This window comes from Mesorhizobium sp. WSM4815 (genome assembly GCF_055811575.1).
The window spans coordinates 1-107779 of the sequence record NZ_JBVVQS010000079.1; the positions used below are offsets into that span (position 1 = coordinate 1).

The following is a 107779-nucleotide window of genomic DNA, read 5'->3' on the forward strand; positions in this document are numbered from 1 at the left end:
GAATAGGGGAATAGGGGAATAGGGGAGGAAGAAAGTGTCAGTAGGATTGCGCAGGCGCGCCGCTTCCTTTTCGTTTTCCTACTCCCCTACTCCCCTACTCCCCTACGTCCGCGGCCGCTGCCAGCCGATATCGAGCAGACCCAACCGGCCGAGTTCCCGATCCATCGCGCGCGCGACATCCTTGCGTTCGGCGCCGATGTCGCGCAATTGCCGGTCCGAAAGGTCGTCGACGTTCTCGGGCGGGAGGTTGACCGCCATTTTTGCATGGCGGAACCAATCAGACACCGCGCGCAGCCAGGCCGGGCGGATGGTTACAGGACTCAAGACGATGTGAGACATGGTGCAATCCGGCTCTCCGGACATCAAGTCCGGTTTGATGTTTGTTCGATGGTCACATCATGACGGATTGAAATTAAAACGAGAAACGAGTAGTTTTCTCTGCATCTTCAAGTTTTGTTTGAGGATTGAAAATGCTCGACCGGCCTCTCCTCGTCCTATTCTGATGGCGCGCCTGCTGCCAGGAACCCGTGCACTGAGGACGCTGGAAGCAGCCGCCCGGCACCTCAATTTCACCCGCGCCGCGGACGAACTTGGCCTGACCCCGGCCGCTGTCAGCCACCAGATCAAGGAAATCGAGGATCAGCTCGGCATCGTGCTGTTCACGCGCACCAGCCGCACCATCCGGCTGACCGAGGCGGGCGCGGTGCTGTTCGAGGCCTCGACCGACGCGCTCGACCTGCTTGGCCGCGCCGTCTCACGGGCGCACAAGCTGGCGCGTGGAACGGCGTTGCTGAAAGTGACACTCGACGCCCAGTTTGCGACAAAATGGCTGATGCGACGCGTCGATGATTTTCGCAAGCAGCGACCGGGCATCGAGCTCCGCTTCGACATTGCCTCTGAATTGCGCGATTTCGACCTGGACGACGTCGATGTCGGCATCCGTTTCGGCGCGGGAAAATATTCCGGCCTTTGCACCCACCGGCTGTTCGACAACATCATCATCCCTGTGTGCAGCCCCAGCCTGCTGGCCTCCGGCCCGCCGCTGCGCGAGCCACGCGATCTCTTCCATCACACGCTCGCCCATATCGAGTGGGCGCGACAGGGCGTGACCTGGCCAAACTGGCGGATGTGGATGGCGGCGGCCGGCGTCGACGATTTCGACGACAGCCGGACGATCGTGTTCGGCACCTCGACCGACGCCGTTCAGGCCGCGCTCGACGGCAATGCCGTTGCGCTCGCCGATTTTGCCATGGTGGCGAATGACCTTTCCGAGGGCCGGCTGATCCGGCCCTTCGAACTTGGCATCAAGGTTCCGCCCGACTTCGCCTACTTCCTGGTCTATCCCGTCGCATCCGCCAACGACCCCAGGATCGTGGCGTTCAGGGATTGGCTCCTCAACGAAGTTCACAACGCGCAGTCGGAGCCGACGCTTGGATGAGCTTCAGGTCGCCCTGAGTGATCAGCCGGCAGTCGTCGACCTATTTTCATGGCGGCAGCGTCAGCCCGCGACATCCGCCGCGCCGAACCAACCGATCACCGCGCCGATGATAAGCAGCACGCCGAGCCAGTGGCCGCAGTCGATGATGGTCAGGTCCCAGCCGAACCCTTGGTAACGATGATTGACGGATAGCGTCGTGGCGACGAATCCGAACCAGAGAACGAAGACGAAGACGAGCCCGGCAACGAGGCTCGGTTCGCCACCGGTCATCGCTCCGACGATCATAGACATGACGAGCGCCATGACAATTTCCGCGACGAAGCTGATTACGAAGGGCAGCGGCGATTTACTCATGGTCGCCGGATCATGCCTGGTGGCCTTTAGCCACGGCTTGCTCAGGCCCATGTACCAGGCAGCGCCGAACAACCACGCCACCACCGCGGCGACGATCACCGCCAGCCAGTTCACTGCTGAAAAATCCATGATTTCCTCCCCGGAAGCATGTCGCTCAAAAGCATGCCCCCAGGCCCGAGCCGGGGGTGCCCAGCGGTTTTGGGACAACGGCATGCGTATTCTCAAAATCGAAGCGTGATGGAACGCCTGTTCGGCGATGCCGTCAAGAAAACCGCCAGACGGTGGTGCGTTTGACCAGCGCGTCTTCCAGCGCCCGGGTTACCGCCACCTCGTAGACGGCGAGCGGCTCCAGTCCAGCTTTCGGCAGATAGGAGCGGCCGGGATCGCCAACGAGGATGTCGGCGCCACGCGCCCTGAGCGTCGCGAACCATGGCTTCAGCCGGTCGGCGAAGGATTTGTCGTAGAAGACGTCACCGGCCAGGACCACATCCCAGCCCGCATCGGTTCCGATGCAGTCGGTGCCAAGAAACATTATCCCGACGCCATTGGCCTCGGCGTTGAGGCGGATCGCGGTCGCGCAGAACGGGTCGATGTCGGCGGCGATCACCTCTGCCGCGCCGGCCTTCACTGCCGCAATGGCGACAAGGCCGGAACCGGAGGCAAAGTCGAGCACGCGCTTGCCCTGCACATCAGACGGATTGTCGAGGATGTAGCGGGCAAGGCCCTGGCCGCCGGCCCAGGCGAAGGCCCAGAAAGGCGGCGGCAGACCGATTTCGGCCAGTTCGTCCTCTGTCCGCTGCCACAGACCATGCGCCTCGTCGGCCAGATGCAGCAGCATCTCCGGCACATGCGGCGGTGCCATCAGCGCCGTGTTGTCGAGGATGAAGTTTCTCGCGCTGTTTGGCGTCAGCGCCGTCACGGCGCCGGCGTCAGGTCGCCCATGCGGCAGACCTCTTTCCATTCGGCCGGGGTCACCGGCTGCACGGAAAGCCGTCCGAGTCGGACCAGCGCCATCTCGGCAAGCTTGGGGTTGGCCTTGACCTGCTCCAGCGTCACCGGCTTCGGCACATCCTTAACGGCGCGGATATCGACACATTCCCAGCGCGGATCGTCAGTAGTGGTGTCCTGATGGGCCAGCGCGCAGACCTCGACGATGCCGACCACGTCGAGCCCGTCGTTGGAATGGTAGAAGAAGCCGAGATCGCCGATCTGCATCGCCTTCATGTTGTTGCGCGCCGCATAGTTGCGCACGCCGTCCCATTGCGTGCCGGCCTTGCCCTTCGCCTTGAGGTCCTCGAAGGAGAAGACCGAGGGTTCGGATTTGAACAGCCAGTAGTTCATTTTTTTGCTCCTCCGCGGCTGGAGATCAGCTACAGCGCCGCGCGTCTTTCAGACGCGCAAAGGACGCTGTAGCACTTTGATTTTGCGCATGATCCTTTCCGAAAATCGATTCCGATTTTCGGAGTCATGCACTCACTGGCTTGTTGAAGGTCCAATTCCATTGCCGGATTTCGACGCTTTCGAACAGCCCTGCCCTGGCAAAGGGGTCTGCCGCCGATAGCGCTTCTGCCGCCTCCAGATCGGGCGCCTCAACCACGACGAGGCTGCCGTTCGGCTTGCCGTCGGCGTCGAGGAACGGACCGGCGAAGGCCAGCTTGTTCTCGCCGTTCAGTCCCTCCAAAAAGGCAACATGCTCGGGCCGCGTATCGAGCCGCACCTGCAGGCTTCCAGGTTTGTCCTTGCAAATCAGCGCAAACAGCATCTTTCCATCTCCGGATTGTTCAACATTACACGTCGGCTTCGGTCTTCAACGGCCTTGTCATCAGCGCCGACACAGCCTGGCGGATGGTGATCGTGCCGTCCAGTATGGCGGCGACGGCGGTGATGATCGGCGCGTCGATGTTGCGCTCGGTGGCGATGCGGGCGGCGATCGCCGCCGTCGGCACCCCTTCGGCCAGTGGCAGCCCGGCAAGCGGCTTGCCTTGCCCCAGCGCCAGCCCGTAGGCGAAATTGCGCGACTGGGCGGACGAGCAGGTGAGCAACAGGTCGCCGAGACCGGAAAGTCCCATCAGCGTTTCCGGCCTGGCGCCGAAAGCGGCGCCGATGCGGCGTAATTCGACAAAGCCGCGTGTCACCATGGCGGCCTGGGCGCTGGCGCCGAGTTCGGCGCCGGTGACCGCACCGGCGGCAATGGCGAAGACGTTCTTCAGCGCGCCGCCGATCTCGACGCCGATGAGGTCGTCGCTCGAATAGCAGCGCAGATTCTGCGCCGAAAAGCGCGCGGCCAGGTCGGCCGCCAGACCCTCATTGCCGGCGGCGACCACCACGGCCGTCGGTAGCCCCCTGGCGACGTCAGTGGCGAAGCTCGGCCCGGACAGGGCGGCGACCGGATTTTCAGGCAGGATCTCTCCAGCGATCGCCGACAGCAATGCGCCGGTGTCGCGCTCGATGCCCTTGGCGCAGAGGACCAGCGGGACGTCTTTCGGCATATGGGCTTTCGCGGTGGCGAGCATGGCACGCAGCGACTGCGCCGGCGCCACCGCCAGCACGCAGTCGGCGCCATCGAGCGCAGCCTCGATATCACTCGTTGCCACGATGCCGGCCTGGAGCGCGATGCCAGGCAGATAGCGCGGATTTTCGCCACGGTCGATCGCGGCGACGGTCTCCAAGTCGCGCGCATAGAGGCGGACGAAATGGCCGGCGCGCAACATGGCCAGCGCCAGCGCCGTGCCCCAGGCACCGCCGCCGAGCACGGCAACGCGCCAGCCGCTTGGTACCTTGTGCCCGCTGCCGCTCATGCCTTGGCTCCGCGCCGGCCCGAGCCGACCATCGGAGCCGAGATGTTGTCCAGCGGCCAGCGCGAACGCGGCACGAAATCAGCGGTGTTTTCACCCGATATGCCGGCGCGCAGCCGCTCGATGCCGGCCCAGGCGATCATCGCCGCATTGTCGGTGCAGAGCTTGAGCGGCGGCGCGACGAAGGCAAAGCCGGCCTTCTCGCACAGGGCTTCGAGTGTGGTCTTGATCGTCCGGTTGGCGGCGACACCGCCTGCAACGACGAGCGCAGGCTTCAGCTCGCTCGGAAACTCCTGGCGGAAACGGTTCAGCGCCCTCGAAACACGGTCATCCAGCGCATCCGCAACCGCCGCCTGGAACGAGGCGCAGATGTCGGCGACGTCCTGGTCGCTCAAAGGGGCAATGGCCGTCGCTGCCTGGCGCACGGCGGTCTTCAGCCCGGAAAAGGAAAAATCGGGCTGCGCCGAGCCCTTCATCGGTCGCGGGAAGGCGAAGCGCGCGGCGTCGCCGGTCGCCGCCGCCTTCTCGACATTCGGCCCGCCTGGATAGGGCAGGCCGAGCATCTTGGCCGTCTTGTCAAAAGCTTCGCCGAGCGCATCGTCGATGGTCGTCGCCCAGCGCTGGTAGTCGCCAACGCCGCGCACCGCAACGATCTGCGTGTGGCCGCCGGACACCAGCAGCAACAGATAGGGAAAGCCGAGCCCGTCGGTCAGCCGCGCGGTCAGCGCATGGCCTTCGAGGTGGTTGATGGCAATCAGCGGCTTGTTCGCCGCGGCTGCGATCGCCTTGGCCGTCATCAGCCCGACGATCAGCCCGCCGACGAGGCCGGGGCCGGCGGTCGCAGCGATCGCGTCGATATCGGCGAGATCGACGCCCGAATCGGCAAGCGCGGCCTCGATGATGCCGTCCAGCGCCTCGACATGGGCGCGCGCGGCGATTTCCGGGACGACGCCGCCGAAGGCGGCATGCTCTTCGATCTGGCTGAGCACGATATCAGACAGGATTTTCGGCGCGCCGCCGCGGTCCAGCGCTACGACGCTGGCGGCGGTCTCGTCACAACTCGTCTCAATGCCCAGAACGCGGATCAATCCGTTGCCATCCCTGGAGATTGTGCAACCAGGCTTTCCCCGTTAGGAGAAAGCCCAAGGTCTGTTGATATTCAGGTGATACCGGCCTGCAAATGGCGGGTTCCTGCGCTTCCGGTGCTCACGTACTCAAAGTACGCTCCGCTCCGGTTCTCGGAAACCACCATTTTCGGCTCGGCCTGACCTGAATCTCAACAGACCTCTATCTGCCGGTTATCACGGACAGCGCGCCATGCAAACAACCTTGAAAATCGGAACACGCGGCAGCCCGCTGGCGCTGGCACAGGCGCATGAAACGCAGGCGCGGCTGATGGCCGCTCACGGCATGCCGGTTGAGGCATTCGAGGTGGTCGTCATCTCGACCAGCGGCGATCGCATCCAGGACCGGCCGCTGTCGGAAGCCGGCGGCAAGGGGCTGTTCACCAAGGAAATCGAGGAGGCGCTGCTGGCGCGCCGCATCGACATCGCCGTGCATTCGTCGAAGGACATGCCGACGGTGTTGCCCGACGGGCTGGAACTGTCTGCCTTCCTGCCGCGCGAGGATGCCCGCGACGCCTTCGTCGGCAAGGCGGCCAAAACGATCGCCGGATTGCCGCACGGCGCGAAGGTCGGTTCGTCGTCGCTCCGACGCCAGGCGCTGATCCGGCGGATGCGGCCGGATCTCGACGTGGTGATGTTCCGCGGCAATGTGCAGACGCGGCTGGGCAAGCTCGACGAGGGCGTCGCCGACGGCACCATCCTTGCCTATGCCGGGCTGAAGCGGCTCGGACTCGAAGATGTCATCACCGACCTGATGCCGCTCGACAGCTTTCCGCCGGCGCCGGGGCAAGGCGCGATCTGCATCGAAAGCCGCATCGGCGATCTCGATGTGGAAAGAATGCTGACGGCAGTCCATGACGTGCCGACCGGGCAGGCGCTGGCCTGCGAACGGGCTTTCCTGGCGGCGCTCGACGGTTCCTGCCGCACGCCGATTGCCGGCCATGCGACGATATCGGCCGAAACGGTGTTCTTCGGCGGGCTGATCATCTCGCCGGACGGCGCGCAATCGCATGAGGTCAAGGCGGAAGGCCCGGCGCAGGATGCCGCGCGCATCGGCGACGAAGCTGCCAGGACCGTGCGGGCCAAGGCCGGCGAAAAATTCTTCGACGGCTGGGCCTGACATGCGTCGCGTCCTGGTGACCAGGCCGGAGCCGGGCGCCTCGCGCACGGCACAGCGGCTCGAGGAACTGGGTTTCAAGCCGATCCTGCTGCCGTTGACCGAAACGGTGGCGCTGCCGGTTGATCCGGACAGGGTCGCAGCCAATGCCGCGGCCGTTGCCGTCACCAGCGCCAATGCCGTGCGCCATGCGCCGAAAGAAATCAGCGCGGCGCTCGCCGGTTTGCCTTGCCATGCCGTCGGCAGACGGACAGCGCAGGCCGCCCGTGCGGCCGGGTTTCTGTGGGTCAGCGAAGGGCCGGGCGATGCCGAGGCGCTGGCGGATGCGCTTGCCGGCGATTACGCTGGACAAACCATCGTCTATCTGTGCGGGCGGGTGCGTTATTCGGGTTTCGAGCAGCGGCTGCGCCCGGCAGGCGTTCAGGTTCGCGCCGTCGAGACCTATGACACTGTCGCGCTGGATTATTCCGATGAGGCCGTTCTTGCGCGCTTGTCCGGCCTGCCGGTCGAGGCGGTGCTGCTCTATTCGGCCAAGGCCGCCACAGCGCTGCAGGCACTGGCTGGGCGGCCGGCGCTGCGTGAGCTGTTTAAAAAGACATGTTTTTTTGCGCTGTCCGGACGTATCGCCGCAGCCTTGGAGACTGTTGCCTCAGAACAGCTCCGCGTTGCGCCGGAGCCCAGCGAGGAGGCGCTGCTGGAGCTTTTGCGGACGTCGCCTTGACCCCGTGTCATCACGCCGCCCCTTTTCACCGCTTGGTGATGTGCTAGACCCTTTCTGAACCATCCCGAAGCGAAACTTGCGGAGCCCAAGCATGGTCAAGACGCCGAAGATGCGGCATTCGAAAAGCCGTCGCGAGCCGGTGACCATCGAGCTCGAGCCCGGCGCTGTCTCGCGCGTTGCCGACGAGGATGCCGCCAACGGGCGGACCGACGAGGCGAAGGCGGAGGAGGCGGCAAGCGCGTCGCAGCCGGAAGCGCCTGAAGAACCCGTCCATGCCGACCAGACCGACATCGAGCCGTGGGAACATGCCGAAGCGGCCCCGCCGCCCGGCTCGGAACAGCCGGCAGAGGGCGGCGCCAAAGCTCCTGAAGGGCCCAAACCGACTTATCCGGCCGGCTCGGAGGCATCGGCGAAGCGGGCCTTCGACTACAGTTTCGACGACGCATCGGCCAAGGACGCTTCGGCCAAGGCGGGCGCCGCAGACGCGGCGAAGGAAACCCAGGCAGGGACTGAAGATATGGCAGCGCAGCCGAAGCGTGGCGGCATCAACGGCATCGCCGCCGGCATTATCGGCGGCGTCATCGCGCTGGCTGCCGCCGGAGGGCTGCAGTATGCCGGCCTGCTCGGCGCGCCAGGGGCTGGCGATTTGTCCTCGGGCGGCGTGTCGCTCGATGGCGTCAATAGCGAAATCGCTGCGCTGAAGAGCGAGATTGCCGGACTCAAGGAAACAGCCGGCAACAATGACGCCACGGCCAAGGTGGACGGGCTGTCGTCAGCGCTGGATCAGGTCAAGACGGATGTCGCGGCGCTGAAATCGGCCATCGAGCAGGGCGGAGCAGGCGACACAGCCGGGCTTGCAGCCCTCGGCGACAAGGTCAGGCAGATCGAGACGGCGGTTGCGGCGCTTGGCCAGACCGGCAACACGGCGCCGGTCGATCTCGGACCGCTCAACGAAAAGCTGGCCGGGCTCGACGCGGCGGTGAAATCCGCCGGCGAGACGGCGAAGGCACAGGACGGCCGGCTTGCGGCGCTGGAACAGTCGGTGTCGCAGCTTTCCGACAAGGTCGAGGCACAGGCCGGGCAGCCCAAGGTTGCGCTCGCCATCGCCGCATCGGCGCTGAAGGCAGCACTCGACCGTGGTGCGCCATTCGCCGCCGAACTCGAAACCTTTACGGCGATTTCGCCGGATGCTCCAGAGATCGCAGCCTTGCGTGCCTACGCCGAAAAGGGCGTTCCGACCCGGTCGGAGATCGCAACCGAAATGCCTGCCGCCGCCAATGCCATGGTCGCTGCCTCCGAGCCCGTCGACCAGAATGCCGGCTTCCTGCAAAGCCTGCTGTCGAGCGCGCAATCGCTGGTCAAGGTCAGGCCGATTGGTGCCGTCGAAGGCGCTGGCGCACCGGAAGCCGTCGCCCGCATGGAGGTAGCGGTCAATCAGGGCGATTACGCCAAGGCGCTAAGCGAATACGATATGCTGCCCGAGGCTGTGAAGGCTGCCGGCGCCGAATTTGCCGGCAAACTGAAGGCGCGAATCGAGGTCGAGAAGCAGGTCGACGCGCTGATCGCCAGTGCGATGAAGGCGTGAGGACAACCCGATGATTCGCATTCTGCTTTTCCTCGTCGTGGTTTTCGCGCTCGGGCTGGGTTTCGCCTGGCTGGCCGACCGGCCGGGCGAGATGGTCGTCACCTTCAGCGGCTACCAATACCAGGTCAGCCTGATGGTGGCTGCGGTGGCGGTCGTTGCCGTGGTTGCCGCGGTGATGATCGCCTGGTGGCTGCTCAAGGCGCTGTGGAACAGCCCCTACACCATCTCGCGCTATTTCCGCGTGCGCCGTCGCGATCGTGGCTATCAGGCGCTGTCGACCGGCATGATTGCCGCCGGCGCCGGTGACGGAGCGCTCGCCCGCAAGAAGACCAAGGAAGCGGCAAAGCTGATCCGCTCCGACCAGGAGCCGCTGATCCAATTGCTGGAGGCGCAAGCCTCGCTGCTCGAAGGCGACCATGAGGGTGCCCGCGAAAAATTCGAGGCCATGCTCGACGATCCCGAAATGCGGCTGCTCGGCCTGCGCGGGCTCTATCTCGAGGCCGAACGCCTCGGCGACCGCAACGCGGCGCGGCACTACGCCGGCCGCGCCGCGGCGATGGCGCCGCAGCTGGCCTGGGCCGCCGAATCGACGCTGGAAGACCTGACCGGGCGCGGCGACTGGGACGGCGCGCTGAAACTGGTCGAGGCGCAGAAATCGACGCGGCAGATCGAGCGCGATGCGGCCAACCGGCGTCGCGCCGTGCTGCTCACCGCCAAGGCGCAGGCGCTGATCGACAGCGATCCCAATGCCGCCAAAACCGCTGCTCTGGAGGCCAACCGGCTGCGGCCGGATTTCGCGCCGGCGGCGGGGATCGCAGCCAAACTGCTGTTCAGACAGAATGATGTGCGCAAGGGCGCGAAGATCCTCGAAACGGCGTGGAAAGCCGAGCCGCATCCAGAGATCGCCGAGCTTTACACCCACGCCCGGCCAGGCGATGCCGTACTCGACCGGCTGAACCGGGCGAAGAAGCTGCAGGAGATGAAGAAGAACCACGCCGAATCGTCGCTGGCGGTGGCGCGCGCCGCGCTCGACGCGCAGGACTTTTCAACCGCCCGCAAAGAGGCCGAGGCGGCTATCCGCATGGATCGCCGCGAAGGCGCCTATCTGCTTCTGGCCGACATCGAGGAGGCCGAGACCGGCGATCAGGGCAGGGTGCGGCAGCTTTTGTCCAAGGCAGTGCGTGCACCGCGCGATCCGGCCTGGGTCGCCGACGGCGTCGTTTCCGAACGCTGGGCGCCGGTGTCGCCGATCACCGGCAAGCTCGACGCCTTCGAGTGGCGTGCGCCGATGGAGCGGCTCGGCCAGCTCATCGACAGTGACGAGGATGCGCCGGACGCCGCGGTGCCGACAATTGCAGCGCCAACGAAGCCGGAAAAGGAAAATGTGATCGAGCTGAACCCCGCTGGTTCAGCCGAAAGGCCGACCACCGCGGCGGCATCGGAAACTGGCGAAGACGATGTTGCGCCGGTCACCGCCACGGCGTCTGCCGCGGTGCCGCCGGATGGCGACGCTGCCGAACCGGCGGAGGAAATGGCCCGGCTGCCCGACGATCCCGGCGTCGATCCGGACGACGAAGAGCAAAAATCACCACGCAGGTTTCGATTGTTTTGATTTGGCTGAGCTTGAAAAGTTTGGCTGAGCTTGAAAGTTTTGGCGGATGGGAAGCAGGAATCACATGTTCGAACGCGTTCTGTCGTTTCTGAAGGACCTGCCGGGAGACGGCCGCGCCCGCAACAACGCCGATGATCCGCGCGTTGCCGCATCCGCCCTTCTCTACCATGTGATGAGTGCCGACGGCGTGCGTCAGGATGCCGAATGGGAGCGGTTCAAGGCGGTGCTGGCGGAAAGCTATTCGATCAGCGGCGACGAGCTCGACGCGCTTGCCGCTGCCGGCGAGCGGGCCGACAATGAGGCGATCGACCTCTACGCCTTCACCAGCGTTTTGAAGCGTCAGCTCGATCCGGACGCGCGAAAAGCCTTCATCGGCCTGATGTGGGAAATCGTCTATGCCGATGGCGAATTGCACGAGCTCGAGGACAATATCGTCTGGCGCGTCGCCGAGCTGATGGATGTCGAACGCCACGACCGCGTCGAGGCACGCCGCAAGGCGGCCGCCGAAGTGCCGGGCGCGGCTGGAATATCGAGCGACGAATAGACGGGATTCCGCATGCCATCCACGCCGAGGCCGAGACCAAAAATCCTGATCGTGCTGCATCAGGAGAGTTCGAGCCCCGGGCGCGTCGGCCACATGCTTATCGAAGAAGGCTTCGACCTCGATCTCCGCTGCCCGCCGCTCGGCGACGCCTTGCCGGAAACACTGGACGGTCATGCCGGAACCGTGGTGTTCGGCGGACCGATGAGCGCCAATGACGAGGACGACTTCGTCCGCCGTGAGACCGACTGGCTGAAAATTCCGCTCAGGGAGAACCGGCCGTTGCTCGGCGTCTGCCTCGGCGCGCAGATGCTGGTCAACCATCTTGGCGGCAAGGTCGAGGGTCATGGCGAGGGGCTGGTCGAGATCGGCTGGTATCCGCTGACAGCGACCGAGGACGGCAAGAAGCTGATGCGCTGGCCTGAGATGGTATATCAGTTTCACCGCGAGGGCTTTTCGCTGCCGAAGGACGCGACGCTGCTGGCGACGGCCGAAACCTATCCAAACCAGGCCTTTCGTTATGGCGACAATGCTTGGGGCATCCAGTTCCATGGCGAATTGACAAGGGCGATGATGCAGCGCTGGGTCGTTCGCGGCGCGCATCGCTTCGAGTTGCCCGGCGCGCAGCCCGGTCGCGATCATCTCGGCGGCCGGCTGATCTGGGACATGCATCTCAAGCGCTGGCTCGGCGAATTCCTGCAGACGATCTTCGGCAAGCCGGCGCTGTCCTGATCTGATCTAGTTTTGCCCGGATCAGTGCGGCCTGGGATCAGTTTCGCCCGTTGAGGTGGCGCACCTTGCGCAGCTGCGGGAACAGCACCGCCCACAGCCCGGCGACAACGACTGCGCCGACGCCGCCGATCACCACCGCGGGCACGGTGCCGATCAATGCCGCCATGGTGCCGGCGCGGAATTCGCCGAGCTCGTTGGAGGCGCCGACGAAAACCTGATTGACGGCGTTGACGCGGCCGCGAACCTTGTCCGGCGTCCACAGCTGGATCAGCGTCTCTCTGATGTAGACGCTGAACATGTCGGCGGCGCCGAGCAAGGCGAGCGCTGCGATCGACAGCCAGGTGATGGTGGAAAGGCCGAACAGCACCGTGAAGGCGCCGAACAGCGCGACGAAGCCGAGCATGACCACGCCGGCATGGTTGCGGATCGGATGTCCGGCCAGCCAGATGGCAACGCAGATGGCGCCGATGCCCGGCGCCGAACGCAACAGTCCCAGGCCCCAAGGGCCGAGTTCGAGGATGTCGCGCGCATAGACCGGCAGCAGCGCCGTGGCGCCGGACAAAAGCACGGCGAACAAATCGAGCGAAATGGCGCCGAGCACGATCTTCTCGCTCCAGATATAGCCGAAGCCGGCAAACAGGGTCTGCATCGTCGGCCTGTCGGTCTCGCTGCGCTGGGCAGGCTTTGGGATGGTGAAGACCAGCACCGCGGCGACAAACATCAGAACGGCAGCGGTGCCGTATGCCGCTTGCGCCGAGAGCCCGTAGAGCAGGCCGCCGGCGACCGGTCCGACGATGGTCGCCGTCTGCCAGGCGGACGAATTCCAGGCGATCGCGTTGCCGAAATCCTCCGGCGGCACGAGGTTGGCGAACAGCGACGCTGCTGCCGGTCCGAAGAAGGCGCGCGCGATGCCGAAAATGGCGAGCACGCCGAAGATCAATCCCGGTCCGCTAAGGCCGCGCAGCGTCAGCAGCAGCAGGGCCAGCGCGCAGATCGCCTCCAGCAGCACCATCAGCGCCATGATCAGACGGCGGCCGAAACGGTCAGCGACCACCCCGGTGATCAGCACCAGCAGCAGCGAAGGCAGGAACTGGACAATGCCGACAAGGCCGAGATCGAACGGATCGCGGGTCAGGTCGTAGACCTGCCAGCCGACGGCGACGGATACGATCTGGGTGGCGAATGTGGCGAGGAAGCGTGCCGCCCAATAGCTCAGGAAGGGTTTGTGCCGGAAGGCGGCATAGCGCCGGTCGGGCGGTGCGTGAGGTTCGGGTGTCATGAATCAGGCCCCGTGGCAAGGAAGTCGGCCGGCGGGGCACTTCCACGAGGGCGCTGGTCCGACCGCAGCGCTTTTAACGCAGTTCGGTGCGAGGCGCGCGTAAAAATCGGCTCTGGATCAAGGATTTCCGGCTACCATGCTAATTGCACAGCGAGGCGGCGGCGGAGAGTTATTTTGGCGCGCAGGTCGAGTTCTCCCGCGCCGCCCCCTCTGTCCTGCCGGACATCTCCCCCTCAAGGGGGGAGATTGGACGCCGCGACAGCTTTCGCCAATCTCGAGCGTCAAAGGCGACTTCGAGCGCGTCAGACCGTGGCCTTCGGCTTCCTGGTCTTCTTGACCGGCGCCGGCGGGGCGGCCTTGCGGCCAAGGCCGATCGCCTTCGCCAACTGCGAGCGCGAGGCCGCATAGGTCGGGGCGACCATCGGATAGTCAGCCGGCAAGCCCCATTTGGCTCGGTAGGCATCCGGCGTCAGTCCGAAATGAACGCCGATATGGCGTTTCAGGGATTTGAACTTCTTGCCGTCTTCGAGGCAGATGATGTAATCCGGCGTCACCGATTTCTTGGGATTGACCGCCGGGATCAGCGGTGCTGCGACCGGAACGGCGGGCTGGCCGAGCCCACCTATCGACGCGCTGACGCTGGCGATGAGATCGCCGAGGCCGGAAGCGGGCAAGCGGTTCTTCTCGACGTAAGCGGACACGATGTGAGCGGTCAGCTCGAGAAGGTCGATGTCCTTGCGGGCTTTGTTGCGGTCGTCGGTCAATCTATTTTCTCCGTTAGTGGGGTCGCAGAATTCCTAGTCGGCAAATCTGCATAACGCAATGACGCCGCACCACGCTACACATTATTTTGAATAACAATACTAACGACCGGGCCAGATCAACAGATTTGGCCTCGAACCGCTATAATATCAGACAATCAGGGATTTGTCGCGCCACAGTCGAAATCCCCCTTCGAAGGCGCGTGTGTTGTCGCCACGCTCGCAACCGGCAGGCAATTCGTCGAGTTTGTCGACATTGCCGCCGCCGATGACCACATAGTCAGGCTGAAGGGCGGCGCGCAGCCGCTCGACGACGTCGAAAACGTGTTTGCGCCATTTCTTCTTGCCGCGCTTTTCAAGGCCGCGTTCGCCGACATAGTCCTCGAAGCTGCCGCCCTTCTTGTAGGGAAGATGCGCGAGCTCCATCGGCTGGGCGACGTTGTCGAGGACCATCGCAGCACCGAGGCCGGTTCCGAGACCCAGGAACAGCATGCGCCCGCCCTCATAGCTGCCGACGGCCTGCATCAGCGCGTCGTTGACCAGCTTCACCGGCTTGCCGAACTGCGTTGCGAAGTCAAATCCGACCCAGCCCTTGCCGAGATTGGCGGGGTCGGCCAGTGGCCTGTTGTGGTGCACCGGGCCAGGATAACCGATCGAGACGACGTCGTAGGGCAAGCCATCGGCGAGCGTCTGCACGGCGGCGATCATCTGCTGCGGCGTCAGGCCGGGTCCGGAATCGGCTCTGCGCTCCTCGCCGCCGGCGCTGGTGAGGATCTTGACATGGGAGCCGCCGATATCGATCGCAAGCACGATCCTCTCGCTGTCCGGTGCTTGCTTTTTCGCCGCCTTGGCCATTGCGTCGCCTCCGAGTTCATTTCGCCGGGTTGATCCAGCCGTTCGGCGGTCCAAACCCGGCCATCGCCTCGGCGGGACCCCATGTTCCCGGCTCATAGAGGTGTGGCGGCGTGGTATCGCCGAGCACCGGGCCGACGATCCGCCAAGCAAGCTCGCTGGCATCCTGGCGAGTGAACAACTGGCCGTTGCCGTTCATGGCGTCGCCGATCAGCCGCTCATAGGGCGGCATGTCGCCCTTGCTGTCGTCGAGCGCGGTGAGTTCGACCTGCTCGCCGATCATGTCGTCACCAGCGGCCTTGCGCTGGGCGCCGATCGAGATCGCCACCTGCGGGTCGATGCGGAAACGGACGTGATTCGCATCTCCGGGTTTGATCGGGTCGAAGACGTCGAGCGGTGGCCGCTTCAGCCGCACGATGACCTCGGTGGCGTGCACCGGCATGCATTTGCCGGCGCGGATGAAGAAGGGCACGTCGCGCCAGCGCCAGGTGTCGACGAAGAAACGCACCGCCGCGAAGGTCTCGACCGGCGAATTCGGTGCGACGCCCGGCTCGCTGAGATAGCCTTTGAACTGGCCGCGCACGACATCGTCACTGGTCAGCGTCCTGATCGCCCGCAACACCTGCACCTTCTCGTCGATCAGATCGTCGGCCGAGCGGCCAACGGGCGGCTCCATGGCCAGCAGCAGCAGGATGTTGAGCAGATGGTTCTCGATGACGTCGCGGATGCAGCCGACTTCGTCGTAGAAGCGGCCGCGGCCTTCGACGCCGAAATCCTCGGCCATGGTGATCTGCACGCTCTCGACGAAATTGCGGTTCCAGATCGGCTCGAGAAAGGAATTGGCGAAGCGGAAATAGAGCAGGTTCTGGATCGCCTCCTTGCCGAGATAATGGTCGATGCGAAAGATCGACTGCTCGTCGAACACCAGATGCAGGACCCGGTTCAGCCAGCGCGCCGATTGCAGATCGTGACCGAAAGGCTTTTCCACCATCAGGCGCGCGCCCTGGGCCGCGCCCGATTGTTCCAGCCCCTGGATGACCGTCTCGAACATGGTCGGCGGCACTGCCAGATAGTGCAGCGGGTGCTGTGCGGTTCCGAGCGCGCTTTTCAGCTTCTCGAATGTCGCGGCGCTGCGGTAGTCGCCGCTGACATAACGAAGCAGCGAGGCTAGTTTAGCGAAGATTTTTTCGTCGACCTTGCCGATGGCCTTGATGATGCCGTCGTGGGCGCGCGCCTGCAACTGCTTCTGGTCCCAGGCGTCGAAAGCGACGCCGATCACCGGTTCGGTGAGTGTTCCCTTGGCGACCATGGCGTAAAGTGCCGGGAAGATTTTCTTGTGGGCGAGGTCGCCGGTCGCCCCGAAAAGCACCAGCGTGTCGGACCGTTCCTGGTTCATGAGCGTGTCTTCCCCGTCACGAGCCGGTCTTCGGCTTTTCGACATGACCGCCAAAGGCATAGCGCATGGCGGACAGCAGCTTGTCGGCGAATTCGGATTCGCCTTGCGAGGAGAACCGGTCGAACAGGGCCGAGGACAGAACAGGCGCCGGCACGCCGGTGTCGATCGCCGCCTTCAGCGTCCAGCGGCCTTCGCCGGAATCCGAAACCCGTCCGCCGAACTGCGTCAGCCCCGAATCGGCCTTCAATACGCCCGCCGTGAGGTCGAGCAGCCAGGACCCGATGACGCTGCCATGCCGCCAGACCTCGGCAACCTGGGCGATATCGATGTCGAACTGGTAATATTGCGGATTTTCCAATGGGCTGGTTTCGGCGTCGGCGGTCCGCTGTCGCTTGCCGGCATTCGCAGACTTCAGGATGTTTATGCCCTCGGCATAGGCGGCCATGACGCCGTACTCGATGCCGTTATGGACCATCTTGACGAAATGGCCGGCGCCGCTCGGTCCGCAGTGGAGATAGCCGAACGGTGCGGTTCCGGCATCCTTGCCAGGGGCATGCATCCCGGCATCGGCGCCCGGCGCCAGGGTGGCGAAGACCGGGTCGAGATGCTGGACCGCGCTGTCGGGGCCGCCGATCATCAGGCAATAGCCGCGCTCGAGGCCCCAGACGCCGCCGCTGGTGCCGACATCGACATAGTTCAAGCCTTTCGATGCCAGCCGCGCGGCATGGTCGACAGCTTCGTGATAATAGGAATTGCCGCCGTCGACGATGATGTCGCCCGGCTCCATCAGGTCGGCCACCTGGTCGACGACCCGGCTGGTGATCGCCGCCGGCAGCATCAGCCAGGCGCTGCGCGGCTTGGTCAGCTTGCCGACGAACTCCTCCAGCGAAGCGGCTCCGATCGCGCCAGCCGTCACAAGGGCTTCAACGCTGGCCGGGTTGATGTCGTAGACCACGCATTCATGGCCATCGCGCAGCAGGCGCCGCACCATGTTGGCGCCCATCCTGCCCAGTCCCATCATTCCGATCTGCATGTTTTTCGTCCTGCTTCTTGAGGGATAGAAGATCTACTGGCTCTATCGTTGGAGCATGATCTTTCCGAAAACCGGTTTCCACTTTTCGCTAACGCGGACCTTCGGTTCGGGATCATGCTCTAGTCCGGCTTGTCGATACCGACGGAAAAGTCGACATTCTCCCAACGGCCGGCATCGGGCCAGAAAAAAGTAAAGACGATCATATTGCCCGGCGGGACATCGGCAACGGGCAGGTCCGTGAGATGGATGCCGAAGGCGTTCTCGATCGTCGCGGCGTCATGGATGGTTGCCCAATCGTCGTTGCTCCAATGGACCACCGCCCGGGCCAGCAGTTCGACGCGCAGCAGCTTGCCGGCGGGCATGGCGCGGAGCTTGTGATTGAAGCGCCATGTCCGGCGCGGCGCCACGGTCCTGTCCTCGATGTAGCGCTTCACGCCTTGCGGCGGCATGTCGAAGACGGCGCCGTCTTTGAGCGAGCGCAGCAGCTTGATATGCTCCGAATGCGCCCAGACCAGCGGCATGGCGCTGCCCGATGGTCCGCCGTGCCGCAGTTCGTGTTCGGCGATGTCGGGACCATCCCAGACCTGCTCGGGCAGCAGGCCGCCAGACCCGGCAGAATTCTCCAGGGTCTTTAACAGGCTCGCTGCCTTGTCCTTGCGTCCCGCCGCCAGTTCGTAATGGGCGCGCTCGCCGACCAGCAGCGGCCAGGGCCGGCCCGGGCCGGTCCCGTCGAAGGGCGCGCCGTCGGCGCGCTCGCCATAGCCGTCGCTGGTATAGCGATACCAGACGGGCCCCTGCGGCAGGTCGCAGCGCAGCCGCGCATCGATGACCTTGACCGTGTCGACGATGCGCGGGTCGTCGGCGGCCCTGAGGCCGAAGCGGACGAGCGCCAGCGCATCCGGGCTGACGATCGCCTCGGCCGGCCGGTCGCTATCGCCCGGCGGCCGGTTCTTGATCGGCACATAGCCGTCCTTCGGCGACGCCGCGCCGGCGGTGTCGGGCGGCGCGATGCGGACGTAATAGCCCTCGACGCCGACCTCTTCGCCGAGTGGAGTGCCGGTGACATAGGTCCAGCGCTCGATCTGGTCGTTCCAGACATCGGCGGTTTCCCGCAGATAATTTGCCGGCTCTGCTTTGCCGCAAGTTTCGAACAGGTCGGCCGCGGCCAGCAGGGCGGCGATCTCGACGGCCAGCGTGAACGGGCTGTAGCCGGCATCCTCCTCCCAGCGGTCTTCACCGGTGACCGGACCGTTGCGCACGACATAGGAAGCGGCGCGTTCGACCATCGGCATGAAGGAGCGCAACGCGGCGTCTGCCAGATGCCCAGCCCGGCGCAGCGCGTCTGCGAGCAGCAGCGGAAACGCGCATTCGTCCATCTGGATGCCCGGCCAATAGGCAGATCCGTCGAGCCAGGCGTTCTGCGGCCAATGCCCATCCGGCTGCTGGATCGAGCGGAGATAGGCGAGGATCTCAAGCGCTTGCGCCGGATCGCCGGCGGCGAGAAAGCCGCCCGCGGTTTCGACCAGGTCGCGCGGCCAGACCAGATGATAGCCGCCGATATCGTCGTCGCCCTCGCTGAAGCCCCACGGGATCGACAGGCTGGCGACGGCCGCGCCGGTGGATGAGCGATGCGTTGCCAGAACCGCCGTGCTGACACGATAGGTGTTGATCCCCGCTACCTGCCGGTCCAGCGGCAGCAAGCCAGCCTGCCATTTGCGCCATTTTTCGATAAAGGATTTGGCCGCGGGCGCAAAACCTCGCTTCAGGCTGGCCGAGGCATTTTCCGCCGCCTCTTGCGGCGTCGTTCCGAAACCCAGTGCCAGCAGCGCCTTCGGGTCCGCGGCCGAGAAGCGGATCTCGCCGGTCAGCGCGACATTGCCGTCCTCGGCCCTGCGGCAAGCCGGGTCGAGTCGTCCGTCACGACGGAGTTGCTGCCAGCCGTCGGAGACACCGACATAGCCGGCCGAGCATGCTCCCCAAGGCAGCGACGAGGCGAGCGCCAGGCAAACGCCACGTCCCGATGCAAACAGGACAGGCCTCCCCTCGTAGTCGCCGACCCAGGCGGTGTTGGCCATGCCGGCGTTGACCAGATGCGGCGCCAGCAACGCGTAGACGCGGTGATCGGCGTATGTGCCGCTCAGCGGCGTGAAGCTGATTTCCTGCAGCAAAACAGGATGTTCCGGATCCGTAACGATGCGCTTTTCGATCCGGTAGGTGGCGGCGGTGTTGACCAGCCTGTAGGCGGGCACCCCATCCTCGAACGGCTCGAGGCTGTGCACGGCATCGCGCTTTTCTTCCGAGAAATAGAAGCCGGGGCCGGTGACGACCAGTCCCATGTCTCGGGTGCAGGCGCTGTCGAGGCGGGGATAATAGACCTCGTTGAGGATGCCGTGGCTGATCGTGAACCAGACAGGGCAGGCCGGCGAAAGCGCGGTTCCGACGCCGTTCTTGGTGCTCGACGTCCAGCGCGCCGGAATTCCGGGTGCGCCCAGCGCATCAGTCGGCGTCGCTGCCATCTTGATTTTCGTCTCCTGCCCCATCCCTAGACCAGGAGCCGAAGCCTTTTCAATCATTGCACCGCAAGTTGATCGTCAAACCTTCATCGATCGCTGTTGACAAGTGCGCCCATCTAAATTTGTCTGACAATATTGAAACGAGGGTCGTCATAACAGCCGCCAGCAGCCAACAACGACCAGCAATCCATGGGAGGATAACAGATGAAGAAGATACTCGTCTTGAGTGCCCTTGCGGCGATGCTCGCGTCAGGCGCCGCGTTTGCCGACACCAGCGACAAGAAGATCGCCTTTTCCAACAATTATGCCGGCAATTCGTGGCGACAGGCGATGCTCGACAGCTATGCCATCGTCACCAAGAAGGCGGTCGCCGACGGGGTGGTCGCTGCCGCGGACATCTTCACGACGGCCGACAAGGAAGTGCCGACCCAGGCAGCACAGGTGCAGAACCTGATCCTGCAAGGCTATGACGCCATCGTCATCAACGCCGCCTCGCCGGACGCGCTCAACGGCGCCGTCAAGCAGGCCTGCGATGCCGGCATCGTCGTCGTCTCCTTCGACGGCATCGTCACCGAGCCCTGCGCCTACCGCGTCGTCGTCGACTTCAAGGACATGGGCAGGCAGGAAGTCGAGCAGATGGCCAAGTTCCATCCCGAGGGCGGCAATCTGCTGGAAATCCGCGGCCTTGCCGGCACCTCGATCGACGACGCCATCCACGCCGGGATTCTGGAGGGCGTCGCCGCCCATCCCGAGTTCAAGATCGTCGGTTCGGTGACCGGCGACTGGGACCAGACCACAGCGCAGAAGGCGGTCGCGACGATCCTGCCGTCGCTGCCGGAAATCGTCGGCGTCGTCGATCAGGGCGGCGACGGCTATGGCGCGGCACAAGCCTTCGCCGCCGCCGGCAAACCGCGCCCGACCATCATCATGGGCAACCGCCAGGACGAATTGCAGTGGTGGAAGGAACAGAAGGACAAGGATGGCTACCAGACCTGGTCGGCGTCGATTGCGCCGGGCGTGTCGTCGCTGGCCTTCTGGGTGGCGCAGCAGGTGCTCGACGGCCGCACCGATGTGCCGCATGACCTGTTGGTGCCATACCTCGCCTTCACCCAGGATAATTTCGAGGCCGAGCTGCCGAACATCCCCAAGGGCGGCGTCGCCAGCCACGAATACACGCAGGAAGACGCCATCGCGGCGATCAAAGCCAACATCAAGTGAGCGTAGCACATCCAATGCCGCGCGCGTCGTCTTCCGGATTTCGCTAGGGATGCCCGAGGCCGGTGCAGACATCATCAGACTGGACGGCCCCGAAAAACATTTCGGCGCCGCCACTGTCGACATCATCAGACTGGACGGAGCCGAAAAACATTTCGGCGCCGTCCGGGCGCTTGCCGGGGTGGATTTCCACGTCGGCGCCGGCGAATGCGTCGGTCTCGTCGGCCACAATGGCGCGGGCAAGTCGACGCTGATGCATATGGTGGCGGGCACGCTCGTGCCCGACAGCGGTCGGATCGCGGTGCGTGGCGGCATCGAAGATAATTATTCGGTGCCGCGCGCCCAACAACTGGGCATACGCTGCGTGTTCCAGGAACTGTCGCTGTGCCCGAATCTCAGCGTTGCCGAGAACACGCGAATCAACCACCCGACGCTGCGCGGCTTTGATTGGCGGCGCAAGGCGGCCGATCTGATCGCGGCCAAGCTCGACGAGATATTCCCGGGCCACAGCATCTCCGCCGCCGATATTGCCAGCGACCTCTCCATCGGCAGGCGGCAGATGGTCGAAGTGGCGCGCGCCTTCACGGTGACGCAGGATCCGCTCGAGCTGGTCATCCTCGACGAGCCGACATCCTCGCTCGACGCGCACACGGCCGGCCAGTTGCTGGGTTTCGTCCGGCGCTTTGTCGCCGGGGGCAAGAGCTGCATTCTGATCTCGCATGTTCTCGGCGAGGTGCTCGGGAATGCCGACCGCATCGTGGTGATGCGCGACGGCAAGGTCGTCGCGTCGGATGCGGCTAAGGCTTTCGATCGCGGCAGGCTGGTGACGACCATGGGCGGAGCGGCAGCGCGTGAGAAGATCGCGGCCGAAATCGCGACCCAAAAGCCGGAGACCGGCCCGTTGCGGGTCCGGGCCCGCCCAGCGCGGCAACAGGACGGCAACGAACTTGTGGCGCATGGCGGCGAGATCATCGGCCTTGCCGGGCTTGCCGGTCATGGCCAAACCGATCTGCTGCTGGCGATTTTCGCAGCCGCGGCGCGCACCAAAACCGGCATCGAGGTCACCGCGCCGGTGGCGCTGGTGGCCGGCGACCGCCAGTCTGACGGGATCTTTCCGCAATGGTCGATTGCGCAAAACATCGGCATCCGCTCGCTGGCGCGATTGCGCAACGGCCTGCTGATCTCGCCGCGGCGCGAAGCCGAGCTCGCCGACTTCTGGCAAAAGAAAATCGGCATCCGCACCCCCGACATGAACAACAACATCTTCTCGCTGTCCGGCGGCAACCAGCAGAAGGCCCTGTTTGCCCGGGCGCTCGGTTCCGACGCCAAGATCGTGCTGATGGACGACCCGATGCGCGGCGTCGACATCGGCACCAAGCTCGAGGTCTACGACCTTGTGCGCGAAGAGGCTGGCCGCGGCCGTACCTTCCTCTGGTACACCACGGAAACCGAAGAGCTCGACAATTGCCACCACGTCTATGTCTTCAAGAACGGCCGGATCGTCGCCAAGCTTGGTCGCGACGAGCTGACCGAGGAAAAGATCATCCAGTCCTCGTTCGGCGATGCGGCCTGAGATGACGGCAGCACCCGTCGAGACCGGTCCCAAGAGTTCTTCCGAGCGAAGCGCGCTGGCGCGGGCGCGCCTGCTGCGCGGGCTGCTGCCTGCGATGTCACTGGTGCTGGTGCTGCTGGCGATCGCCTGGCTCAACCCGCGCGCCATCAGCTATTTCGGCTTCAGCCTGATGCTCAACCTGGCGATCCCGATCGCATTGGCGACGATCGCGCAGATGTTCGTCATTGCCGGCAACGAGCTGGACCTGTCGATCGGCACCTTCGTCGGTTTCGTCGGCTGCGTCACGGCGACATGGCTGAAGGAGGCGCCGCTGGTCGGTGTCTTGATCCTCCTCGGGTCGATCGGCGTCTATGCGCTGCTCGGCGCGCTGATCCATCTGCGCAATCTGCCTTCAATCGTGGTGACGCTCGGCATGAGTTTTGTCTGGCAGGGCCTCGCCATCCTCATCCTGCCGAAGCCCGGCGGCAAGGCGCCGGACTGGCTGCTGTCGCTCATGGCCTTCAAACCGCCCTTCGTTCCGTTCCCGATCATTGCGGCGCTGCTGATTGCCGCGGTCGTCCACTTCGGGCTGATGCGCACCTCGTATGGCGTGATCCTGCGCGGCTCCGGTGGCAATGCCGCGGCCCTCAGCCGTGCCGGCTGGTCGCTGCTCAAGACCAAGGTCGTGCTGTTCGCATTGACCGGCCTGTTCGGCGTTTTATCCGGCATGGCCCTGATCGGCATCACCACCTCGGCCGATGCCAATATCGGCAATGGCTACACGCTGCTGTCGATCGCCGGCGTCATCCTCGGTGGCGGCGAATTCGTCGGCGGCCGGGTATCGCCGATCGGCGCGGTGATCGGCGCGCTGACGCTGGCGCTCGCCGCGTCGCCGCTGCTGACCTTCATGCACATCCCGCCCGATTGGCAGGTGGCCGCCAACGGCGCCATCCTCATCATCGTGCTGGCGGCCCGGGTGCTGATCAGCCGCAAAGAGAGGTGAGGAGATGGCATCGTTGCGATTGCTGCTCGCCAAACCCTGGATCTGGTCCTTCATCGGCGCGCTGCTGGTGTGGCTGGCGACGGTCACCTTCACCGGCGGATATGGCGGCGGCGGCATGATCACGGCAGCACTTTCGCTCGCCGTCTTCACCGTCATCGTCGGTGTCGGCCAGATGTTCGTGATCACGCTCGGTCCCGGCAATGTCGACCTGTCGCTGCCGGCCAATATCGGCCTCGCCAGCGCCGTCGCCATGAAGGTGATGGACGGCAATGATTCAATGATCGCGGTCGGGCTGCTGGCGGCGCTGGCCTGCGGCATGGCGATCGGCGCCGCCAATTATCTGTTGATCTGGGCGCTGCGCATTCCACCGATCATCGCCACACTGTCGGCGAGCTTCATCATCCAGTCGATCGACATCAGCTATGGCCGCGGCTTGCAGATCAAGCCGCCGCCGGGCTTTGCCAGTTTCACCAACTGGCAGATTCTTGGCATTCCGGTGCTGGCGATCCTCACCGTGCTGTTCTCCATCGGCGCTGCGATCGCGCTGCAGCGCATGATCTATGGCCGTTCGGTGCTGGCGATCGGCCAGAACATCCGCGCGGCGTGGCTGGCCGGCGTCAATGTCGGCCGCATCCGCTTTCTTACCTACACGCTGTCGGGCGCGCTCGGCGGCCTCGACGGGGCGCTGCTCGCCGGCTATTTCCGCGGCGCCAATGTCGATATCGGCAATGAGTACCTGCTGGCCTCGATCGCCGTCGTCGTCATCGGCGGCACGTCGGTAGCCGGCGGCAAGGCCAATGTGCCGGGTGTATGGGGCGCGGCCCTGTTCCTGGTGCTGCTTTTGACCATGCTCAACACGTTCGGCGTTAGCGCCGGCGTCCGTCTGTTGCTGACCGGGCTGATCATCGTCGGCGTCATCACTGCCGCCGGCGGGCAGAAAGCGCTGCGCTAGCAAGCGGCGGCGCTTGGCGGCGCTGACCTGTGTCATCTCATACGTGCTTGCGCCCGCCAGATTCGCGGAACCAGCTGTCGGGATAGGGATACCACCAGTCCTGGATCGCTGGCCTGTGGTCGATGATGACCATCTTCGAGCGGCGGAAGGCATCCAGCCCCTGGCGACCAAGTTCGCGGCCGAGGCCCGACGCCTTCCAGCCGCCGAACGGCAGCGCGTCATTGTCGATCAGCGGATTGTTGACCCAGACCATGCCGGCCTCGAGCCGCTCCGCAGCCTCATGCGCCTCGGCAAGATCGGTGGTGAACACCGAGGCGCCGAGCCCGAACGGGCTGTCATTGGCAAGTTCTATCGCCTCGTCGAAATCCTTGACCCGGCAGATCGCGGCGACTGGTCCGAAACATTCTTCGCGCACGATCGCCATGTCGGGGGTGACGCCGGTCAGGATCGTCGGCTCGTAGAACCAGCCGACATTGTGCGCCGGCGGAATACGCCCGCCGGTGATCGCCTTGGCACCATTGCGCACGGCATCGTCGACCAGCCGTATGACTTTCGCCCGCGCCGCCTCGCTGACCAGCGGCCCGATCTCGGTCTTGTCGAGGCCGTTGCCGATGCGCAGCGCCCGTGTCTTCTGCGCAAACAGCTCGACAAAGCGGTCATGAACGGCATCGACAACGAAAAACCGTTCGGCCGAGGTGCAGACCTGGCCGGTGAGATGGAACGCGGCGGTGACGCTGCCGGCGGCCGCCACGTCGAGCGGGGCGTGTCGGCTGATGATCAGCGGATCGCTGCCGCCGGCCTCGATGACGCATGGCTTCATGCGCTCGGCGCAAGCGACGGCGACAGCCTTGCCGGCGGCGACCGAACCGGTGAAGGCAACCGCATGGGTGCGATCGGAGGCGATCAAAGCCTGCGCCGTGGCCGCCGCGCCGGGCAGGCAGGAAACCAGGCCCTCCGGCAGTGAGCGGAACACGGTCATGTAATCCAGAGTCGACAGTGTCGTCGCTTCGGCCGGCTTGATGACGCAGGCATTGCCGGCGGCAAGCGAGGCGGCAACGGTCCAGCACATCAACAGGATCGGGAAATTGTAGGGCATGATGTGCACAGACGTGCCGTAGGGCTCGTAGCGCGCATGCTGGAACGAACCCGCCTGCGTCGTGCCGGCGATCTTGCCGGCATCGTCGCGCGCCATTTCGGCGTAGTAGCGGAAGATCGACGCGCAATTGGCGATCTCGCCGATTGCTTCCGGATAGGGCTTGCCCATCTCGCGCACCATCAGTTCGGCGCAGCGCGTGAAGTCGGACGCCTCGATGGCGTTGGCGACTGCATGCAGATGCCTGGCGCGGCTCTTGGCGTCGAGCTTTTTCCAGGCAGCTTGCGCCCTGGCCGCAGCGGTGAGCACGGTGTCGATCTCGCCGTCGGTTGCAGTCGCGATGGCGCCGACGGTTTCCAGTGTCGCCGGATCGATCACCGGTTTTGCAGCGCCGGTCATCGGCCGATAATCCGGATTGACGAAGAAGGCCGGCAGGTCAGGTGAAAAGTCCATTCTGTCCTCTCGTGTGTGCAGAGCCTTTTTGAGAATTCGCCCTGCCGAGACAGATGGCGTGGTTTTCGAGAACCGAAGCGGAGCGGACGTTGGAGTCCGTGAGCATCGGAAGCGGAGAAAACCGCGTCAGGTGTCCGGCAGGGTAGAATTATCGAGAAGGCTCAGCGGATCATGTAGACCTTCTTGATCGTCTCGTGGACGGTGCAGACGCCCTTCCAGTCCTGCGGAAAGAACGCCGCGGTGTCGGGTTCGATCTCGATCACCTCGCCGGATTCGTGGACATAGGAGCAGCGGCCCTCTAGGAAATGGCAGAATTCGTCGCGGGTGACGTGGCAGTGCCATTTGCCTGGGGTGCAGACCCACAGCCCGCATTCGGAGCGGCCTTCCGGTCCCTTGTGCAGCAATTTGCCGCAGGTGCGGGATTCGCCCTCGATCATCGTGGGGATGACGCCCCAGTCGACGAGGTCGGTGAGGGCAAGCGGCGATTTCATGATCGGTGTCGGCACGTCGTGAAGCTCCAGTGGCTGGCTTCAGGCCAGCATGTAAATGTTACGGATGGTCTCGTGGACGGTGCATTCGCCGATCCAGCCGGCCGGGAACATGACCACCGTGGCAGCGGAGACTTCTATCACCTCGCCGTTGTCCGATCGGTAGGTCGCGCGGCCGGCAACGAAATGGCACAGTTCGTCGCGCGGGATCGCCAGCCGCCAGCGGCCGGGCGTGCAGACCCAGATGCCGGATTCCGGCTGGTTGTTCGGCCCCTTGTGGACGAGCCTGCCGGTGGAGTGCGAAGCACCTTCCAGCGCATCGGGCTGGGCGCCCCAGTCGATCAGGTCGGTGCGGGTGGAGGCTTGGTGGAGGTGTGGGGCGGAGGAGGTCATGTGGGAGTTCCGCCGGTGCGATGCATGACTTCGCGATCGTCTCGCTCTACGGCGCCCCCCTCTGTCCTGCCGGACATCTCCCCCACGAGGGGGGAGATTGGCAGCTCTGGCGGCGGCACTCTTCTTGCGACATTTGTGATTGGCGAAATCAGTGATGACGGCCAATCTCCCCCCAAGTGGGGGAGATGTCCGGTAGGACAGAGGGGGGCGCGAAGGAACGCCATACCCATCCGCCCGGTCACAGCAGTTTCTCCAGCAGCCCCGCTGCCTTCTCCGGGCCGTTCTGCGCCTGCATCTGCGCCGACGTCTTCGCCAGCTTGGCCCTGATTGCCGGGTCGGACAGGCAGGTTTCGATCTTGGCGATCAGCTCGGCGTTGCTCCAGTCGTAGCGCGGCATGCCGAAGCCGTGGCTGGTCTCCTCGACCCGGGTCGCGTTATCGTGGCCATCCCAGACATAGGGCATGATGATCGCCGGCTTGCCGAAGTAGAGACACTCGGTGAACGAGTTGTTGCCGCCATGGTGGATCACCGCATCGACCTGCGGGATCACCGAGGGCTGCGGAAACCAGCTCTCGACGATGACATTGCCCGGCACTTGCGCGTATTGGTCCTTGTAGCCGCCGACATTGACCAGCGCCCGGTAGCGAGTCTCGGCCAGCGTCGCGATGATGCGCTTCAAGAGATCGACATCGCCGGCGCCAAGGCTGCCGAACGAGACGTAGAGCAGCGGCCCGTCATTATTCTCGGCAAAGGTCGGCACGGTGTAGGGCTTCTCCTGCCGCACGCAGCCTTCCAGATACTGGAATTTTGCCGGGTCGAGCGGATGGCGGCGCTTGAACTTTGCCGCCTCGGGATAAAGCAGCAGGTTGAGGTAGGGCGAGGCCTCGAAGAACTGGCCGATAGGATACGGCGCTTCGTTGTTGGCTTTCAAAAACGTATTGAAGTCGTCATGGATCGGCTTGATTACCGCGTTGAAATGGTCGCGGTAGCGCTGATGGCAGGCGTGGTCGTTCTCGCCGCAGCCGGACAGATGCGGCGGGATGTCCTCGTCCTCGATCTCGTTTTCCGAGCAGGAGATGACGCGCACCCATGGCTTGCCATACTGCTTGATCGCCGGGAACAGGATGACGTTGTCGACGCAGATGACGTCGGGCTTGATCGTCGCAAGCACGCCGGGCAGGTCCTTCTCAGCCCATTTGGCGCTGTCGACGATCGCCGTCCAGCAGTCCTTCACGTAATTGTCGACCTGGTCGTAGGGCGATTTGCGAAAATTCGGGATGTGGCCGTTGATGAAGTCTTCCCAGAACTTGGCCATCTGCTCGGGCGGCATCGGCTCGGACAGGTTCACCGGATGCGCCTCGAAGCCGTAGCCCTTGTAGACGTCGACGAAGCCGGGATCCGACAGGAACACCGCTCTGTGGCCGCGCGCCTCGACCGCCTGGGCGATGCCGACGGAATTGAGCGCCGGGCCGTAGGCCGCTTCCGGAAAAAACGCGATGGTCTTCTGCGCCATGAAAGTTCTCCTTCGATCAATCTGCGAAAATTCTGACGTCGGCGGCATCCCAGCCGAGCTCGACCGCATCGCCGGACGCGACCGGGCGGCGGTCGGCGGCGTCGGCAGTGACGCGCACAAGGAACGGTTTTTGTGACAGAGCGGTGCGGACATGCAGCTGCAGGTCGAGCCCGTGATAGGCGAGCGCCTCGACGATGCCGGCAACACGGTTGGCCGTCTCTGGCGGCGGGAACAGCCGGATGCGCTCGGGCCGCACTGAAGCGACCACCGCAGCGCCGGGCGAAAGCTTTGCGGGAACTGTGCCTGATATCCGCGCACCATTGGCTGCCAGCACGCCGTCGGCGGCGGCTTTGCCCGGCACGAAATTCATGACGCCAATGAAGTCGGCGACGAAACGGTCGGCCGGATGCTCGTAGACCGCATGCGGCGTATCGCATTGCAGCAGCTTGCCGTCCCTCAGCACCGCCATGCGGTCGGCCATGACGAGCGATTCTTCCTGGTCATGGGTGACGATGACGAAGGTGATGCCGACTTCGTGCTGCAGGCGCTTCAGCTCCAGTTGCATGGCGCCGCGCAATTTCTTGTCGAGCGCACCGAGCGGCTCGTCGAGCAGCAGCAGCCGCGGCCGCTTGACCAGCGCCCGGGCAAGCGCGACGCGCTGCTTCTGGCCACCCGACAATTGCTCCGGCTTGCGGTCGGCGAAGGCGACGAGCTCGGTCGTCGCCAGGATGGCATCGACGCGGGAACGGATTTCGTTTGCCGGCAAGCGCTCCATTTCAAGGCCGTAGGAAACATTGGCCCGGACGCTCATATGCGGAAACAGCGCGTAGGACTGGAACATCAGGTTGACCGGCCGCCTGTTGGGCGGGGTTTTGGCGATGTCGCGGCCGTCGAGCAGGATGCGCCCCTCATTGGGCGTCTCGAAACCGGCCAGCATGCGCAGCAGCGTGGTCTTGCCGCAGCCGGAAGGTCCGAGCAAGGCGAAGAACTCGTTCTCGCGGATATCGAGCGAGATGCCGTCGACGGCCATCACCCGGCCGAAGTTCTTCGACACCTTGTCGATCGCCAGCAGCGTGCGGGGCTCGCTCATTGGCCGATGACTCCGCGGTTGAGCCGCTGCGACAGGGTCAGCGCGGTGATTGAGACCGCCATGACGATGGTCGCCAATGCATTGATCTCCGGCGTGATGCCGAAGCGGATCATCGAATAGATCTGCATCGGCAGCGTAGTCGAGGCGCGGCCGGCGCCGGCGGTGAAGAAGGCGATGATGAACTCGTCGACCGAAAGGGTGAAGGCGAGCAGCGCGCCGGCGACGACCGCAGGCAGGATGACCGGCAATGTCACCCGCCTGAAGGTGGTGAGCGCGGAAGCGCCGAGATCGGCGGAGGCCTCGACGATCGACCAGTCGAAGCTTTTTAGCCGCGCGCGCACCACCGAGCAGACGAATGCGAGGTTGAAGACGACATGGGCGAGGATGATGGTGTCCAGGCCGAGCGTGAAATCGAGCATGGAAAAGAAGCTGAGCAGCGCCACCGCCAGCACGATGTCGGGAATGATCATCGGCGCAAAGATCAGCGCCTCGAGGCCGCTTCCGTACTGCCGGCGCATTTCGACGCCGATGGCCAGCAAGGTACCGAGCAGCGTGGCGATGGCTGTCGAGACCAGCGCCACGATCAGCGTGTTGAGGGCGGCGGAAAGGATCGCGGCGTTTCCGGCGAGCGAGGCATACCATTTCAGCGAAAAGCCCGACCAGACGGTCGGCAGCCCGCCTTGGTTGAACGACAGCGCCACCAGTACGGCGATCGGAATGTAGAGGAAGGCGAAGACCAGCGTCAGCACGAGCCAGAGCGTGCGCCGTGTGGCGGGCGAGCGCTCAGTCATCGGCGCCTCCTTTCGCTTCGGCGATACGGCCGGCGGCGCGATCGGCAGCCAGGGCCTGCGCCGTCAGCACCAAAAGCATGATGGCGATCAGCGCCATCGCCAGCGCTGCGCCGAACGGCCAGTCATTGGCGGTCAGGAACTGGTCGTAGACAAGATTGCCGATCATCTGGAAGCGGCCGCCGCCGAGCAGTGCCGGCGTGACGAAATTGCCGATCGACAGCACGAAGACGAAGACCGCCCCGGCGGCGATGCCCGGCACCGTCAGCGGCAGTATAACCCGGCGAAATGTGGTCATGGCCGAAGCGCCGAGATCGCGCGAGGCCTCGGCGAGCTCCGGATTGAGCCGCGACAGCGGCGCGTAGCAGGCGAGGATGACGAAAGGCAGGTAATTGTAGACCAGACCGGCGATGACGGCGCCTTCGGTATAGAGCATCGACGGCGGCTCGCCGGTGTAGCCGAACCAGCGCAAGAGCTGGGTGATCAGGCCTTCGCGGTTGAGCAGCACGATCCATGCATAGGTGCGGATCAGGTAATTGGACCAGAAAGGCAAGACGGCGAAGAACAAGAACACCGGCTGCCACCAGCGCGGTGCTGCCGCGATCGCATAGGCGGCGGCATAGCCGATCACCACCGCGATCAGCGTTGCCGTGCCGGCGATGCGCGCCGAATTGAGGAAGATGCCGGCATAGAGCGGGTCGAGCACCAGCCCGAAATTCTCCAGCGTGAAGCTGTATTCGATGCCGCCATAAATGCCGCGCCGGAAGAAGGCGAGCGCCAGCACCAGCGCGCATGGCACCACCATCAAGGCGGTGAGCCAAGCCAGCGCCGGCGCCATCAGCAAGGAGGAGCGAGAAGGTGTGAACGATCTCATGTCGCACCCTCCTCTGGCCTTGAGGCCATCTCAAAGGCATCGAAATTGTGTTTGGACAAGCGCCCCCTCACCCGGATTGCCAACCGAATTGCGAAGGGCAATTCGGGGCAATCCGACCTCTCCCCGAGGGGAGAGGAGGTCGCCGACCTTGGCGTCAGCCCCTTCTCCCCAGCGGGGAGAAGGTGGCCGCGAAGCGGCCGGATGAGGGGGTGCTGCGCCGGAGATTGGCGAGCGGCTGCAATCCAGCCGATCTCCCCCCTTGAGGGGGAGATGGCCGGCAGGCCAGAGGGGGGCGTGAAGGAACGCAAGCCTGATTCCAGATGCCGAAATTACTGCGCCGCCTTGATCTCGCTGACGATCTTCGAATAGTCGCGCTGGGCGTCGCCGACGTCGCGCAACTGCTCGAACTTGACCAGTTCGGCCACAGGCATGTTCATATTTGGGAATTTGGCGAGGAAATCCGCCGGCAGGCTTTCCATAGCCGGCTTGTTCGGCACCTTGTAATCGATGTTCTGAGCCGCCCAGGCGTGGTTCTTGGCGTCCAGCATGAAGTTGATGAACTGGAAGGCGGCGTCCTTGTTGGCCGATGCCTTCATCACCACCATCGTATCGACCCACAGGTCCGAGCCTTCCTTGGGTATGGTGTATTTAATCTGCGGATTCTCGGCGATGCCATAGTTGCACCAGCCATCCCATGCCTGCACCATCAGCGCCTCGCCCGAAACCAGCTTCGAATAGAAGGTGGTGTCGTCATAGGCGAGCAAGGTCTTCTTGGCCGAGATCAGCAGGTCCTTGACCTCGGCGAGCTTGGCCGGATCGGTTTCGTTGACCGAATAGCCCTTGGCGAGCTGCCCGGCGGCAAGCAGCCAGCGGTCGGTCGCCAGCATCGTGGTCTTGCCCTTGAGCGCCTCGGACGGGGCGAGAAGATCGTTCCAGCTGGCCGGCTCGGTCTTCACCAGATCCGAGCGGTAGCAGAGGCCGGTGGTGCCCCAGGTGTAAGGCACGGAAAAATTGTTGCCGACGTCGTGCGGCAGCTTGGCCGCCTCGGGATAAAGATTGGCGAGATGGGGGATCTTGGCGTGGTCGATCGTCTCGATCAGGCCGAGCTTGTTCAGCACTTCGGCGAAGGGCGAGGAGACGAAGACCACGTCATAGCCCTTGCCGCCCGAAGCAACGAGCTTGCCCATGATCTCCTCATTGGTGGCGTGAACGACGACCTCGCCGGAAACGCCGGTCGCTGCTTTGAAGGCGGCCATGACGTCCGGCGCCATGTAGCCGTCCCAGTTGGAAATGACGAGGTCGGCGGCGGCCGCCGGCGCCGACAGCGCGAAGGCGAGGCCAAGCGCGATCGCGGAAGTTTTTAACGAACGGTGCCGCAGGGTGGTGGCGGTCATGACAGACTCCCATTCTGGTTGATCGTCGAATTCAATCATCGGACCAGCGCTTGCGACCATGCCGCCGCTTCGATCCTGTTCCCCGGTCTTTTTATTGCCGATTGAACCCACAGTACTATTGCAGAAAAAAGTACGTCAATCTAATTTGTCAAAATCGCCGCGAAATCCAGCCGATTGCGCCCGCAAGGGCAATCGGTCAAACCGCAGCGGTCGAGACCGTTCACGAGAAACGCCATGCAAGCCGTTGCCAGACGCCCGCGCACCAATCATCTTGATCTCGCGCAGCGCATTCTCGATGTAGCCCGGCAGCGCGGCTTCGAGGCCGGCGCTCATCTCCCGGAACAGCAGATCGCCTCGCTCTGCAACGTCTCGCGAACCCCGGTGCGGGCCGCGCTGCGCCTGCTCACCGAAAAAGGCGTCGTACGCTGGGAAGCCGAATCCGGCTATCGGCTGGCCGTCGACCTCACCAAGCAGGCGACCCTTGCCTCTGACCTGCCAAGCGCCGAGGAGGACGAACTCGCGGAGATGATCCTGCGCGATCGGTCGGCGCGCCGGCTGGATCAGGCAGTGACCGTCGGCGCGTTGATGCGACGCTACAGTGCCGAACGAAGGACAGTACTAAAAGCGCTAAAGAAACTGACAGACGAAAATCTTCTGGATCGCGCACCGGGACAGGCCTGGCTGTTCAGGCGGGCGCCTGACGATCCAGAGGCGCAAGGGGAAAGCTACGAGTTCCGCCTGCTGCTCGAACCCGCCGCCATTCTGGCGCCTGGCTTTCGGCTGGACGGGACCCGCGCGGCAGCCTTGCGCCAGGGCATGGAGGCGCTGCTGGCGCTGCCCGACGCCACATTCGATATCAGAGAGTTCCAGCGGCTGGACATCGACTTTCACGGCCTAATCGCCGATGGCTCCAGCAACCGGTTCGTCACCGACGCGCTGTCGGACCATCTCAGGCTGCGCCGGCTGCCGGGGACTTATGCCGGCGTCAACGTCTTCCGGCTGAAGCAATCGCTGCGCGAGCACCTGACCATACTCGACCAACTGGAAAGCCGGCAGTATGAGGTTGCAGCCGATCTGCTTCGCGTCCATCTGCGATTGTCCCGCAGCCAGCGACCGCAGGCGGCCAGTCGCGGCGCCCCCGCATTGTTCGGCATGATCAGCCGGCCGGATTGACGAGGACCACGAGGACAGTGACGCGCAAAACCAGCCCGACCATCGCGTTGTTTCCCGAAGCGAGCTTCGGTGCCGCGCTCAATTGCGTCGGCATCGCGCAGGCCTTGCGCGCAAGGGGCGCGCGGCCGGTGTTCATCTGTCACGCCGGCTTTTCCGGTGTGTTCGCCGACTACGGGTTTCAGGAATATCAGTTGCCGACCGACGATCCGCTGACCGACAGCGAACGCCAGAGCTATTGGCAGGCTTTCGTGCGCCGGCATCTGCCGCATTTCAGGCTGAGCCCGATCGACCAGCTCGAAACCTATGTCGCCCCGACCTGGGAAGCGATCGTCGATACCGCGGTCAATGCCGAGGCGCCGCTGTGCCAATTGCTGACCCGGTTGAAGCCGGACGCCGTGGTGCTCGACAATGTCATCATGTTTCCAGCACTTGCTGCCGCCGGCTGCCCATGGGTGCGCGTCGTCTCCTGCGCCGAGACCGAGCTGCCCGACGCCGATGTACCACCCTATCTGTCCGGTCTCGCCGCCGACGACCCCGATCGCGCGGCCTTCGAGGCGCGCTACCTGGCAGCCGTCGCTCCGGCTCATGACCGGTTCAACCGGCTTCGGACCGACGCCGGTCTTGCATCCTTGCCGAGGGGACTTTTTCTCGAAGCTTCGCCCGATCTCAATCTGCTGCTGACCCCGACGATCGTGCGCAGGCAGCGCGCCGAGCCGCTCGACCCGGCCCGCTTCGTCTATCTCGAAGGCTGCGTCCGTTCGGAAGGGCCGTTCGACGTGCCGGTCTTTCCACGCAATGACGGGCCGCTGGTCTATCTCAGCTTCGGCAGCCTGGGCGCGATGGATGTCGGCCTGATCGAGCGCATGCTCGCCGTGTTCGACCGGCTTCCGGCCCGCTTCATCGTCAATGTCGGCGGTCTGCGCGACAGCTATCGCGCGGTTCCGGACAATGTCTATCTCGATGCCTGGTTTCCGCAGCCGTCGGTTGTCGCGAAATCCGACCTCTTCATCCATCACGGCGGCAACAACAGCTTTTGCGAAGCGCTGCGTTTCGGCGTGCCGTCGCTGATCATGCCCTATTGCTGGGACGGGCACGACAATGCGCAACGCGCTGAGGAAACCGGCGTCGGCCGCCACCTCAGCCGCGATGGCTGGAGCGACGACGAACTGGAAAACGCCATCCTTGGCCTAATGGCCGATGGCGAGATGCGCTTTCGTCTCAAGGAGAATGCAGCCACCATGGCACGGGCGCGGGGAACCGAAATCGCCGCCGAAGCCATTCTCGCCCTCGTAAGGACGTGACCTGATGCTCAACACCACGACAACGGATGCACCGCAAATGACCGCGACGGACGATCCGAAGCGATGGCTGGAGCAGCACGGGATCAGGGAAGTCGAGTGCCTGGTGCCGGACGTGAACGGCGTGTTGCGCGGCAAGTCCTTGCCGACGGCCAAGTTCCTGAAGTCGCTCGAGGACCGCGCGCTCTACCTGCCGAGCAGCGCCTTCCTGGTCTGCATAGACGGCCGCTATTCCGGTTCCAACGACGAGGGCTTCGCTTATCAGGATCCCGACATGCGGATGGTGCCGGATGTCGCGACGCTCTGCCTTGCGCCCGGCGCTGGAGCTGAAAAGGCCTATGTCTTCGCCGATGCGTTTCACATGGACGACCGGCCGTGGATGGCCTCGCCACGTCATGTGTTGAGGGCCGTGCTCGATCTCTATCACCAGCGCGGCTGGCGGGCAGTGGTGGCGCCGGAGCTCGAATTCTACCTGACCGCGCCCAATCCCGATCCCGATCGGCCGTTGCTCGCGCCGGTCGGGCGCAATGGCCGCTCCGAAACCGTGCAGCACCCCTATGACATGGCGGCGCTGGAGGAATTCGAGCCGGTGATCCAGCGGCTCTACGACTATGCCGCAAAGGCCGGGCTGCCGCTCGACACCTTGATCCACGAGTCGGGCACGGCGCAGTTGGAGATCAATTTCCTGCATGGCGACGCGCTGCCGCTGGCCGACAAGGTGCTGCTGTTCAAGCGGATGACGCGCCAGGCCCCGCAGCAATACGGCATGCATGCGACCTTCATGGCCAAGCCGATCGCCGCACAAGCCGGCAGCTCGATGCATCTCCACATCTCGGTCGTCGACGAGGGAGGGAATAGTCTGTTTGCCGGGCGCGACGATGCCGACACCGAGATGTTCGGGCATTTCATCGGCGGCCTGCAGAAATACATTCCCGAGGTGATGCCGCTGTTTGCGCCGAACGTGAATTCGTTCCGCCGCATCCGGCCCAACCACAGCGCGCCCGCCAACATCGAGTGGTCGCACGACAATCGCTCCTGCGGCCTGCGCGTGCCGGCCGGCGGGCGGGCCGCGCGGCGGGTGGAAAACCGGCTGCCCGGCGCCGATGCCAACCCGTATCTGGCGATGGCCGGCTCGCTGCTCTGCGGCTATCTCGGCGTCGAGGAAAAGCTCTCGCGTTCGCCCGAGGCATCGGGCAACGCCTATCGCAGCAAGAGCACGCTGCCGAAAACCATGGAGGAGGCGCTCGACCGTTTCGCCGCCTGCAGTCCGGTTCGGGACTTGCTCGGCGAGGATTTCGTCCAGACCTATTTGCGCGTCAAAAGCGTCGAGCTCGACCTGTTCCAGAGCGTCGTCACCAGCTGGGAACGCGACCACCTGCTGCTCAAGGTCTGACTATGAGCTTGGATTCTGGGGGCTTCAATTCCGGCCTGGACATCGGCAGATCCTACTATGTCGCGACCGCCAATCCAGCGCCTGATCATCCGGCGCTGCAGGGCGAGGTCGACGCCGATCTGGTGGTGGTCGGCGGCGGCTGCACCGGCCTGTCCGCAGCCTTTCATGCCGCCGAGCGCGGGCTGAGGGTGGTTCTCCTCGAAGGCGGCAAGGTCGGCTGGGGGGCGTCGGGGCGCAATGGCGGCCAGATCATCCCCGGCCTGCGCAAGGGCGCCAAGGGCCTGGTCAAACTTTATGGGCCCGAACGGGCGCGGGCGCTTTTCGCTCTCGCCCTCGAGGCGCGCGGGCTGGTGCTCGACCTGATCGAGCGCCATGCCATCGATTGCGACCTCCGGCTCACCGGCCATCTGGCCGGTGCGGTCAACAGCTCCGACCTGCGCGACCTCGAAGAAGAGGCCGAGTGCCTTGCCACCGTGATGAACTTTCATGACGTCGAGATGCTGTCGGCGGCGCAGGCGCGTGAAATGGTGAACACACCCTATCACGGTGCCATGTACGAGAAGCTCGGCGGCCATATGCATCCGCTGAACTACACGCTGGGTCTTGCCCGAGCCGCGGCAGCGGCAGGCGTCACCATCCACGAGAATTCGGTGGCGCTGCGGCTGGAGCGGGAACCTTCCATCCGGGTTTCCACGGCCAAGGGCTCGGTCCGGGCCCGGCATGTCGTGCTGGCCGGCGATGCCCTGCTTCAGGGGCTCGAACCGCGCGTCAACAGCCGCATCATGCCGGTCGGCAACTACATCGTCGCCACCGAGCCGCTTGACGACACCAGCGACGTCATCCCAAGCAATGCAGCCGTTTCCGACACACGCTTCGTCGTCAACTACTACCGGCTGTCGGCCGACGGCCGCCTGTTGTTCGGCGGTGGCGAGCGCTACACGCCGTCGCCGCCCGCCGACATTGCCGGCTTCGTGCGGCCGCATATGGAAAAGACCTTTCCGCAATTGCGCGGCCGCCGCATCGAGCATGCCTGGGGCGGGCTGGTCTCGGTGACGACATCGCGCCTGCCGGATGTCGGCCACAATGGCGAGGTCTATTTTGCGCATGGCTATTCAGGCAAGGGCGTGATCCTGTCGACGCTGTCGGGAAAGCTGCTTGCCGAGGCGATCACCGGCGATGCGTCGCGGCTCGATCTGTTTTCGACGCTGAGGCCAATGCCGTTTCCCGGCGGTACCGCACTGCGCGGCCCGCTCTATGTCCTCGGCATGCTCTGGTACGCCATGCGCGACCGCATCAAACATTGAGCAAGCGATCTACTGCCGCCGTGGTCTTGCGACGCAGGGCGGCCGGCTGCAGCTTCCCGACAAATTTGACCATGTGGACAAAGGTCGGACACCGTTCCATAGTTCCCCTCGCCTGATATCCAAAGAAACAGCCGGCTCGACACGGCGCCAATCAGAGGGGCATGCAATGGACAACGGGAAGAGCAAAATCCGATCGAAACGCGAAGGACTTTCGCGACGCAATTTGCTGGAACTCGGCGCGCTCGGCCTGGGGGCAGCCATGCTGCCGGGCAGTGCCTTGGCGCAGGACAAGAAGCTGAAGGTGGCGGCGATCTTCGCCACGCCGACCGAGGAGCCATGGGTCCACCAGATCCATGTCGCCCTGCAGAGGGCCGAGAAGGAACTCGGCATCGAGTACAAATGGTCGGAGAAGGTGCAGACGGCCGATTTCAGCCGTGTGATGCGCGAATATGCGCAAGGCGGCTATGAGCTGGTGCTGGGCGACGCGTTCGCTGCCGAACGCGAATCCCGCCGCACCGCCAAGCAATTTCCGAAGGTCGCCTTCCTGTTCGGCTCCGGCGCCGGGCCGGCCGAGCCGAATTTCGCTGTCTTCGACAACTGGATCCACGAGCCCGCCTATCTCTCCGGCCTGATCGCCGGAAAGATGTCGAAATCAGGCACGATCGGCGCCGTTGCGGCGATGGGCATTCCGGAAGTGAACCGGCTGGTCAATGCCTTCTTTGCCGGCGCCCGCGAGGTCAATCCTGACATCAAGAGGAAGGTCGCATTCATCGGCTCCTTCTTCGACCCGCCCAAGGCCAAGGAAGCGGCTATCGCCCAGATCGACGCCGGCGTCGACGTGATCTATGCCGAACGTTTCGGCGTCATCGAAGCGGCGGTCGAGAGGAAGATCCTCGCCATCTCCAACATGTCCGACCAGTCCAACCTCGGCCCGGACACGGTGATCACGGGTCCGGTCTGGGATATGTATCCGACGGTCGAGCATGCGATCAAACTGGTCAAGGCCGGCGTCTTCACCGCGCAGGATTACGGCGATTTCTCGCGCATGGCCAAGGGCGGCTCCTTTCTGGCGTCCTATCACAAATTCGACAAGACGCTGCCGGCCGACGTCAAGGAGCTGGTCGAGAAGAAAAAGGCCGAAATCCTCGACGGCAATTTCCGTGTCGTCGTCGACGAGAACACGCCGGTTTCGGATTGAGCGCAGTTTTTTTGGGGTTGGCGCTGCACCCCCCTCTGGCCTGCCGGCCATCTCCCCCTCAAGGGGGAGATTGGCAGCTTCGCCGACAGCGCCTCTTCTTCAGTGTTGACGATTTGCGAAAGCCGAAGTGACATCCGATCTCCCCCCTTGAGGGGGAGATGGCCGGCAGGCCAGAGGGGGGTGCAGCGCATCCCTCAAATCATAAGCCAATTCAGGAGCACCCTCGCCTTTGCCCGCCCCTCTCATCGAAATGCGCGGAATCTCCAAGAGCTTCGGCGCCGTCATGGCGAACGAGGCCGTCGATCTCAGCGTCGCGCCGGGCGAGATTCTCGGGCTGCTCGGTGAAAACGGCGCCGGCAAGACGACGCTGATGAACGTGCTGTTCGGCGCCTATGCGTCCGACGCCGGCGAGGTCCTGGTTCAGGGCCGGCCGGTGACGATCAACAGCTCGGCCGATGCGCTCGCCGCCGGCATCGGCATGGTGCACCAGCATTTTCACCTGGCGCCGCGGCTGTCTGTGCTGGAAAACCTGCTGATCGGCATTCCCGCCAAATCGGGCCGGATCGACCGCGCCGGCGGGCTGGCGCGACTGGCGGAGATCGGCCGCCAGCATGGGCTCACGCTCGATCCGGACCTTCCCGTCTCGGCGCTTTCGATCGGCGAGCAGCAGCGGCTCGAAATCGTCAAGGCGCTGTTTCGCGGTGCAAGGCTGCTGATCCTCGACGAGCCGACGGCGGTGCTGGCGCCAACAGAGGTCGACGGGCTGTTTTCGGCGCTGCGGTCGATGGCGGCCCAGGGTCTCGGCATCATCTTCATCTCGCACAAGCTCAACGAGGTCAGGGCGTTGACCCATCGCTGCGTCGTGCTGCGGCACGGCCGCGTAACCGGGCGCGTCGATGCACCTGCCAGCACGACATCCTCGGAGATGGCGCGGCTGATGTGCGGCCACGAGATCGTTCCGCCGGCGAGGGGACCGTCGACACCGGGTGCCGCGGTGCTGATCCTGGATGGCATCTCGACGTCGCGCCATTCCGGCATGGCGCTGCGCGATGTCTCGCTTTCGGTGCGCGCCGGCGAGATCCTCGGCATTGCCGGTGTCTCGGGCAACGGCCAGCGGGCGCTTGCCGAGGTGATCTCCGGCGTTCGCGCGCCCGATGCCGGCCGGATGACGATAGCCGGCAAAGCTGTCTCGCGGTTCTCGCCGCGCGAGGTGCAGGCGCTCGGCCTCGGCCGCATCCCGGAAGACCGCATGACGACCGGACTGGTCACCAATCTGCCGCTGGCGGATTCGATGGTGCTGCCGCGCATCGGCACGGCGGCGTTCAGCTGCAACGGCCTGCTCAGGCCCGATGCGATCCGCGCCTTCGCCGAGGCGCAGATCAAGGCCTATGACATACGCTGCCCCGGGCCGATGACGCGTGCCGGAGCGCTGTCCGGCGGCAATCTGCAAAAGGCGCTGCTGGCGCGCGAACTCGCCTTCGATCCGAAGGTGCTGATCGTGTCGCAGCCGACGCGCGGCCTCGACATTGGTGCGGCGCGCTTCATCCACGAAAAGTTCCTCGACATGCGCGCCAGGGGCTGCGGCATCGTCGTCATCGGCGAAGATCTCGAAGAGCTGCTGATGCTCTGCGACCGTATTGCGGTGATGTATGAGGGGCGCATTGTCGGCACGCTGGACAGCGCCGACGCCACCATCGCGCGGCTCGGACTGATGATGACCGGAGCGGGGGGCGATAGTTGATGTTCCGCCTCGAAGCCCGCACCTCAACGCCCGCCTGGTTCAACCTGGCTCTGCCGTTGCTGGCCATCGGCGCGACATTGGTGCTGTGCAGCGGCCTCATCGCCCTGGCCGGCGCCGGGGTGATCGAGGCCTATGGCGTGATGTTCTCGGCGTCGCTGGGCGACAGCTACGCGATCACCGAAACGCTGGTGCGTGCAACACCGATGATCTTCACCGGCCTTGCCGTGGCGGTCGCCTTCCGCGCCAAATTCTGGAATATCGGCGCCGAGGGGCAGCTGCTTGCCGGCGCGGTGGCGAGCTGTGCCGTCGGCGCCATCCCGATGCCGGGGCAGCTCGCCATGCTGCTGATGGCGCTCGCCGGCGCCGCCGCCGGCGCTGCGGTCGCCCTGATCCCGGCAACGCTGCGGGTGAAATTCAAGGTCGATGATGTCGTTAGTTCACTGCTGCTCAACTCGGTCATCTTCTACGCGTTGATGGCGCTGATCGAAGGCCCGTGGAAAGACAGTTTCAGCGGGTACCCGATCTCGCCGCCGATCGAGGATTCAGCCAATTTCCCGGTGCTGCTCGAAGGCACGCGGCTGCACCTCGGCGTCGTGGCGGCGTTCCTGGCCGCACCGGTCATCTGGTTCCTGATCATGCGCACGACGCTCGGCTTCAGGATCAGGGTCATCGGCGAAAATCCCGAGGCCGCGCGCTATGGCGGCATCCATGTCGAGCGGGTGCTGATCTCGACGGCGCTGCTGTCCGGGGCGCTCGCCGGTCTTGCCGGCGTCAGCGAAGTCGGCGGCGTGCATTTCCAGGTGATGAGCGACATCTCGCCGGGCTATGGCTATTCCGGCATCGTCGTCGCCATGCTGGCGAGGCTCAACCCGCTTGGCGTGATGCCGGCGGCGCTGTTCCTCGCCGCCGTCATGACCGGCGCCGAGGCGATGTCGCGGGCCACCAGCGTTCCGGCCTTCCTCAGCGACGTCATCCAGGGCACCGCGCTGCTCGCCATGCTGGTGGCGCTGCTGTTCACGGCCTATCGCATCCGCCGCGTCGGAACCGCATGATGAGCGTCGTGCTCGAACAGATTTTTCAGGTCGGCTTCCTCGCCGCGATCATCCGCATCGCCACGCCTTTGGCTTTCGCGACGCTGGGCGAGATGTTTTCGGAGCGGGCCGGCGTGCTCAATCTCGGCATCGAAGGCATCATGCTGTTGTCGGCGATGACCGGCTTCACCGCGACCAGCCTCAGCGGCAGCCTGTGGCTCGGCGTGCTTGCGGCGGTGCTGACCGGTGCGCTGATGGGTGCCGTGCATGCGCTGTTCACGGTGGCTCTCGGCCTCAGCCAGCATGTCTGCGGCATCGGCGTGACGCTGTTCTCGTCGGGCCTCGCCTATTTCCTTTACCGGCTGATCTTCGGCCAGCAATCGGTGCCGCCCAGCATCAAGAGTTTCGAAACGCTGCCGATCCCTGTTCTCTCCGACATCCCGGTGCTCGGACCAGCCGTGTTCAACCAGTCTTCGCTGGTCTACATGGCGATGGCAGCCGTTCCCCTTGCCGCCTTCGTGCTCTATCGGACTCCGTGGGGCCTGTCGGTGCGCATGGTCGGCGAAAATCCGCGCGCCGCCGATTCGGCCGGCGTCGGCGTCATCGCCACTCGCTTCCAGGCGGTGATCCTTGGCGGTGCCCTGATGGGGCTGGCCGGGGCTTTCCTGTCGATGGTGCAGTTCAACGCCTTCACCTTCGGCCTCGTCTCCGGGCGTGGCTGGGTGGCGATCGCGCTCGTCGTCTTCGGCCGCTGGGATCCCTGGCGTTCGGCAGGGGCCGCCCTGCTGTTCGCCTTCGTCGATGCCCTGCAACTGCGCATGCAGGCGAGCGGGCTCGGCCATATCCCCTATGAGGCGTTCCTGATGCTGCCCTTCATCTTCACCATCGTCGCCATGGCGGTGATGTCACGCAACGCCGTCGCGCCTTCGGCGCTCCTCAAGCCGTTCCGCCGCGAAGAACGCTGACAGGGCGGGGAAGGGAATTCTCAGCCACCGCTTAGCGCCCGCATCACATTCGGCAGCGCCGGCAGCGTCAGCAAAACCGTGCCGGCAAGCCAGATCGACGCGACGACGATGCTCCTGGGGCGCGCCGACCAGCGCTCATAGAGAGCGGCCGGCACGCCGGCGAGCATGATGGTCATCGTCGACAGGATCAGCGCACTTGCCATGTAGACGATCTGGCTCAGGGGAGGCGCCCAGCCCGGATACCAGATCGGATAGAACAGGAACACCATCAGCACCCACGGCGAAAAGATGCCGTTGACGATGGCGACCGCCATGACCGGGACAAGACCGTTTCTATCCATTGCCTCAACCCCCCTGCGAAGCCATCGGCGCAATGCCGAAATTGATCAGAAAGACGAGGTAGAACACGCGCAAGGCCATAAGCCAGAGCACGCTGAAGACGATCACCACCGGCTGGGTCAGGATCGACGGCGTAATGCTCCGCACGGCCCGCAGGAACGGGTCCGTGACACTCTTGAAGAAGCGCCAGATGTAGTTGTCCCAGCTTTCGGGCACGAAGAAACCGAGCACGAGGCGACCGATCAGCGTGTACATCACCGCGGCAAGGACGAAATTCGGGATGTGGAAATACCAATAGGACCAGAAATCGTTCATGGGGGAGTTTCCAAGCAGCGGCGGCGCCGCGTTATGCCAGCGACGCCCCCGAAATGAAAGCGGGGTCCGTCACCGGACCCCGCCTTGAGCGCCGATCGCTATGCGCGATCAGGCAGTCTTTTCTTCCATCATCTGCTTGCCGCGCGGCACGCGGATTTCCTCGATGAAATCCTGCATATCCCGGGACGGCGCCCTGGTGAGAAGGCTGACGATGATCATCACGGCGAAGCCAACCGGCAGTCCGAAGGCCGCCGACGAAATGTTCTTCACGCCCCACCACAGTTCCATATTCGGCGTCGCCTTGTCGAAGTCGGCGCCGTACTGGGTCATGACAAGGTAGAAGATGGTGATGCCGAAGCCCGCGATCATGCCGGCAACCGCACCGGCCGAGTTGGCGCGCTTCCACCAGACGCCGAGCACCAGCGCCGGGAACAGCCCGCCGGCGGCAAGCGAAAACGCCCACGACACCATCGACAGGATGTCCGACGGCTTGGTCGACGCGACGTAGGCGGCCAGCACGGCGACCATAACCAGCAGGATGCGGGACACGATCAGGCGCCGCGACGTCGGCGCATTCTGGTCGATCATCCTGTAGTAGATGTCGTGGCTGAGCGCGTTGGCGATGGCTAGCAGCAGGCCGTCCGCCGTCGACAGCGCGGCGGCAAGACCGCCGGCAGCGACGAGGCCCGAGATGACGTAAGGCATGCCGGCCATTTCCGGCGTCGCCAGCACGATCATGTCGGCGTTGAGGTTGATGTCGGCAAACGAAAGTGCCGTCACGCCCTTTTCGGCGCAGGCCGCGACGATCGCCGCGGAGTCTGTCGCCGCCTTGCCGCAGATCTGCACGAGCGTATTGTCGGCAGCGGCCCAGCGCATCATCCATCCGGCTTTCTCGGCGATGTTCTCGGGCGTCAGACCCGACGCCACCAGGTCGAGCATCGTCCACTTGGCGAACGCCGCATAGGCAGGCGCGGTGAAGTAGAGGATGAAGATGAACAGCAGCGACCAGGCGACCGAGACACGCGCTTCACGCACCGACGGGGTGGTGAAGTAGCGCATCAGGACATGCGGCAATGACGCCGTTCCGACCATCAGGCAGAGGATGAGCAGGAAGTAGTTCTTGGCATCGTAGCCGCCATGCACGAATGGGGTGATGTGATGCACGGTGATGCCCTGCGCCGTCTCAAGCGCGGTGATGTTCGCCAGCGCCTGGCCTTGCATCAATTGTGGGATCGGCACGCCGGTTTTCACCGTCGACATCCAGATGACAGGGATGAGATAGGCGATGATCAGCACGATGTACTGGGCGACCTGCGTCCAGGTGACGGCGCGCATGCCGCCCAACATGGAGCACACCAGGATGCCGGCCAGTCCGACATAGACCGCGACATTGAAGTCGATGCCAAGGAAGCGGGCCGAGATCAGCCCGGTGCCGAAAATCTGCGCGACGACATAGGTGAACGAGCAGGAGAACAGAACGATCACGCCGATGAAGCGGGCAAGATTGCCGCCGTAGCGCGCCGACAGGAAGTCGGGAACCGTGTAGGCGCCGAACTTGCGCAGATAGGGCGCAACGAGGATGGCCACGAGCACGTAGCCGCCGGTCCAGCCGAGCACGAAACCGAGGCCGTCATAGCCGAGCAGATAGAGTGAGCCGGCCATGCCGATGAACGAGGCCGCTGACATCCAGTCGGCGCCGGTCGCCATGCCGTTGTAGAGCGCCGGTACGCGGCGCCCGGCGACGTAATATTCGCCGACGTGCATGGTGCGGCTCAGGATGCCGATCACCGCGTAGATGACGATGGTAAAGCCCATGAACAGGTAGCCGATGACAACATTTTCGACGCCCATGGCGCTCAAGATGGCCATCAAGATGATGAAGGCTATGAAGCCGCCGGTGTAGATGCCGTAGATGCGGCCGAGATTGGAGGTGAAGTCGCCTCCGCCTGCGGTGGTAGATGTCGTGTTAGCCATTGACGTTCCCCCGATCAATCTTCATGGACGCCATGCTCTTCGTCGATCGCGTTCTGGCGCCGTGCGAACCAGAACAGCATGACGACGAAGGCGATGAGCGAACCCTGAGCGGCCATGTAGAAGCCGAGCGGAAAACCAAAAATGACGATGCTGTTGAGTTGCTCCACGAACATGTGGATGACGTAACCGAAGAATACCCACAGGCCCAGCATGGTGAACATGAGGCCCTTGGTCTTGTTCCAATAACTTACGCGGTCTGGCGTCGCCATAGCTTGAACCCTCCCTTGGTTGGCAGCTTGCGAACCGTCTCGACCGCAAGGCGCCGTTTAAAGCTTGCCTCTTCCGCTGACGCGGAAGCCCTCCGGCATAGGTCGCGGCCAGGTATAGAATCAGCCGACCGTAACTTTGTATGAGTATCACTTCTTGTCGCGCCTGTTCATACGACTTTAGAATCGGTGAGAGGACTGGAGAATCGGTGGGAGGACTTGAATCGGTAAGAGGGCTGGCCGTGCGGCGCCGCGAGGGCTAAACGGTCAACATCGGTTGGAAACAAGACCGAAGGGAGAGCGCCATGGGCCTGCTGAACAATTTGTTGCCAGAGTTCCTGCGCAAGCCGCAGCCGATCGTCAGCGTCGGCGAACTGGCTGACTTCATGGATTCTCGCGCCGCCTTCCTGGCCCAGAAGAGCATCGTCGAGTTCTGCCGCGTCAGGGCAGGGGTCTACTGGCAGAAGCTGTTCAGCGAGAAGGAGTTCCAGGCGGCGCTCAACCATTCGCGCTGGCGCGCCTATCCTGCGTGTTACGCGATGGTGGCGGAAATGGTGGAGGGTGCACTACGCGAACCCGCCGGCTTGCGCCAGCGGGGCCTGCCAGCGGCGCTGGAAAAAGTCGCCCTGGCAAGCTTCTCCAAATATGCCGTTCCGGCGGGCTCGCCTGCCACTTTCTGGGAGGACGCCGCCGAACTCACCCGTCAGCGCCTCGCCGCCACCCAGATCGGTCCGCCGCGGCCGGTGCGCGAGATCCCCGAGCCGCTGGCGCGAACGGTTTTCGAGATGGTCCCGATCCACCCCAACCTGCTGACCAACGATTACGACTATATCTTCAACTTCCTGAGAATGAATCTGCTGCGCGCGCATGAGGATTTCCTGGTGCAGGCCGACCGCAGCGCCCTCGTCGATGAACTGCTTGGCGCCGCGCGCAGCTGAGTTTGTTTACTGTCCGAGCGTCGCCGGCGATGCGAACATCAGGTCCCGCACCAGGTCGGGTGCCGACTGAAGGCGCTTGATGAGTGTCTTGAGCTGTGCCTGCTGATCGCGCGCCAGCGCATTGATCTCGACGCGGTTGGATACCGGTATACCGGCGTAGATGTCACGCGTCTGCTGAGCGAGCAGCAAGCCGACCAACATGGCGTGACCGGCCAGCATCGCCTTCATGTCGGGCCCGCCGCCAATATCCAGCGCGATCAGTCGCTCGAGCCGGGCACGCGTGCTCCGCTCGCGGATGCCGTGGCGAATTGCGAGCGTGCGTGCGGTCGCGACGATTGGAAAAAGGCCATGCTTCTTGATGTCCAGCCGGCCATTTTCAAGCTGAAGGCCGCCAAAGACAGTGAAGGGATTGCCGGTCGTCATCTGCTCGCCGAGCAGCTTCGCGAACACCGGCTCGGCGTGGGCACGGTCATAGGCATATTCGACGAACTGCGCGGCCAGCGTCGTGTCGCCATGCACCGGTCGCAGGTCGTAGACGATATCGACGTTGAGCAGGTCCTGGGGCCGCAGGCGGCGAACCCAATCCTCGACGCGCCGCTTCCAGGTGGAGAGGCTACCGCGGAATGCGGCATTCGAGGCCATTACCCCGCCTTTGCAATACGGCACGCCTGAGATGTCGAGCATGTCGGCGAGCCTGGCCCCAAGATTCTTGAACCAGCGGTCTTCGGGCCCATCCGGCTCGCCATCTGCAAAGACGATTGCGTTGTCCTGGTCGGGGGCCATCAGGCTTTCGCCACGGCCGCCTGAGCCGAGCACGAGCACGGCGTAGGCGCAGGGCGGCGGGCCGTGGCCTTCGATCTGCATCTGCTGTTCGGCAAGCACGGCGGCGCGGCGGGTAAGCGAGCAAAGTTCGTCGCTGATGATTTCCGCCACCACGCGCGGGTCGATCGCTTCGCCGATGAGCGAACGTACCACGCCCGGCAGCATCGACCAGCTGGCCGCCAGTTCGGCGCCATCCCTGGCATGTTCGATCGTGTCGTCGAGATCGATGGCAGCGGCGGCGCGGAGCCTCAACAGGTCGCGCGCCGAAAGCACGCCGACCAGCATGCCAGCGTCGTCGCGGACGGCGAGGTGGCGGACTTTCAGCCGATCCATGCGGCCGATCGCCCGGTAAGCGAAGGCGGCGGCGCGGATGCTTATCAGCGGTCGCGTTGCGAGGCTTGCGACCGGCATGTCAAAAGCCCGCTCGGCGTCGGACGACATGCGGCGCAGCAGGTCACGCTCGGTAACGATGCCATACGCCTCGATCGCTTGATCCGGCGTTCCACGCTCCGACACGAGGACCGAGCTGATCTTGCGCTTGACCATCAGGTCGATGACCTGCCTTGTCGGTTTGGTCGACTTCACCACGACTGGCGGGCTGCTCATGAGGCTGCCGACGCGATGGCGATAGGCATAGGGATCAACCGGCTGAAACGCGGGAGCCTGGGGTCGCGACACCGGCTCGGCCCAGCCGGCGCGATGGCCGGCTTCGAGAGCGTCCGAAAGGGCAAGGCAGGCAACCTCGGCCTCTCCAAGTGTTCGGATGTTGCGCTTGCGCAACTCCGGAATCAACGCGGCAAAGATGTCTCCGGCCGCAATCGCATCGCCCAGAGCCGAATGCCGGCCGGTTATCTCCAGGCGAAGCCATCCGGCGATCGTTTCCAGCGAATGGTCTGCCAGATTGGGATTTGCTATGGTTGCAAGAAGCCGGACGCACAGCGCCCGAGGCTTTTTCCAGGGCAAGCGGGCGCGTCGGCATTCGCGCTCCAATACCGCCAGGTCGAAGCCGATCGAATGGCCGACGAGGATGCGGTCGCCGACGAACTCCTGGAATTGTGCCCATGCATCCGGGAAGCTGCCGGCTCCGTCAACATCGGCATCGGTGATGCCGTGGACGAGCGAAGCCTCGGACGGGATTGCTTCACCGGGATCGATGAGGAGATCGAGCTGAGTTTCCCGGATGACCTTGCCATGCGCGATGCCGATCGCGCCAATCTGGACCAGGCGCGCCTTGGTGGCGTCGGGCCCGGTTGTTTCGGTGTCGACGGCGGCAGCCGCAATTGCTATCAGCGGTGTCGCGCCGCTCGCCGGCTTCAATTCCGTCTCCTGCGGCATAGCCGATAGCCTTCCTCTGCCGGATGTCTCGCCGAGACAGCGCCTGTCCGAGACAGCACCTGTCGGTGCGAAAAGGTTCGATCCGGCTTGCCATGCAACATAGAGCGCGCCGGCGGGCCGCGTCGATGGCCGAAGTCAGGCTATGGCGTTCGCAATGTTGCGCCGGGGAGTTGCGCGCCTGCACGTCCAGGCGGCACATTCGCCTTAAAGTGATTTGATACGGTCGCAGCGCTCGCACATTGTCGGCGAGCTTGCTGCCGAGGGCGCCGATGGATGAGATCAGGCGGGTTGCTGTGGGGTGCATCGGGCGCGCCGTCATGTTCGGCTCGCTTGCCATTGGCTGTGTCATGGTCGGATTCTCCTTCAACCCGGTGTCTGCATTTCGCTCCGGCGCGTTCCTCACGCTGACCATGGTTCTGGCGCTGATGTGGAAAGCCACGACCGCAGCCTTCAAAAATCCCAAGCACACCGAAGTCTGGCTCTACCTCGATGAGAAATCGCGCCCAGCCGATGCCTCGGCACGACGGGTGTTCGGCACCATCATGGGCGACGTTTACAGACTCTACGCCCGGATCGCGCTCGGCGTCGCGGTCGGGTTCTTCCTTGTGTCGCTCGTGCTGATGCTGTTCGGCCTGGAAGCTTACAGGCCGCCCGCCAACTAGGCGGCCGCTCCGCCTATCCCTGCCCGCCCGCACGACCGGGCGTTTTGCCACCGGGCCGATCGGCCTCGGAAAGTGCCGCGCTAAGCAGCAAACGAACCAAATTGTCCTCAGGTTGGAGAAAAACATTCTAAGGATCGCTGGAAAATAGCACTCGACAAAGTCTACTGATTTAATAGATTAACTGCCGAGACGGAGGTCGATATGTCCTATTTCCAGAACGCCCACACTGCCCGCGAAGGCCAAAGGCTCGGTTCTGACCAGACTTGGCGGCCAGCCTATGAGGGCGCCTTTGCCTATCTCGTCTTTGCCCTTGCGTTCGTGTTCACCGGTGCGGTCGTTCTGGGTTTTGTTCCCTGACTATGGAGCCCGCGAGTCATCGGGCCTGACTAAAGGGATAGCTGTCTGCCGTTTCGCGATATCGGAGTTGAATGAACCGAGTCCCGGTGCGCTTTCGCGCGCTTGACCCCAACGTGATGGAGGAGATGGCAATGCCGTTCGAGTTCACGCATGTTCCCGGTAAAACTCACCCGGCCGACCCAACCGCGCCGTTTTTCTACGATTTCGCGGAAACCGCGACAAAGCTGTCGCTGATCGAGGACATCGGTTTCCAGAAAATCGTCGTCGACGATCCGGCTGGGCTGCTGACCAATATGGATATTGCCGCCCGGGCGCTGGACCGCACTTCTTCGCTCGAGATCGTTCTCACGCATTGGGCTGGTGTGATCGACCCGACGGTGGCGGCACGGCAATTGGCGGCCCTCGACGCGAAAAGCGGCGGTCGGCTGTCGCTCAGGATGCTCAGCGAGCCGCTGAACGACGACGATGCCGAAACGCGTCCGGTCGGTCATACGGTCGTCTGGCAGCGCGTCGATGAATATCTGGTGCTGCTGAAACGGTTGTGGTCGAACGACAGGCCGTTCGACCATGAAGGCGCCTTCTACAGCATCAGCGGCGGCTATGTGCCGCGCAAGGGGCCGCGTAGCGCCGGGGTGAGCATCCGCATGGGCGGACGGTCCGGAACGGCGCTCAGGGTCGCCGGGCGGCATGCCGATGTCTTCGAGCTGACGCCGGGTTCGCTCGACGAGATCCGGCAACTGATGGAGCGGGTGCGCAATGCCGGCGCCGAACACGGCCGGGCCGGCAAGCTGCGTTTCGCGCTCCCCGTCCGGATCCGTTCGGAGGGCAACGCTTCCGGCCAGAAGGCGGTCGAATTTGTCGGACCACCGGCACAAGTCGCGCTTTCCCTGCTTCCTTATGCTGCCCTGGGAATCGAGGAATTCATGATCGTCGGTGTCGACAGGCCGGGCGAGATCGCAATGGCTGGCAGTGAAACGATCGCGCTGCTGCGCAACACTCTGGCGCGCCGCGAGGCTCCACCGCCCGGGGCGTTTGCGCCTCGCGTGATCCGCGAAGCACGCGCCGGCTGAGCGCGTGCTATGCGCTTTGTGGTCGCCAACCCGAAGCGCGTGGCGGGGCCGCTCATTGCCGGCCTTTCCACATCAGCACCATGAAGTAAGGCCCGCCAACCAGGGCAGCAAGCAAACCCGCCGGAATCTGCCACGGGAAAATCAGCATCCGGCCGGCCCAGTCGGCCGAGACAAGCATTATCCCGCCAAGCATCGCGGAAGCGAAAAGCTGCGGCAAGGCGCGTTGAATGCCGAGCATACGGGCCAGGTGCGGCGCCATCAATCCGACGAAACTCAGCGGCCCGATGACCAGCGTGGCTATTGTCGTCGGCACCGAGATAAGCACCAGGAGCACGACCTGCACGCGAAACAGGCTAAGCCCGAGCCCGCGCGAGGCGGCTTCTCCAAGCGGCAGGATTTCCAGCCAGCGGCTGGTGAGGGGCACGATGACGAGCAGAGCAGTCGCCGTCACGGCGGCGATTGTGGCATCGGCGGCGGTGGCCCGGTAGGTGGAGCCAGACAGCCAGCCGATCAGCGTATCGAGCCGAGGATCGCCGCTGGCGAGCATCACCGCCGAGAATGCCGACGCCATCGTCGCCACGGCGACCCCGGAAAGCAGCAACCGATCAGGCGCGAGGGGCTGCCGGCGGGCGGTCGGCGAAACCATCGCCAGGCTGACCAGCGCCCCGACGAGACCGGCGGCGATCATCGCCGGACGGTTGACATCAGAAGTCGCCACGAAGAGCAGCAGGATGCCTAGCGAGGCGCCGCCTGAGATACCCAGCACCTCGGGCGCCGCCATCGGATTGCCGGTCATCCGCTGCATCAGCGTGCCGACCACGCCCAGCATCATACCAGCGCAAACCGCGACGACGATGCGAGGCGCCCTGAGCGGCAGCAGGTCGGCAAGTTCGGCGGCCGAGGCCACGTGCCAGCCGGTCGCGCCTCGCCCGACAACAAGCGCGGCGCAGAGAAGAAGCGCCATCGCGATGAGCCCGAGCAGCAGATAGGCCCACCCGCTGCGCCTGCGCACGGAAGCCAGCATGGTGCCGTCCCGATCCGGGCTGGTGCGCAATTTCGGCAGGAGAAGAAACAGCAGCGGCGCACCGAGGAAAGCAGTCGCCACGCCTGCCGGGATTTCGGAGGCAAACGGCAGGACCTGCACCAGCCGGTCGGTCAGCCACAACAGCGCGGCGCCAGCAAGCGGCGCCCAGATCATGCGCTGGCGCAAGGTCCGTGCCCCGGCGAGCCTGACCAGCGCCGGCGCCGCAAGCGCCACGAAGCTGATGACGCCGACGGCGGCGACCACCATGCTGCTCAGCCCGACGGCGACTGTCATCCCGGCCAGCCGTGTCACCGAGGGATTCGTTCCGAGGCTTTCGGCTCCCTCATCGCTCAGGTCGAGAAGCCGCAGCGGCCGGAGCAGAAGGAAGGCGGCAATGCCGGCCATCGCCAGCCATGGCGCGAACCCGAGCACCACGGCATCGCCGTTCTGGATCAGCGAACCGCTCTGCCAGATGAAGAGTTCCTCGGAATATTCGCGGTTGGCCGCTATCAGCAGGGCGCTCGCCGAACTGCATGTGAGACTGACCACCAGGCCGGAAATGATGATCGCGACCGGCGAAAAACTCCGGCCCCGGGCCAGAGCCAAAACCGCCAGCGTCGACAGGGCGCCGCCGGCGAGCGCCACCCATTCGCGACCTTGCTCCAGCATCCACGGCGCGTAGAGCGTGGCGATCGTCAGGGCGATGGTGGCGCCTGCATTGGTGCCGATGGTCGTCGGCTCGGCGAGCGGATTGCGCAGCAGCTGCTGGAGCAGCGTGCCGGTCAGGCCGAGCGCCGCGCCGGCCAGCAGGCTGATCGCCAGACGCGGCAGGAAGGCATGCCGGTAAAGCAGCTGCCGCGGATCGGCAAAGTCGGTCGCCCCGAGCGACTGCCACCACATGTCGGCGGGTAACAGGCGCAAAAGCCCGGCAGCGGTGAGATATGCGGCGAGCATCGCCGGCAGGCCGACGAGGGCGACGAGCATCCCTGCCTTGAAACGAGCACGATGGCCGGCCATGGACTGCATTATGGTCATGCCCGGGCCAAAAACGTCGCAAAACGGGTAGCGGCGGCTAGCCCGCCGAACGGCCATACCGGCGGGATTGTCCTGACGTTGCCGGCCTTGACGCAGGGAAGGTTGGCCCAGAGGCTGCTCTGGTCGATCCTGATCTTCACATGCGGCGGGATCGGATCGAGCGAAATCACGCGGGCCTCGCCGATCGCAACCAGCTCTTCGATGCCCAGCATGGAAAAGCCCCAGCTATCGGTCGGCGCCGTCCAGGCGTTGGTGAGGCTCAACCGGTCGAGCACGTCCTGGAACAGACTGCCCTTGCCGTAGACACGGACGTGACGATCGTCGAACATGCTGACCACCGCGAGCGGCTGGTCTGCCCGCCCTGAAAACTGTGCCCTGATCTGGGCGATTGCCGCCGCCGTTTCCTGGACAAGGCGCAGAGCCTCAGCCTCGCGGCCGAGCTGTGAGCCAAGTTTCAGCGTCTCATTCTCGGCCTGGCGATAAGGGGCTTCGGTGCCATCGTAGAAGGGCACCGTATGCAGCGGCGCGATCCGCCTGAACGGAGCTTCGTCCAGCCCATAGCCATAGGCGCCGGTGATAAGATCGGGCTTGAGTTCCAGGAGCAGTTCCAGGTTGGGCTCGCCGCGCGAGCCGAGATCGAGGCAGCCGGCAGGAAGAGCCGGTCCCGCGACCCAGTCGCGGTAACCTTTTGAGTCGGCGACCGCCACCGGGCCGACCCCGAGCGAGATGACCATCTCGGCCGAGGTCCATTCGAGGCAGGCGATGCGCGGCGGCGGAGCGGCATGCGCCGGGTCGCCGCGCAGGCCTAGGCTCGTCGCGGCCAGGCCGGCCAGGCACCGGCGCCGCGTCAGTGGCGCCAATTGGGTCCGGGCCTGCACGCGCGGGTCACCATGTGTACTTCACCGAGCCGTTGATCCGGCGACCCTCGCCATAAAAGCAGCCGAAGCTTTCCGCGTAGCAGGAGGCGACATAGCGCTTGTCGAACAGATTGCTGACATTGAGGTTCAGCTCGGCGTTCCTCCATTCGTAGTGGAGTGCGGCATCGACAAGCGTGACTGCCGGCACTTTGAAAGTGTTGGCGTCGTCGCCGAAGGTCGAGCCGACATAGCGGATGCCGGCGCCGAGCCCGAAGCCTTCCAATTTGCCGCTGCCGACCGTGTAATTCGCCCACAGCGAGGCCGCATGCTCCGGCACGCCGAATGGGGTGTTGCCCTCATCGCTGATTGTCTCGCCACTATCGTCATCGACGGTGATCGAGGTGGCCTTGGTAATCTCGGTGTCGAGATATGTATAGGCCGCCCGGAAATCGAAGCCTGAATCGAGGCTGGCAACAGCTTCCAGCTCGATGCCGCGCGACCTGATCTCGCCGGTCTGGAAGATGTCGTTGGGCGCGCCAACACCGCCATAGCGTACGACATTCTGCCGGGCCAGGTCGAACGCCGAAACGGTGACGAAGGCGTTCCAGCCGACCGGCTGGTATTTCAGCCCGACCTCGTACTGCTTGCCGGTTTCGGGCACGAGCGGATTGCCGCTGCTGTCGGGGCCGGACACCGGCTGGAACGATTCGGAATAGCTGACATAAGGGGCAAGGCCATTCTCGGCGAGATAAAGCAGACCGGCGCGGCTGGTGAAGGCGTCGTCCTTCTGGCGGGGACCGAAAGCGCCGGCCAGATTGTCGTGGACTTTCGCGTCGGCCCAGTCCTGGCGGCCGCCCAGCGTCAGTCGCCAGTTGCCCAGCTTGATCTGGTCCTGTGCGTAGAGGCCGACCTGCGATTGGGTGGTGTCGGTATCTGTATAGGGCGTCATTTCGCCGACCGGGTAGCCATAGGCCGGGTCGAATATGTTGAAATCATCGTCGGTCATATCGTTGCTGGCGGCATAGTCGCGGTAGGTGTAGCGCTTATAGTCGAGGCCGAGAAGCAGCGTGTGGGCGAGCGGCCCGGTGTCGAAATCGGCCTGCGCCTGGTTGTCGATGGTCACGCCGCTGAGCCTGCTGCCGCCGGCATCGGCATAGCGGGAATAGTCGCCCTCATCATTCAGAAGCCCGCCGCCGAAGACGCCTTCCTCATAGTGCTTCAGATAGACGTAGCGGGCATGCTGGCGAACCTGCCACGTCTCGTTGAGGCGGTGATCCAACTCGTAACCGATCGACGCCTGGTCGTTGTCGTAGGTGTCGAAGCCCGGTTCGCCGACGAACATGCTGTTCGGCAGGTATTTTCCGTCCCTGCCCGGCCTGATCGTGCCGTATGCCGGCAGATACTGCATCGCCCAGCCGGACCGGTCGCGCTGATAGTTGGCGAGGATGGTCAGGCTGGTATCGGCATCGGGCTGCCAGGTCAGCGCCGGCGCGATGAAGATGCGGTCGTCCTCGACGAAATCAGTCTGCGTATCGCCGATGTGGGCGGCGCCGGTGAGGCGGAACAGCAGCGACTTGTCGGTGTTGACAGCGCCGCTGAAATCGAACTTTCCTTCATAGCGGTCGAAGCTTCCGGCGCCGAGCTCGACCTCGCGGAGGTTCTCCTCGGTCGGGCGCTTGCTGACATAGTTGATGATGCCGCCAGGACTTGCCTGGCCGTAAAGAACCGATGCCGGCCCGCGCAGGATTTCGTAGCGTTCGGCACCGTAGGAATCGAGCGCCGTGAACAGCGTGAAATTGCTTTCCTTGAGCTGCAGCCCGTCCTTATAGAAGACGCCGCTGGAGTTCGAAATGCCGCGCATCTGCAAGCCGTGGCCACGATTGTCGGTGCCGTAGAGATTGCCGGTTGCGCCTGGCGTATACCGCAGCGCGCTGTTCAGGCTGTCCACCGCCTGCGCTTCCATCTGGTCTTTGGTGATGACCGATATCGACTGCGGCGTCTCGATCAGCGGTGTTTCGGTCTTGGTAGCGGTGGAGCCTTGGGTGGCGACATAGCCGTCGACCGTCCCAAAGGCGCTTTCGACGCGTTCCTGAATATTGATCGGGTCGAGAGTGGTGGTCGCCTCCTGCGCGACGGCGTGACCGCCGCCAAGCAGCACCGGCAGCGACATCGCCGCGACCAGCAGGTTTCGGCGCGCAGTCACTTCGCTTTGAGTTCTTCCGCGACCTGAACCAACGACCATCTCGGCACGCTCCACATTTCGTGTTTCGACGCAAATCCGGCGCGTCACGACATTTTGTTGACTCAAAAAGTCATCTTCATTGTTGACTAATAAACTCATGTTTCATAGTCAACCGGACATCGGCGCCCGCAAACCGGATTGCCGAAAACCGGATTTCGAAATGCGCGCAAAGCTGGAGTGAGGCCGAGACCGTGGCAGGAATTCATGCCCAGACTGCCTTCCATGTCGAAGCGTTGCGGTTCGCTGTCGGCGAGCGGACGCTGCTCGGTCCCGTCACACTCGAGTTGCAACGCTCGCGCGTCTATGGGCTGATCGGGCACAACGGCTCGGGCAAGTCGACGCTGATCAAGCTCCTGGCGCGCCAGCAGCCGGCAAGCTCGGGCGGCATAACCTTCGCGCAGCGGCCGCTGGTGCAGTGGGGCGCGCGTGAACTGGCGCGCGCGCTCGCCTATCTGCCGCAGACGACGCCGGCGGCGACCGGCCTGACGGTGCGCGAACTGGCGACGCTCGGCCGCTATCCCTGGCATGGCGCGCTCGGTCGTTTCGGGCATGAGGACAGGCGCCATGTCGAGGAGGCGCTTGTCCTGACCGATATGGCTGACTTCACCGACCGGCTGGTCGACGAATTATCCGGGGGCGAGCGCCAGCGCGCATGGCTGGCCATGCTGGTGGCGCAGAATGCCGGCGTCATGCTGCTCGACGAGCCGATCTCGGCGCTCGACATCGCCCATCAGGTCGAGGTGCTGGGGCTGGTCAGGGACCTCAGCCGCAAGCGCGACCTGTGCGTCGTCGTCGTGCTGCACGATCCCAACATGGCGGCGCGCTACTGCGACGAATTGATCGCGCTGAAGGACGGCAGGCTGCTGACGCGCGGCACGCCGGACCAGATCATGCAGGGAGACGTGCTCAAAGGAATTTTCGGTGTCGAGATGGGTGTGTTTGCGCACCCCGTCACCGGCCAGCCCATCGGCTATGTGCAATGAGGCCACTGTGAGAATAAGGAAGAAGCCCTTGTCCAGACATGGTTTGTTCGCGGCGTTGCTCGCATCCGCCATCCTGTCGGCCGGCGGCGCAGCCGCCCAGGAGCAACCGGGCGCAGCCGCCCAGGAGCAACCGGGCGCGGCCCCGGCGATCGAGGCGCCGGCTCCAGTGCCTGGGCAGGCTGCGCCAGACGCCGCCGTGCCACCGGCGACGCAGCCGGCAGTGACCACGCCTATCGAGACCACGACTACCGAGACTGGCCCTTCGACGGCAATGTCCCTGACCCTGCCGCGTGACCTGTCGCCATGGGGCATGTTCATGGCGGCCGACATCGTCGTGAAAGCGGTGATGATCGGGTTGGCTTTTGCGTCCTTCGTCACCTGGACGATATGGCTGGCCAAATCGCTGGAGATCCTTGGCGGCAAGCTGCGCGCCCGCCGCGCGGCACAAGCGATCGGCAATGCCGCGACGTTGAACCAGGCCGGGCGCGCGCTTGGCCATAATAACGGTCCTGGCGCCCTGCTGGTGCGGGCAGCCGAAGAAGAGACCGCGCTTTCGGCCGGCTCGCTCGACCATGTGTCCGGCGAAGGGCTGAAGGAGCGGGTCACCTCGCGGCTGTCGCGCATCGAGGCGGCGGCGGCGCGGCGCATGTCGCGCGGCACCGGCGTGCTGGCGACGATCGGCTCGACCGCGCCCTTCGTCGGCCTGTTCGGCACGGTGTGGGGCATCATGAACGCCTTCATCGGCATCTCGCAGGCGCAGACCACCAACCTCGCCGTCGTTGCCCCGGGCATTGCGGAAGCCTTGCTGGCCACGGCGATGGGCCTTGTCGCGGCGATCCCGGCGGTGGTCATCTACAACGTCTTCGCGCGATCGATAGCCGGCTACAGGCAGATCCTCGCCGATGCGTCGGCAGGCGTCGAGCGGCTGGTCAGCCGGGATCTGGATTTCCGCACGGTCGCGCCGGCAAAGCAGATGGCCGCGGAATGAACACGGAGCGACGCCATGGCGGCTAGAATTCGAGAGAACATCGACGGCGATCTCGAGGAAAACCACGAGATCAACGTCACGCCGTTCATCGACGTGATCCTGGTCCTGCTGATCATCTTCATGGTCGCGGCGCCGCTGGCGACCGTGGATGTCAATGTCGACCTGCCGGGCTCGACCGCAACGCCTGCGCCTCGACCGGAGACGCCGCTGTTCCTGACGCTGAAGAACGATCTCAGCCTGGCGATCGGCAACGCCAGCGTGCCGCGCGCAGCCTTCGCCCCCGCGCTGGTCGGCAGGACAAAAGGCGACAGGCAGACGCGCATCTTCCTGCGCGCCGACAAGGCGGTCGGCTACGGCGAGCTGATGGAGGTGATGAACCTTTTGCGCGGCGCCGGCTATCTGAAGATCGCGCTGGTTGGCCTCGAGACCGCGCCCGGCGATGCCGCGGCGCCGCAAGTCGGAACCGGCCAATAATGTCGCCGGCGGCCGCCCTGCCGATGGCCGATCAGCGGCGTTTCGGCGCGCGCGAGATCGCCTGGTGGGCGGGCGCGGCTGCGCTGGTCCTGATGGCGCATGCCGCGGTCGGCTATGCGATGCAGAGCTGGCGCCCGGCCGAGCCCGATGGCGGGCCGCCGCAGGCGCAGGTGATCGAGCTGTCGCCGATGGCGCTCACGCCGGCCGAGCCGGCGCCGATATCGGATGAGATAGCGCCCGATCAGCCGGACCCGGCCGAGGAGCCCGAGATAACCGAAACGGAGCCTCCGCCCGAACCGCCCGTCGAGCAGGCAGAGCCGGTCACCGAGCCATCGGAGGCCGCTCCGGCCGACACGGTCGAGCCGACCCCGCCGACAGTGGCCGAACGGGTCGACCAGCCGCCGCTCGAGGAGGTCGTGCCCGAAATTGCCGAGGCCGTCACGCCGGAAGTGGTCGTTCCGCTGCCGCTGCCGAAACCGGTCGACAAACCCGTCGAGGCCAAGCCAAAGAAACAGGCAAAGACTGAGGTAAAGGAGCCGGCTGAGGTCAAGGCGAAGAAGCCTGTCAAAGAAGCCAAAAAGCGTCCGAAAAAGGAAAAGGCCGCACCGCCGCGGACGACGGCCAGTGTCGCTGCGACATCCGCAGCCAGGGCGGCCGCCCCGAAATCGACCAAGGCAACGGCTGCGAGATCCGGCGTGAGTCCGGACAGGTGGAATTCGCGGTTGCGTGCATGGATAAGACGGCACACAAATTATCCAAGGGCGGCGAAGGCCCGGCGCGCGGAAGGCAGTCCGAGCGTGACCTTCACGATCGACGGATCCGGCCGGGTCCTGTCCGCCCGGCTGGCTCGTTCCTCCGGCGATCCAGACCTCGATCGCGCGGCGCTCAGTGCATTACAGGGCGCGTCGGTGCCGGAGCCACCGCCGGAACTCGGCTCCCGCATAACCCGCACGGCGCCATTCTCGTTCGCCCTGCGCAACTAAGTTCCTCGGCACAGTGATTTTGACAGGTCTGGGCCGGCAGCGAACGTCGACAATTCGGTCCAGTGGCAAACCGCCAACCTCTAGGATTAGCCGAATCATCCTCCACTTCGTCATCCCAGGGCGGAGCAAGGAGCGAAGCGACGCGGCGCAGACCCTGGGATCCATTCCGTGACATCAGCCGAAGAATGCAGCGGCTCAGAAGTGGCCGGCCGCTTGCCTCTGTCATCTGACTGTCACATACCCGCCATATACATCGATAATTCCGGATTCTAGGATACATGGATAAGAACACCGCTCTTCTCGCATTGGCAGCGCTTGGCCAGGACACCAGGCTCGAAGTGTTTCGCCTGCTGGTGCGGGCGGGCGCGGACGGTGTGCCAGCCGGCGAGATCGCCGCGCGCCTCGGTGCGGTGCAGAACACCATGTCGGCGCATCTGAAGGTCCTCGACCATGCCGGCCTGGTCCGCGCCGAGCGCGACGGCCGGACGATCCGCTACGTCGCCGACATGACCGGCTTTCGCGATCTGCTTGCCTATCTCATGGAGGATTGCTGCAACGGCGCGCCGGAGCTCTGCCAGCCGGTCATTCAGGCCGTGACTTGCAACTGCTAGAAGGGAGGACCACCCCATGAATGATCCATACAACGTGCTTTTCCTGTGCACCGGCAATTCGGCACGGTCGATCCTTGCCGAAGCGATCCTCAACCGTGTCGGCGCCGGCAAGTTCAGGGCCTATTCGGCCGGATCGCACCCGAAGGGAGAGGTCCATCCCTACGCGCTCCAGCTGTTGAAAACCCTCAACCACGACACGTCCTTCGCCCGCTCAAAAGACTGGCAGGAATTCGCGGCTCCTGGCGCCCCCGAGATGAATTTCGTTTTCACCGTCTGCGACAACGCGGCCAATGAAGCCTGCCCGGTCTGGCCGGGACAGCCGATGACCGCGCATTGGGGCGTGCCCGACCCGGCCGCCGTGGACGGCACCGACGCCGAAAAGCATCTGGCCTTTGCCGAAGCCTATCGCATGCTCAACAACCGGATCTCGATCTTCGTCAGCCTGCCGATGAACACGATCGACAAGCTCGCCCTGCAGAAACGGCTCGATGAAATCGGCCGCGATCTGCCGAAGGCCGGCTGACATCATGGCGGCTGACCTGTCCCGCCGCATCGTCGCGGAAGCGCTCGGCACGGCAATGCTGGTCGCGACGGTCGTCGGCTCCGGCATCATGGCGGATCGTCTGACGGACGATGTGGGTCTCTCCCTGCTCGGCAACACGCTGCCGACTGGAGCGATTTTGGTGGTGCTGATCACCATACTCGGACCGATTTCCGGGGCGCATTTCAATCCGGCGGTGACGCTGGTTTTTGCCCTCAGGCGGGAAATCGAAGCGAACGCTGCACTGGCCTATGTGATCGCCCAGATTGCCGGCGGCATCGCCGGAACGCTGCTGGCGCACGCCATGTTCGAACTGCCAATTCTCCAGATCTCGCAAACCGTGCGGACCGGAAACGGACAATGGATTGCGGAACTGGTGGCCGCCTTCGGCCTGGTCTTCACCATTCTCGCCGGTCTTCGCTTCCGTTCGGATGCCATTCCATGGCTGGTCGGCCTCTACATCACCGCGGCCTATTGGTTCACGGCCTCGACCTCGTTTGCCAATCCGGCAGTCGCCATTGCCCGGGCGGTTTCCAACACCTTCGCGGGCATCCGGCCGATAGATCTGCCGGGGTTTATTGTCGCCGAGCTGCTGGGCGCGCTGCTTGCGATGGCGTTGGCAGGATGGCTGCTCGCTGAACCCAAGCCAATCAGACAGATGAGAGCCGCGAAATGACCATCACCATCTACCACAATCCCAACTGCGGCACCTCGCGCAACACGCTCGCCATCATCCGGCAGTCTGGCGAAGAGCCTGAGGTGATCGAGTATCTGAAAAACCCGCCGTCGCGTGAACGGCTGGTCGAGCTGATCGCGGCGATGGGGATGACGCCGCGCCAATTGCTGCGCGAGAAGGGCACGCCTTACGCCGAGCTCAATCTCGGCGATCCCAAATGGACCGATGACGAGATCGTCGAGTTCATGCTGGCGCATCCGATCCTGATCAACCGGCCGATCGTCGTGACGCCGCTTGGCACCATGCTTGCTCGGCCGTCCGAAGCGGTTCTCGACATCCTGCCCAATCCTGAGATCGGGCCGTTCGCCAAGGAAGACGGCGAAGTCGTCATCGATGCGCAGGGCAAGCGCGTTGCCTGACCTAGTGCCCGAGGACTCGCTTCCGAACGTCGACGAAGACCAGTTCCGGCCGATCGACCTGCCGGCGCTGCTCGACGTGCCGCGGTCGATCCACAAACCTCGCGTGCTGATGCTCTACGGCTCGCTGCGCGAGCGGTCCTATTCGCGGCTTGCGACGGAGGAGGCGGCTCGCATTTTGGGCCGCCTGGGCGCCGAGGTGCGCATCTACAATCCCGCCGGCCTGCCGCTGCCGGATTCGACCTCGGCCGACCACGCCAAAGTCCAGGAGCTGCGAGACCTGTCGATCTGGTCGGAAGCGCAGGTCTGGTGCTCGCCGGAGCGGCATGGCTCAATGACAGGAGTGATGAAGGCGCAGATCGACTGGCTGCCGCTGTCGGCCGGCGGCGTCAGGACGACGCAAGGCCGCACGCTCGCGGTGATGCAGGTGTCGGGCGGCTCGCAGAGTTTCAACGCCGTCAACCAGCTTCGTCTCCTCGGCCGCTGGATGCGGATGATCACCATCCCCAACCAGTCGTCGGTAGCCAAGGCTTTCAACGAGTTCGACGAGGCCGGCCGCATGAAGCCGTCGCCGTACTATAACAGGATCGTCGACGTGATGGAGGAGCTGATGAAGTTCACGCTGCTCTTCCGTGATCGGTCCGCCTATCTCACGGACCGTTATTCAGAGCGTGTCGAAAGCGCCGAAGCGGTTGCCAAGCGGGTCAATCAGCGGTCGATTTGAGAGCGGGTGTGGTTGCTAATTCGATAATTTTCGAAATAGTTATTGACGCGGCGTTGTCTCAGCGCTACCTTATTTCCATGAAACTCGAACAAGCAGCAAAACAGCTTGAAGCGCTCGGCAATCCGACGCGGCTGAAGCTTTATCGCACGCTGGTGCGGGCAGGCGAAACAGGACGACCGGTCGGTTATCTGCAGGAAGCCCTTGGCATCGCTGCGTCGACCCTGTCGCATCATCTCCACCGGCTCATCCTGACCGGCCTGGTCACCCAGGAACGCCAGGCAACGACGCTAATCTGCCGGGCCAATTACCCTGTCATGAACGATCTCCTCGGCTTTCTTGCCGATGAATGTTGTGCCGATGCCGCATGCGGGCCGGCTGTCGGCGAGGCGGCTGCATAACTCTTTTTTTGACTGGTATTTCTATAATCCTAGAAACATAGAAGGTGTGTCATGGTTTCTGAAAACGATCTCCCGATCGCTATCATCGGCGGCGGACCTGTTGGCCTGGCGGCGGCCGCCCAACTGGTCAGCCGTGGCCTTCCGGTTAGGGTTTACGAGGCTGGTTCTTCTGTCGGCTCGAACCTTCGGGATTGGGGCCATGTGCGGGTTTTCACGCCATGGCGCTATTGCGTCGATGCGGTCGCCCGAAAACTTCTCGAGAGCCATGGCTGGCAAATGCCGGAGCCGGAGGCGTTCCCCACCGCCGATGAGATCGTCGACCAGTATCTCGCGCCGCTGGCCAAGCTTGCCGAACTGGCGCCGTCGATCGAGACCAGTGCCCGTGTTGCCGCCATTTCCCGCTGGGGAGCCGACAAGGTGTTGAGCAAGGCGCGGGAGACGCGGCCGTTCATGCTTGCGGTCGAAACGGCGGAAGGCACGCGCCGGGACAGCGCCCGTGCCGTGATCGATGCATCCGGCACCTGGCAGACGCCGAACCCGCTCGGTGCGGGTGGCTTGCCGGCCGAAGGTGAGAGGGAATTTGGCGACCGCATCGCCTACGGCATCCCAAATGTTCTCGGCCGCGACTGTCATCTCTATGCAGGTCGCACGACATTGGTGGTCGGCGCCGGCCATTCCGCTGCCAATGCCTTGCTGGAATTGGCGGAGCTTGCGCAAACCGAACCGGGCACTTCGGCACTATGGGTGACACGCGGCACCGACCTTGTCCGCATCTATGGCGGCGGCGATGCCGACGCCCTGCCGGCGCGCGGCGAGCTTGGTTCGGATGTCCGGGAGCTCGCCGAGAGTGGCCGGGTGCGGCTGGTGACCGGCTTTGCGATTGTTGCTATCCGTGAGGTCGACGGCCGCCTCGCCGTCGAAGGCCAGGCAAAGGACGGGTTGCGCACGCTCGACCCCGTCGACAGGATCATTGCCGCGACGGGGCAGCGCCCCGATCTTGCCTTGACCCGGGAGCTTCGGCTGGACCTCGATCCGTGGCTCGAAGGCGTCAAGGCGCTCGGGCCGCTCATCGATCCCAACGAGCACTCATGCGGCGATGTCCCACCGCATGGCCATCGCGAACTCAGCCACCCCGAGCCCGATTTCTACACGGTCGGCGTCAAAAGCTATGGCCGGGCGCCGACATTCCTGCTGCTGACCGGCTATGAACAGGTCCGCTCGGTCGCCGCGGCAATCGCCGGCGACATGGCTGCCGCCGATGCCGTGCAGCTGGTGTTGCCCGCCACCGGCGTCTGCACGGTTCCCGTGTCTCTTTCAGGCGCATCATCTCAGGGTTGCTGCGGCGGACCGGCACCGGCTGCTGTCGACGCGTGCTGCGTCGACGACGCCAAGGCGAAGGCGAGCGGCAAGTCAGGCTGCGGCTGCGGCAGCACGCAAGCGATCGCAGCAGTGCGCAGCGACGATCTCGAGATCGCCGCTCAATGAGCGACCGGAAAATCCCGGCTGCCGCACTCTGGGCGTTGGGGCTGACGCAGATCATCGGCTACGGCACGCTCTATTACAGTTTTAGCATCCTGGTGCCGTCCATAGCGCTCGAGCTCGCCTGGCCGGAACAATGGGTTTTCGGCGCCCTGTCGGCGTCGCTGCTGGCGGGCGGCCTTTTTGCACCCACAGCCGGGCGCTGGGCCGATCGTTTTGGCGCCGGCCGGGTAATGACCTTTGGTTCGGCTGCCGCCGCCGCAGCGCTGGTCGCTTGCGCGCTAGCACCCGGTCGGGTGAGCTTCGTGGCGGCGCTGATGGCGATGGAACTGGCGTCCGCCTTCGTGCTCTACAGTGCCGCTTTCGTCGCGATCGTCCAGATCGGCGGCGCCAGGGCGCAGCGCAGCATCACCCATCTGACGCTGATCGCCGGCTTCGCCTCCACCCTGTTCTGGCCGCTGACGGCGGCACTGCACGAATACCTGACCTGGCGCGAGGTCTACCTGGTCTTTGCCGGCATCAATGTCGCCATCTGCCTGCCCATCCATGCCTGGCTGGCGCGGCTGTCGCGTCGGGCGGACAAAAACGCTTCGGCGACAGCTGCGGCCGGCGGGCCGGTTGCCTTCACCCCGCGCGACCGCAGCAGAGTGTTTCTGCTCATGCTTGGCGGCTTCGCCATCGAGGGCTTTGTGCTGTCCTCGATCCTCGTCCACATGGTGCCGCTGACGACGGCGCTCGGGCTTGGCTCCGCCGGGCTCGTCGTCACCACGCTTTTCGGCCCGTCCCAGGTGGCAAGCCGGTTGATCAACATGCTGATCGGCGGCCGGCTGGCACAGACCTGGCTCGCGGTTATCGGCGCGACATTGCTGCCGCTCGGCCTTGTCGCCCTGCTGGCGACAACACCGTCGCTGCCTGGCGCAATCGCCTTCGTCATCCTGTTTGGATTGGGCTCGGGCCTCGCCAGCATCGTCGGCGGCACGCTGCCCCTGGAACTGTTCGGACGGGAGCGCTACGGCGCCCGGCTCGGCTGGGTGACGGCCGCGCGTCAGTTCTCTTCGGCACTTGCACCGTTTGCCCTAGCCATGGCGATGGCAGGCATGGGCGTCCAACCATCGCTCTGGTTGACCGCTGCGGTCGGCATGCTCGGCATACTGGCCTTTTCGGCCATCATCCTGATCAGGCGCCAGCCTCTTGCGCCGGTGATGCTTACGTCAGCGAACTGACGCCGCGCCAAGCGTCGAGCTGTGCGCAACGCCGTGCCGCCGGCCATCGGCGCTCGACGGGCTGTGATGCGGTTGATAAGTCCTCTCCGCAAGGAGAGTCGAGACATGACCGTTGCGATCGAGATGGGCCACACGACCGCAGGCGCCCCGGCAGCACTGGATCTTGAGGAGCTGCTGGCGACGCGCCTTTTGGTGCAGGGCAATTCGGGCTCCGGCAAATCTCATCTGCTGCGCCGGCTGCTGGAGCAGAGCGCGCCCTGGGTGCAGCAGACCATCATCGACCCGGAAGGCGATTTCGTCTCGCTGGGCGACCGCTTCGGCCATTTGGTGATCGATGCTGAGGAGCATACCGAGCGCGGCCTGCAGAGCGCCGGCGAGCGGGCGCGCATCCACCGCGTCTCGACGGTGCTCAATCTCGAGGGGCTCGACGCCGAGAACCAGATGCGGCGCGCCGCCGCCTTTCTCGGCGGGCTTTTCGAGGTCGCTCGCGACCACTGGTATCCGATGCTGGTGGTGGTCGACGAGGCGCAGCTGTTCGCGCCGGCCGTCGCCGGCGAGGTTTCGGACGAGGCGCGCAAACTCTCGCTCGGCGCCATGACCAATTTGATGTGCCGTGGCCGCAAACGCGGCCTTGCCGGGATCATCGCCACCCAGCGGCTGGCCAAGCTCGCCAAGAACGTCGCCGCCGAGGCTTCCAATTTCCTCATGGGCCGGACTTTTCTCGACATCGACATGGCGCGCGCCGCCGACCTTTTGGGCATGGAGCGGCGGCAGGCGGAGGCTTTTCGCGACCTGGAGCGCGGGCAATTCATGGCGCTCGGCCCGGCGCTGTCGCGCCGTCCGCTCGGCTTGCGCATCGGCCCGACCGACACAAGTCCGCGCAATGGCACGCCGCGGCTGATGCCGCTGCCGGAAGCAGCCCTTGAGGACGCACGCGCCATCATCCTGGCAGCACCGCCGCCGGAAACTGTCCGGCCGCAGCGCCGGTCGTCGCCGGACCTTCTCGATCAGCTGATGGCGGCGAAGTCGGCGGCGCTGGAAATCCGCCCCGAACCGTCGGAGCCGCCGATCAGCGCCGAGGATTTGGCGGAGCGGCGTGAGCGCGTCGACCGTGTCCTGCGCGCCGTTCTGGCGCAGCCCGACGCGGGCTTCCGGGTCATCGGCGTGCTTTATCAGGAGTTCGTGGTCCGCTGCCGGATAGAAGGCCTCGCCTCGGTGGTGCCGGACCTGCCAGAGTTCCGCCGCATGCTGACGCGCGCCCGCGCCGGCCTCGGCTCCGACATGGCCGGGGATGACGCATGGCAGGACGTCTCGGCGCGCGCCTCGCTGCTGCCCGAGGACATGCAGGGCGTGTTCATGATGATCGCCCGCGCGGCGAAGGAGGGCTGGCCCTGTCCGAGCGACGCGGCGATCGCCCGCGCCTATGGCTCACACTCGCTGCGCCGCGCCAGGCGCCTGCTGACCTATATCGAGGAGCAGGGGCTGATCGTCTGCCAGCTTGACGGTCTCGGCCGGCGGGTCGTGACGCTCGTCGAATTGGCCTGGGCGACGGCGCCGGGCGATCCCGGTGCTGCGGAGGTGGAGCAGGGGCGTTTGGCTGTGTGAGGCGGCGGCCGAGCGCGCAAGGGAAATGCCACGCATCAAGGCGATGTATGGCCAAGCGGCAGGTACAGCGGCGAGTCTTTTTTGCGCAGATAGGGCCTTGGCCCGTCACAGCTCTTCTGCCCGGTCTTCATCATACGACGACGATTGGCGCGACGCAGATCCGCCTATTGTAAATTGTTCGGCGCTACAGCACTCCCTCCTGCCGACGGCGCTTCACATATCGTCTAAATTACCCGCGGGTCGGTTTGCTAATGAAGAGATCAGGCCCGATCAACTGACGAATGACAAGAAATACGGCAGGACTGTAGCGCAAATAGCCGCCGAAACTACGCTACCGCCGCCGATTACCCCCTTCGGTTCATTCTGTTGACATCCCCTGCTTCTGGAGAGATGGTAAGATACTACGCGGCGGCTCTTTTTCCGAAGATTTTATTCTGCAGCTTCATCAAAGGATTTCGGCAATGCGTTTTTCTCGATCGCGCCGACTTATGGCCATCGCTTTGACGGCAATCGCAGCCGTTCCCTCTTCTGGACATGCCGAGGACAAGCTGCTGACGGAAGCGGTGCAGTTCAACGGTACGATCCTGTATCTCTCCACCGAAGTGCCTGGCCTGATCTTCGGCGCCGTGCGCAACGGCGAGACGGCCTTGGCCGGTTTCGGCAAGATTGCCGACGGGAGTGAAAAAGTGCCCGACGGCGACACAATGTTCCGCATCGCATCCGTGAGCAAGGTGTTCTGCGGCAGTGTGCTTTCCTCGCTGGCGATCGACGGCAAGGTACAGCTCACCGACCGGTTGCAGGATCGCCTTGGCTGGGACGTCACGCTCCCTGAGAAGGATGGCCGCGCCCTCCGGCTGATCGATCTCGTCGCGCAAGCTTCCGGCCTTCCGCGGGAGGTGCCAGTGGCCGATGCGCCCCCCTCCGACCCCTTCTCTACGAACACCAAAGAGGCGCAGATTGCCGCCCTCAAGGACAATCCGCTGCTGTTCGCGCCGGGCACCGCCGTTCTCTATTCGAACTTCGGATACGACCTCCTTGGAGCGGCGCTCGCGAATGTCTCTGGAAAGCCTTATGCCGAGCTCCTTCGGGAGCGTGTCCTCGATCCTCTCGGCATGAAAGACACGGTTTTCAACGCAAGACCGGAGGACGAGCCGCGCCTGATGCAGGGCCATAACTTCGACGGCAGCGCCATGCCCATCGTGCCGACGAGCACAGCCATGGAGTGCGCCGGTGGATTGTACTCGACCGCGGACGACCTGCTGCGCTGGATGAACTGGCATGTCGAGAACAAGCCTTCTGCGGCCGATGCCGAGTTGCGGCTTTTGAACCACGCGGCTTTTTTGTACCGGGACGGTCTCGCGTCGGTGGTGGGGCTGGATGACGGCGGCCCGATGGACGCCATGGGTCTCGGGTGGGTCATCATGCTCCCCACCGAGCATAGCCCGCTCATCCTCCAGAAGAGCGGCGGCCTGCAAGGGATGTTTCTCTATGTTGCGATTGCACCGACACGCGGCGTCGGCGCTTTCTTCGTCATGAACCAATTCAATGCCGCCGGCTTCATGGCGGGGGTCAAGACGACGAACGATCTCGTCGCAGAGATCGCTCCACGCTGATTTTCGCGCTGATCAGGGGGAACGTGCGCGATGATTAACGCTGTGGAGGGGGCCTGACGGACCGCATGTTTGGTGGCAAAGCAAGCTCGACATCGGCTATTTCCGGCCGACGGCTTAGTTATTCCCTCCTGAGGACGACCACCGCATGGATAGGTCGCCGCGTGCAAGGTCAGGCCCAAGCGGCGCTTTTGATCTCAAATGTGGAGCTCTCTGGCTCGACTGTTCTGAGCTTGAAAGGGTCGATTGACCAAGCTCAGATTGAGCCGTAGCTTCAGATAGCGTGCGGCCTGGTTGTTTCAGCAGAGGCTCGCCTTGAGGGTACCGATGGCTGGCAGTGACGATGCGCGTCTGCCCAAGCAGGTAGGTCAGCCGGCGGCGCATCATTCTGCGTCGGCAACAGTGCGGCGACGGGAGCTTCTCATTGCCGTCTCGACGCTCGCCGCATTCTTCGGATTGCCCGCCGCGGCCCGTAGCCAGGTCGCGTTGAGCAGCGCGATCGACCTCGGCGCGTTTCGCGAATTGACAGGCATACTGACGGGCATGTCGCCGAGCGACGCCACGCTGCCGGAATTGTTCCTGCAGGCATTCTCGGCTGACGCCGCCGATCTCGGAAAACTGCATGCGATCGTGACGGAACAGCCCGAGACAGAATGGGACAGCGCGGTTGCGTCGGCGGGGCTGAAACCGCTGTCGGAATCGCTCATCCAAGCCTGGTATACGGGTAGCATTATGCACGGCTCGGAAGAACGCGTCCTTACCTATCTCGATGCGTTCGTCTGGCATGCCTGCGGTTACACCAAGCCGCCGACGCGATGCGACACGAATTTTGGCGCGTGGGCGAACGCACCGCCGCCCGGACGGTTTTCCGAATGACCGCGCCGGCGTCCGCCGATGTCGTGTTTGTCGGTTCAGGCGTAGCCGCGGCGCTTGCCGGCGCGGCTATCGCGAAAGCAGGCTTCAGCGTGCTGTTCCTCGAGGCGGGACCGCGCGTCGATCGCGGCACCGCTGTGACACGATTCCAGTACTCGTCCGCGAAGGGCCAGAACTCGCCTTACCCCGACCAGCCCTATGCGCCGCAGCCGGAAGAATCCGACTTCTCCGCCTACTATGTCGAGGCTGGGCCGGACACCTTTAGGGGACAGCAGGCGAGGATCGTCGGCGGCACCACGTGGCACTGGGGCGGGCTCGCCGCGCGGTTCCGGCCAAACGATTTCAAGATGCGCTCGAAGTTCGGCGTCGGCGTCGATTGGCCTATTGCCTATGGCGACATGGAGCCGTGGTATCAGGCCGCCGAGGAAGAGATCGGCGTCGCGGGCGACGACACCGCCGATTTCGGCGCGCCGCGCTCAAAGTCGTTTCCGATGCCACCGATCCCCATGACCTATGCCGACAAGCAGGTCGGCATCGCTGCCAAGGCGCTCGGCTACTCGGTGTTGCCATTTCCACAGGCGCGCAATTCGGTGTGGCGGGATGGCCGCCCGCAATGCTGCGGCAATGCGAGTTGCGTGCCGATCTGCCCCATCCAGGCGAAGTACGACGCGACGCATCATCTCGCCATCGCGGAGCGCGCCAGCGCGCATGTCGAGCCGCAGGCCGTGGTGCACGAGCTAGTCGTCGGCCCGGACAAACGCATTGCCGAAGTGCGTTACCGTCGCCCAGATCGCAGCGAGGGCAGCGCGACCGGAAAAATTGTGGTCATCGCGGCGCATACCATTGAGACGCCAAAGCTGCTACTGCTTTCGACGGGAGACAATGCGCCGACGGGCGTGGCGAACAGTTCCGACCAGGTCGGCCGCAATCTGCTGTCGCAGATCGATGTCGGCATTCAGGGACTGACCAGGGATCCCGTGTTCACCTATCGCGGACCGGTCTCGACCGGTGGCATTGCCGAGCTTCGGGACGGCGATTTCCGCAACGAGCGTGCGGCCATCGGCATCTCGCCTTCCAACGAGGGCTGGGCGCGGGCGGTCGGTCCGTTCCAGGCTGCGACGACCTTCATCAAACAGGGCCTGCGCGGCGATGCGCTGAAGGCGGCAGTCCGTTCGCACGTCGCGCGGGAGCTGATCATTGGCAGCTCTGCCGAAATGCTTCCCAATCCGGACAATCGCGTGACGCTGAGCAATCAGATGGACGGGATCGGCATTCCGCGGCCGAACATCGCCTTCAAGTCTGACGACTACACGGCGCGCGGGCTGGCGGTCGCGCGCGATGTGCAGAACAAGCTCATGGCTGCACTCGGCGCCACGCAGATCAAGCAGCTCGGCCCGATCGCTGACAGCGCGATCATGGGCGGCACGACACGCATGGGAGATGACCCGCTCACCTCGGTCGTCGACAGGGACCTGAAGAGCCACGACCATCCAAACCTCTACATCGTTGGCTCGTCCGTCTTCCCGTCCATCACGGCGAATGCGCCCACGCTCACCATTGCGGCGCTCAGTGCGCGCCTCGGCGCGCATCTCATCTCCCTGCTGAAGGCGTAGATGTCATGCGCGGGCGGGGCACTGTTTTCCTCGGTTTTGTCTCCGCAATGATGCTCGACGCACGGCACGGCTTGGCGCAGGCGCCGGCGAACTGGCAGACAAGTTTCGGCGTCTCAGCCTCGGAGACGAAGGAGCGGATCGTTGCGCTGCACGACCACATATTGCTGATCGGCGTCTGCATCGTCGCGCTCGTCGCCATGCTGATCGGTTTCGCGCTCTTGCGCTTCCGGGCGAGCCGGCACCCCACGGCGTCAAAAGTCACGCGCATGCCCTGGCTGGAATTCGGCTGGACTATCGCGCCGGTGCTGGTGCTGGGCGCGATCGCCGCGCCGTCGCTCCAGCTGCTCGCCTATGAGAGCGATATTCCCGACGCACAGTTGACGATAAAGGCCAGCGGCCATCAGTGGTTCTGGCGTTATTCCTATCCCGACAATGGCGGCTTCGCATACGATTCCATCATGTTGCCGCCGGCCTCCGTTCCGGCCGGTGAACCGCGTCTGCTAGCGGTCGACAATCGCATGGTTGTCCCGGTCGGCGCTGTCGTGCGCATACAGGTGACATCGTCGGACGTCGTGCACTCCTTCTTCATGCCGGCACTGGGCCTACAGATTTACGCCATGCCCGGGCGCCTCAACGAAACCTGGACACGCGTCGAGAAGCCGGGCGTCTATTACGGGCAGTGCAATCAGATCTGCGGTCTGAATCACTCCTTCATGCCGATCGCGATCGAGGCCATGGCGCAGCCTGATTTCGACGCCTGGGTGCGGGACGCTGCAACGCGATATCCAGTGGTCAGCGCCGCGACTATATCAGCGCAGGTGGCGAAATGAGCGCCACCGAACATAGGCGCGAGTGCCGGTCGATTGCGGCTTGGCTGTTCACCACCGACCATAAGGCGATCGGCACGCTTTATCTCGGATTCGCGATCATGGCGGGGACGCTGGGCGGCGCGATCTCGGGCTACATGCGGCTCGAACTGGCGCAGCCGGGCATGGACTATGTCGTCAACGGCCAGTCCTGGAACGCGCTGATCACCGCGCATGGCCTGATCATGATCTTCTACATGGTGATGCCGGCGTTGATCGGCGGCTTCGGCAACTGGTTCGTCCCGCTGATGATCGGTGCGCGCGACATGGCCTTTCCGGGACTGAACAGTCTCGGCTTCTGGTTGCTGCCGCTGTCCTTGATCATGCTGATCGGGTCGCTGCTGGTCGGCGACGGAACGGGTACCGGCTGGAGCCTCTATCCGCCGCTGTCGGGCATAGACGGCCAGCCCGGACCATCGGTCGACATGACGATCCTCGCGCTGCACTTGGCCGGCATTTCTTCCGTGATCAGCGCGATCAATTTCGTCACTACCATCCTCAACATGCGCGAGGATCGCTTGCCGCTGTTCGGCATGCCGCTGTTCGTTTGGTCGATCCTGATTTCGTCGCTCATGCTGCTTCTCGCCATGCCGGTGCTGGCTGCCGCGCTGGCGATGCTGCTTGCCGACCGCAATTTCGGCGGCGCCTTTTTCGATCCAGCCGGCGGCGGAGACCCGATGCTGTTCATGAACCTCTTCTGGTTCTTCGGCCATCCGGAGGTCTACATCATGATCCTGCCGGCCTTCGGCATCATCAGCCAGATCGTCTCGCGGTTCTCAGGTCGCCCGATTTTCGGTTATCTCGGCATGGTGCTGGCGATGGCATCAATTGCGGCGCTGGGTTTCATCGTCTGGGCGCACCATATGTTCACCGTCGGTGGCGGCTTCGCGCCGCGTGCCTTCTTCACGCTGGCCTCGATGGTGATCGCGGTGCCGACCGGCATCAAGGTGTTCGCCTGGATTGCCACTATGTGGGGCGGGTCGATCCGCCTCACCGTGCCGATGCTGTGGGCGCTGGGCTTCATCATCATGTTCACGGTCGGCGGCACGACGGGGATCGTGCTTGCCAATGCCGGCGCGGATCAAGTGCTGCACAACACCTACTACGTCGTCGCGCATTTCCACTATGTGCTGAGCCTCGGCGCGACCTATGCGATCTTCGCCGGCTTCTATTACTGGTTTCCGCGCATGACCGGACGCATGTTCCCGGAGTGGGTTGGATGGCTGCATTTCTGGTGCTTCTTCATCGGCACCAACGTTCTGTTTTTCCCGATGCATTTCCTCGGACTGGCAGGAATGCCACGGCGCATCGCGGATTATCCGGACGGTTTCTTGGGCTGGAATATGATTGCGTCGCTCGGCGCTGTGCTCGCGCTCGCCTCCACGCTGCTGTTCCTGGTGATGCTTGCGGTCTCGCTGCGGCGTGGCGCGCTGGCCCCGCGCGATGTGTGGGGTCCGGCTTTCACGCATGAATGGGATGACGATCCCGAGATGGCGCGTGCGCGCGGCACGGCGGGCGCGGAGGCAGGCGCGTGAGCAAGACTGTCACCGAGGTCGGCGGCACGGATGGCCGATGGCCTGTCGCGATTGCTGTCTCGCTGTTCCTGCTAGCGTGCGCCGGTCTCGCGCTCTTCCACCCGTCGCTGTTCGGCACGCTGGCAGGCAGCATCGCGGTACTCGGTCCGCTCGTGATCGCGGTGGGGCTTCTGCCATTGTTCATCGCTCTGACAGCGTGGTCGCGGGCGACGAGTGGTGAGCGTGCGAATGATCCGCGAAACACCTTTGGCCCGAGGATCGCGATCATCGCCTTAATCGCGTCCGAGGTAGCGTTCTTCGCCGCCTTGTTCGCCGCCTACCTACGATACGCGATCTATCCGGAGGTCGCGGGGTTCAGCTCATGGCCACCTACGCCGATGCGCCCCGACGACCCTTGGGGCGGCCCGGTTCTCAACACAGTGATCCTCGTCGCGTCGGGGGTCTGCGTCGCAGCGGCGCACGACTGGCTTCTGAAAGAGCGATGGCAGCTTTCGGCTATCGGGCTTACCGTGGCGATCGCGCTCGGCGGCGTGTTCGTCGGCCTTCAGCTTCGGGAATTCAGCCTCGCCTCGGTGGGATTCCGCGACGGTGTCTATCCCTCGATCTTCTTCCTTACGACTGGCTTCCACGGCCTGCACGTCGTTATCGGCATCTTGTTGCTGTCGATCGCCGCATATCGGGTGATCCGCGCGCGCTCAGCCGGCGGCGCCGGCTTCATCCCGACGGCGGCATCCTGGTACTGGCATTTTGTCGATGCGGTGTGGCTTCTGCTGTTCGCCGTCTTCTACGCCTGGGCCAGCTAGGAGCGTGCCGACGCGACGTCGACTAGCATCGGCATTGCTGAAACATATCTGGGAGCCGGCTGAGGGCGGGCCTTCGCGGTTCAAAGTTGGATAGAAGCAAACTCAAAAGCACCCAGAAGAGCTGCCTCTGGCGGAAGTGACCTTACTCCATAGTCGATCAGTTTCCTGCAGGATCAAGTAGTGTAGTGGCTCCCCTCCTCGATCATCAATCGACCAAGCACATCTCAAGCTGTAGTTGCAAAAGAATTGCGGCCGTGGTTTTGCCTAAAGGCAAGTTGCGTTTCAGGATGAGGCCGCAATGGCAGAGCGTCATTGTGACCGGCGACGGCGCCGGGGGATCCTAATGCGGGGGAGGCGGAGCAGGGGAGCTTGGCTGTTGAAGGTTGATGCGCTTGCGCGAAAGCTGACGTCGCTCAACATCAGCAAACGCCAAAAACCGCGGGGTGGGTGGCCGATCAGAGTCTTCGCAATCTCTGTCGCCACGACATGCTCGAAAATGCGCGCCCCAGATCCTTGGCGAACAATCCCAGTCCGCCTCCGCGACCTGTCTTTTACGCAGGTGGCTGAATCGGCATTGTGGGTTTACATCGGCAGCCAAGCCCCTAGTTTTAGAGTTCGCGCCGCGCACCTTAGTGCGTGGATGATCGAAAACGGGACCGTGAACTCTGGCCGGTCCCTCAAATATCCCAAAGGATGACTGCCATGACACAGGCCAAGAATGGCGACACCGTGCGCATCAATTATACTGGACGTCTAGCCGACGGCACTCAATTCGATTCTTCCGGCAGCGAACCGCTGCAATTCAAGCTCGGTGAAGGGCAAGTGATCCCCGGCCTTGAGACCCATGTCGAGGGCATGGAGATAGGCGCGAAAAGCACCGTCACCGTTCCCGCCGACGCTGCCTATGGCCCCCACCGCCCCGAAGCGGTCATGACCGTCGACCGCGCCAGGGTGCCGGACAACCTCAACCTCGATATCGGTACTCGATTGCAGGCCAGAACCCCCGAAGGGCGCCCCATGCAGGTGACGGTCGTCGGCGTCGACGACGCCAGCGTCAAGCTCGACGGCAATCATCCGTTGGCCGGAAAGGATCTGGTGTTCGACGTTGAACTGGTCGAGATCGTTCAGGCGGCGTAGACTATGCTTCCGTCAAAAGAGGCCCCGGCTCCAGCGCCCCTACCGATCCTCAATAATCCGCAAATACGCCGCCGTCACGAACAGCACGATCAGCCCGAACAGTATCCGCCGTGCGCCTTCGGGCATCTGCAAAATGGTCAGCAGTGTCGTCAGCACGGTGAGGATCAGGGCGCCAATGATGGTGCCGGTGTAGCCGCCGCGGCCGCCGAAGATCGAGGTGCCGCCGATCACCGCGGCTGCCACCGAAGGCAGCACCAGCGGTTCGGCCAGCGACAGCGACGGCGCCTTGATCAGGCCGATGTAGAGCAGGCCGGTGATGCCGGCGAGCACGCTGGAGATGACGTAGAGCGCTGTGATGACCTGCCAGTAGCGGACGCCGGACAGGCGTGCCGCCCCTTCATTGTCGCCGACTGCGTAAAGCAGGCGGCCAAAGCCGGTGCGGTTCAAGGTGAAGACGATGAGGACGGCGATGGGCACGAACAGCAGCAGCGCGTTGGGCACGCCATAGGTGAGGCCAGTGCCCAACCAGGCCAGGAAGGGCGGAATCTTGGCGCCCGAAGCGATGACGGTGCGCTGATAGACCTGCAGGCAGCCGGTGCCGATCAGGCTGGTGCCAAGCGTCATGATCAGTGGGTGCACGCGAAACACGCCGACGCCGATGCCGTTGACCAGCCCAATCAGCACCGCCGGCACCAAGGCGATCAGGATCGCCACCGCCGGGTCATGGTTGACGACCTGCGTCGCCATGATGAAGGCGCTCATCGTCGCCACGGTTCCGACCGACAGATCGATGCCGCCGGTCAACATGGTCATGGTCTGGCATCCGGCCAGAATTGCCAGCGGAATGGCGAATTTGACGGTGTTGGCGAGCCACCGCTCGTTGACGATGCCGGGGCGCAGGATCTGCAGGACCACCACCAGGATGACGAGCAGGATGATCAGCGGGATCAGCGGCCGGTCGGCCATGAAGCGCTTCAGGCGGCGGCCGAAGGGGACGGGTTGGATCGCGGTTGTGCTCATGAGGTTGCTCGCGATTGGGGTGGCGCGATGTTAGTGCGCTTGCCGGGAGATGGCGTTCTACGGCGCCCCCTCATCGTAATAAAGGCGCCGAACATGACGACGGCTACCATGATCGCGCCCTCGATGATTGCGGTGACGTTGGGATCGATGGCCAAGAGCGTCAGGTCGGTGCGCACCAGCCGCAGCACGAAGACGGCGACGATCGGGCCGAGCAGGCCCCCCTTGCCGCCGCCAAGCGCTACGCCGCCGAGCACCACCGCCGCCACGCTGGCGAGAAGATAGGGGCCGGGAATAGGGGCGCCGATGCCTGTGCTCATGGTCAGCGCCAGCCCGCCCATGGCAGCGAAAAGCCCCGACAGGGCATAGGCGATAATTTTGGTGCGCGCGACCGGCACGCCGCTGCGAAATGCGGCGAGCTCGCTGCTGCCGATGGCGTAGATCGACAGGCCGAGTTTTGAGCGCTTGAGCGGTATCCAGATGATGCACAGGCAGACGACCAGAAGCACCAGCGCCTTCGGTATCCAGGCAGAGATTTCTGGCAAGCCCGGGATCGCGACGGTGCCGACGATGGTCGCCCGCAGCCATTCGGCGACCGCGCCGCCGGGCGCGCCGAGCACCAGCAGCGCCGCGCCCTGCAGGACGAACAGGGTGGCCAGCGTGACGACGATATCGGGCACGCGGGTGACGACGATCAGCATGCCGTTGACGGCGCCTAGCACCAGTCCCATGGCCAGCACGAACGGCACGACGAAAAGCGCGTATTCCTCGCTGGCGCCGTCCATCATCGAGGCGGCGGTGACGCTGGTCAGCGCCATCATGGCGCCGACGGAAAGGTCGATGCCGCCGGCGATGACGACAATCGTCTGGGCGGCCACGGCAAAGGCGTAAGGCAGCACCGCGCGCACCAGCGAGCCGAAATCGCCACTGCCATAGCCCGGCTGGATGAGCCTGGTGATCACCAGCAGGACCACGAACAGGACGAGCAGGCCGGCGACCCAGCCCTGACGACGGACGAGGCGGGTCAAGGTTTCGCCACCGGGCTCGAGTGGATATCGGCAAGAATGCCGACGTCCACCTTGGCGCCGCGCGGCAAGCCGTAAGCGGCGCGCATCAGTGCCGGCTCGTCGGCGAGTTCGACGGGGAAGACATCGACGACGCGTCCCCCAAAGATGACGATGACGCGATCGCAGACACGCTGCACCTCCTCGAGTTCGGATGTATAGAACAGCACCGACTTGCCCTGGTCGGCGAGTTCGCGCAGCAGCTTGTAAATCTCCTGCTTGGTGCCCACATCGATGCCGCGCGTCGGGTCGAAGCAGAGGATGGTCTGTGCCTCAGCGGCGATCCAGCGGGCGATCGTCACCTTCTGCTGGTTGCCGCCGGACAGCCGCTGCACCTCGCGCTGGGCGCGGGTGTCGATCTGCAGACGCTCGATCGCGCTGACGACCCTTGAGCGTTCCTGCGCCGTGTTGATCGGCCCCCAGTTGCGCAAGGCGGCGCTGAACGGGAGGGCGATGTTTTCGCGCACCGAGCGCTGCATGGTCAGCGCTTCGGTGCGGTCGCCGGGCACATAGGCGATGCCGGCGCGGATCGCATCGGCCGGATGCGCGAATTTCACCGGCTGCCCGTCCACCTCGATCGTGCCGCCGGACGGGCGGATCGAGCCGGCGAGCGCGGCGAACAGCTCGTCCTGGCCTTGGCCCTCGAGCGCGACGACGCCAGCGACCTCGCCATTCGCCAGGTCGAACGAGACGTCGTTGAGCTTGGTGCCGACACGAAGGTTCGCCACGCCGAGGCGCGCGCGGCTATCCCCAGGCGAAGCGGCCTGGCTCGCCTGGCGCGCCGTCACGCGCGTCTTCTCGACCTTGGCGCCGAGCATCATCTCGACGATGCGCTCCTCGACGCCCGGCTCGATGTCGACGACGCCGACAGTCTCGCCGTCGCGAAGCACGGTGGCACGGTCGCAAAGCGCCGATATCTCGACAAAGCGGTGGGAAATGAAGATCACAGAACGGCCGCTGTCGCCCTGGCGGCGAACGACCTCAAGCACCTTTTCGGCAAGGTTAGCCGGCAATGCTGCGGTCATCTCGTCGAGCAGCAAAACGTCGGGCTCGACCGCCAGCGCCCGCGCCAGGTCGAGCACGCGCAGCACGGCCAGCGGGATGTCGCGCGCGGTGTCGCGTATGTCGAGGTCGGGAATGCCGAGTTCGCGCACCCAGGCGCGGAACGGCTCGACCGGCGTGTCGGTCAGGCGAAGGTTGGAGGCGACGTCGAGATCGGGGATCAGCGATGGTTCCTGGTAGACCGGAAGCAGGCCGGCGCGGCGCGCATCGGCAGGCGAGCGCACGTCGCGCGTCTCGCCGCGGATCAGGATATGCCCGGTATCGGCGCGGATGGCGCCGGTCAGGATTTTGACCAGCGTCGATTTGCCGGCGCCATTGGCGCCCATCAGGGCGTGAACCTCGCCCGGCAGGACCGACAGCGACGCGTTGCGCAACGCCACCACGGCGCCGTAGGTTTTTACGACGCCGGTGGCGTCCAGGAGCGGGTTGGTGGTCAAAATCGCGTTGCTCTCGTTCAAAGTTGTCTAAAACGGCGATCTTGCCTTCTCCCCTTGTGGGAGAAGGTGGCCTCGCGAAGCGAGGTCGGATGAGGGGTGTTCCAGGGAACACCAACGTCTCATTCGTCCAACACCCCTCATCCGTCTCGGCGCTGCGCGCCGATCCACCTTCTCCCACAAGGCGAGAAGGAGGAAGCGCGGCAGCGATCATTACTCGCCCGGGCCCTTGCAGGCGATGATCTGCTCCTTGGTGTAGGTGGTCCACTCCGGGATGGAGATCGAGACCGGCCATTCCGGGCTCAGCGACGGATCGGCTACGCTCTTCAGCTTGGCCTTGCCCTCTTCGGTGGCGTTCTCCCACAGCTGCGGCTCGACCAGCACGGTCTGCTCCGCCGGCTTCTTGCCGTTCAGGATCTGCAGGGCCAGGGTCACGCCGGCACCGCCGATCGAGCCGGGATTGGTCACCGCCGCGCCGACGAGGCCTTCGACCGAGTTCAACTGGCCGACGAAGCCGGCATTGTCGGCGCCGACCACCGGCACCAGCGGCGTCTGCGACTCGACCAGCGCGTCGACGATCACATTGTCGATGCCTGAGGTCCAGATGCCGTTGAACGGCGATCCGGTGGCGATGAAATCGAGGATCTGCTGCTTGCCCTGGTCCTGCTGCCAGCCGGTGAAGACCTCATGCACGACCTTGACGTCGGGGAATTCGGCGAGCGCCTTCTTAAAACCCTTGTCGCGGTCGCTGTCGGCCGAGGCGCCGGCGGCACCACGCATATAGACGACGTCGCCCTTGCCGCCGATCTGCTGGAACAGCCATTTGGCGCCGAGATAGGCGTACTGTTCCTGGTTGTTGGAGATGATGTAGGCCGAAGGCTCGGTGACCGCCTGGTCGACGGCGACGACGACGATGCCGGCCTTGGTGGCTTCCTCGAGCGCTGACTTGATGCCGGCGGGATCGGCCGGGTTGACGACGATGGCGTTAACCTTGGCGCTGATCAGGTTGCGGATGTCCTCGAGCTGGCCGGCGGCGTCGGTGTTGCGATGGGCGATGTTGAGCTTGGTGACCTCGCCGGAGGCAAGCGCCTGCGCCTTGATGGCGCAGATCATCTCCTCGCGCCAGCCATTGCCCTGCACCGTGTTGGAGACGCCGATCGTGTATTTGGCTTCAGCGGACGAGACGCCCACCGAAGCCAGAAACGCCGCGCCGGCAAGCAGCGGGACCATTGCCAAAAATTTTTTCATTTCAGTCTTCCTCCACATTGTTTTCAGTTCAGTTCGAAAAGGGGGTTTTCAGTTCAGTTCAAAAAGGGGCCTCATTTCACGAAGGGGCGCAGCACGTCGCGGGCGAGCAGAAAGCCGCGCTTGACCTCGTCGTCGCTTCCTTCAAAGCGCCGGTCCTCGTGTTCGATGATGATAGGTCCGTCGTAGCCGGCGCGGTAGAGGCCGGAGAAGATCACATTCCAGTCGACATCGCCAAGCCCCGGCATGCGAGGCACCTGCCAGCCCATGCCGGCCGAGAGGATACCGCGCTCGTAAAGCCCATCATGATCGATCATCAGGTCCTTGGCATGGACATGCAGCATGTACGGGCCGAATTCCCTGATGAAGCGGGCCTGGCTGATCATCTGCCAGACCAGATGCGACGGGTCGAAGTTCATGCCGACGTCGCCGCCCCATGCCTCGAGGATGCGGCGCCAGATATAGGGCGAATAGGCGATGTTGTGGCCGCCCGGCCATTCGTCGTAGCTGAAGATCATCGGGCAGTTCTCAAAAGCCAGCTTGACGCCGTTGTCGCGCGCATGGGCGATGATATCGGGCCACAGTTTGAGTGCCTCTTGCCAGTTGGCGTCGATGGTTTTTGAGGCGTCGCCGCCGCAGAAGGTGTTGACGACAGGCACGCCCATATGGCTCGCCAGCACGATCACCTTGTTCAAATGATCGACGACGGCCTTGCGGTGGGCGGCATCGGGATGCAGCGGATTGGGATAAAAGCCGAGGCCGGAGATCGACAGGTTCTCTTCCGCCAGTGCGGCGGCGATTTCCTTGGCCTGCGAGGTCGAGGTCGAGGCGGCGTCGATATGGCTGGTGCCGGCATAGCGCCGGGCAGCACCCGAGGATTTCGGCCAGCAGGCGATCTCCAGCGCCTCGAAGCCGGCAGAACTTGCCCAGTCGGCGACCTCGCCAAGCGGGGTGTCGGCAAACGGTGCGGTGAGCAATCCGAGCTTCATGTGGCCCTCCCGTGGTTCACGACCGGCCTACTATGCCGATTGTGCAGGCCGCTTCAACCGTGTCGCCGCCGGCAATGCGCAAACCTGTCTGACGAATGCCACCGGATCGTCGCAGAGCAGGCCATCGTGAGTGGCCGTGACAGCCGTGCGGAACGGCTGGATTTAGTTAGGCGTCTTGACAACAGCAGGACTTCCCTTGGCTGGGCGCCAGCCCGCTCCGGCAACGACCTGATTTTGCTCTTGTGGGGCGATTTCGGTCGAGCTAATGATGTGTCGGGCTTAGGGGTTTGAAGTGACTGACATCATCACATTCGTGGTTGCTGGCGCGTGGGCGGCAGTTGGATTTGGCGTGATCTGGTACGTTAGAACGAGACCGCCTATCCCTGAAGGTCACGAGGACCCCGATCTGAGGGAATGGCTTGATGGCCAGGTTTAAGCCCCAAGCTCAAAAGCCCGCCAGAGCGCGTTCGGGGTGCCGGTACAGCTATCTTCTTGATTTTACTGAGGTAAAAATCCGCTGGTGGAGCTGAGGAGGATCGAACTCCTGACCTCGTCATTGCGAACGACGCGCTCTCCCAGCTGAGCTACAGCCCCGTCCAGCGGAATGCGCGCATTTATCGGGCGCGGCGGTTTCCTGTCAAGACGGCGTTTTGCCCAAAAGCCGGGCGGCCAGCCACCGGCCTGCCGTGCCGCGAAGCTGGCTCTTGCCGCCTCCGCCTGCAATGGCTACATGTCGGCAACAATCGGAGACCGGCATGATAGCCCTCATTCAGACCATTGTCCTGGCGCTTGACATTTATTGGTGGATCATCATCGCTTCGGCGATTTTCTCCTGGCTCTACGCCTTCAACGTCGTCAACTCGCGCAACCAGTTCGTCGATAGCGTCAGCAACATGCTGTTCCGGCTGACCGAGCCGGCGCTGCGGCCGATCCGTCGCTTCCTGCCCGATCTCGGCGGCATCGATATTTCGCCGATCATCCTGCTTTTGATCCTGTTCTTCTTGCGGCAGTTCCTGCTCACCACGGTGGCGCCGCTGGTCGTCTGACGGCGGTTCCATGACCGGGCCGTTTCGCCCGCGTAACGACGGCGTCGACCTGTTCGTCCGGCTGACGCCGAAAGCGGCGATGGACAGGCTCGAAGGCATCGAGATCTCGGCAGACGGGCGAAGCCATCTGAAGGCGCGCGTCCGTGCCGTGCCGGAAAACGGCGCCGCCAACCAGGCGCTCGAACGGCTGGTCGCCAAGACGCTGGGCGTGCCGCGATCGGCCGTCTCGGTCATCGCCGGCGGCACGGCCCGGCTGAAGACGCTGCGCATATCAGGCGATCCGGCGGCGCTGGCGAAAGCCGTCGAGGCGTTGGGTGGCGGCTAAGCGCGCCGCGTTGAGGTGGCCTGCTGCGAGGTGCTTGTGATCAGACATCGTCGGTCCACCGAGGTTGGCGATTGGTCCTCCGTTGGCCCTCGCTCTACACCAGCCCGCGCTTGGCCATCATCGCTTCGGGCGACGGCATCTTGCCGCGGAAGGCGGTGTAGAGCTCTTCCGGGTCCTTGGAACCGCCGGCGGCATAGATGTTTTTCCTGAGCCGCTCGGCCAACGCCGGATTGAACAGGTCGCCCGTCTCCTCGAAGGCGGCGAAGGCGTCGGCGTCGAGGACCTCCGACCACATGTAGGAATAGTAGCCGGCCGAATAGCCGTCACCGGCAAAGATGTGGCCGAAATGCGGGGTGCGGTGGCGCATGGCGATGGTGTCGGGCATGTTGAGCTTCTCGAGCGTTTCGGCTTCGAAACGAAGCGGCTCCTCCGGCGCATCCGGCCGCGCGTGGTAGGCCATGTCGATCAGTGCTGAGGCGGTGAACTCGACCGTGGCGAAGCCGGCGCCGAAGGTGCGCGCCGCCAGCATCTTGTCGACCAGCGCCTTCGGCATCGGTTTGCCGGTCTTCACGTGCAGCGCATGCTTTTCCAGCACCGCCGGCACCGTCAGCCAGTGCTCGTAGAGTTGCGAGGGCAGTTCGACGAAATCGCGGCTAACCGAGGTGCCCGCGACCGATGGCCAGGTGACCTCGGTCAGCATGCCATGCAGGGCATGACCGAATTCGTGGAACAGGGTTTTGGCCTCATCGACCGACAAAAGCGCTGCCTCGCCCTCCGGCGGCTTGGCGAAATTCATGATGTTGTAGATCACCGGCCTGGAACCATCGCCAAGCTTGTAGCCGGATTTCAGCGCGCTCATCCAGGCGCCGGAGCGCTTTGACGGCCGCGCGAAATAGTCGGCCAGGAACAGCCCGCGCTCGCTGCCGTCGGCATTCCTGACGATAAAAACGCGCGCGTCCGGGTGCCAGGTGGCGATGCCTTGCTTCTCCTCGAAGCTGATGCCGAACAATTTTGTCGCCACGTCGAAACAGGCGTCGATGATGCGGTCGAGCTGCAGATAGGGCTTCAGCTCGGCCTCGTCGAAGGCGAATTTCTCGGCGCGCAGCTTCTCCTGATAGAAGCGCCAGTCCCAGGCGGCGAATTCTTCGTTGCTGCCGGCCTCGGCTGCCAGCCGCTGCAATTCGACCTGATCGCTTGCGGCCTTTTCCACCGCCTTTCCCCAGACCGGGTCGAGCAGCGTATGCACCGCCTCGGGCGTCTTTGCCATGGTGTCGTCGAGCTTCAGCGCGGCGTAGGAAGCGTAGCCTAGCAGCGTCGCCTTTTCGGCGCGCAGGCGCAGCATATCGCGCACCACGGCGGTGTTGTCGGTGGCGCCGCCGTTCTGGCCGCGCATGGTGAAGGCGCGGAAGGCGATCTCGCGCAGGTCACGGCGCTCGGAGAAGGTCGAGAACGGCTCGTAGATCGAGCGCGACAGGGTGACGGCATAGCGGCCCTTCTGGCCGCGCATCTCGGCGGCCTCCGCCATCGCGCTTTTCAGGAATTCCGGCAGGCCGGCAAGGTCGGCTTCGTCGAGGAACAGCGCCCAGTCGCGCTCGTCGGCAAGCAGGTTCTGGCCGAAATTCGTGCCGAGCGACGACAGCTCCTCATTGATCGCCGCCAGCCGCTTCTTGCCCTTAGCGTCGAGCCTGGCGCCGGAACGGACGAAATTTTTCCAGGTCTTTTCCAGCACCCGCAGCGTTTCGGCATCGAGTTTCAGGGCGTCGCGGCGCTGGTAGAGCTCGTCGATGCGGGCAAACAGCCTCTCGTTCATCGAGATCGCCGAGAAATGCCGCGACATCTTTGGCGAGATGTCGCGCTCAAGCGCCTGGATCGCCTCGTTGGTGTGGGCGCCGGCCCGGCACCAGAAGATCGACGAGACATGGTCGAGCGCCTCGCCGCCAAGCTCGAGCGCTGCAAGCGTATTCTCGATGGTCGGGGTCTCGGCATTGCCTGATATCGCCTCGATCTCGGCCTCGTGCGCCGTCAATGCCGCATCGAAAACCCCGGAAAAATCGCCGTCGCCGATGCGGGTGAAATCGGGCAGGCCGAGAGGCCCTTGCCAGGTGGTCAGCGGATGGGTGGCGAGGTCGACGGCGGACGGCATGGGCATTCTTCCGTTAAGTGAGGGGCTTTCGCTAAGTGAGGGGCTTTCGCTGCGTGGCGGGATGAGGCGGATCGTCACCGATGTAAGGCGCCGGCTTGCCGCACGCAATATCGCGGCTGGTCAGTAGCTATCGCAGTTTTCTGCGATCGCCGCCTGCGAGCTGGCAGTGATGCGGTTGTCGGCGATCGCGAAGGTTTCCTGCATCAGCACGTCGTTATTGGGGAAATCATAACAGGCGATCACAGTGGTGACGCCACCCTCGGTCTTCTCGATCCGATGCCGGATTTCAGCCCCGGCGACCGCGCCCTCCCAGTTGTCGATGGAGGCGATGAATTCCTGCTTGGTCTGGACGACGCCGAGATCGTCGAGTTTTATCCGGACGTCGTCGGCAAGCAGATCCGATAATTCCGTGCGATCGGCGACCAGCAGCGCCGCATACCAGCGGCCGATGAGCGCACCGTCGTCGGCGCGGGCGGATATGACTGAAAACAGCAGCGCCGCTGCGGCCAAAGCGATCGAACGGCATGCCATGCAACCCTCCTACGTCATCTCCGGCCGCTCGAAGTCGCCGGTGTCCTTGTTCATCACCCAGAGTTCGCCGGTCGAGATGTCGAACCAGGCGCCGTGCAGCGACAGCCGTTCCTTGCCTTCCAGGATCGAGACGCAGGGAAAGGTCCTGAGATTGGCGATCGAATAGCGGATCGAAATGCGCTCGAGCGCGGTCTGCCGCTCGGTCGCCGTCATGAAGGTGCTGGACGACACGGTCTCGGCGGCCGGCGCAATCAGGCTCATCCACTTGCCGATGAAGTCGCCGGGCGACAAGGGCGCTGCCGTACTGTCGAGTGCTGCGCGGATGCCGCCGCAGCGGCCATGGCCCATCACCACGATGTTCTTGACCTTGAGGCTCTGCACCGCGAACTCGAGCGCAGCCGAGGTCGAGTGGAACTGGTCGTCGGGCGCATAGGGCGGCACCAGATTGCCGACATTGCGCAGCACGAAGAGTTCGCCAGGGCCAGCGTCAAAAATCGCCTCGGGAGCCGCGCGCGAGTCGCAGCAAGCAATGATCATCGTTTCGGGGGCCTGGCCCTCGCGAGCAAGCGAGCGATAGCGTCCGCTTTCGGCGAGATAGCGGCCACTCATGAAATTGCGGTAGCCGGTGAGCAGATGGTCTGGGAGATGAGGCATTGGCGGCGTCTGGAGCCTTTCCGGGTTAGGCGGCAGCTCTTTGGGTCAGGAAGGCTCTAGCGGCAAAAGCCGGTCGCGAGCAATGCTGAATCGCGAAGGACGTGGTTGCCATTCGCCAATGCGATTGCCTCGCCGATGGACGGGACCAAGAAATTCATGCCCAGATCGCCACAGGGATGCCAAATCGGTCGGCGAGCGGCGGATCCGGAAATGGCCGTGCCTCGCCGCTGGCGATGCGGCCGGCGATCAGCATCATCGCTGCGGCGTCGAGAAAGTCGTCTGCAGCAGCGCCTGGCGGCGGCGTCCGGTCGAGAAAGCCCCTGACATAACCGTGCCGGCAAAGCAGCGCCTTGCGTTCCGCCATGCCGGCCGGGTTGACGGCGCCCTTGATCTTCTTCGGCAGGTGCATCGCCTGGTCTTCGTTCAGCCGGCAGAAGGCGACTTCCGGATGCGATTCGAAGACGCGGCGGCGCAGTTCGGGACGCGCGATCAGAACGGCATCGACCTCGCGGATCTTGGCAAAGATGCCAAAAGCCTGGATCGAGACGCCGCGCGGCGGATTGGAGGTCGCCTTGGCCACTTCGCTTGCCTGGCGATGCGCGGCATGCCAGGCCTCGATCGTAGTGAAGCCGTCCGTATGCGCATAAAGCGCCGCACGCGAGGGGATGGCGAAGACACTCGATTGCCTGTTGCCGAGCAGCGGCCGCACCAGCGATTCGGGCCCGCGGCCGCCCTTTTGTGAAACATCGGGCAGGCCGATCGGCATGTCGACGGCGACTGTCGCCTCGGCCGGCAATGCGTCGAGCAGTGCTGCGAAGCTTGGAAAAACGGCTACCGAGGGGGCTGCGCCCGGGTTACGAGGTGTCGAACCGGGATCGCGGCGAACGGCGATCCAGCCGGCCTTGCAGCCATCGACGCCGACGACAGTCACGCTCTTTTGTCCCGCCCCGGATGCAGGAGATGGCGAAGCTGCACCATCGCCATCGGGTGCGACAGGCTCTGTGCATCGGTTTCGAGCTGCAATTCGTCGCCGCCGCGCTTGGCGGTGCGCGCCAGGATCTCGTAGACCGCCGCCGTGGTCGACTGCAGTGCCCTAATGGCCGGCTGGCCGGACAGGATGCGCGCCAGATAGACGGCCGCCGTCAGGTCGCCGAGGCCATTGGGCGGCTTATCGATGAGGCGATGCTCGGCGAGCAGCGCCTGGTTGCCGTTGAGCAGCAGATTGCCGGTGCCGCCGGCCATCATCGCCGGCGCCGACGTGACCAGCATGGTCGACGGCCCGGCCTGAAGGGCGGCCGCCATCACCGCTTTGAGGTCGGGCAGCGGCGCTCCCGCCATCCATTCCAGCTCGTAGCGGTTGGGCGTGGCGATGTCGGCAATCGGCATCAGCCGGTCGCGCATCGCGGTGGCGGTCGTCTCCGGCACATAGAGCCCGCCCGAATCGCCCATCACCGGGTCGCAGATATAGACGGCGTCCGGCGTCTTCGCCTTGACCGCGCCGACCAGCGAGGCGACGGCGTCGGCCTGGCCGCCTTCGCCGAGATAGCCGGACAGCACCGCGCCGACCTCGCCCAGCCACGGCGCGCGCTCGAGATCGGCCATCAGCGCCCTGAATTGATCGAGCGGCGGCACGATGCGCGTCGCCCGTCCATGGCCCGGATGCCAGGGCAGGATGACGGTCGGCACCGCCCACACCGGAAAGCCCAGCGTCTCCAGCGCAAAGACCGCGGCGCGGTTGCCGACCGAGCCGCGCGCGACATGGCTGGAAATGACGATGACCGCGCGCGGCGCCTCGGGTTCTTCGGTGCTCACGAGGTTCCTAACCCTGGATGATGAAAAGCACGAGCCAGATCAACAGGCCAATGCCGACAATGAGCCCCAGCGCCCGGCCGATGCGCGTGCCCCAATATTCGATCGGGTCCGCCCGGTCGGCGTCTGCAGCAGTGACGTCATCGCGCGCGCCCTTGGCCGTCCGCGCAACGGACGAGGCCGGGTCGGTTTCACTTGCCACGCGCTCGATGATGCGGCGCGATTCGTCGTCGCTGTCCTGGCGTCCCGCCATGGCTATGCCCTGTTTTCGCAGCGACTTTAACCTGTTCGCCCGGCCAGTTACAGGGCCTGACAGTGAATGGTAAAGCACCAGCAGCGCCCCAGGTTGAGGTCATGTTCTTGCGCGCGGATTGTGGTAATGCTTCGCCCGTCAGTCTGTTGAGGGATTTTCCATGCCTGCCCTTTCCTCCCCTTTCGTCTTCCGCAACCTGCCAGCCTTGCTGATGATGGCGATCGTGCTGCCGCTGCTGGCCGGCTGCGGCTACAACACAATTCCGACGGCGGAGGAAAACGCCAAGGCCGCATGGAGCCAGGTGCTGAACCAGTACCAGCGCCGCGCCGATCTCATTCCCAACCTGGTCGAGACGGTCAAGGGCTATGCGGCGCATGAGAAGGAGACGCTCGATGCCGTGGTCGAGGCGCGCGCCAAGGCGACGCAGGTGACGGTGACGCCCGAGACGCTGAGCGATCCGGAAGCGGTCAAGAGATTCCAGGATAGTCAAGCCGGCCTGACCAGCGCGCTGTCGCGGTTGCTGGCAGTGGTGGAGAATTATCCCGACCTCAAGGCCAACCAGAATTTTCTGGCGCTGCAGGCGCAGCTCGAAGGCACCGAGAACCGCATCTCGGTCGCCCGCCGCGACTATATCGAGGCGGTGCGGGAGTATAATCTGACGCTGCGGACCTTCCCGTCGGTGATTTGGGCGACCCTGTGGTTCCGCGACAATCAGCCATTCGCCAATTTCACCATCGAGGAAGACAAGATGCAGACGCCGAAGGTCGATTTCGGCACGCAGCAGGGTGGGACGGAACGCCAGCCTTGCATTCCTGCCGGTTGCTCTAGCCCTTCTCTACTTAGCCCTCTTCCTCCCCCTCGCCACCCTTGCCGCCGAATTGCCTGCCCTGACCGGGCGGGTCGTCGACGATGCCGGCATCATCGATGCCGCAACCGAAGCGGCGCTGACCCGCAAGCTTGCGGATTTCGAGGCCGAGAGCTCTGACCAGATCGTCGTCGCGACGCTTCCTGGCCTCGACGGCGAGGAAATCGAGCCCTACGCCAACCGGCTGTTCCGCGCCTGGAAGCTCGGCCAGGCCGGCGAGGACAATGGCGTGCTTTTGCTGGTCGCCAAAGACGACCGCAAGATGCGCATCGAGGTCGGCTACGGGCTGGAAGGCACGCTGACCGACCTGCACACCAGGCTGATCATCGAAAACGACATGGTGCCGGCCTTCCGCGCCGGCGATTTCTCCGGCGGCATAATGAAGGCCGTCGACGACATGGTCATGGTGCTGGAAGGCAATCCGGAAGAGCTGGAAGCGCGCGGGACCCGCAACCAGCAGCCGCCGTTCAACACCGACGATCTGTTCTTTGCGATCTTCATAAGCATCTGGGCGATCATCTTCTTCGGCAGCATCGCCGCCTCCATCCTGCCGCCGATCTTCGGCCGGAAGATCGGCCCCGGTCGCTATCGCTGGCTGGGCATGATTTTCGAGCCGGGCCGGCAATCTTCTGGCGGCTGGTGGTCCGGCGGGGGCGGCTGGTCGTCGGGCGGAGGCGGCTCAGGCGGTGGCGGGTTTTCGGGCGGCGGCGGCTCGTCCGGTGGCGGCGGATCTTCAGGAAGCTGGTGAGACACGACATGGCAACTCGACCGATCAGCCCCGAGGATCATGACCGCATCGCCAAAGCGATCCGCGTCGCCGAATCGAAGACCGACGGCGAAATCTACTGCGTGGTCGCCTATGCCAGCGACGGCTATTTCTTTCCGGCGGCCTTCATGGCGACGCTGGCGATGCTCGTCGTCAGCCTCGCCGTCAGCTACGGGCTGGAAGCGTGGTGGCTGTCGATCCGCGTGCCGCATTTCGTCATCGCCCAGCTTCTGGCGATGGCCTCGATGCTTGTGCTGTTGTGGGCGCTGCCCGGCTTGCGCATCCACCTGGTGCCGAGACGGCTGCGTTACCAGGCCGCACACGCCAATGCGATAAAGCAGTTCCTCGCCCGCAACGTCCACCGCACCACGGCGCGCACCGGCGTGCTGGTGTTCGTTTCGATTGCCGAGCACTACGCCGAAGTGATCGCCGACAGCGGCATCGACAGCCGCGTCGGCCAGCATGTCTGGGACGGCGTCGTCCGCGACCTTACCGCGCATGCCCGCGACGATCGTCTCGCCGACGGCTTCATCAAGGCGATCGAAGCGACGGCTGCGGTGCTGGCCGAGCATTTCCCGGTTTCTTCCGGCGACAGCAACGAACTCGACGATCATCTGGTCGAAATCTGAGTCGCTACGAACGGTTTTTTCAGCACTCAACGGCACGTCTATCGTCTGTGCGAAAGCTTGGGAGCCGCTGACCGGACTCTTGCATTCGGGCGATGCGGGTTTATGGTTAACCAATCATGAAGACGTTGAGCATCGACATCAGGAAAGCCGAGCCGCGCGACGCAAGCGCCATCGCCGACGTGCACCTGCTGGCCTGGCGCGGCGCCTACTCCGGCATTATCCCGCATCGCACGCTGACATCGATGATCAACCGCCGCGGCGCCGACTGGTGGGCGAACGCCATCCGCCGCGCCGCCACCGTCCTGGTTGTCGAGATCGGCGGCAAGGTCGCCGGCTACGCCACGATCGGCAAGAACCGCGCCCGCGAGCTCAAGCAGCAGGGCGAGATCTACGAACTTTACGTGCGCCCGGAATATCAGGGCATCGGGCTCGGCAGCCGGCTATTCTCGGCAGCACGGGCGCGACTGGCAGACCACGGGCTGAAAGGCATGGTGGTGTGGGCGCTGGAGGACAACCAGAACGCGCTCACCTTCTATGCCGGCGCCGGCGGCCGCGACGTCGCCGAGGGAGTCGAGGTTTTCGAGCAGAAGGCTCTGAAGAAGGTCGCCTTCGTCTGGGAATGACGGCTCGACACGCCTCTCGCCAGCACCCTCAGCCGATTTCAGTACCATTCGCCGCATTGCACCATGCGCCGCTGCCCGCTATCGGTTTCCAATCGAAAGAGGGACAAAAGCCATGCGTATCGAAGCCATCGCCATCGGAAAGAACCCGCCGGAGGACATCAACGTCATCATCGAGGTGCCGATCGGCGGCGAGCCGATCAAGTACGAGATGGACAAGGAGGCCGGCACGCTGTTCGTCGACCGCTTCCTGCACACCTCGATGCGCTACCCCGGCAATTACGGCTTCGTGCCGCACACGCTGTCGGGTGACGGCGACCCGATCGACGTGCTGGTCTGCAACACGCGCGCGCTGGTGCCGGGCTGCGTCATCAATGTGCGGCCGATCGGCGTGCTGGTGATGGAGGACAATTCCGGCCTGGACGAAAAGATCATTGCGGTGCCGTCGCCCAAGCTGACGCTGCGCTACGAGAACGTCACCGAATACACGCACCTGCCCGACATCACCCGCCAGCAGGTGCAGCACTTCTTCGAGCACTACAAGGATCTCGAACCCGGCAAATGGGTCAAGATCGAGGGCTGGCATGACGCCGCCTACGCCAAGAAGATGATCGTCGAGGCGATCGAACGGGCCAAGGCAAGCAAGTAGCCGAACGCCTGAAGTTGCGAGCAAACTGCTGGCGTAGCGCCGCCCCCTTCCGCCTGCCGGCACCTTCTCCCCGTGAACGGGGAGAAGCCCGCTGACCTCGACCTTGGCGCCCATTCAGCAACGCTGGTAATTGGCGAAACCATTTATTGGCTGCGTCTTTCTCCCCGTCACTATACGGGGAGAAATGCCCGGCAGGGCAATGAGGGGCAGCGCTGACCGACGTTACTTTTCAATGCCACGCGCTCCTAATTATCGACGCGGCCGAAAGCGGGCGCGTTGCCGATAACCACGCGCTTGTCCTTGCCGCAGGCAAAGGTCCGCGCCTTCTCGTCGGCGAGCTTGCGGGCCTGGTCGTTGGCGCCGGGGTTGCCGGTGGCCAGCACCAGGCCGACGGTGCAGCCTTCATAGGTCTCCGGTTGGCCGACCTTGGCGACGATCAGCACGTCGGTCGGCTTGTTCTCCACCTCGGGATTGCTGATCGAGCGCCGATGGATGACCGCAAACGGGACGGCGCGATCGCCGTTCGTCTCGATGCGCCACTCGAGTTTGGATGCGGCCGTGTTAAAGGCGACAAAACTTTCCCAGACTGCGGTCATGTCGCTGGGCGGAAAACCATAAAACAGCGATTCGCGGGCGTCGTCGTAGGCGATCAGCACCGGGTAGCCGCGATAGCCCGAACAGGCGAGACTGGCCCAGTCGCCGTCGCCTTCCTCCGCTTGCGCGTAGGTCACGCAGTCCTTCTTCCAGTCGAGATCGGTGTAGGCGCTGGAAATGTCGCCGGCCCGGGCCGGCTGGCAGAGGCCGGCAAGGGCAAGCGGGATCAGCAAAAGAGCACGCATCGCGGGCTACTCCGTTTCGGGGCTGCCGCACGGTATCGTTAATCGCTATTTCTTCAAGCTCGCTTCTATCAGCAGGTCGGCATTGCGGGCCACAGACTTCGCCGGTCCGCCGGCCCCGAACAACTGGCCGCTGATATAGGCGCCTTCGATCAGAAGCAGCAGCCCGTCGCCCAGCGTATCGGCGTCGCCGGCACTCATCGCCTCCGCCATGGCGCGCAGGCGTCGGCGCAATTCCTGCTTGTTGGCCTCACTCACCACCCGGGCCGGGTGGCCACGTTCGGGATATTCGACGGCCGCATTGGTCATGCCGCAGCCGCGATAGTCGGGTTTTTGCGTGCGTTTGCCGATGCGGGTCAGGAAGGCGGCGATCTGCGCGCGCGGATCGCCAGGATGGGCAGCCACCGCCGCGTCGAAGCGGGCCCAGAACTCGAGGTCGTATTGCCGCAGATAGGACGCGGCCAATTCGTCCTTGGACGGAAAGCTGCGATAGAGGCTGGGCTTGGTGACGCCGGCGCGCCGCACGATCTCGTCGACGCCGATCGCCCTGATGCCTTGCCGGTAGAACAGGTCGCGGGCAACGCGAAGGATTTTTTCGCCCGCGCGGGGCCGTTCATCCGCTTTGATCGCTGGTTCAATGCTTTTCATCTAGGACGTGCCGTTGCCTGCTTGACAATGTTACCGATCGGTACGTATGCTCCCATGCATTGCAACGTACCGGTCAGTAACATGATAGCTCGATCCCGCCCGTTTGGCCAGCGCTATGCTTTCGTCGTGGTCGCCGTCATTTTCCTGTGCCTGCTGATCGCGGCGGGCCTGCGGTCGGCGCCGGCCGTCATGATGCTGCCGCTGGAGGAGAGTTTCGGCTGGCGGCGCGATGTCGTCTCGCTCGCCGCGGCCATCGGCATCTTCCTCTACGGCCTGACCGGGCCGTTTGCCGCGGCACTGATGGAACGGATCGGGCTGCGCCGCACGCTGCTGGCGTCGCTGGTGCTGATGTCGGGCTCGACGGCGCTCAGCCTGTTGATGACCCAGCCCTGGCACCTGCTTCTCACCTGGGGCGTATTCTCCGGCGTCGGTTCCGGCGCGGTCGCCACGGTGCTCGGCGCCACCATCGTCAATCGCTGGTTCAAGACCAATCGCGGCCTGGTGATGGGGCTGATGTCGGCCTCCGCCGCCACCGGCCTGCTGGTGTTCCTGCCGTTGCTCGCCGCGCTCGCCCAGTCGGGCGGCTGGAAGCCTGTCGCCATCGCCATTGCGGTGGCCACCGCCTGCCTGGTGCCGCTGGTCTGGCTGCTGGTGCCGGAACGGCCGTCCTCAATCGGCATGGTGCGCTACGGCGCGGACGTCGACGACGTGCCGCCGGTTCCGCCGGCCTCGCAGGGCAATTTCCTCATGCACACACTCAGCACGCTGCGTCGTGCCGCCGGCACGCGGGTGTTCTGGTATCTGTTCGCCACTTTCTTCATTTGTGGCTTCACCACCAACGGACTGGTCGGAACGCACCTGATCGCGTTTTGCGGCGACATGGGCATCGGCCAGGTGCAAGCCGCCGGCCTGCTGTCGCTGATGGGCATCTTCGACCTGATCGGCACGACGCTGTCGGGTTGGCTCACCGACCGTTTCGACCCGCGCAAGCTGCTCGGCGTCTATTATGGCATCCGCGGCCTGTCGCTGATCTATCTGCCTTATTCCGGCTTTTCGTCGACCAGCTTGATCATCTTCGCCGTGCTCTACGGATTGGACTGGATCGCCACCGTGCCGCCGACGCTCAGGCTGTCGAACGAGGCGTTCGGCGACCGCAGCGGGCCGATCGTCTTCGGCTGGATCGTCGCCGGCCATCAGGTGGGTGCAGCGGCGGCCGCCTTCTTCGGCGGCACCATGCGTGAATTGCAGGGCAATTACGAACTTGCCTTCCTCATCGCCGGCATGACGGCAATAGCCGCAGCCTGCATCTCGCTGTTGATCAACACCAGCCGTCCGGCCTTCGAGCCGAACCCGCAGGCGGCTTGAGCTGTGACTGCCGAGCGCTAATCTCCCCCCTTGAGGGGGAGATGGCCGCGAAGCGGCCAGAGGGGTCGGTCCGACCGGGCTCGGCCCCTTATCGCAGACGCAGGAGGTTGGCGCTCCACGCGACACGACCCCCTCTGTCGCCTTCGGCGAATCTCCCCCTCGAGGGGGGAGATTCGCCAGCCTGTTGATCGTCAGAAACCTTCATGGTTTCGAGATGTGCGTGAAACATTGAGGCGGGACCTTGGCGGCGACGTTTAAGCCATCCAGGAGACAGCCATGAACAAGATTTCGCGCCGCGCTTTTGTCACGTCGGCGAGCGCCGCCGGCCTCGTCGGCGTATCGGGCCTCGCGCTTCCCTATTATTCGCGCGCCAATCAGCGGCCCGCCTTCACCCATGGCATCCAGTCGGGCGATGTCGACGCAACCAGCGGCGTGGTGTGGACGCGGACCGACCGCCCTTCGCGCGTCATGTTCGAAGTCTCGTCGACGGAGAATTTCGCCAATCCCTTGCGCCTTGCGCCGCTCGATACGTCGCCGGCCAGCGACTACACGGTAAAGCGGCTGCTCACCGACCTCACCTCCGACCAGGACATCTTCTACCGCATGGTCGCGGCCGATCTTGCCGACATCAACGCCGTCTCCGAGCCGATCGTCGGCCGCTTCCGCACGGCGCCGGCCTCGAAACGCGACATCCGCTTCGCCTGGTCGGGCGATACCGCCGGCCAGGGCTGGGGCATCGACGACACCGGCATGAAGACCTACGCCACGATCGGCAAGCATACGCCCGACTTCTTCCTGCATTCCGGCGACACCATCTATGCCGACGGCCCGATGAAGGACGAGGTCGAGCTTCCCGGCGGCAGCAAGTGGAAGAACAAGGTCCTCATCGACGAAAAGCGCAAGGTTGCCGAGACGCTGGACGAGTACCGCGGCCAGTGGAAGTACAACATGATGGACAGGAACGTGCTGGGGCTCAACGCCATCTGCCCGACCTTCTACCAGTGGGACGACCACGAGGTGGTCAACAACTGGTCGGATTCGAAGGACCTGAGCGCCGACGACCGCTACTCGGAAAAAAACATCCATGTGCTGGCGGCACGCGCGGCACGCGCCTTCCACGAGATGACGACGATCCGCTACGAGCCGTCGGAACCGGGCCGCGTCTATCGCAAGATCGCCTACGGGCCGCTGCTCGAAGTGTTCTTCCTCGACATGCGCTCATATCGCGGCGCCAACGGTACTGGCATGCAGGATACGATGACGCCGCAGTCGCGTGTCCTCGGCGAACAGCAGATGAAATGGCTGAAGCGCGAACTGGCAAACTCCAACGCGACCTGGAAAATCATCGCCGCCGACATGCCGCTTGGTCTCGTCGTCTGGAACGACGCCACCAACAAGGCCGGCGCCGAGGCCGTCAGCAATGGCGACAATGGCCCGGCCAAGGGCCGCGAACTGGAAATTGCCGACCTCCTTCGCTACATAAAGAATGCCGGCATCACCAACACCGTCTGGCTGACCGCCGACGTGCACTACACGGCGGCGCATTACTACAATCCCGACAAGGCGCAGTTCCAGGACTTCAATCCGTTCTGGGAATTCGTCTCGGGTCCGCTCCATGCCGGCACCTATGGACCCAATGATTTCGACATGACCTTCGGCCCGGAGCTGAAATTCATCAAGGCGCCAACCGCCGAGCAGGGGCAGAACCTGCCACCCTCGGCCGGCCTGCAGTTCTTCGGCCTCGTCGACATCGATGGCGCCACTGAACAGATGACGGTGCGGCTGATGGATCGCGACGACAATGAACTCTACAAGGTCACGCTCGACCCGGTGCATTCGGCGTGAGGGGCTGGGTCACTTTGTATCAATCCTGGGTGACGTCGCGCTGCCCCTCATTGCCCTGCCGGGCATTTCTCCCCGTAAACGGGGAGAAAGTGGTCCGCATCGAAGATTTCGCTAATCGCGAACATTGCAGAGCCGACATTTAGCGCAGCGGGCTTCTCCCCGTTTACGGGGAGAAGGTGCCGGCAGGCGGATGAGGGGCTGCGCCGGCGTTGGCAAAACTTCAGGAAGGGTCGATCCGACCTTTCCGACAATGTGCGGAAAGCAGTCCTAATCCGGATAGCAAACGGTCGGAATATTGGGCCAAACAGCGCTGTCGCAGTTGGCGGCCTCCTGCCTTTGCTTGAAGGCGGCGCTGACCGGCCCGGTCACCACCGGGTCGACGCCATCGGGAGCGTCGGCAAACAACTGCTCCGCCGTTCGGGTGTCGGACGGCAGGGCAGGCTCCTTCGACGTCGCGGCCGACTGTGCCACGCCTGCCGCAAGCAGAACGGCGAGCGCAGCCCATGCAAGGATTGGCCGGTATCTGATGCCCGTTTTGCTCATGAAATTTGAACTGTCCCGACCGTGAAAGGTTCCGCTTTGGTTAATAATTCAATTTCACACCAAGACACTTAAGATTTGGTGACCATGTATTTGGTGGCACGCCTCCTCTTTCGCAATTGCGAAAAACCCTGTATGAGCCGCCCAACCGAAAGAGGCAGCGCCTTTTGGCCTGCTGCCTGCAACGCTCCCGAGACCACAACATGAAAATTCGTAATATCGCGATCATCGCGCACGTCGACCATGGGAAAACCACCCTCGTCGACCAGCTCCTGAAACAGTCGGGATCGTTCCGCGACAACCAGCGCGTTGCCGAACGCGCCATGGATTCGAACGACCTCGAAAAGGAACGCGGCATCACCATCCTGGCCAAGGCGACCTCGGTCGACTGGAAGGACACCCGCATCAACATCGTCGACACCCCCGGCCACGCCGATTTCGGCGGTGAAGTCGAGCGTATCCTGTCGATGGTGGATTCAGCCATCGTGCTGGTCGACGCAGCCGAAGGGCCGATGCCGCAGACAAAATTCGTCGTCGGCAAGGCGCTCAAGGTCGGATTGAAGCCGATCGTCGTCATCAACAAGATCGACCGGCCGGACGCCCGCCACGTCGAGGTGGTCAACGAAGTGTTCGACCTGTTTGCAGCGCTCGACGCCACCGACGAGCAGCTCGACTTCCCGATCCTTTACGGTTCGGGCCGCGACGGCTGGGTGTCGGAAAACCCCGAGGGTCCGAAGGACCAGGGCCTGGCGCCGCTGTTCGACCTCGTCATCAAGCATGTGCCGGCGCCGACCGTCCACCCCGGCCCGTTCCGCATGATCGGCACCATCCTGGAAGCCAATCCGTTCCTTGGCCGCATCATCACCGGCCGCATCGAATCCGGCACGCTGAAGTCCAACCAGGCGGTCAAGGTGCTGCATCATGACGGCACCCAGGTCGAAACCGGCCGCATCTCGAAGATCCTCGCTTTCCGCGGCCTCGAGCGCCAGCCGATCGACGAGGCGCAGGCGGGTGACATCGTCGCCATCGCCGGCCTGTCGAAGGGCACCGTCGCCGACACGTTCTGCGACCTGTCGGTGACCGAGCCGCTGCATGCGCAGCCGATCGATCCGCCGACCGTGACGATGTCGTTCCTCGTCAACGATAGCCCGCTGGCCGGCACCGAGGGCGACAAGGTGACCAGCCGCGTCATCCGCGACCGCCTGCTGCGCGAGGCCGAAGGCAATGTCGCGCTGAAAATCGAGGAATCGCCTGACAAGGATTCGTTTTTCGTCTCCGGCCGCGGCGAATTGCAGCTTGCCGTGCTGATCGAGACGATGCGCCGCGAAGGGTTCGAGATTGCCGTGTCGCGGCCGCGCGTCGTCATGCAGAAGGGCGAGAACGGCGAGTTGCTCGAGCCGGTCGAGGAAGTCGTCATCGACGTCGACGAAGAGCATGCCGGCGTCGTCGTGCAAAAAATGTCGGAGCGCAAGGCCGAGATGGTCGAATTGCGCCCGTCAGGCGGCAACCGCCAGCGCATCGTCTTCCACGCGCCGACGCGCGGCCTGATCGGCTACCAGTCGGAACTGCTGACCGACACCCGCGGCACCGCCGTCATGAACCGGCTGTTCCATGCCTACGAGCCTTACAAGGGTGAGCTGCCGGGCCGCACCAACGGCGTGCTGATCTCCAACGAGCAGGGCGAGTCGGTGGCCTATGCGATGTGGAACCTGGAAGACCGCGGCCCGATGGTCATCGATCCGGGCGTCAAGGTCTATCAGGGCATGATCATCGGCATCCATTCACGCGACAACGACCTCGAAGTGAACGTGCTGAAGGGCAAGAAGCTGACCAATATCCGCGCCGCCGGCAAGGATGAGGCGGTGAAGCTGACGCCGCCGATCCGCATGACGCTGGAACGCGCGCTGGCCTGGATCCAGGACGACGAGCTGGTCGAAGTGACGCCGAAGACCATTCGTCTGCGCAAGCTCTACCTCGACCCGAACGAGCGCAAGCGTTTTGAGAAATCGGCGAAAGTGGTCGGCGCGGCGTAGGCCATTCTTGTCAGCGATTGTGAGGGAGGGAGCACGCGCGTGCTCCCTCCCATTTTACCTTAGCCATCTGCAGCCGAAATGATATCGTCCCGATCTGGCTCGCCGGCCAGATCGATGCGCATCACCGTTCCCGCTCGAGCCGGCTTGCGCAAGGCTTTGGCCCCATCTGGATCAACGACCAGCAGTCTCTTCGCGTCCCAGGCCTGGAGCCGCGATCGCGAGATGCCGAGTTCACCGGCGAGCAACCGGTCGAGCCGCAGCGCTGTCGGCATTTCGAGCCCGAGCTGGAGTTCGAGAGCGGTGGTGTTTTCCGGCCCGTCGCCGAGCACCTGCTTGTGGACGGCGGCTTCAGGAAACTCCTCGACACGCCCGACCCTGCTTCGCAGTGCGACAACATCGAAGGCATGGCGCCGCGCCAGGGCCGGGTCGTTGCTTTCGAGTGCCTGCAGCAGCGCAGACCCGATGTCGCGGCGGTTGCACCGCTCCAGAATGCCGAAATTCCAGGAATTGTCGCAATCGACGCAGCGATAGATCAGCCACGCGTCGATGCGTTTGCCGTTGGCGTTGACGCGGAATTTCCCGCTGCAGTGGTACGGCTTCAGGCCGCCGCAGCGGTTGCAGTTGATGTGCGGTCGAGGTGCGGTTTTGGGTGCAATCGTCCAGCGGATACGCAGTATCGAAGACATGCCGAAAAGCCCTTCCCGTCGGGAAGTTCGTCAGATCGGCGATGTCGAGATGCCCATGCGGGCACGGCGTGGCGAGAGGCTGCGGTGGTCGGGAATCAGATGTCGCGGGTGGTAAAACGCGACAGCGGTTCAGCAGTGCCAAACCGGTCTCGAACCGCCACCCTGAGGAACACATGATAAGAAACAGGCGCTGCGAATGCGGCGCCATGCATTGTGTCGGGGGAGTTGACGAGACCGGCGGTTACGTAGGCAAAGTGAAGCTCGAAATTGTGTCGGGACGAAACTTCTAGCCGCGAGGTATCGAGCCGGCAAGCCTCTTCCTTGATCGGTGCTACCGCAGGTGGGACACTTGCGCTACAATCGAGCGATCAACGTATCGAGCAAAGATCCCGGTCATGCACGTCACCTCGCTTTTGATCTTCGCCGCCGCCCTTTTCGTCGCCGCGGGCTCGCCCGGCCCCTCGATTGCCGCCTTGGTGGCGCGGGTTATCGCAAAGGGCTTTCGCGACGTGTTTCCATTCCTGCTCGCCATGTGGATCGGCGAGGCCATCTGGCTGTCGCTGGCGGTGTTCGGGCTGGCGGTGGTGGCGCAGACCTTCCATCTCGCCTTTGTCGTGCTGAAATGGCTCGGCGTCGCCTATCTCGCCTACCTCGCCTGGAAGATGTGGACGGCCCCGGTCGAGGCGCGCGAGGGCGAGATGCCGCGCGAGGAATCGGCCGTCAAACTGTTCTTTGCCGGCATGGCGGTGACGCTTGGCAATCCCAAGATCATGATGTTCTACCTGGCGCTGCTGCCGACCATCATCGATCTCGCCTCGGTGACGGTGGTCGGCTGGATCGAGCTGACGCTGACCATGGCCGTGGTTCTGGTCGCCATCGATCTGGCCTGGGTGCTGGCGGCGGCGCAGGCGCGAAAACTCTTGAAGAGCAAGCGGGCGATGAAGATCGCCAACCGCGTCAGCGCCACCACCATGGCCGGTGCCGCGGCGGCGATCGCGGCTCGATCCTGAGCCGGTGCGTCAGCCCATTTCGATGATCGGCGCGATCTCGACGCTGAAACCCGGGTCCTTCAGGATAGGACAATCCTTGGCCTTGGCGACGGCATCGTCGATGTCGTTCGCTTCGATGATTGTGTAACCGGCGGTCGGATTGCTGCCGCCATTGTTCTCGACCTTGCCGCCGGGCAGCACGGTCTTCGACATGCCGACCGGATTGCCACCGTCGACCACGGCCGAGCCAAGCTTGCCGTACCAGCCGTTCCAGGCATCCATCGCCGCTTGCCGTTCGGCCTCGTCGGTCGGCATCTTGCCGGAGCCGTGATAGACATAGAGAAATTTCGCCATGTTCTCCTCCGTTGATCTTGCCGTTGATCGGCGGGCGTCGAACCGACATGCGGTCACGCCGCATGGCGATCATCGGACCAAACCGAAAAACAAGCAACGAGAATGCGAATCACTAATGTGAGGTCCTGTTGGCTCGCAACCGCCATGCTCTCACCGCGCCATCGCCTGGTATGTCGGTGAAGACGCGCAGCTTCGTCTCGTCGAAAGCGTAGGCCAAAAGCACATTGGGAACGAGCCCGAGCTTCTCCTCGCATTTGGCGAAATAGGCTTTCGTCGCTTCGCTCAGTTCCGCAGGCGCGAGGTCAAGTGCGATGATTTTGTTTTTTATGGCGGATTTTCTCCTCATTTTCGGTGACCCACCGGCAAATCCCGACATTTCGTCGCAAGCGGTCAAACCTTTGTCGCCAAATATCGGTCATCTGCTACCATAGTCGCAAAACATATGACGGGAGGGTTTTAGCGACATGGCCGGCCTGAAATCTGCAAGCCAGTTGAAAAAGATAAGCACGGCCAAGGGCGGCGAGAAACCCGGCAGGCTTGCCGATTACCTGCTGGCCCGTGCGCCGGCCGAAGATGTCGCCGCCTATGTGGTCACCGCCCTCGAACGCGCCGCCGATCTCGCCGGACGCGCCGTCGCCAGGCACAAGAAGGGCGATTGCGTCGTCGCCATAGAGGTTGATTCCGGTGTCGTGCGCCAGGGCAGGCCGATGACGGTGATCACCGTCGTCAACGACAACATGCCGTTCCTGTTCGATTCCATCCTCGGCGAGATCACCGAGAGCGCCGGCGAACCGCTGCTGGTTACCCATCCGGTCATCGTCGTCAGGCACGGCAAGAGCGGCGTCGACGAAATCCTCGGCGATGGCGGCTTCGCCAAGGGCGATCACAGTCATGAACGGCTGAGCGTCATCCACGTCCATATCGGCCGTCTTTCGTCCGAGCAGGCCGAGGCATTGGCTGACCGGCTGAAGAAAATATTGGGCCAGGTGCGCGCCGCCGTCACCGACTGGAAGCCGATGCTGGCCCGCCTCGACCAGGCAATCTCCGAGTTCCGCTACGCTCCGGTGCCGCTCGACAAGGCCAACGTCACCGAAGCGATCGCCCTCCTCGAATGGCTGCGCGACGACAATTTCACCTTCCTCGGCATGCGCGAGTTCAAATATACCGGCGGCGAGAAGAGCGGCACCCTGGAGCGCACCGAAAAGCCCGGCCTCGGCATCCTCTCCGATCCCGACGTGCTGGTGCTGCGGCGCGGCACCGAAGCGGTGTCGACGACGCCGGAAATCCGCGCCTTCCTGCACGGGCCGGAACCGCTGATCGTCACCAAGGCCAATGCCAAATCGTCGGTGCACCGCCGCATCTATCTCGATTACATCGGCGTCAAGACCTACACCGCCAAGGGCGTGCTTGCCGGCGAGCTGCGCATTGTCGGCCTGTTCACCTCGACTGCCTACACACGCTCGGTGATGAAGATCCCCTATCTCAGGTCGAAAGCCGAAACCATCATCGCCAAATCCGGTTTCAACCCTGAAGATCACTCCGGCAAGGCACTGATCAACGTGTTGGAGAGCTATCCGCGCGACGAGCTGTTCCAGGTTCCGGTGCCGATCCTGCGCAAGCATGCCGAAGCCATTCTGGGGCTGATCGAGCGGCCGCGCGTCAGGGCGCTGGTGCGCGCCGATCAGTTCGACCGTTTCGTCTCGATCCTCGTTTTCGTGCCGCGCGACCGCTACGACAGCGTCGTGCGCGAGAAGATCGGCACCTATCTGAAGACGATGTTCCAGGGCCGGCTTTCGGCCTACTACCCGGCCTTCCCGGAAGGCGGGCTGGCTCGTGTCCACTTCATCATCGGCCGTTCCGGCGGCAGGACGCCGAAGGTCGACCAGGCGACGATCGAGGCTGCGATCCGCGCCATCGTGCGGACCTGGGACGACATTCTGCGCGAGACCGCCGAAGAGACCGGCGCCGACGCGGCGCTCACGGCGATCGCCTCGCGCTTCTCGGGAAGCTATCGCGACAGCTTCTCGCCGGCGGAGGCGTTGGCCGATGCTGGTCGCATCGCCAGGATCAGCGCGGCCAATCCGATCGCCATCGACTACTATCGTCATGCCAACCAGGAACCGCATCAGGCGGCGCTGAAGATCTATCACCATGGCAGCCCGGTGGCGCTGTCGCGGCGGGTGCCGGTGCTGGAGAACATCGGTTTCCGCGTGATCAGCGAGCGCACCTTCGAGGTCGGGGACGAGGCTTCCGGCATGATCAATAGTGATCAGCCGGGCATGGTCTTCATCCACGACATGGAACTCGAAAACAGCTACGGCAAGCCAATCGACCTTGGCGACCGCGGCGCGCTGTTCGAAGACGCGTTCCTTTCCGTCTGGCGCGGCGATATCGACAATGACGGCTATAACGGCCTTGCCCAGACCGCCGGCCTGTGGTCAGGCGAGGTTTCCATCCTGCGCGCCTACGGCCGCTATCTGCAGCAGGCCGGCATCCCGCAAAGCCAGGATTTCATTGCCGCCGCGCTCAACCGCTATCCGGAGATCGCGCGTGGCCTGCATGAGCTGTTCGTCGCCCGCCTCGGACCGACGGCGCAGACGGAAGGGGCGGTCGCGGCCAGGCACCTCAAGGCCAAGATCAGGGATGCGCTGGAAGAGGTTCCCAACATCGACGACGACACCATCATCCGTCGCTACCTCAATCTGATAGAAGCCTCGCTGCGCACCAATCATTTCGTTCCCGATCTGAAGGAGAAGGGCCAGTCGCTGGCGATCAAGCTCGACTCGCAAGCGGTCGACGGCCTGCCGGCGCCGCGGCCGTGGCGGGAAATCTTCGTCTACGGCTCCGAGGTCGAGGGCGTGCATCTGCGCTTCGGCCCGGTCGCCCGCGGCGGCCTGCGCTGGTCGGACCGCGCCCAGGACTACCGCACCGAGGTGCTCGGTTTGGTCAAGGCGCAGCAGGTCAAGAATGCGGTGATCGTGCCGGTTGGCGCCAAGGGCGGTTTCTATCCGAAGAAGCTGCCGATGGGCGCCGGCCGCGACGCCATCTTCGAAGCCGGCGCGTCCGCCTACAAGAATTACGTCTCCAGCCTGTTGTCGATCACCGACAATATTGGCCTCGACGGCGTCATTCCGCCGGCCGGTGTGATCAGGCGTGACCAGGACGATCCCTATTTCGTCGTCGCCGCCGACAAGGGCACGGCGACCTTCTCCGACACCGCCAATGCCATCAGCGAGAAGCATGGCTTCTGGCTCGACGACGCCTTCGCCAGCGGCGGCTCGGCCGGCTACGACCACAAGAAGATGGGCATCACGGCCAAGGGCGCCTGGGAAGCGGTCAAGCGGCATTTCCGCGAGATGAACCGCGACATCCAGACCACGCCCTTCACCGTTGTCGGCGTCGGCGACATGTCGGGCGACGTGTTCGGCAACGGCATGCTTTTGTCCGAGCAGACCCGGCTGATCGCCGCTTTCGACCATCGCGACATCTTCATCGATCCCGCTCCCGACATGGCGGTTTCGATGGCCGAGCGCCGGCGCATGTTCGCCCTCGCCCGTTCGAGCTGGCAGGACTACGACAAGACAAAACTGTCCGAAGGCGGCATCATCGTCTCGCGCAGCCAGAAATCGATCACCCTGCCGCCGGCCGCGGCCGCGGCGATCGGCCTCGGCAAGACGACCGCCTCGCCGGTCGAGATCATGAGCGCCATCCTCAAGGCGCCGGTCGACCTTTTGTGGTTCGGCGGCATCGGCACCTATCTCAGGGCATCGACGGAAACCAACCAGGACGCCGGCGATCGCGCCAACGATGCTATTCGGGTGACTGCGCTCGAAGTGCGCGCCAAGGTCCTCGGCGAGGGCGCCAATCTTGGCGCGACGCAGCGGGCCCGCATCGAGTTCGGGCTGAATGGCGGGCGCTGCAATTCCGACGCCATCGACAATTCGGGCGGCGTCAACTGCTCCGACGTCGAGGTCAACATCAAGATCGCGCTGGCTTCCGCCATGCGCAAGGGGGCGCTGACCCGCCCCGCGCGCAACAAGCTTCTCGCCGAAATGACCGACGAGGTGAGCGCGCTGGTGCTGTCCAACAATTACGAGCAGACGCTGGCGCTGTCCCTTGCCCGCAAGCGCGGCCTTGCCGATATCGCCCATCAGAGCCGTTTCATGGCATCGCTCGAGGCGCGCGGCCTGCTCGACCGCAATGTCGAAGCGCTGCCGTCGCCGGCAGCCCTTGCCGAGCGCGAGGCGCGCGGCGAGCCGCTGACCAGGGCCGAGCTCGGCGTGCTGCTGGCCTATGCCAAGATCGTGCTGTTTTCCGACATCGTCGCCAGCGACGTGCCGGACGATCCGCATTTCGACCGTGACCTGATGGGCTATTTTCCGGACCGTATGACGAAGAAATTCGCGGCCGAAATCCATGGCCATCGCCTGCGCGGCGAAATCATCGCCCGTGTCGTCGCCAATGATCTGGTCAATCGCGGCGGCCCACCCTTCGTCAACAGGCTGCAGGAAGCAACCGGCCGCAGCACGACCGACGTGGTCCGGACCTTCGCTGTGGTGCGCGACGGCTTTGGCTTGCCGACGCTCTATCGCCAGATCGACGCGCTCGACAACCAGATCGACGGACAGGTGCAGCTCGACCTTTATCAAGCCGTCAGTCGGCTTACCTATGTCGCCAGCGGCTGGTATCTCAAGAACGATACCAGCACCGCTCCGCTGGGCCAACGGATCGCCGAATTGCAGAACGCCCGCAAGGCACTGGAGCCGAAGCTCCCTTCGCTGCTTCCGGCCTTCTCGCGTGAGCGGATAGAGGAGCGGCGGCATGGTCTGGCCAAGGGCGGCGCGCCCGAACAGCTGGCAGAACATCTGGCGCTGATCGATGTCGCCGGCGTCGTGCCTGACATCGCGCTGACGGCCCGAACGGCGAATGCCGACATCATCGCCGCCGCGAAGGCGTTTTTCGCGGTCAGCGATGCCTTCCGCATTCCGCGCGTCGAGGATGCGGCGCGCTCGATCGCGCCGTCCGACTACTACGATCAATTGGCGCTTTTCCGCGCCACCGACACGATCGGCGCAGCCAGGCGCGGCATCGCCGTGGCGGCGCTCACCGGCCATGCCGGGGCGGCGGACCCGGTGGCGGCATGGCTGGAGGCCGGCGGCGAGAGGGTCGGGCGCATCCGCGAGCGGCTGCAGGCGCTGACCGAGGGCGGCGACATCACCGTGTCGCGGCTGTCGGTGGCATCGGGGCTGATCAGCGACCTGACGGCGCTGTGAGAAGTCTTCCACATCGCGCGCGATTGCCGGCAGGAACTGCGCTATAGAGCGAAACGGTGCCCCACGTGGGGCGCCGTTCGTGGGAGGGCATATGGCCGAAACAGCAGTGCAGCGAGCGCCGGAACGCGGCATCTGGGGATGGATGCTGTTCGACTGGGCAGCACAGCCGTTCTTCACTGTCATCACCACCTTCATCTTCGGTCCCTACTTCGTCTCGCGCATGGCGAGCGATCCGGAAACGGGCCAGGCGGCATGGGGTTACGGCATCGCCGCGGCGGGTCTGGCCATTGCCGTGCTATCGCCGATCCTCGGCTCGATCGCCGACCAGACCGGCCCGCGAAAACCGTGGATCGCACTCTTCGCCGCGGTCAAGATCACCAGTCTTTGCCTGCTATGGTTCGCTGCTCCCGGTTCGAACCTTTTCCTGGTCGTGCTGTTCTTCTCGCTGGCTTCGGTCGCGGCGGAATTCTCGACCGTGTTCAATGATTCGATGATGCCGCGCCTGGTGCCGAAGAGCGAAATCGGCCGAATCTCGAACATGGCATGGGGGCTCGGCTATCTCGGCGGGATCATTGCGCTGATCTTTGTCGTCGCCTTCATGGCCAGTTCGCCGGAAACCGGCAAGACGATCGTCGGCCTCGACCCGCTCTTCGGCCTCGACCCGAAGCTCGGCGAGGACGCGCGCGCCACCGGACCCCTCTCGGCGGCCTGGTATTTGCTGTTCATCCTGCCAATGTTCTTTTTCACACCGGATGCGGTGAAGGGCATTCCGCTTGGACCGGCGGTGCGCGAGGGACTGTCGGAACTGAAATCGACGCTGGGCGAAATACGCAAACGCAGCGGCATCTTCCGCTTCCTCGTCGCCCGTATGATCTATCAGGACGGCGTCAATGCGTTGCTTGCGCTGGGCGGTGCCTTTGCGGCGGCGATGTTCCACTGGTCAATCACCGAGATCGGCCTGTTCGGCATCATCCTCAACGTCGTCGCCATCGTCGGCTGCCTGGTTGCCGCACGCCTCGACTTGGCGCTCGGCTCCAAGACCATAGTGATGATTGCGCTTGTCCTGCTCAGCCTCGCCACGATCGGCATCGTCTCGACCGGGCCGGGCTACACGCTGTTCGGTGCCTGGATGCTGCCCGGAGCCGACAACGGCGGATTGTTCGGTACGCCGGCGGAAAAAGCCTACATCTTCTTTGGTCTGCTGATCGGGCTTGGCTTCGGGCCGGTGCAGGCATCGTCGCGCTCCTACATGGCGCGCAGCGTCACCGCGGCCGAATCGGGCCGCTATTTCGGCATCTATGCGCTGGCCGGCAGGGCGACCAGTTTTGCTGCGCCATTCCTGGTGGCCACAATCACCTTGGCCAGCGGCTCGTCGCGGCTAGGCATGGCGGCAATCGTGCTATTCCTCGGCGTCGGCCTGGCGATCCTGATCCGCACGCCGTATCCGGCGGATAATCCGCCGGCGGAGTAGAGCTGCTCTTTCCTTCTCCCCTTTGTTTGGACCGGAGACATCGCGAACAGGTGTGCGAGGACATCGCGAACAGTTTGCCATCCTATCGAGCAAGGGCATT

General features: G+C 64.2%; 100 protein-coding genes, 1 tRNA gene and 2 pseudogenes. 56 read left to right on the forward strand and 47 right to left on the reverse strand.

The features are described from left to right. Window positions 1–102 precede the first annotated feature (102 nt). Window positions 103–339 (reverse strand): hypothetical protein, encoded by a 237-nt coding sequence (locus AC0L2B_RS05495; RefSeq protein ID WP_236372866.1) that lies wholly within the window; start codon window positions 337–339, stop codon window positions 103–105. A gap of 163 nt (window positions 340–502) precedes the next feature. Between AC0L2B_RS05495 and gcvA the strand changes: the two genes are divergently transcribed. Then, window positions 503–1438 carry a transcriptional regulator GcvA gene (gene gcvA / locus AC0L2B_RS05500; RefSeq protein WP_473744511.1) on the forward strand — a complete coding sequence of 312 codons (936 nt, stop codon included), beginning with the start codon at window positions 503–505 and terminating at the stop codon, window positions 1436–1438. A 60-nt stretch (window positions 1439–1498) separates the two neighbouring features. On the opposite strand, the gene AC0L2B_RS05505 is transcribed toward gcvA, so the two are convergent. The 6 genes from AC0L2B_RS05505 to tsaD form a co-directional block, all read right to left on the reverse strand. Then, window positions 1499–1921 (reverse strand): DUF1761 domain-containing protein, encoded by a 423-nt coding sequence (locus tag AC0L2B_RS05505; protein WP_473744512.1) that lies wholly within the window; start codon window positions 1919–1921, stop codon window positions 1499–1501. 133 nt (window positions 1922–2054) lie between these two features. After that, the gene (locus AC0L2B_RS05510) at window positions 2055–2654 is read right to left on the reverse strand and encodes a class I SAM-dependent methyltransferase (protein ID WP_473744580.1); all 600 of its coding nucleotides are present in this window, start codon (window positions 2652–2654) and stop codon (window positions 2055–2057) included. Window positions 2655–2707: 53 nt separating this feature from the next. After that, window positions 2708–3133, reverse strand: a complete 426-nt coding sequence (locus AC0L2B_RS05515; RefSeq protein ID WP_027154811.1) for an EVE domain-containing protein — start codon at window positions 3131–3133, stop codon at window positions 2708–2710. A gap of 124 nt (window positions 3134–3257) precedes the next feature. Further along, window positions 3258–3554, reverse strand: coding sequence for a YciI-like protein (locus tag AC0L2B_RS05520; protein ID WP_027154810.1), 297 nt, complete (start codon window positions 3552–3554; stop codon window positions 3258–3260). 25 nt (window positions 3555–3579) lie between these two features. Beyond that, window positions 3580–4590: an NAD(P)H-dependent glycerol-3-phosphate dehydrogenase gene (locus AC0L2B_RS05525; protein ID WP_473744513.1), complete on the reverse strand. Its 1011-nt coding sequence runs from the start codon at window positions 4588–4590 to the stop codon at window positions 3580–3582. After that, window positions 4587–5672: a tRNA (adenosine(37)-N6)-threonylcarbamoyltransferase complex transferase subunit TsaD gene (gene tsaD, locus AC0L2B_RS05530; protein ID WP_473744581.1), complete on the reverse strand. Its 1086-nt coding sequence runs from the start codon at window positions 5670–5672 to the stop codon at window positions 4587–4589. Before tsaD ends, AC0L2B_RS05525 begins: the two co-directional genes overlap by 4 nt. Before the next feature lie 232 nt (window positions 5673–5904). Between tsaD and hemC the strand changes: the two genes are divergently transcribed. From hemC to AC0L2B_RS05560, 6 genes are all read left to right on the forward strand, one after another. After that, window positions 5905–6831, forward strand: a complete 927-nt coding sequence (gene hemC, locus AC0L2B_RS05535; RefSeq protein ID WP_473744514.1) for a hydroxymethylbilane synthase — start codon at window positions 5905–5907, stop codon at window positions 6829–6831. A 1-nt stretch (window position 6832) separates the two neighbouring features. Next, window positions 6833–7549, forward strand: coding sequence for a uroporphyrinogen-III synthase (locus AC0L2B_RS05540; protein ID WP_473744515.1), 717 nt, complete (start codon window positions 6833–6835; stop codon window positions 7547–7549). A gap of 91 nt (window positions 7550–7640) precedes the next feature. Further along, a complete protein-coding gene (locus AC0L2B_RS05545) occupies window positions 7641–9134 on the forward strand; it encodes a COG4223 family protein (protein ID WP_473744516.1) in 1494 nt (497 codons plus the stop codon). Between the two features lie 10 nt (window positions 9135–9144). Beyond that, window positions 9145–10746, forward strand: coding sequence for a heme biosynthesis HemY N-terminal domain-containing protein (locus AC0L2B_RS05550; protein WP_473744517.1), 1602 nt, complete (start codon window positions 9145–9147; stop codon window positions 10744–10746). A gap of 64 nt (window positions 10747–10810) precedes the next feature. Further along, window positions 10811–11290, forward strand: coding sequence for a tellurite resistance TerB family protein (locus AC0L2B_RS05555; protein ID WP_473607520.1), 480 nt, complete (start codon window positions 10811–10813; stop codon window positions 11288–11290). 12 nt (window positions 11291–11302) lie between these two features. Then, window positions 11303–12019 (forward strand): glutamine amidotransferase, encoded by a 717-nt coding sequence (locus tag AC0L2B_RS05560; protein WP_473744518.1) that lies wholly within the window; start codon window positions 11303–11305, stop codon window positions 12017–12019. Window positions 12020–12056: 37 nt separating this feature from the next. On the opposite strand, the gene AC0L2B_RS05565 is transcribed toward AC0L2B_RS05560, so the two are convergent. The 6 genes from AC0L2B_RS05565 to AC0L2B_RS05590 form a co-directional block, all read right to left on the reverse strand. Then, complete coding sequence (locus AC0L2B_RS05565; protein ID WP_473744519.1) at window positions 12057–13298, reverse strand: MFS transporter; 1242 nt, start codon at window positions 13296–13298, stop codon at window positions 12057–12059. A 302-nt stretch (window positions 13299–13600) separates the two neighbouring features. Further along, window positions 13601–14062: a Ros/MucR family transcriptional regulator gene (locus tag AC0L2B_RS05570; RefSeq protein WP_473744520.1), complete on the reverse strand. Its 462-nt coding sequence runs from the start codon at window positions 14060–14062 to the stop codon at window positions 13601–13603. 147 nt (window positions 14063–14209) lie between these two features. Continuing rightward, window positions 14210–14914, reverse strand: coding sequence for an ROK family protein (locus AC0L2B_RS05575; RefSeq protein WP_473744521.1), 705 nt, complete (start codon window positions 14912–14914; stop codon window positions 14210–14212). A 16-nt stretch (window positions 14915–14930) separates the two neighbouring features. Continuing rightward, window positions 14931–16307 (reverse strand): glucose-6-phosphate dehydrogenase, encoded by a 1377-nt coding sequence (gene zwf / locus AC0L2B_RS05580; RefSeq protein WP_473744522.1) that lies wholly within the window; start codon window positions 16305–16307, stop codon window positions 14931–14933. A 16-nt stretch (window positions 16308–16323) separates the two neighbouring features. After that, window positions 16324–17340, reverse strand: coding sequence for a phosphogluconate dehydrogenase (NAD(+)-dependent, decarboxylating) (gene gnd / locus AC0L2B_RS05585; RefSeq protein WP_473744523.1), 1017 nt, complete (start codon window positions 17338–17340; stop codon window positions 16324–16326). 119 nt (window positions 17341–17459) lie between these two features. Beyond that, a complete protein-coding gene (locus AC0L2B_RS05590; RefSeq protein ID WP_473744524.1) occupies window positions 17460–19856 on the reverse strand; it encodes a glucan 1,4-alpha-glucosidase in 2397 nt (798 codons plus the stop codon). Between the two features lie 201 nt (window positions 19857–20057). Between AC0L2B_RS05590 and AC0L2B_RS05595 the strand changes: the two genes are divergently transcribed. Genes AC0L2B_RS05595 through AC0L2B_RS05610 form a run of 4 tightly spaced genes read left to right on the forward strand, consistent with a single transcriptional unit; the run spans window position 20058 to window position 24575 of the window. Then, window positions 20058–21071, forward strand: coding sequence for a substrate-binding domain-containing protein (locus AC0L2B_RS05595; protein WP_091592281.1), 1014 nt, complete (start codon window positions 20058–20060; stop codon window positions 21069–21071). A gap of 49 nt (window positions 21072–21120) precedes the next feature. Continuing rightward, the gene (locus AC0L2B_RS05600) at window positions 21121–22641 is read left to right on the forward strand and encodes an ATP-binding cassette domain-containing protein (protein WP_473744525.1); all 1521 of its coding nucleotides are present in this window, start codon (window positions 21121–21123) and stop codon (window positions 22639–22641) included. 1 nt (window position 22642) lies between these two features. Continuing rightward, window positions 22643–23623 carry an ABC transporter permease gene (locus tag AC0L2B_RS05605; RefSeq protein ID WP_473744526.1) on the forward strand — a complete coding sequence of 327 codons (981 nt, stop codon included), beginning with the start codon at window positions 22643–22645 and terminating at the stop codon, window positions 23621–23623. A 4-nt stretch (window positions 23624–23627) separates the two neighbouring features. Beyond that, the gene (locus AC0L2B_RS05610; protein WP_287213381.1) at window positions 23628–24575 is read left to right on the forward strand and encodes an ABC transporter permease; all 948 of its coding nucleotides are present in this window, start codon (window positions 23628–23630) and stop codon (window positions 24573–24575) included. Window positions 24576–24612: 37 nt separating this feature from the next. Here the strand turns inward: AC0L2B_RS05610 and AC0L2B_RS05615 are convergent, their stop codons facing one another. From AC0L2B_RS05615 to AC0L2B_RS05650, 8 genes are all read right to left on the reverse strand, one after another. Continuing rightward, on the reverse strand, window positions 24613–26121 hold the full coding sequence (locus tag AC0L2B_RS05615) for an aldehyde dehydrogenase family protein (RefSeq protein ID WP_473744527.1): 1509 nt from the start codon (window positions 26119–26121) through the stop codon (window positions 24613–24615). A 161-nt stretch (window positions 26122–26282) separates the two neighbouring features. After that, window positions 26283–26627, reverse strand: a complete 345-nt coding sequence (locus AC0L2B_RS05620) for a cupin domain-containing protein (protein ID WP_473744528.1) — start codon at window positions 26625–26627, stop codon at window positions 26283–26285. A gap of 24 nt (window positions 26628–26651) precedes the next feature. Continuing rightward, window positions 26652–27002, reverse strand: a complete 351-nt coding sequence (locus AC0L2B_RS05625; protein WP_473744529.1) for a cupin domain-containing protein — start codon at window positions 27000–27002, stop codon at window positions 26652–26654. A 238-nt stretch (window positions 27003–27240) separates the two neighbouring features. Then, entirely contained in the window at window positions 27241–28515 is a 1275-nt protein-coding gene (locus tag AC0L2B_RS05630; protein ID WP_473744530.1) for a glycosyltransferase, read from the reverse strand. A gap of 16 nt (window positions 28516–28531) precedes the next feature. After that, on the reverse strand, window positions 28532–29605 hold the full coding sequence (locus AC0L2B_RS05635) for an ABC transporter ATP-binding protein (protein ID WP_473744531.1): 1074 nt from the start codon (window positions 29603–29605) through the stop codon (window positions 28532–28534). After that, window positions 29602–30396: an ABC transporter permease gene (locus tag AC0L2B_RS05640; protein WP_473744532.1), complete on the reverse strand. Its 795-nt coding sequence runs from the start codon at window positions 30394–30396 to the stop codon at window positions 29602–29604. The genes AC0L2B_RS05635 and AC0L2B_RS05640 overlap by 4 nt, the downstream gene beginning before the upstream one ends. Beyond that, the gene (locus tag AC0L2B_RS05645) at window positions 30389–31231 is read right to left on the reverse strand and encodes an ABC transporter permease (protein ID WP_473744582.1); all 843 of its coding nucleotides are present in this window, start codon (window positions 31229–31231) and stop codon (window positions 30389–30391) included. The genes AC0L2B_RS05640 and AC0L2B_RS05645 overlap by 8 nt, the downstream gene beginning before the upstream one ends. Window positions 31232–31596: 365 nt before the next feature. Beyond that, window positions 31597–32661, reverse strand: a complete 1065-nt coding sequence (locus AC0L2B_RS05650) for a polyamine ABC transporter substrate-binding protein (RefSeq protein ID WP_473744533.1) — start codon at window positions 32659–32661, stop codon at window positions 31597–31599. A gap of 234 nt (window positions 32662–32895) precedes the next feature. Between AC0L2B_RS05650 and AC0L2B_RS05655 the strand changes: the two genes are divergently transcribed. The 8 genes from AC0L2B_RS05655 (at window position 32896) to AC0L2B_RS05690 (ending at window position 42764) form a co-directional block, all read left to right on the forward strand. Continuing rightward, entirely contained in the window at window positions 32896–33834 is a 939-nt protein-coding gene (locus AC0L2B_RS05655; RefSeq protein WP_473744534.1) for a GntR family transcriptional regulator, read from the forward strand. A 17-nt stretch (window positions 33835–33851) separates the two neighbouring features. Further along, window positions 33852–35135: a glycosyltransferase gene (locus AC0L2B_RS05660; RefSeq protein WP_473744535.1), complete on the forward strand. Its 1284-nt coding sequence runs from the start codon at window positions 33852–33854 to the stop codon at window positions 35133–35135. Window positions 35136–35172: 37 nt separating this feature from the next. Continuing rightward, on the forward strand, window positions 35173–36525 hold the full coding sequence (locus tag AC0L2B_RS05665) for a glutamine synthetase family protein (protein ID WP_473744536.1): 1353 nt from the start codon (window positions 35173–35175) through the stop codon (window positions 36523–36525). Between the two features lie 2 nt (window positions 36526–36527). Next, window positions 36528–37829, forward strand: a complete 1302-nt coding sequence (locus AC0L2B_RS05670) for an NAD(P)/FAD-dependent oxidoreductase (RefSeq protein WP_473744537.1) — start codon at window positions 36528–36530, stop codon at window positions 37827–37829. A 166-nt stretch (window positions 37830–37995) separates the two neighbouring features. Beyond that, window positions 37996–39027: a BMP family protein gene (locus AC0L2B_RS05675; protein WP_473744538.1), complete on the forward strand. Its 1032-nt coding sequence runs from the start codon at window positions 37996–37998 to the stop codon at window positions 39025–39027. A 229-nt stretch (window positions 39028–39256) separates the two neighbouring features. Beyond that, window positions 39257–40768, forward strand: a complete 1512-nt coding sequence (locus tag AC0L2B_RS05680; protein WP_473744539.1) for an ABC transporter ATP-binding protein — start codon at window positions 39257–39259, stop codon at window positions 40766–40768. Next, window positions 40768–41820, forward strand: a complete 1053-nt coding sequence (locus tag AC0L2B_RS05685; RefSeq protein ID WP_473744540.1) for an ABC transporter permease — start codon at window positions 40768–40770, stop codon at window positions 41818–41820. Before AC0L2B_RS05680 ends, AC0L2B_RS05685 begins: the two co-directional genes overlap by 1 nt. After that, on the forward strand, window positions 41820–42764 hold the full coding sequence (locus AC0L2B_RS05690) for an ABC transporter permease (protein ID WP_473744541.1): 945 nt from the start codon (window positions 41820–41822) through the stop codon (window positions 42762–42764). The genes AC0L2B_RS05685 and AC0L2B_RS05690 overlap by 1 nt, the downstream gene beginning before the upstream one ends. Window positions 42765–42784: 20 nt before the next feature. On the opposite strand, the gene AC0L2B_RS05695 is transcribed toward AC0L2B_RS05690, so the two are convergent. The 4 genes from AC0L2B_RS05695 to AC0L2B_RS05710 form a co-directional block, all read right to left on the reverse strand. Beyond that, entirely contained in the window at window positions 42785–43105 is a 321-nt protein-coding gene (locus AC0L2B_RS05695; RefSeq protein ID WP_091592307.1) for a hypothetical protein, read from the reverse strand. 4 nt (window positions 43106–43109) lie between these two features. Further along, window positions 43110–43418, reverse strand: coding sequence for a YggT family protein (locus AC0L2B_RS05700; protein WP_287241299.1), 309 nt, complete (start codon window positions 43416–43418; stop codon window positions 43110–43112). 108 nt (window positions 43419–43526) lie between these two features. Then, window positions 43527–45392: a sodium:solute symporter family protein gene (locus tag AC0L2B_RS05705; RefSeq protein WP_473607493.1), complete on the reverse strand. Its 1866-nt coding sequence runs from the start codon at window positions 45390–45392 to the stop codon at window positions 43527–43529. Window positions 45393–45406: 14 nt separating this feature from the next. Next, window positions 45407–45661: a DUF4212 domain-containing protein gene (locus AC0L2B_RS05710; protein WP_473517142.1), complete on the reverse strand. Its 255-nt coding sequence runs from the start codon at window positions 45659–45661 to the stop codon at window positions 45407–45409. Between the two features lie 302 nt (window positions 45662–45963). On the opposite strand from AC0L2B_RS05710, the gene AC0L2B_RS05715 reads away from it, so the two are divergent. Then, window positions 45964–46596: a hypothetical protein gene (locus tag AC0L2B_RS05715; RefSeq protein ID WP_473744542.1), complete on the forward strand. Its 633-nt coding sequence runs from the start codon at window positions 45964–45966 to the stop codon at window positions 46594–46596. A 6-nt stretch (window positions 46597–46602) separates the two neighbouring features. On the opposite strand, the gene AC0L2B_RS05720 is transcribed toward AC0L2B_RS05715, so the two are convergent. Beyond that, complete coding sequence (locus AC0L2B_RS05720; protein ID WP_473744543.1) at window positions 46603–48753, reverse strand: DUF294 nucleotidyltransferase-like domain-containing protein; 2151 nt, start codon at window positions 48751–48753, stop codon at window positions 46603–46605. Window positions 48754–49022: 269 nt separating this feature from the next. On the opposite strand from AC0L2B_RS05720, the gene AC0L2B_RS05725 reads away from it, so the two are divergent. The 3 genes from AC0L2B_RS05725 to AC0L2B_RS05735 all read left to right on the forward strand — a co-directional run bounded on the left by AC0L2B_RS05725 (window position 49023) and on the right by AC0L2B_RS05735 (window position 50842). Then, the gene (locus tag AC0L2B_RS05725; RefSeq protein WP_023800517.1) at window positions 49023–49415 is read left to right on the forward strand and encodes a hypothetical protein; all 393 of its coding nucleotides are present in this window, start codon (window positions 49023–49025) and stop codon (window positions 49413–49415) included. Between the two features lie 201 nt (window positions 49416–49616). Then, a complete protein-coding gene (locus AC0L2B_RS05730; protein ID WP_473744544.1) occupies window positions 49617–49772 on the forward strand; it encodes a hypothetical protein in 156 nt (51 codons plus the stop codon). 131 nt (window positions 49773–49903) lie between these two features. Then, window positions 49904–50842, forward strand: a complete 939-nt coding sequence (locus AC0L2B_RS05735; protein ID WP_473744583.1) for an LLM class flavin-dependent oxidoreductase — start codon at window positions 49904–49906, stop codon at window positions 50840–50842. A 52-nt stretch (window positions 50843–50894) separates the two neighbouring features. Here AC0L2B_RS05735 and fhuB read toward each other — a convergent pair whose 3' ends face one another. Genes fhuB through AC0L2B_RS05750 form a run of 3 tightly spaced genes read right to left on the reverse strand, consistent with a single transcriptional unit; the run spans window position 50895 to window position 55961 of the window. Further along, entirely contained in the window at window positions 50895–52901 is a 2007-nt protein-coding gene (gene fhuB, locus AC0L2B_RS05740) for a Fe(3+)-hydroxamate ABC transporter permease FhuB (protein ID WP_473744545.1), read from the reverse strand. Beyond that, window positions 52898–53779 carry an ABC transporter substrate-binding protein gene (locus tag AC0L2B_RS05745; RefSeq protein WP_473744546.1) on the reverse strand — a complete coding sequence of 294 codons (882 nt, stop codon included), beginning with the start codon at window positions 53777–53779 and terminating at the stop codon, window positions 52898–52900. Before AC0L2B_RS05745 ends, fhuB begins: the two co-directional genes overlap by 4 nt. A 7-nt stretch (window positions 53780–53786) precedes the next feature. Next, window positions 53787–55961, reverse strand: coding sequence for a TonB-dependent siderophore receptor (locus AC0L2B_RS05750; protein ID WP_473744547.1), 2175 nt, complete (start codon window positions 55959–55961; stop codon window positions 53787–53789). 230 nt (window positions 55962–56191) lie between these two features. Here AC0L2B_RS05750 and AC0L2B_RS05755 point away from each other — a divergent pair, with 230 nt between their 5' ends. The 20 genes from AC0L2B_RS05755 to AC0L2B_RS05850 all read left to right on the forward strand — a co-directional run bounded on the left by AC0L2B_RS05755 (window position 56192) and on the right by AC0L2B_RS05850 (window position 75538). Beyond that, window positions 56192–56983, forward strand: a complete 792-nt coding sequence (locus AC0L2B_RS05755) for an ATP-binding cassette domain-containing protein (protein WP_473744548.1) — start codon at window positions 56192–56194, stop codon at window positions 56981–56983. Window positions 56984–57011: 28 nt separating this feature from the next. Next, entirely contained in the window at window positions 57012–57971 is a 960-nt protein-coding gene (gene exbB, locus AC0L2B_RS05760; RefSeq protein WP_473744549.1) for a tonB-system energizer ExbB, read from the forward strand. 15 nt (window positions 57972–57986) lie between these two features. Continuing rightward, window positions 57987–58445 (forward strand): TonB system transport protein ExbD, encoded by a 459-nt coding sequence (gene exbD, locus AC0L2B_RS05765; RefSeq protein WP_473744550.1) that lies wholly within the window; start codon window positions 57987–57989, stop codon window positions 58443–58445. Then, window positions 58445–59428 carry a TonB family protein gene (locus AC0L2B_RS05770; RefSeq protein ID WP_473744551.1) on the forward strand — a complete coding sequence of 328 codons (984 nt, stop codon included), beginning with the start codon at window positions 58445–58447 and terminating at the stop codon, window positions 59426–59428. Before exbD ends, AC0L2B_RS05770 begins: the two co-directional genes overlap by 1 nt. A 278-nt stretch (window positions 59429–59706) precedes the next feature. Continuing rightward, window positions 59707–60039 carry an ArsR/SmtB family transcription factor gene (locus tag AC0L2B_RS05775; protein ID WP_077380823.1) on the forward strand — a complete coding sequence of 111 codons (333 nt, stop codon included), beginning with the start codon at window positions 59707–59709 and terminating at the stop codon, window positions 60037–60039. A gap of 16 nt (window positions 60040–60055) precedes the next feature. Continuing rightward, window positions 60056–60562: an arsenate reductase ArsC gene (locus AC0L2B_RS05780; protein ID WP_287122344.1), complete on the forward strand. Its 507-nt coding sequence runs from the start codon at window positions 60056–60058 to the stop codon at window positions 60560–60562. Window positions 60563–60566: 4 nt separating this feature from the next. Further along, window positions 60567–61256, forward strand: a complete 690-nt coding sequence (locus AC0L2B_RS05785) for an aquaporin (protein WP_287122346.1) — start codon at window positions 60567–60569, stop codon at window positions 61254–61256. Continuing rightward, on the forward strand, window positions 61253–61675 hold the full coding sequence (gene arsC / locus AC0L2B_RS05790; protein ID WP_473744552.1) for an arsenate reductase (glutaredoxin): 423 nt from the start codon (window positions 61253–61255) through the stop codon (window positions 61673–61675). The genes AC0L2B_RS05785 and arsC overlap by 4 nt, the downstream gene beginning before the upstream one ends. After that, window positions 61650–62396: an arsenical resistance protein ArsH gene (arsH, locus tag AC0L2B_RS05795; protein WP_473744553.1), complete on the forward strand. Its 747-nt coding sequence runs from the start codon at window positions 61650–61652 to the stop codon at window positions 62394–62396. Before arsC ends, arsH begins: the two co-directional genes overlap by 26 nt. Window positions 62397–62473: 77 nt before the next feature. After that, the gene (locus AC0L2B_RS05800) at window positions 62474–62794 is read left to right on the forward strand and encodes an ArsR/SmtB family transcription factor (protein WP_127315183.1); all 321 of its coding nucleotides are present in this window, start codon (window positions 62474–62476) and stop codon (window positions 62792–62794) included. 51 nt (window positions 62795–62845) lie between these two features. Then, window positions 62846–64279: an NAD(P)-binding domain-containing protein gene (locus AC0L2B_RS05805; protein ID WP_473744554.1), complete on the forward strand. Its 1434-nt coding sequence runs from the start codon at window positions 62846–62848 to the stop codon at window positions 64277–64279. After that, complete coding sequence (gene arsK, locus AC0L2B_RS05810) at window positions 64276–65496, forward strand: arsenite efflux MFS transporter ArsK (RefSeq protein ID WP_473744555.1); 1221 nt, start codon at window positions 64276–64278, stop codon at window positions 65494–65496. The genes AC0L2B_RS05805 and arsK overlap by 4 nt, the downstream gene beginning before the upstream one ends. 105 nt (window positions 65497–65601) lie before the next feature. Then, a complete protein-coding gene (locus tag AC0L2B_RS05815; protein WP_473744556.1) occupies window positions 65602–67101 on the forward strand; it encodes a helicase HerA domain-containing protein in 1500 nt (499 codons plus the stop codon). Between the two features lie 461 nt (window positions 67102–67562). Further along, window positions 67563–68714, forward strand: coding sequence for a D-alanyl-D-alanine-carboxypeptidase/endopeptidase AmpH (gene ampH, locus AC0L2B_RS05820; RefSeq protein ID WP_473744557.1), 1152 nt, complete (start codon window positions 67563–67565; stop codon window positions 68712–68714). Window positions 68715–69038: 324 nt separating this feature from the next. After that, entirely contained in the window at window positions 69039–69587 is a 549-nt protein-coding gene (locus AC0L2B_RS05825) for a sugar dehydrogenase complex small subunit (RefSeq protein ID WP_473744558.1), read from the forward strand. Further along, entirely contained in the window at window positions 69584–71197 is a 1614-nt protein-coding gene (locus AC0L2B_RS05830) for a GMC family oxidoreductase (RefSeq protein ID WP_128173634.1), read from the forward strand. Before AC0L2B_RS05825 ends, AC0L2B_RS05830 begins: the two co-directional genes overlap by 4 nt. 5 nt (window positions 71198–71202) lie before the next feature. Beyond that, the gene (gene coxB, locus AC0L2B_RS05835; RefSeq protein WP_091592347.1) at window positions 71203–72027 is read left to right on the forward strand and encodes a cytochrome c oxidase subunit II; all 825 of its coding nucleotides are present in this window, start codon (window positions 71203–71205) and stop codon (window positions 72025–72027) included. Next, the gene (locus tag AC0L2B_RS05840; protein WP_473744559.1) at window positions 72024–73598 is read left to right on the forward strand and encodes a cytochrome c oxidase subunit I; all 1575 of its coding nucleotides are present in this window, start codon (window positions 72024–72026) and stop codon (window positions 73596–73598) included. The genes coxB and AC0L2B_RS05840 overlap by 4 nt, the downstream gene beginning before the upstream one ends. Further along, complete coding sequence (locus AC0L2B_RS05845; RefSeq protein WP_473744560.1) at window positions 73595–74401, forward strand: cytochrome c oxidase subunit 3; 807 nt, start codon at window positions 73595–73597, stop codon at window positions 74399–74401. Before AC0L2B_RS05840 ends, AC0L2B_RS05845 begins: the two co-directional genes overlap by 4 nt. A gap of 702 nt (window positions 74402–75103) precedes the next feature. After that, window positions 75104–75538 (forward strand): FKBP-type peptidyl-prolyl cis-trans isomerase, encoded by a 435-nt coding sequence (locus AC0L2B_RS05850; protein ID WP_473744561.1) that lies wholly within the window; start codon window positions 75104–75106, stop codon window positions 75536–75538. Window positions 75539–75577: 39 nt separating this feature from the next. Here the strand turns inward: AC0L2B_RS05850 and AC0L2B_RS05855 are convergent, their stop codons facing one another. From AC0L2B_RS05855 to AC0L2B_RS05880, 6 genes are all read right to left on the reverse strand, one after another. Further along, the gene (locus tag AC0L2B_RS05855) at window positions 75578–76558 is read right to left on the reverse strand and encodes an ABC transporter permease (RefSeq protein ID WP_023800493.1); all 981 of its coding nucleotides are present in this window, start codon (window positions 76556–76558) and stop codon (window positions 75578–75580) included. Beyond that, the gene (locus AC0L2B_RS05860; protein ID WP_473744562.1) at window positions 76555–77583 is read right to left on the reverse strand and encodes an ABC transporter permease; all 1029 of its coding nucleotides are present in this window, start codon (window positions 77581–77583) and stop codon (window positions 76555–76557) included. Before AC0L2B_RS05860 ends, AC0L2B_RS05855 begins: the two co-directional genes overlap by 4 nt. Then, window positions 77580–79118: a sugar ABC transporter ATP-binding protein gene (locus AC0L2B_RS05865; RefSeq protein WP_473744563.1), complete on the reverse strand. Its 1539-nt coding sequence runs from the start codon at window positions 79116–79118 to the stop codon at window positions 77580–77582. The genes AC0L2B_RS05860 and AC0L2B_RS05865 overlap by 4 nt, the downstream gene beginning before the upstream one ends. A 210-nt stretch (window positions 79119–79328) precedes the next feature. Continuing rightward, complete coding sequence (locus AC0L2B_RS05870) at window positions 79329–80363, reverse strand: ABC transporter substrate-binding protein (RefSeq protein WP_473744564.1); 1035 nt, start codon at window positions 80361–80363, stop codon at window positions 79329–79331. Window positions 80364–80434: 71 nt separating this feature from the next. Beyond that, on the reverse strand, window positions 80435–81349 hold the full coding sequence (locus tag AC0L2B_RS05875) for a sugar phosphate isomerase/epimerase family protein (RefSeq protein ID WP_473744565.1): 915 nt from the start codon (window positions 81347–81349) through the stop codon (window positions 80435–80437). 518 nt (window positions 81350–81867) lie between these two features. After that, window positions 81868–81943: transfer RNA gene (locus AC0L2B_RS05880), tRNA-Ala, on the reverse strand. A gap of 161 nt (window positions 81944–82104) precedes the next feature. On the opposite strand from AC0L2B_RS05880, the gene AC0L2B_RS05885 reads away from it, so the two are divergent. Then, a complete protein-coding gene (locus tag AC0L2B_RS05885) occupies window positions 82105–82395 on the forward strand; it encodes a YggT family protein (RefSeq protein WP_023800489.1) in 291 nt (96 codons plus the stop codon). 10 nt (window positions 82396–82405) lie between these two features. Continuing rightward, a complete protein-coding gene (locus AC0L2B_RS05890; RefSeq protein WP_473744566.1) occupies window positions 82406–82720 on the forward strand; it encodes a DUF167 domain-containing protein in 315 nt (104 codons plus the stop codon). Between the two features lie 94 nt (window positions 82721–82814). Here the strand turns inward: AC0L2B_RS05890 and AC0L2B_RS05895 are convergent, their stop codons facing one another. The 6 genes from AC0L2B_RS05895 to AC0L2B_RS05920 all read right to left on the reverse strand — a co-directional run bounded on the left by AC0L2B_RS05895 (window position 82815) and on the right by AC0L2B_RS05920 (window position 88110). Then, complete coding sequence (locus AC0L2B_RS05895) at window positions 82815–84869, reverse strand: M3 family metallopeptidase (RefSeq protein ID WP_473744567.1); 2055 nt, start codon at window positions 84867–84869, stop codon at window positions 82815–82817. Between the two features lie 114 nt (window positions 84870–84983). Next, the gene (locus AC0L2B_RS05900) at window positions 84984–85394 is read right to left on the reverse strand and encodes a nuclear transport factor 2 family protein (RefSeq protein WP_473744568.1); all 411 of its coding nucleotides are present in this window, start codon (window positions 85392–85394) and stop codon (window positions 84984–84986) included. 9 nt (window positions 85395–85403) lie between these two features. Beyond that, the gene (locus tag AC0L2B_RS05905) at window positions 85404–86048 is read right to left on the reverse strand and encodes a carbonic anhydrase (RefSeq protein WP_473744569.1); all 645 of its coding nucleotides are present in this window, start codon (window positions 86046–86048) and stop codon (window positions 85404–85406) included. Between the two features lie 154 nt (window positions 86049–86202). Next, complete coding sequence (locus AC0L2B_RS05910) at window positions 86203–86979, reverse strand: DUF429 domain-containing protein (protein ID WP_473744570.1); 777 nt, start codon at window positions 86977–86979, stop codon at window positions 86203–86205. Next, the gene (pdxY, locus tag AC0L2B_RS05915) at window positions 86976–87860 is read right to left on the reverse strand and encodes a pyridoxal kinase PdxY (RefSeq protein WP_473744571.1); all 885 of its coding nucleotides are present in this window, start codon (window positions 87858–87860) and stop codon (window positions 86976–86978) included. Before pdxY ends, AC0L2B_RS05910 begins: the two co-directional genes overlap by 4 nt. Window positions 87861–87867: 7 nt before the next feature. Beyond that, the gene (locus AC0L2B_RS05920) at window positions 87868–88110 is read right to left on the reverse strand and encodes a hypothetical protein (RefSeq protein WP_128248090.1); all 243 of its coding nucleotides are present in this window, start codon (window positions 88108–88110) and stop codon (window positions 87868–87870) included. Window positions 88111–88270: 160 nt separating this feature from the next. Between AC0L2B_RS05920 and AC0L2B_RS05925 the strand changes: the two are divergent. The 5 genes and pseudogenes from AC0L2B_RS05925 to ppa all read left to right on the forward strand — a co-directional run. Then, window positions 88271–88900 (forward strand): annotated as a pseudogene (locus AC0L2B_RS05925) (LemA family protein); the annotation flags it as partial. Next, complete coding sequence (locus tag AC0L2B_RS05930; protein WP_473744572.1) at window positions 88896–89723, forward strand: TPM domain-containing protein; 828 nt, start codon at window positions 88896–88898, stop codon at window positions 89721–89723. The pseudogene AC0L2B_RS05925 and the gene AC0L2B_RS05930, both read left to right, overlap by 5 nt. Window positions 89724–89731: 8 nt before the next feature. Next, window positions 89732–90370: a TPM domain-containing protein gene (locus tag AC0L2B_RS05935; RefSeq protein ID WP_128181374.1), complete on the forward strand. Its 639-nt coding sequence runs from the start codon at window positions 89732–89734 to the stop codon at window positions 90368–90370. Between the two features lie 116 nt (window positions 90371–90486). Beyond that, the gene (locus tag AC0L2B_RS05940) at window positions 90487–90993 is read left to right on the forward strand and encodes a GNAT family N-acetyltransferase (protein ID WP_023800479.1); all 507 of its coding nucleotides are present in this window, start codon (window positions 90487–90489) and stop codon (window positions 90991–90993) included. Between the two features lie 112 nt (window positions 90994–91105). Then, a complete protein-coding gene (gene ppa, locus AC0L2B_RS05945; RefSeq protein WP_023800478.1) occupies window positions 91106–91639 on the forward strand; it encodes an inorganic diphosphatase in 534 nt (177 codons plus the stop codon). A 245-nt stretch (window positions 91640–91884) separates the two neighbouring features. Here the strand turns inward: ppa and AC0L2B_RS05950 are convergent, their stop codons facing one another. After that, window positions 91885–92478, reverse strand: a complete 594-nt coding sequence (locus AC0L2B_RS05950; RefSeq protein WP_473512384.1) for a hypothetical protein — start codon at window positions 92476–92478, stop codon at window positions 91885–91887. Between the two features lie 45 nt (window positions 92479–92523). Beyond that, window positions 92524–93123 carry a TetR/AcrR family transcriptional regulator gene (locus AC0L2B_RS05955; RefSeq protein WP_473744573.1) on the reverse strand — a complete coding sequence of 200 codons (600 nt, stop codon included), beginning with the start codon at window positions 93121–93123 and terminating at the stop codon, window positions 92524–92526. A gap of 81 nt (window positions 93124–93204) precedes the next feature. Between AC0L2B_RS05955 and AC0L2B_RS05960 the strand changes: the two genes are divergently transcribed. Both AC0L2B_RS05960 and AC0L2B_RS05965 read left to right on the forward strand, forming a co-directional pair. Beyond that, window positions 93205–94488, forward strand: coding sequence for an MFS transporter (locus AC0L2B_RS05960; RefSeq protein ID WP_473744574.1), 1284 nt, complete (start codon window positions 93205–93207; stop codon window positions 94486–94488). A 276-nt stretch (window positions 94489–94764) separates the two neighbouring features. Beyond that, window positions 94765–96333 (forward strand): alkaline phosphatase D family protein, encoded by a 1569-nt coding sequence (locus AC0L2B_RS05965; protein ID WP_473744575.1) that lies wholly within the window; start codon window positions 94765–94767, stop codon window positions 96331–96333. 267 nt (window positions 96334–96600) lie between these two features. Here AC0L2B_RS05965 and AC0L2B_RS05970 read toward each other — a convergent pair whose 3' ends face one another. Next, complete coding sequence (locus AC0L2B_RS05970; protein ID WP_236374700.1) at window positions 96601–96876, reverse strand: hypothetical protein; 276 nt, start codon at window positions 96874–96876, stop codon at window positions 96601–96603. Between the two features lie 200 nt (window positions 96877–97076). On the opposite strand from AC0L2B_RS05970, the gene typA reads away from it, so the two are divergent. Next, window positions 97077–98906: a translational GTPase TypA gene (gene typA, locus AC0L2B_RS05975; RefSeq protein WP_027154593.1), complete on the forward strand. Its 1830-nt coding sequence runs from the start codon at window positions 97077–97079 to the stop codon at window positions 98904–98906. A gap of 59 nt (window positions 98907–98965) precedes the next feature. Here the strand turns inward: typA and AC0L2B_RS05980 are convergent, their stop codons facing one another. After that, window positions 98966–99592 carry a DUF1062 domain-containing protein gene (locus tag AC0L2B_RS05980; RefSeq protein WP_473744576.1) on the reverse strand — a complete coding sequence of 209 codons (627 nt, stop codon included), beginning with the start codon at window positions 99590–99592 and terminating at the stop codon, window positions 98966–98968. Window positions 99593–99987: 395 nt separating this feature from the next. On the opposite strand from AC0L2B_RS05980, the gene AC0L2B_RS05985 reads away from it, so the two are divergent. Beyond that, window positions 99988–100602: a LysE family translocator gene (locus tag AC0L2B_RS05985; RefSeq protein ID WP_473744577.1), complete on the forward strand. Its 615-nt coding sequence runs from the start codon at window positions 99988–99990 to the stop codon at window positions 100600–100602. Window positions 100603–100611: 9 nt separating this feature from the next. Here AC0L2B_RS05985 and AC0L2B_RS05990 read toward each other — a convergent pair whose 3' ends face one another. Continuing rightward, on the reverse strand, window positions 100612–100935 hold the full coding sequence (locus AC0L2B_RS05990) for a YciI family protein (protein WP_091592503.1): 324 nt from the start codon (window positions 100933–100935) through the stop codon (window positions 100612–100614). 160 nt (window positions 100936–101095) lie between these two features. Further along, window positions 101096–101263, reverse strand: a pseudogene (locus AC0L2B_RS05995) (peroxidase-related enzyme); the annotation flags it as partial. A gap of 136 nt (window positions 101264–101399) precedes the next feature. On the opposite strand from AC0L2B_RS05995, the gene AC0L2B_RS06000 reads away from it, so the two are divergent. Continuing rightward, window positions 101400–106208, forward strand: a complete 4809-nt coding sequence (locus AC0L2B_RS06000; protein WP_473744578.1) for an NAD-glutamate dehydrogenase — start codon at window positions 101400–101402, stop codon at window positions 106206–106208. Between the two features lie 91 nt (window positions 106209–106299). After that, on the forward strand, window positions 106300–107679 hold the full coding sequence (locus tag AC0L2B_RS06005) for an MFS transporter (RefSeq protein WP_473744579.1): 1380 nt from the start codon (window positions 106300–106302) through the stop codon (window positions 107677–107679). Window positions 107680–107779: the final 100 nt, after the last annotated feature.

What these genes read in the sequence shown, in the direction of transcription:
- AC0L2B_RS05640 (WP_473744532.1), bottom strand. Translation starts at nt 30,396, where the DNA reads ATGACTGAGCGCTCGCCCGCCACACGGCGCACGCTCTGGCTCGTGCTG.
- arsH (WP_473744553.1), top strand. Translation starts at nt 61,650, where the DNA reads ATGCGCAGGGCAAGCGCGTTGCCTGACCTAGTGCCCGAGGACTCGCTT.
- AC0L2B_RS05505 (WP_473744512.1), bottom strand. Translation starts at nt 1,921, where the DNA reads ATGGATTTTTCAGCAGTGAACTGGCTGGCGGTGATCGTCGCCGCGGTG.
- AC0L2B_RS05805 (WP_473744554.1), top strand. Translation starts at nt 62,846, where the DNA reads ATGGTTTCTGAAAACGATCTCCCGATCGCTATCATCGGCGGCGGACCT.
- AC0L2B_RS05600 (WP_473744525.1), top strand. Translation starts at nt 21,121, where the DNA reads ATGCCCGAGGCCGGTGCAGACATCATCAGACTGGACGGCCCCGAAAAA.
- AC0L2B_RS05720 (WP_473744543.1), bottom strand. Translation starts at nt 48,753, where the DNA reads ATGCCGCAGGAGACGGAATTGAAGCCGGCGAGCGGCGCGACACCGCTG.
- AC0L2B_RS05725 (WP_023800517.1), top strand. Translation starts at nt 49,023, where the DNA reads ATGGATGAGATCAGGCGGGTTGCTGTGGGGTGCATCGGGCGCGCCGTC.
- AC0L2B_RS05560 (WP_473744518.1), top strand. Translation starts at nt 11,303, where the DNA reads ATGCCATCCACGCCGAGGCCGAGACCAAAAATCCTGATCGTGCTGCAT.
- AC0L2B_RS05590 (WP_473744524.1), bottom strand. Translation starts at nt 19,856, where the DNA reads ATGGCAGCGACGCCGACTGATGCGCTGGGCGCACCCGGAATTCCGGCG.
- AC0L2B_RS05735 (WP_473744583.1), top strand. Translation starts at nt 49,904, where the DNA reads ATGCCGTTCGAGTTCACGCATGTTCCCGGTAAAACTCACCCGGCCGAC.
- AC0L2B_RS05900 (WP_473744568.1), bottom strand. Translation starts at nt 85,394, where the DNA reads ATGGCATGCCGTTCGATCGCTTTGGCCGCAGCGGCGCTGCTGTTTTCA.
- AC0L2B_RS05495 (WP_236372866.1), bottom strand. Translation starts at nt 339, where the DNA reads ATGTCTCACATCGTCTTGAGTCCTGTAACCATCCGCCCGGCCTGGCTG.
- AC0L2B_RS05700 (WP_287241299.1), bottom strand. Translation starts at nt 43,418, where the DNA reads ATGAACGATTTCTGGTCCTATTGGTATTTCCACATCCCGAATTTCGTC.
- AC0L2B_RS05645 (WP_473744582.1), bottom strand. Translation starts at nt 31,231, where the DNA reads ATGGCGCCGGCGCTGGCTTGGCTCACCGCCTTGATGGTGGTGCCATGC.
- AC0L2B_RS05965 (WP_473744575.1), top strand. Translation starts at nt 94,765, where the DNA reads ATGAACAAGATTTCGCGCCGCGCTTTTGTCACGTCGGCGAGCGCCGCC.
- AC0L2B_RS05635 (WP_473744531.1), bottom strand. Translation starts at nt 29,605, where the DNA reads ATGAGCGAGCCCCGCACGCTGCTGGCGATCGACAAGGTGTCGAAGAAC.
- AC0L2B_RS05940 (WP_023800479.1), top strand. Translation starts at nt 90,487, where the DNA reads ATGAAGACGTTGAGCATCGACATCAGGAAAGCCGAGCCGCGCGACGCA.
- gcvA (WP_473744511.1), top strand. Translation starts at nt 503, where the DNA reads ATGGCGCGCCTGCTGCCAGGAACCCGTGCACTGAGGACGCTGGAAGCA.
- AC0L2B_RS05550 (WP_473744517.1), top strand. Translation starts at nt 9,145, where the DNA reads ATGATTCGCATTCTGCTTTTCCTCGTCGTGGTTTTCGCGCTCGGGCTG.
- AC0L2B_RS05675 (WP_473744538.1), top strand. Translation starts at nt 37,996, where the DNA reads ATGGACAACGGGAAGAGCAAAATCCGATCGAAACGCGAAGGACTTTCG.
- AC0L2B_RS05575 (WP_473744521.1), bottom strand. Translation starts at nt 14,914, where the DNA reads ATGGCCAAGGCGGCGAAAAAGCAAGCACCGGACAGCGAGAGGATCGTG.
- exbD (WP_473744550.1), top strand. Translation starts at nt 57,987, where the DNA reads ATGGCGGCTAGAATTCGAGAGAACATCGACGGCGATCTCGAGGAAAAC.
- AC0L2B_RS05770 (WP_473744551.1), top strand. Translation starts at nt 58,445, where the DNA reads ATGTCGCCGGCGGCCGCCCTGCCGATGGCCGATCAGCGGCGTTTCGGC.
- AC0L2B_RS05780 (WP_287122344.1), top strand. Translation starts at nt 60,056, where the DNA reads ATGAATGATCCATACAACGTGCTTTTCCTGTGCACCGGCAATTCGGCA.
- AC0L2B_RS05515 (WP_027154811.1), bottom strand. Translation starts at nt 3,133, where the DNA reads ATGAACTACTGGCTGTTCAAATCCGAACCCTCGGTCTTCTCCTTCGAG.
- AC0L2B_RS05960 (WP_473744574.1), top strand. Translation starts at nt 93,205, where the DNA reads ATGATAGCTCGATCCCGCCCGTTTGGCCAGCGCTATGCTTTCGTCGTG.
- AC0L2B_RS06005 (WP_473744579.1), top strand. Translation starts at nt 106,300, where the DNA reads ATGGCCGAAACAGCAGTGCAGCGAGCGCCGGAACGCGGCATCTGGGGA.
- AC0L2B_RS06000 (WP_473744578.1), top strand. Translation starts at nt 101,400, where the DNA reads ATGGCCGGCCTGAAATCTGCAAGCCAGTTGAAAAAGATAAGCACGGCC.
- AC0L2B_RS05520 (WP_027154810.1), bottom strand. Translation starts at nt 3,554, where the DNA reads ATGCTGTTTGCGCTGATTTGCAAGGACAAACCTGGAAGCCTGCAGGTG.
- AC0L2B_RS05870 (WP_473744564.1), bottom strand. Translation starts at nt 80,363, where the DNA reads ATGAAAAAATTTTTGGCAATGGTCCCGCTGCTTGCCGGCGCGGCGTTT.
- AC0L2B_RS05825 (WP_473744558.1), top strand. Translation starts at nt 69,039, where the DNA reads ATGGCTGGCAGTGACGATGCGCGTCTGCCCAAGCAGGTAGGTCAGCCG.
- AC0L2B_RS05800 (WP_127315183.1), top strand. Translation starts at nt 62,474, where the DNA reads ATGAAACTCGAACAAGCAGCAAAACAGCTTGAAGCGCTCGGCAATCCG.
- AC0L2B_RS05730 (WP_473744544.1), top strand. Translation starts at nt 49,617, where the DNA reads ATGTCCTATTTCCAGAACGCCCACACTGCCCGCGAAGGCCAAAGGCTC.
- AC0L2B_RS05650 (WP_473744533.1), bottom strand. Translation starts at nt 32,661, where the DNA reads ATGACCGCCACCACCCTGCGGCACCGTTCGTTAAAAACTTCCGCGATC.
- AC0L2B_RS05715 (WP_473744542.1), top strand. Translation starts at nt 45,964, where the DNA reads ATGGGCCTGCTGAACAATTTGTTGCCAGAGTTCCTGCGCAAGCCGCAG.
- AC0L2B_RS05525 (WP_473744513.1), bottom strand. Translation starts at nt 4,590, where the DNA reads ATGAGCGGCAGCGGGCACAAGGTACCAAGCGGCTGGCGCGTTGCCGTG.
- AC0L2B_RS05970 (WP_236374700.1), bottom strand. Translation starts at nt 96,876, where the DNA reads ATGAGCAAAACGGGCATCAGATACCGGCCAATCCTTGCATGGGCTGCG.
- ppa (WP_023800478.1), top strand. Translation starts at nt 91,106, where the DNA reads ATGCGTATCGAAGCCATCGCCATCGGAAAGAACCCGCCGGAGGACATC.
- AC0L2B_RS05615 (WP_473744527.1), bottom strand. Translation starts at nt 26,121, where the DNA reads ATGGACTTTTCACCTGACCTGCCGGCCTTCTTCGTCAATCCGGATTAT.
- AC0L2B_RS05510 (WP_473744580.1), bottom strand. Translation starts at nt 2,654, where the DNA reads ATGGCACCGCCGCATGTGCCGGAGATGCTGCTGCATCTGGCCGACGAG.
- AC0L2B_RS05920 (WP_128248090.1), bottom strand. Translation starts at nt 88,110, where the DNA reads ATGGCGGGACGCCAGGACAGCGACGACGAATCGCGCCGCATCATCGAG.
- AC0L2B_RS05595 (WP_091592281.1), top strand. Translation starts at nt 20,058, where the DNA reads ATGAAGAAGATACTCGTCTTGAGTGCCCTTGCGGCGATGCTCGCGTCA.
- AC0L2B_RS05555 (WP_473607520.1), top strand. Translation starts at nt 10,811, where the DNA reads ATGTTCGAACGCGTTCTGTCGTTTCTGAAGGACCTGCCGGGAGACGGC.
- AC0L2B_RS05690 (WP_473744541.1), top strand. Translation starts at nt 41,820, where the DNA reads ATGAGCGTCGTGCTCGAACAGATTTTTCAGGTCGGCTTCCTCGCCGCG.
- arsK (WP_473744555.1), top strand. Translation starts at nt 64,276, where the DNA reads ATGAGCGACCGGAAAATCCCGGCTGCCGCACTCTGGGCGTTGGGGCTG.
- AC0L2B_RS05890 (WP_473744566.1), top strand. Translation starts at nt 82,406, where the DNA reads ATGACCGGGCCGTTTCGCCCGCGTAACGACGGCGTCGACCTGTTCGTC.
- AC0L2B_RS05895 (WP_473744567.1), bottom strand. Translation starts at nt 84,869, where the DNA reads ATGCCCATGCCGTCCGCCGTCGACCTCGCCACCCATCCGCTGACCACC.
- AC0L2B_RS05990 (WP_091592503.1), bottom strand. Translation starts at nt 100,935, where the DNA reads ATGGCGAAATTTCTCTATGTCTATCACGGCTCCGGCAAGATGCCGACC.
- AC0L2B_RS05955 (WP_473744573.1), bottom strand. Translation starts at nt 93,123, where the DNA reads ATGAAAAGCATTGAACCAGCGATCAAAGCGGATGAACGGCCCCGCGCG.
- AC0L2B_RS05655 (WP_473744534.1), top strand. Translation starts at nt 32,896, where the DNA reads ATGCAAGCCGTTGCCAGACGCCCGCGCACCAATCATCTTGATCTCGCG.
- AC0L2B_RS05670 (WP_473744537.1), top strand. Translation starts at nt 36,528, where the DNA reads ATGAGCTTGGATTCTGGGGGCTTCAATTCCGGCCTGGACATCGGCAGA.
- AC0L2B_RS05950 (WP_473512384.1), bottom strand. Translation starts at nt 92,478, where the DNA reads ATGCGTGCTCTTTTGCTGATCCCGCTTGCCCTTGCCGGCCTCTGCCAG.
- AC0L2B_RS05830 (WP_128173634.1), top strand. Translation starts at nt 69,584, where the DNA reads ATGACCGCGCCGGCGTCCGCCGATGTCGTGTTTGTCGGTTCAGGCGTA.
- AC0L2B_RS05985 (WP_473744577.1), top strand. Translation starts at nt 99,988, where the DNA reads ATGCACGTCACCTCGCTTTTGATCTTCGCCGCCGCCCTTTTCGTCGCC.
- AC0L2B_RS05785 (WP_287122346.1), top strand. Translation starts at nt 60,567, where the DNA reads ATGGCGGCTGACCTGTCCCGCCGCATCGTCGCGGAAGCGCTCGGCACG.
- gnd (WP_473744523.1), bottom strand. Translation starts at nt 17,340, where the DNA reads ATGCAGATCGGAATGATGGGACTGGGCAGGATGGGCGCCAACATGGTG.
- AC0L2B_RS05565 (WP_473744519.1), bottom strand. Translation starts at nt 13,298, where the DNA reads ATGACACCCGAACCTCACGCACCGCCCGACCGGCGCTATGCCGCCTTC.
- AC0L2B_RS05695 (WP_091592307.1), bottom strand. Translation starts at nt 43,105, where the DNA reads ATGGATAGAAACGGTCTTGTCCCGGTCATGGCGGTCGCCATCGTCAAC.
- AC0L2B_RS05935 (WP_128181374.1), top strand. Translation starts at nt 89,732, where the DNA reads ATGGCAACTCGACCGATCAGCCCCGAGGATCATGACCGCATCGCCAAA.
- AC0L2B_RS05710 (WP_473517142.1), bottom strand. Translation starts at nt 45,661, where the DNA reads ATGGCGACGCCAGACCGCGTAAGTTATTGGAACAAGACCAAGGGCCTC.
- AC0L2B_RS05875 (WP_473744565.1), bottom strand. Translation starts at nt 81,349, where the DNA reads ATGAAGCTCGGATTGCTCACCGCACCGTTTGCCGACACCCCGCTTGGC.
- typA (WP_027154593.1), top strand. Translation starts at nt 97,077, where the DNA reads ATGAAAATTCGTAATATCGCGATCATCGCGCACGTCGACCATGGGAAA.
- AC0L2B_RS05775 (WP_077380823.1), top strand. Translation starts at nt 59,707, where the DNA reads ATGGATAAGAACACCGCTCTTCTCGCATTGGCAGCGCTTGGCCAGGAC.
- AC0L2B_RS05685 (WP_473744540.1), top strand. Translation starts at nt 40,768, where the DNA reads ATGTTCCGCCTCGAAGCCCGCACCTCAACGCCCGCCTGGTTCAACCTG.
- AC0L2B_RS05610 (WP_287213381.1), top strand. Translation starts at nt 23,628, where the DNA reads ATGGCATCGTTGCGATTGCTGCTCGCCAAACCCTGGATCTGGTCCTTC.
- AC0L2B_RS05855 (WP_023800493.1), bottom strand. Translation starts at nt 76,558, where the DNA reads ATGAGCACAACCGCGATCCAACCCGTCCCCTTCGGCCGCCGCCTGAAG.
- AC0L2B_RS05850 (WP_473744561.1), top strand. Translation starts at nt 75,104, where the DNA reads ATGACACAGGCCAAGAATGGCGACACCGTGCGCATCAATTATACTGGA.
- AC0L2B_RS05540 (WP_473744515.1), top strand. Translation starts at nt 6,833, where the DNA reads ATGCGTCGCGTCCTGGTGACCAGGCCGGAGCCGGGCGCCTCGCGCACG.
- AC0L2B_RS05705 (WP_473607493.1), bottom strand. Translation starts at nt 45,392, where the DNA reads ATGGCTAACACGACATCTACCACCGCAGGCGGAGGCGACTTCACCTCC.
- AC0L2B_RS05905 (WP_473744569.1), bottom strand. Translation starts at nt 86,048, where the DNA reads ATGCCTCATCTCCCAGACCATCTGCTCACCGGCTACCGCAATTTCATG.
- AC0L2B_RS05605 (WP_473744526.1), top strand. Translation starts at nt 22,643, where the DNA reads ATGACGGCAGCACCCGTCGAGACCGGTCCCAAGAGTTCTTCCGAGCGA.
- arsC (WP_473744552.1), top strand. Translation starts at nt 61,253, where the DNA reads ATGACCATCACCATCTACCACAATCCCAACTGCGGCACCTCGCGCAAC.
- AC0L2B_RS05815 (WP_473744556.1), top strand. Translation starts at nt 65,602, where the DNA reads ATGACCGTTGCGATCGAGATGGGCCACACGACCGCAGGCGCCCCGGCA.
- zwf (WP_473744522.1), bottom strand. Translation starts at nt 16,307, where the DNA reads ATGAACCAGGAACGGTCCGACACGCTGGTGCTTTTCGGGGCGACCGGC.
- fhuB (WP_473744545.1), bottom strand. Translation starts at nt 52,901, where the DNA reads ATGACCATAATGCAGTCCATGGCCGGCCATCGTGCTCGTTTCAAGGCA.
- AC0L2B_RS05630 (WP_473744530.1), bottom strand. Translation starts at nt 28,515, where the DNA reads ATGGCGCAGAAGACCATCGCGTTTTTTCCGGAAGCGGCCTACGGCCCG.
- AC0L2B_RS05840 (WP_473744559.1), top strand. Translation starts at nt 72,024, where the DNA reads ATGAGCGCCACCGAACATAGGCGCGAGTGCCGGTCGATTGCGGCTTGG.
- AC0L2B_RS05545 (WP_473744516.1), top strand. Translation starts at nt 7,641, where the DNA reads ATGGTCAAGACGCCGAAGATGCGGCATTCGAAAAGCCGTCGCGAGCCG.
- coxB (WP_091592347.1), top strand. Translation starts at nt 71,203, where the DNA reads ATGCGCGGGCGGGGCACTGTTTTCCTCGGTTTTGTCTCCGCAATGATG.
- AC0L2B_RS05665 (WP_473744536.1), top strand. Translation starts at nt 35,173, where the DNA reads ATGACCGCGACGGACGATCCGAAGCGATGGCTGGAGCAGCACGGGATC.
- AC0L2B_RS05885 (WP_023800489.1), top strand. Translation starts at nt 82,105, where the DNA reads ATGATAGCCCTCATTCAGACCATTGTCCTGGCGCTTGACATTTATTGG.
- hemC (WP_473744514.1), top strand. Translation starts at nt 5,905, where the DNA reads ATGCAAACAACCTTGAAAATCGGAACACGCGGCAGCCCGCTGGCGCTG.
- ampH (WP_473744557.1), top strand. Translation starts at nt 67,563, where the DNA reads ATGCGTTTTTCTCGATCGCGCCGACTTATGGCCATCGCTTTGACGGCA.
- AC0L2B_RS05980 (WP_473744576.1), bottom strand. Translation starts at nt 99,592, where the DNA reads ATGTCTTCGATACTGCGTATCCGCTGGACGATTGCACCCAAAACCGCA.
- AC0L2B_RS05625 (WP_473744529.1), bottom strand. Translation starts at nt 27,002, where the DNA reads ATGACCTCCTCCGCCCCACACCTCCACCAAGCCTCCACCCGCACCGAC.